Source organism: Herbaspirillum frisingense GSF30 (assembly GCF_000300975.2).
GTDB classification, from domain to species: domain Bacteria; phylum Pseudomonadota; class Gammaproteobacteria; order Burkholderiales; family Burkholderiaceae_D; genus Herbaspirillum; species Herbaspirillum frisingense.
On record NZ_AEEC02000001.1, the window covers coordinates 111,727 to 223,919 of the forward strand.

The following is a 112,193-nucleotide window of genomic DNA, read 5'->3' on the forward strand; positions in this document are numbered from 1 at the left end:
TGACGTTGTTCCACATGGCATTCCAGAAGGCGGCCGACCAGTCGGGGTCGAACAGGATGGTGCGGTAGTTGTCCAGCCCCACGAAGCTGCGCACCCCGGCATCATTGGCGGTATAGAAGCCCAGGCGCAGGGTGTCCAGCAGGGGCAGGGCGCTGAAGAGCGCGTAGATCAGCACGGCCGGCGCGAGCAGCACCGCCAGTTGCCAGGCGCGGATGGTTTTCATGGGTCTCCTGTTCCTGAAGGGGGAGCGCGGACATCTACTCCCGTTCGGACTGAGTAGGCCCGCGAGGGCCGTATCGAAGGCGCGCGGACGGTGCGCCCTTCGACGGGCTCAGATCAGGCTTGGATACGCGGCGTTGCCGCTACTCAGCCCGAACGGGCGGGTACTGCTTACCTCAGTGAAGCAGCCTTACTGCTGCGGCTTGTACCACTTGGCAAAGCCGGCCTGGATCTTGGCGGCCGCATCCTGCGGCGTGAGCTTGCCGTTGAGCACCTGGGCGTTGACGTTCCACATCTCGTTTTCCATGCTCGGTGTGCCACGGTTGAGGATCTGCGAATTGACCCGGATGGTGGAAGCGCAGTTCTTGCGCCAGCCCATCATCTGCTTGGCAATCGGGTCCTTCACCGAGATCAGGTGGTTCGACAGCGAGAAGAAGCCGGTGACCTTGTTGGTATAGAGATCGGCGAATTCCTGCGAACCCAGCCAGGCCAGGAACTTGTAGGCGTCTTCCTTGTTCCTGGACTTCCTGTTGATGCCCATGCCGATGTCGTTGTGGTCGGAGATGTAGCAGGCATCACCGTTCTTGGGCACCGGTGGCGGGAAGGCGGCGAAGTCCATCTTGCCGTTGAAGTAGGCGATATCCCAGGAGCCGGCCGGATACACCGCGCCCTTGCCGAGCGCGAACATGTTCTGGCTGTCGCTGTAGGTCTGGGCCGAGGCGCCCTTGGGCAGGTACTTGCCGAGCCTGGCTTCATACTCCCAGGCGGCCACGAATTGCGGATCGGTGAATTTGGCACGGCCGGCGATGAGCGCCTTGCGACCTTCCTCGCCCTTCCAGTAGTTGGGGCCGATGCCGGTGAACAGCACCTGGTGCGATTCCCACTGTTCGGCCGTGCCCATCACCAGCGGCGCGTACTTGCCGTTGGCCTTGACGGTATCGAGCAGCTTGAAGAACTCGGCCTCGGTCTTGGGCGGTTCCAGGTTCAGTTCCTTGAAGATCTTGGTGTTGTAGAAGAAGCCGTGGATCACCGAGGCCATCGGCATGCAGAAGGTGTCCTTCCCATCATCGGTCTGCCAGGCGGCCTTGGCGGCCGGTGCGAAGTATTCCATGCCGGGTTTGCCGTCCAGCTTTTCCAGGTGGCCCTTGTTGTAGAGCGAGAGCGAGACATCGAAGGGGCGGCAGGCCACCAGGTCACCGGCCGTGCCGCCGGCCAGACGCGCGGCCAGGCTGGAATCGTATTCGGTCGGGGCGGTGGGCGAAAACTTCACGGTGATGCCGGGATTGCTGCGCTGGAAGGCGGGGATCAGTACTTCCTGCCACAGCGGCAGGTCGTCCACGCGCCAGCTTTCGATGGTCAGCGCACCGGCCTGGGTGTGTGCGGCACCGAGGCCGCCGGCCAGGCCCAGGGCGAGGGCGCAGGCGGCCAGCAGTGGACGGCGCGGGATGAGGGAAAAACGACCAGGCTTTTTTTCGGTCTGCATCTTGGGTCTCCTTGGTGTTGTGGGGATCGCCGCACGCCAGCCGCGACGAAACGCCGTGACAGTAGCAGCGCCGATCATGTGATGCCAGCAACGCTGCCAGGACCCTTGGAGTATTTTTAAGTTGTTGATTTAAAAGAATAATTTAAGGATGGTCAGGATTCTTGCCATTACATATCCTTACATGGCCTGCAGCATGTGCAGGCGGTCTGGACGTCGAGGCAAGGGATGGTGATGCGCAGCATTGGCGCTGGCCTGTGGATAAGATAAGCAGAGCAAGGCTTACGTTTCTTAACAAGAGATAAACCGGCTTCATGCTTCGCAAGGCAGGATCGGGTTCCCGCCGGGGCGCATGCAAATTGCGCATTGGCATGCACCCGGCTATAGTCTCTCCCGGTTTGGAGACACGCACCCCATGATAAAAAAGAAACGGCCCGCGAATGCACGCACCGGCCCGGCCACCTGCTGGCCGGCCTTGCTGTGTCTGCTCGCGCTATGGCTGGGCTGGGGGTGGAATGGGGCGCAGGCGCAGTCGCTGCCACTGTCGAGCTCCGGCCCGGCTTCCGGCATATCGCTATCCTCCTCGTCATCCTCATCCTCATCTTCACCGGTCCCGCCGTCCTCCGGCGGCGGCTCCCTGCAGGTGCTGCACTGGTGGACCTCGGCCAGCGAGCGCCAGGCCATCAACGTGGTGGTCAACCAGCTGGCGAAACAGGATATTCAGTGGCGCGACGTCGCCATTCCCGGCGGCGCCGGCATGGGTGCGGCCAAGGTCTTGAAGAGCATGGTGCTGGCCAACCGCGCCCCCGAAGTGACGCAACTCAACGGCGTGGTCTTCGGCGAATGGGCCGACCTGGGGCTGCTGCTGGAGCTGGACAATGTGGCCGTGCAGGGCGCTTGGGAAAAGCAGATGTTCCCTACCGTCTGGTCGCTGCTCAACAACCACGGACACGTGGTGGCGGCGCCGCTGGGCATCCACCGCATCAATTCCTTGTTCTACAACACCGCCATCTTCAAGCGCTACAACCTGAGCCCGCCCAAGACCTGGGACGACTTCGACCAGATCGTCAAGAAGCTGCAGGGCAGCGGCATCGCGCCGCTGGCGCAGAGCGCCGAAGCCTGGCAGCTGGCGACCCTGTTCGAGAACCTGGCGCTGGCCGAGAGCGGCCCGGCCTACTACCGGCGGCTGTTCGTGGAGATGAGCCCGGCGGCCTATCTGGATGCGCGCATGCTGCATATCCTCAAGCGCCTGCGCGGACTGTCGGCGGCGATGGCGCAGCCGGTGCGCGAGCGGCCCTGGACCGAGGTGGCGCGCAGCATGGTCAGCGGCGAGGCGGCCATGCTCATCATGGGTGACTGGGCCAAGGGCGAGCTCAATGCCTGGGGCATGGAAGTGGACCAGCAGTTCGGTTGCGCCCCGGTCCCCGGCACGGGGGATTTCCACCTCTACAGTACTGACACCCTGGCCATGTTCGCCGGCAACTACGCGCACCAGGCCATGCAGGAAACGCTGGCGCGGCTGACCATGTCGCCGGCGGTGCAGTCCGAATACAATAGGATCAAGGGTTCGATCCCCGTACTGCGTGCGGCCGACCCGCACATGGACCGCTGCGCCAGGGATTCCTGGCGCGCCTTCAGCAAAGGCCCGGCCTGGCAGGCGCCCAGCCTGGTCCACCGCATGGCCACCGACGACACCACCAAGGATGCCATCGTGGCCGAGGTGCAGCGCTTCTTCCTGGACCGCAGCATCAGCGAAGAACAGACACAGAAACGACTTGCAGCGATTGCGCGCACCCTGTCGCGCAATCGCAATGATTAGGCTCATCGCATCCACGGATGTGAAATGAGTTCCAGGAAACACGGAGATGGAGCAGCAACATGACGCGCAAGATATTGATCGTCGACGATGACCAGAAGACCCGCACGCTCTTGAAGGCCTATCTGGAAAAGAACCAGTACGAGGTCCGCCTGGCCCATGACGGCGCGGCCTTCATGACCGAATTCCAGCGCTTTGCCGACGAGCTCTCGCTGGTGATCCTGGATGTGATGCTGCCCGACACCGACGGCTTCGCCCTGTGCAAGGCGGTGCGTCGCAAGTCCAATGTGCCGGTCATCATGCTCACCGCCAGTTCGGACGAGACCGACCGTGTGGTCGGGCTGGAACTGGGCGCCGACGACTACATCGCCAAGCCCTACAGCCCACGGGAGCTGCTGGCACGGATCAAGGCCATCCACCGCCGCATCGGCATCGACAGCAGTGCCGCACCGCGCTACTACCGCTTCTCGGGCTTCACGCTCGACACGGTGGAGCGCACCCTCACCGACAGTGCCGGTGCCATCGTGGCTCTGACCGGCATGGACTACCAGTTGCTGAAGTATTTCGTCGAACATCCCGGTGACGTGCTGGACCGCAACGTGCTGTGCGAAGAAACGCGCGGACGCGATGCCGGCCCGCTGGACCGCTCGCTGGACGTGCAGATCAGCAAGCTGCGCCTGCGCCTGAACGATGGTGGCCGCCAGCCGCACCTGATCAAGACCGTGCGCGGTGCCGGCTATGTCTTCTCGGCCGACGTCAGTGCCGCAGCCGCCTGAGAGCGCGGCGCCGGAGACGGCGCTGACGCCTCCGGATGCAGCAGAGGAGACCCGCTCACCCAGCCTGCGCGGTCGCCTGGCCGCGCTGCTGGACTGGATGCTGCCGGATTCCCTGCTGGGCCGGCTGTCGGTGGTGATGATCTTCGGCGTGCTGGTCACGCAGGTGGCCGGCGGCCTGATCTGGGACATCCAGCTCCGCAGCAAGTCCGAGGCCGAGACCCGCGTGGCCGCGCAGCACCTGGCCCACAGCGCGGCCTCGGCGGTCCGCTACTTCATGACCCTGCCGCCCAACTATCGTCCGCTGATGATCCAGCAATTGCGCGAGATGGGCGGCACCCGCTTCTTCATCAATGCCAACAGCAGCGCGGTGCCGGTCAAGTCCATCGGCGAGAGCCGCCTGGCGAACCTGGCCATCGAGGTGACCGCGCAGACCCTGCGCGAAGACCTGCCTTTCCTGCCCGAAGCGCGGCTGGCCTTTGCCTGGCCGGACGGCCTGCCGGTGGCCAGCGATGGCCTCACCGTCAACGACCTGCCCGACAACTGGGTGCAGCACATCCTGCTGACCAAGCCCAACTCGGCGCCGGTGCTGGTGATCCAGATGCAGGTGGAAAGCGGGCGCTGGATCTACCTGGCCGCGCTGATGCCCAACCCCTATTTCCTCGACAGCGACAATCCGCTCTGGCTGGACCGGCTGGTGCTGCAAGGCCTGTCGCTGGCGGCGATCCTGCTGCTGACCATCCTGGTGGTGCGCTGGACCACGCGCCCGCTGGCGGCGCTGGCCGACGCCGCCGAAGCCTTCGGCAAGGGCGAGACCGTGCCCAGCCTGCCCGGCACCGGCAGCCGCGAATACGTCAAGACCGCGCGCGCCTTCTCCGGCATGCGCGAACGTATCAAGCGCTATCTCGAAGATCGCGAACGCCTGTTCGTCTCCATCTCGCATGACCTGCGCACCCCTATCACGCGACTGAAACTGCGCACCGAGCTCATGGATGACGACGCCATGCGCACCGATTTCCATGATGACCTCGACGAGCTGGACATGATGGTCAAGGGCGCCCTGCAATCGGTGAAGGACAGCGACATCCACGAGAACCGCACCGAGGTCCGCCTCGATGCGCTGGTGCTGCGCATGATCCGCGACGCCCGGCTGGCCGGCCACGAGATCGCCTTCACACCCTCCGGCATCAATGTCATGGCCAAGCCGCTGGCCTTGAAGCGCGCCATCGGCAACCTGTTCGACAATGCCCTGTACTACGGCCAGAAGGTCGAGATCAGCATTCGTCCCTCGGTCGGTGCCGACGGCGACCTGGTCGAGATCGAGATCCGCGACCACGGCCCCGGCGTGCCGGAAGACGCCATGCGCACCCTGTTCCAGCCCTATGTGCGACTGGAGCATGGGCGTGCCCAGAACAGCGGTGGCATGGGGCTGGGCCTGGGCATCTCGCGCAACATCGTGCAGGCCCATGGTGGTGAACTGCTGCTGCGCAACCATCCGGAAGGCGGCCTTGCCGCCACCATCATCCTGCCGGCCCGCTGATCGGTCGGCGCGAAGGCGGGAACGGGCCGGTAGATTGATCAGTCAGATAGATCAATCGCATCGAAATATTGCATTTAATGAATAAGCGACGGAAGCGTAGACTTCTGCGCACCACCACTCAGGAAGTGGTCAGCCCCTCAATCCCTACAGTGGAACTTCCCCAAGGAGACTCATGAGCTATATCGCCGAACCCTCCCGCTACGATGGCCGCATGCCCTATCGCCGCACCGGCCGCAGCGGCCTGCTGCTGCCCGCCGTGTCGCTGGGCCTGTGGCAGAACTTCGGTGGCGTCGACAACTTCGAGACCGGCCGCGCCGTATTGCGTCGCGCCTTCGACCGTGGCGTCACCCACTTCGACCTGGCCAACAACTACGGCCCGCCGGCCGGTTCCGCCGAAGAGAACTTCGGCCGCTACATGGCCAAGGATTTCGCCCCCTATCGCGACGAACTGGTCATCTCCAGCAAGGCCGGCTGGCAGATGTGGCCCGGCCCGTATGGTGGCCCCAGCGGTGCGCGCAAGCACTTGATCGCCAGTTGCGAACAGAGCCTCAAGCGCATGGGCCTGGATTACGTGGACATCTTCTATTCGCACCGGGTCGATGCCGACACCCCGCTGGAAGAGACCATGGGCGCGCTGGCCCACCTGCATCGCCAGGGCAAGGCGCTGTATGTGGGCATTTCGTCCTATTCACCCGAACTGACCCGCAAGGCCGCCGCCATCCTCAAGAGCGAGGGGGTGCCGCTGCTGATCCACCAGCCCAACTATTCCATGCTCAACCGCAGTATCGAACCGGGGCTGTTGCCGGCGCTGGAAGAGCTGGGCGTGGGCTGCATCGGCTTCTCGCCGCTGGCACAGGGCCTGTTGACCTCCAAGTACCTCAATGGCGTGCCCGAAGGCGCGCGTGTCACGCGTGCGCCGTCACTGCCGCAGCGCATGCTGTCGGAAGACAACCTGGCGCGCATCCGTGCCTTGAACGAGATCGCCAGCCAGCGCGGCCAGACCCTGGCGCAGATGGCGATCGCCTGGGTATTGCGCGATGCGCGCGTCACCTCGGCACTGATCGGTGCGCGCACCGTGGAGCAGCTGGATGATTCGCTGGATGCCGTGAAGAAGCTGGATTTCAGCGCCGATGAACTGGCCCGCATCGACAGTCATGCCACCGATGGCGATGTCGATCTGTGGAAGGTGTCGTCGTCCATTACCTGAGCCCGGCCTGCAAGGGTGTGATCCAGGAAGCCTGTGCCGTCATCGCGGCACGGGCTTTTTTCATGAGCGCTCGCCGGGCTCGGCGTCTTCTGTGCGTTCCGGGCGCGACCACATCCAGGCCGCGCCCAGGGCCATGCCCAGCGTGGCCAGCACGATCACCCAGTGGCGCTTGACGGTAAAGAGCATGATGACCAGGCACAGGCTCATCATCAGCGAGGCGCTGATCTTGGCGCGCCGCGCCACCACGCGGCCATGGCGCCAGTTGTGGATCATCGGGCCGAACAGGCGGTGCTGTTCCAGCCAGCGCTGCAGCCGCGGCGAACCACGGCCGGCGGCCCAGGCCGAGAGCAGCACGAACTCGGTGGTGGGGATGCCGGGGATGAAGAGGGCGATGATGCCGATGCCCAGGCTGGCATAGGCCAGCAGCAGCCATAGCCAGCGCGTGCGCGGTGGCGCCAGCGAGCTGGCGTTGGGGGAGCGTTCTTCAGGAGCGGCGTCCTGCCGCGGATCCGGAGCCGGATGGTCCACGTTGCCTCAATCCACCGCGAAATGGCGCCTGAGCAGCACGCCGAAACGTTCGAAGGCCGCCGTCGCGCCGGCCACCACGGCGTCCTGCTCGGCCGTTGTCAGCTCGCTGGCATCGAGAAAGCCAACGAAGCGACGCCAGGCCAGCGCCCGGCCTTCCGGATAGGCCGCCAGGTGGCGTGCGCCGAAGTGTTCGGACAGGCCCAGCTTGTCCTGGACCTCCTTCAACAGGAAGGCCGCGCCCAGGGTCGATCCTTCCGACACGTAGAGCCAGCCCCAGGCTTGCGGCATCCGTACCGAGGCGGTGGCGATGGTCACCTCACCCGGAGCTGCCTGCAGGTCGGCCAGATCGGCCAGTGCCGCCGCTTCTCGACCACGTACCTGCAGATCGGGCAGGGCGGCCTGCAGTCCGGGGTCATCGAAGAGATGTTCGACGTCGCGCTGGAAATGATATTGCGCCGCCACAAAGCGGCTGTAGTGCAGGCGATCGGAAAAAGGCTGCGCCCTTTCCATGAGCGCGTGCATCTGCTGGTGCAGATCGGCGGTCTCGGACTTCAGGCGCACCGACAGTGGTGCGGGGTGGGGAGTGACTGGATTCATCGATGGTCAGGACTGGTCAGGCGCGGCACAGGGAGGAGTGGCTGGCGGACCCGGCCTGCAGGACGGAGAAGGCTGACGGCAACGCGCATTCTAACCCAAAGCGCCAGCGCGGCTGCGGGGCGACGGCCGGGGCGGGCGAGCAACGCTCAAGTAACGCGGGAAACTGCCGTTGACAAGCAACGCGCCGCAATTTATACCGATTGCATCGCACATGACCGGTCTCCGCTCTCGCCAATGGCGGCCGATCGATTGTCCTCAGGTAACAGATTGCCCGCGACCGAGCCGGTTGCTCGAAGGCGACACCCACAGGACCGCGACTGCAGACGCGCGCGGGTCCGGACTGGCAGCATGGTCCGGGCTTCTCTTGCATCTCTTTAATGCGACGAATGGGGGTCGACCAATGAAATTCAAGGATATCAAGATCAGCGTGCGCCTGGCCGCATGCTTTGCCATATTGATCGGCGTCATGTGCCTGATCACCGGCGTGGGCATGCAAAGCCTCAACAGCATCAGCAAGGCCTCCCGGATGGTGGTGGAGGACCGCTATGTGAAGATTTCGCTGGTGATGGAAATCCGCGAGAACGTCAACTCGGCTGCCCGCAACCTGCGTAATGCCTTGCTGGCGCGCAATCCCGAGGAAGCCACCCGCTACCTCGATCGCGGTGCGGCCAACTCCGCCAAGACCACCCAGGCGCTGGCCGATGTCGACAAGATGGTGAACACCGCGCGTGGCAAGGAATTGATGAAATCCATCAATGATGCACGCGCCGCCTACAACACCCCACGCGACAAGCTGCGTGAACTGATCCGCCAGCAGAAGAAGGAGGAGGCCACCGAGGTCCTCTTCACAGAAGTGATACCGGCGCAGGATCGCTACTTCGAGGTGCTCAACGAATTCGCCGTCTTCCAGAAATCCCTGATGGATGAGAGTGTCATCGAGGGGCAGAACACCACCAACTCGGCCATCGCCCTGATGCTGGAACTCTCGGGCGTGGCCATCATCCTGTGCGTGATCGCCGCCTGGCTGGTGACCCGTTCCATCACGCGGCCCCTGAATGAGGCGGTCAACGTCGCCAGCGCCGTGGCCCAGGGCGACCTGACCGTGCAGATTGCCGATACCAGCAAGGATGAAACCGGGATGCTGCTGGCCTCGCTCAAGACCATGAACCAGAACCTGCATCGCATCGTCAGCGAAGTCCGCACTGGCACCGACACCATCAATACCGCTTCTTCCGAGATCGCCACCGGCAACCTGGACCTCTCCTCCCGCACCGAGGAACAGGCTGGTGCGCTGGAAGAGACCGCCTCGGCCATGGAAGAACTGACGTCCACCGTCAAGCAGAACGCCGACAATGCGCGCCAGGCCAACCAGCTGGCCGCGACGGCCTCGGAGGTCGCCGTTCAGGGCGGCAGCGTGGTTGGCCAGGTGGTGCAGACCATGGGCGAGATCAATGACGCGTCCCGCAAGATCGTGGACATCATCAGCGTGATCGACGGCATCGCCTTCCAGACCAATATCCTGGCCTTGAATGCGGCGGTGGAAGCGGCCCGGGCCGGCGAGCAGGGACGCGGCTTTGCGGTGGTGGCCTCCGAAGTGCGTACCCTGGCCCAGCGCAGCGCCTCGGCGGCCAAGGAAATCAAGGCCCTCATCGATGATTCGGTGGCCCGCGTGGACAACGGCAGCCGGTTGGTGGAACAGGCTGGCAGTACCATGAGCGAGGTGGTGGCCAGCGTCAGGCGGGTGACCGATGTGGTGGCCGAGATTTCGGCGGCCAGCCATGAGCAGAGCGATGGTATCGAACAGATCAATCAGGCCATCGTGCAGATGGATGAAGTGACCCAGCAGAACGCCGCGCTGGTAGAGCAGGCCGCCGCCGCCGCACAATCGCTGCAGGAGCAGTCGGTCCGCCTGAGCGAAACGGTGGGTGTCTTCAAGCTCAGCAGCAACGATGCCCCGCGCGCGCAAGCCGCACGCAAGCCGCTTGCGCCGCGGCCTGCGACGACCGCCCGCCCGGCGGCCAAAACAGGGCAGGCAGCAGCACCGGCTGCGACATCGCCCGCCGCGGCAACTGCGGCAACTGCGACACCTCCTGCCTTGCCGGCGGCCAGCACCAAGGCCAGCAACAAGGCCAGTGCCAAGGCCGGCAGCAAGGCCGTGACTGCCGACGACGGGGATTGGGAACAGTTCTGAGAGGTATCGCTATGCCAACGGCTCCTGCGCCTGTGCGGCCAGGAGCCACGGCTCAGGTCCGCAACTCCACCACGCCCGGAAACGCGATCCGTACCACCAGCCCGTTGCCCCGCAACGGAGTCGCCAGTGTGACGCTGGCGCGGTGCATGGCCGCAATCTCGCGCACGATGGACAGCCCCAGGCCGGTACCGCCGGGATTGACGTGCTGGGTCGCGCCGGCACGGTAGAAGGGTTCGAACACGCGCTCACGCTCGGCCTCGGCAATGCCGGGGCCGTCGTCTTCCACTTCCAGCAGCGCACCGGTGGGCTGCCCCGCTGCACTGGCGGCACGCACGCGCAGGATGACGTGACCGCCTGGCGGGGTGTAGCGGATCGCATTGTCCAGCAGGTTCACCATCAATTCATGCAACAGCAGGGCATTGGCCTGGATGCCGATGTCGCCCTCTTCCTCGAAGGCCAGGGCGATGTCACGCAGCACCGCCTGCTGCGACAGTTCCAGCGCCACCTGGCGGGCCGCATCGGTGAGCGAGACGCGCATGGTGCCGCCTTCGGCCGCGCCGTGTTCGGCACGCGCCAGCGTCAGCAGGCGATTGGCCAGGTGCACGGCCGAGTCGGTGGTGCGCGCCATGCCCTCGACCAGATCGCGCAGTTCGCCGGCATCGAGGCGCTCACGACGTAGTTCGCGCAGGGTCAATTCGGATTGCGTCTTCAAGACCGTCAAGGGCGTGCGCAACTGGTGCGAGGCATCGGCGATGAAGCGCCGTTGTGCGCTGATGAGCGCCTGCAGCCGGCCCATGTAGCCATTCATGGCCTGTACCAGCGGACGCATTTCCTTGTGCACCAGCGCCGGATCGAAGCCGGACAGGTCGGTTGGCGCGCGCGACTCCACCTCCCCCTTCAACTGCATCACCGGCCGTAGCACGAAACGCACCGCGAACCACACCAGCAGCGCGGCCACCGATACCAGCGTGCCTTGCCGCCAGAGCGTGTCGAACAGGATCTTGCGCGTCATGCCGTTGCGTCCCTCCATGGTCTCGCCGACCTGGATCAGGGCGATGCCACGCATGCTGTCGTCATACACCGGCTGCAGCAGGGCGGCGATGCGGATCGGTTGCTCGTGGTAGTCCGCCTGGTAGAAGCGCACCAGGGCCGGATAGACTTCCGAGCGCTTGACATTGGCCGGCACCGGCGGCAGGTCGTCGTAGCCCGACACCAGCTCACCCTTCAAGCCGGTGACCTTGTAGTAGATGCGGCCCAGGTTGTCGGTCTCGAAACTGTCCAGCGCCACATAGGGCACATCGGCCGTGACGTGACCATCGACGATGGATACCCGCTCGGCCAGTGCCCGGGTCGAGGCCAGCAGCGAGCGGTCGTAGGCCAGGTCGGCCACTTCCAGCGCGTTGTAGTAGACCGAGACCGCATCCACCGCCACCAGCAGCGTCAACGGGATCAGCAGCCAGCGCACCAGCTGGCTGCGCAGGTTGCCCAGGCGCCGGATCGCGGTTGCCATCACACTGCCTGCAACAGATAGCCCAGGCCGCGCAGGGTGGTGATGCCGACCTTGCCGGCACCATCGCGTTCGAGCTTCTTGCGCAGGCGGTGGATATAGATCTCGATGGCATCCACGCTGGCATTGTCGTCCAGCGAAAACACCTGCTGGAACAGTTTTTCCTTGGGGACGGTATGCCCATGGCGCACGATCAGCGCTTCCAGCACGGCATGCTCACGGGGCGTGAGCGCCAGCAGTTCGCCGCCATAGGTAAAGGTGCGCGAGACCGTGTCGAAGCTGAGCGCGCCACAGGTGACGGTGACTGCTTCATGGCTCTGCGAGCGGCGCAGCAGGGCCTTCACGCGGGCTTCCAGTTCTTCCAGTTCGAAGGGTTTGGCCAGGTAGTCGTCGGCGCCCATGTTGAGGCCGCTGACGCGGTCAGCCAGGCCGCCGCGTGCGGTCAGGATCAGCACCGGGGTGCGACTGCCACGGGCGCGCATGCGCTTCAGGACTTCCATTCCATCCATGCGCGGCAGGGTCAGGTCCAGGATCACCAGCGCATAGTCCTGCGTCAACAGCAGGCTGTCGGCATCGGCGCCGTTGTGGGCGCATTCCACGGTCAGGTGGGCGTCGCGCATGGCCTTGGCCAGCCAGCGGGAAAGTTCGATATGGTCTTCGACCAGCAGGATGCGCATGATGCTGCCTTTTTATTGATGTAGGTCCGGTGCGGCTTGTCTCCAGCGCGGATGCTAACAGAAGGCCGCCGCCCTTTGAAATGGCCGGCGCAGCAATTGCGGAAAACGCGTAGCCGCCATTGTGGAGAGAAAGCCGCATTGCAAGCTTTACTGAAAGCCGGCTGAAAGGCTTTTCTTGTACGATGCGCCCATATCAAAAAAGATCATGCAGGAGACACATCATGACCGCCCTGTCCGTCGGCCCTGCCGGCACCGCCCGTCCCGTATTGCATCCCCTGTGCCGCTAACGCCATGAAGGCGATCCGCTGGCACCGCTTTGTGACCGCTTGCCTGCTGGCATGCGCGGCGCCGTGCGCCCTGGCGGTGGAATGCATCGTGCCGGCCAAGCCTGGCGGTGGCATGGATGCCTCCTGCAAGCTGTTGCGGCGGGTGATGCAGGAACAGGACGGCCGCGACGCCCAGGGCAACGTGAAGGTCGCCTACCTGCCCGGCGGTATCGGTGCCGTGGCGTGGGGGTCGGTGGTGTCGCACCGTCGCGGTGGTCCGGATTCGCTGGTGGCGTTTTCAGGGGGTTCCCTGCTGGGACTGGCGCAAGGCAAGTACGGTCGCGCCGATGTCGGCGATGTACGCTGGGTGGCCGGGGTCGGGATCGACCACGGCATGATCGCAGTCCGTAGCGATGCGCCCTGGCGCAGCCTGAAGCAGTTGCTGGAGGCCATCCGCAAGGATCCCTCGGCCACCACCATCGGCCTGTCCGGCACGGCCGGCAGCCAGGACTGGCTGAAGGTGGCCATGCTGGTCCAGCGTGCCGGCATGGCACCGCGCCAGTTCCATTTCGTGGCGCTGGAAGGCGGTGGCGACTCGTTCGCGGCCCTGCAGGCCGGCCACGTGCAGGTGATTTCCGGCGATGCCTCGGAGGCCGCCCATTTCATCGCCGAAGGCAAGGTGCGCATCCTGGCGGTACTGTCCGAGCAGCGCCTGCCGGGACCGCTGCAGGAGGTGCCGACCGCACGCGAGCAGGGTTATGACGTGGTGTGGCCCATCATCCGCGGCTTCTACATGAGCCCGTATGCCAGCGAGGACGATTACCAGCGCTGGGTGCGCTATTTCGACAAGGCGATGGCCGATCCTGCATTCGATCGCCAGCGCAGCATCGGCGGCTTGCAGCCCTTTGCCATGACCGGCAAGCCGCTTTCGGATTACATCGCGCAGACCGTGGCGCGATATCGCAAGCTGTCCCAGGAGTTAGGCCTGGTGCGTTGACAGTGCGGGTGGGCAGGCGCCGTCAGGCGCTCTCTGCTGACTTGCCGGCGCGGGCCATTTTCATCATCAAGGAGAATCCATGTTGCACAAACGTCGCCTGAGCATCGCGCTCGGCCTGGCCCTCGCTTTGCCCGTCGCCTTGAGTGGAGTCGCTCATGCCGATACCCCTGCCGGCTATCCGGCCGACTACGCCAAGATCATCGAAGGCGCCAAGAAGGAAGGCAAGGTCGTGATCTACAGCACCACCGATTCCAAGGCCGCCGAATCGCTGATCAAGGATTTCAGTGCGCTCTACCCGGCCGTCAAGGTCGAGTACAACGACATGAATTCCACCGAAGCCTACAACCGCTTCATCTCCGAGGCGGCCGCCGGTGGCGCCACCGCCGACGTGATGTGGTCGTCCTCGATGGACCTGCAGGTCAAGCTGGCCGCCGAAGGCTATGCGCTGCCCTACAAGTCGCCGGAAGCGGCTGCCGTTCCCGCCTGGGCCAACTGGAAGGACACCGCCTACGGCACCACCTTCGAGCCGGCGGCCATTGTCTATAACAAGCGCCTGGTGACCGAAGCCGAAGTGCCGACCACCCATGCCGACTTCACCAAGCTGCTGACCACCAAGCAGGACAAGTTCAAGAACAAGGTCACCACCTATGACATCGAGAAATCCGGTGTCGGCTTCAGCCTGATGACCTACGACCTCAAGCACAATCCGCAGTTCTGGGACTTCGCCCGTGCCATGGGCGGCGTGGCAGCGCGCGTGCAATCCTCCACCGGTACCATGCTGGAGCGCATCTCTTCCGGTGAAAACCTGATCGGCTACAACATCCTCGGTCCCTACGCCCTGGTGCGCGCCAAGAAGGACCCATCCATCGGCGTGGCCTTCACCAAGGACTACAACCTGGTGCTCTCGCGGGTGATCTTCGTCAACAAGGCCGGCAAGAACGTCAATGCCGCCAAGCTGTGGGTGGACTACATCCTCTCCAAGCGCGGCCAGACCATCATCGCCAATGACGCGCAGCTGTTCGCCATCCGTGGCGATGTGACCGGCGCCACCACCTCGGCCGAACTGACCAAGCAACTGGGCGCGGCCCTGAAGCCCATGCCGGTCTCCACCGAACTGCTGGACTACCTGGACCAGAAGAAGCGCCTGGACTTCCTGAAGCAGTGGAAGGAAGCCACCAAGAAGTAAGTCCCTGCCCCGTCCGGTCCGGGGAGGTCCGGGCGGGGTCGTCCAAGCAGCCAGGTTCCATCCGTCTGAATCATTGCTCTCCCGGAGCGCCTCTGTGCGGCTCCGTGGGAGCGGTATTGCCGTCGCTTTGCCAGTTCTGATCCTTTTGTCCCGATTTGCCTATTCATGAGGCGCACCATGCAAACCTCCACAACGCTAGCGCGCAGCGAGCAAGCCCTGCCAGTCCGCCGTTTCCGGCTGAACTGGCCACGCGGCCTGGTCGTGCTGCTGGCAGCCCTGGCCATCTTCGTGCCACTGCTGCTGATCTTCTACCAGAGCTTCCTGTCGGCGCCATTCTTCGCGCCGGTGAAGACCCTGACCTTCGATTCCTACCGCTTCATCTTCGATGATCCGGACTTCCGCCAGGCCTTCATCAATGGCTTCACCCTGGCCGCCGGCCTGACGTTCATCGCCGTGCCGCTGGGCGGCATGCTGGCCTTCCTGATGGTGCGGACCGACCTGCCCGGTCGCAGCCTGATCGCCCCGGCGCTGATGGTGCCGATCTTCGTTTCGCCCATGGTGATCGGCTTCGGCTACGTGGTCTCGATGGGACCGGTGGGTTTCTACACCGTGTGGATGAAAAACCTGCTGTCGGTATTCGGCTTCGAGGGCGACCCCTGGAACATCTATTCCTTCACCAGCATCGTCATCATCGCCGGCCTGACCCACGTACCGCACGTCTACCTGTACGCCTCGTCGGCACTCAAGAGCCTGGGCTCGGACGTGGAAGAGGCCGCCCGCGTGGCCGGCGCCTCGCCGCTGCAGGTGGCCTTGAACGTGTCGCTGCCGATGATCACGCCGGCCCTGGCCTATTCGGGCGTGCTGGTGTTCTTCCTCGGTTTCGAAGTGTTCGGCCTGGTGCTGGTGCTGGGCGATCCGGAAGGTCACCTGGTCCTGCCGACCTATCTCTACAAGCTCACCAACAAGCTGGGGACGCCTTCCTATCACCTGATGGCGGCAGTGGCCGTGTGCCTGGTGGCGGTGACCATGCCGCTGGTGATGATGCAGCGCTGGCTGCTGCGTTCGGCCAACAAGTACGTCGCCATCAAGGGTAAGGGCGCGCGCCAGAAGGCACTGCCGCTGGGCAAGTGGCGCTGGGTGGCGTTCGCGCTGATCGCCGGCTGGCTGCTCTTCACCGTGGTGATCCCGCTGTCGGGTATTGCCCTGCGGACCTTCGTCTCGCACTGGGGTGACGGCGTGAACCTGCTGGAAGTGCTGACCCTGGACAACCTCTTGAACGTCTGGGACCAGCCCTCGCTGGTGCGCGGCATCATCAACACGGTGCTCATCGGTGTCATCGGTGGCGCCCTGGCGGTGGCTTGCTATACCGCCATCGCCCTGGCCATGCACCGCAAGCAGGATGGCATCACCCGCTTCCTCGACTACAGCGTGCTGGTGCCGCGTGCGGTGCCGGGCCTGCTGGCCGGCCTGTCCTTCCTGTGGGTGTTCCTGTTCGTACCGTCGCTGCTGGATTCGGCCCTGAAGGGCATCGACAACCCCATTGCCCTGTGGCTGGTGGACAGCTTCATCCCGGCGCTGCGTGGCCTGCGTTCGACCATCTTCTCGGTCTGGCTGGCGTATTCGGTGGTGTGGATGGCCTACGGCCTGCGCCTGATCAATACCGCCCTCCTGCAGGTCGGGCCGGAACTGGAAGAGGCGGCCCGCGCCGTCGGCGCCTCACGCTCCCGTGTCACGCGTGACGTCACCATCCCGCTGGTGCGCTATGGGCTGATCGGCGCCTGGCTGATGGTGTTCCTGATCTTCGAGCGCGAATACTCGACCGGCGTCTACCTGCTCTCGCCGGGCACCGAGGTGATCGGCTCCATGATCGTCTCCATGTGGGCGGCCGGCGCGGTGGAACTGGTGGCGGCACTGTCCTTCATCAACATCACGCTGGTGGCCGTGGGCCTGGGCATTGCGCTGCGCTTTGGCGTCAAGCTGCACGACTGACTCCGACAACCGAATCCATCCATTGCATGCGTCGGGCGCCTGGCCGCCCGACGCCCCTTAAGCAAGCGTCTCCAAAGGAATCATCATGAGCGAACTTTCCGTCAACGAGCTGCACCTGGACTACGGTAGCGGCGCCCACGCCAACCCCATTCTCAAGGGCGTCTCCATGGAACTGCAGCGCGGTGAAGTGGTGGCCCTGCTGGGCCCCTCCGGCAGCGGCAAGACCACCCTGCTGCGCGCCGTGGCCGGGCTGGAATCGCCCAAGGCCGGCAGCATCGACATCGGCACCCGCCGCGTCTTCGATGGCAGCCGCAACTTCGAGATGCCGGCCGAAGAGCGCAACCTGGGCCTGGTGTTCCAGTCCTATGCGCTGTGGCCGCACAAGACCGTGGCCGACAACGTGGCCTATGGCCTGAAGCTGCGCAAGACGCCCTCATCCGAGATCGCCACCCGCGTCAAGGCGGTGCTCTCGCAGCTGGGCCTGGGACATCTGGGCGAGCGCTATCCGCACCAGCTCTCCGGTGGCCAGCAGCAGCGCGTGGCGATTGCCCGCGCACTGGTCTATAACCCGCAGGTGATCCTGCTGGACGAACCACTCTCCAACCTCGACGCCAAGCTGCGCGAGGAAGCCCGCGCCTTCCTGCGCGAACTGATCGTGCGCCTGGGCCTGTCGGCCCTGATGGTGACCCACGATCAGGGGGAGGCGATGGCGATCTCCGACCGCATCCTGCTGCTCAACAATGGCCGCATCGAACAGCAGGGTACGCCGCAGAGCATGTACCAGACCCCCGATACCCTGTTCACTGCCGAGTTCATGGGCAGCAACAACAAGCTGGCCGCCGAGGTGGTCAGCCGGGATGGCGAGCGTGTGACCCTCAAGCTCGATGGCGGCACCGCCGTCGCGACCCTGCGCGGCCGCAACGATGCCCAGCCGGGCCAGCAGTTGACCGGCATCATCCGCGTCGAACAGGTGCGCGTCTCCGGCGAGCAGACCGGCAATGCCATCCGCCTGCCGCTGTCGACCTGCATGTATCTGGGCGACCGCTGGGAATGCCTGTTCAAGGTCGAAGGCGGCCCGGCCGGCGCGGTCGGCCTGCGTGCCTACGCGCCGCAGCGTCTGGAGCAGGGCGAGTACTGGCTGTCGCTGCCGGAACAGGCGCTGTGGGCGTTCTGACGCGCTGACGTCGCTGCAGCTCGCCCAGGCTATCAACGGTTCATCCCATCGATGAAGCAAGGGAGCGGACGGCTACCCGCCGTTCTTCCCGCTCGTCCGGCCGGCTCGTCGGCGCGGCCGGGCGCAATACCAGAAGACGTCGCACGGCGCGCCCGTGCCGACGCAAACCATCCAAGCTTTCAACCAAGGAGACCTCAGTGCAAAGGAATCACCTCGCCGCCAGCATGCTGGCTGCATTCGCCACCCTCGCCACCATGGCCACGACCGGTGCCCAGGCGCAATCGTCGGTCACCGTCTACGGCCTGATCGATTCGGGCGTGGAATTCGTCAACCACGCCAACGCGGCCGGCAACAACGTCGTGCGCCTGAGCTCGGGCATGATGAACACCTCCCGCATCGGCTTCCGTGGTACGGAAGACCTGGGTGGCGGCCTCAAGGCCGTGTTCCAGCTGGAAAACGGCTTCAAGCTCGACACCGGCAGCTTCGACGGTGACACCAACCAGCTCTTCAACCGCCAGTCCACCGTCGGCCTGGAAGGCGGTTTCGGTCGCGTGGTCATGGGTCGTTCCTTCTCGACCACCTATGACTTCATCCTGCCCTTCGATCCCATGGGCTATTCGGCCAACTATTCGTGGGTGACCTCGGCCGGCGCCACCGGTAGCCGCAAGGACGGCATGCCGACCGGCGTGTCCAACCTGGTCAAGTACCAGGGTGAATTCTCCGGCGTGAAGGTCGGTGCCATGTATGGCTTCGGCGAAGTGGCTGGCGACACCAGCAACGGCGCCAAGTATGGCGTCGGCCTGGGCTGGGGCTCGGGTCCGTTCAGCGTGGCCGCGACCTACGACCGCGTCAACAGCACCACCGCCACCAGCGCCGCCTACGACCGCGCGACCAGCGCCCACCTGGCCGCCGGTTACCAGCTGTCGGATGCGTGGAAGTTCAACCTGGGCTACCGCTACTACAAGAAGAGCCTGGCCACCGGCGCCACCGACCTGCGCAGCGATTTCTTCTGGGGTGGCGTGACCTACAAGTTCACTCCGGCCATGAGCGTGATCGGTGCCATCTACTACCAGAACATCAAGAACGTAGCCAACGATGCCGATCCAATCATGTACTCGTTGCGTCTGAAGTATGCGATGTCCAAGCGCACCGACCTGTACCTGAGCACGGCCTATGCCAAGGCCAAGAACAACCAGCTGGTCGGCCTCTCGCGTGACGAGGCTGGCTTCGCCAACAGCCAGTTCGGCATGGCGCTGGGCATGCAGCACCGCTTCTGATGTATTGAAGCAAGGTCCGGGTGGCAAGGCACCCGGACTGGATAGTCTTGAGTCGTTCATTGCACGGCGCATCCCCGTCATCAGCGGGGTGCGCCGTTTTTTTATTACGGGATAGGGGTATTGCCGGCCTGGAGCTGCAGGCGGCCGAACAGATTTTCGTCGCAGATACCGGGATCGCAAGCGGCCATCGTGGCGGCCAGATGCGCGCCCACCAGGAGGACGAAGGCCGCGCATGTCGTGATCCTGGCCCAGGGAGTACGGACCTGTATATCGGGCTCCTCGGCCATCTGCATCAGCACCAGGGTGGCCGGATATTCCGCGCTCTTGACGCCCAGCAGGCCGGCGATGGTGGCCAGCGCAACCAGCGAAAACAGCGCCGAGAGCGTGTAGAAATGCATTCCCAGCAGCACTGCACCCGGTGCATCCTGACCTGGCAGACCTTCCAGCGCCAGTTGGCGCAGCGCGCTCACACCGGTCAGCAGGGCGCCGATCACCGCCATGCCGTAGTGCGCGCTCTTCACGCCAAAGCGCAGGTTGCGCATGAACCCGATGCCGGTCAGGATGATGCCCGTGCGCTGCAGGAGACAGAGCGGGCAGAGCGGTTCCTGCAGGGCCCACTGGAAGTAGAGCAGCAGGCCCAGGCAGCTGCTGATGGCCAGCAGGCAGACGCAGTTGAGGAAGACCCCGCCCGGCAGGATAGGGTCACGCGGAGTAAAGACGATGGAACGGTCCATGATCGCTATCCATCTCTAAAGTACGAAACCCGGGTTACCTTGTATGTGCTGGCTGAACCACCACAAGCTCACCCCCACGCTTGCCAACCATAGCTTATTGCTTAATGACCTCCACCCCAGTGCGATCACCACGACGGTCAGAAATGCCAGCAGGAAGGGGATGTACAAGAACATGAAAGCGCCTGGAGTTGGTTCGGACTCGTGTCCGATTTATTGTTTTGTATGGTTTGTACGGCATCGTAGCTGAAGGCCCGTAGGAATCTCGCTAAAATTCCTCGAATAAAATCGAGAAATCATTACTTTATTTGAGTTCATTTCACTTCCCATCAGGGCAAGAAGAGGAGATACAGATGCAAGAATCAACATCCGGCGCCGTCCGCGGCAAGCAGGGCGTGCGGCGTGTTGCCGTGGTGGGTACCGGGGTCATCGGCGCCAGCTGGGTGGCCTATTTCCTGGCACAAGGCCTGGACGTCTCGGCGACCGACCCCATGCCTGGCGCCGAAGAGAAGTTGCGCCAGGCCGTTGCGCGCCACTGGCCCAGCCTGGAAGTGCTGGGGCTGGCGCCGGGCGCGTCGCTGGATCGGCTGCGCTTTTCGGCGCAGCTGGAAGAGGCGCTGGCCGATGCCGATTTCGTCCAGGAAAATGGCCCCGAGCGTGAAGACCTCAAGATCGACCTGTTCCGGCGCATGGATGCCGTGCTGCCGGCTGACGTGGTGCTAGCGTCCAGTTCCTCGGGCCTGTTGATGAGCAAGGTGCAGGCCGCCTGCCGCCATCCCGGCCGGGTGGTGCTGGGCCATCCCTTCAACCCGCCCCATCTGATCCCGCTGGTGGAAGTGATCGGCGGTGAACAGAGTTCGCCCGAGGCGGTGCAGGCCGCGCTGGACTTCTACACCGCCATCGGCAAGAAAGCCATCCACGTGCGCAAGGAGGTCAAGGGGCATATCGCCAACCGGCTCCAGGCCGCCTTGTGGCGTGAGGCTTTCCATCTGGTCGAGCAGGGCGTGGCCAGTACCGAGGACATCGACACCGCCATCGCCTACGGCCCCGGCTTGCGCTGGGCCCTGATGGGCCCCTATCTGAACCTGCACATGTCGGGCGGCGAGGGCGGCATCCAGCACATGCTGGACCACCTGGGCCCCCCCATCGAGAGCTGGTGGGCCGACCTCGGAACGCCTGCCATCACCGACGCACTCAAGGCCCGGATCCGTGCCGGCGTGGAAGAGCAGATGGCCGGCAAGACCTCTGCTGCGATCGCCGCCGAGCGCGATCAGTTGCTGGTGCAGCTGCTGGCGGCCAAGGGGCGGGCCAAGGTCATTCCCTGAGAGCCAAGGGCCGCGGAAAGCAGCATGGACGAGTATCGCCAACACCAAACTCCAGAGGTGGCATTGTGCATTTGATATGGCTGGAAGACTTCATCGAGCTGGCACGCACGCGCAGTTTTTCGCGGGCCGCCGAGAATCGCTTCGTTACCCATCCGGCCTTCGGTCGGCGCATCAAGGCGCTGGAGCAGTGGGTCGGCGCGGAGCTGGTGGTGCGCGCGCATCCGGTGTCACTGACCGCCGCGGGCAGGCTGTTCCTGGACGCGGCCACGCATTCGACCGACGTGCTCTACGCTGCCCGGGCCCAGTTGCAGGATGCCTCCAGCCCGGTGGAAAAAACCTTGCGCGTGGCCACCGGGCGCACCCTGGCGCGGACCTTTTTCCCGGACTGGTACGAGAGCATCAATCAGCGCTTCGGGCCGTTTCCAGTGTCGCTCAGTACCGGTGGTGCGCAGGAGGTGATCCTGCGACTGGGCACAGGGGATGCCGATCTGCTGGTGATCTATTCCAGTCCCACCACGCGCCTGCTGATCGACCCGATGCGCTACGAGTCCCTGACGCTGGCGCGTGAGATCCTGCTGCCGGTGGCCGCCGTCGATGCCAAGGGACGGGCGCGCTTCAAGCTGCCCGCTGCCGGTACAGCCGGTGCCGCCGCGCTGGCGTCGATTCCATGGCTGGGCTTCTCGCAGTCGCTGACCTTGCGCGGGGTGCTGGCCAAGCATCTGGCGGGACTGTCGAGAAAGATTGCCTTGCGCATGGTGTATGAAGCCGACTCCTACGAATCCATCCACGAGATGGCGCGTCGCGGTGCAGGCGTCGCCTGGCTGCCCCAGCGGCTGGTGCAGGAAGACCTCAGCGAGCACCGCCTGAAGATCATCGGCGAACCCGAGATGCGCGTGAACTTCGACATTTCGCTCTATCGCATGCGGGGCAACGACAATGCGCTGGTCAATGCCATCTGGGAGGGCGTTTCCGCGGACGCCATCGAGCAGGCCTGATAGGCGCCGGCCCGTCCCAGACCCTTCCTGCCGCAAAAAGCACAGGCTTGTGCCGAAACGGCAATCGCCAGAAAAAGCGGCTCCCTATACTCCCTCGACGTTCTCGGCATGCCTTCCGATGCGTCTGGAAAGTGCGCGCACCTGGTGCGCAACACGCGCTATCTGCGCGCACTTTTCCGGACAGATCAAGCGTGCGAGCCAATTAGAACAGGCGGCGCAGCCAGGATTGCCAACGCAGCAGCGATGCGCCGCCCACAGAGAAGAGGGAGCCATCGCATGTCAGCCGAACTAGAGTCATCCGCCGCAAGTGTCGCCAACGCCAGCAGCGCCACCAGCGCCTCCGCCCATCACGCAGCCCGCCGCAAGAACCCCTGGAAGGAAATCTGTGCCGCCAGTATCGGCAACGCCCTGGAGTTCTACGATCTGCTGATCTACGGCTACTTTGCCGTGGTGATCGGCAAGCTGTTCTTCCCGGCGCAGGACGATACGACCTCCTTGCTTCTCAGTGTGGGTACCTTCGGGATTTCCTTCGTCATCCGTCCGCTCGGTGCCATCGTGCTGGGTTCCTACGCCGACCGTGCCGGTCGCAAGGCCTCACTCACGGCATCGATCCTGATCATGATGGTCGGCACGGCGATGATCGCCTTCGCGCCGACCTATGCACAGATCGGCATCGCTTCTCCGTTGATCATCATCGTCGCGCGCCTGCTGCAGGGTTTCTCCACCGGCGGCGAATTCGGTGCGGCGACGGCCTTCATGGTCGAGCATGCCGACGCCAAACGACGCGGCTTCTTCGCCAGCTGGCAGTTGTCTACGCAAGGCCTGGCCACAGTACTGGCCGCCGGTGTCAGTGCGCTGCTCAGCTATCTGCTCACCGAAACGCAACTCAATGAATGGGGCTGGCGCGTCGCCTTCTGCTTCGGTCTGCTGGTCGGTCCGGTGGGTCTCTATATCCGCAGCCAGATCGATGAAACACCGGAATTCAAGAAGGTCGCGGCAGCAGCGACCCAATCCGAAAAATCACCGCTGGTACTGGTGCTGGCACGTGATCGCGCCAAGCTGCTGCTGGCCATTGGCGTGGTCGCCGGTGCCACTGCGTTCAACTACGTGCACAAGCTCTACATGCCGACCTATGCATTGAAGCAACTGCACATTCCTGCGACCTCCTCCTTCATCGGTGCCCTCATCACCGGACTGGTACTGATGCTGACGGCACCCGTGTTCGGCACGCTGTCGGACCGCTATGGGCGCTTCCGCGTGCTGACCATCGCCATGGCGGCGATCGGGCTGAGTTCCTATCCCCTGTTCATGTTGCTCAACACCTGGCCGACCATTTCCACCCTGATTGCGGTACAGGGCATCGTCGGCGTGTTGATCGCGGCCTGCCTGGGTCCGATCCCGGCCCTGCTGGCGGATATCTTCCCGACCCAGACCCGTGGCACGGGTCTTGCGTTGAGCTACAACTTTTCCGTGACCCTGTTCGGCGGCTTCTCCCCGCTCATCGTGACCTGGATGATCGCGGCCAGCGCCAACAACATGGCACCAAGCTTCTACGTCATGGCGACCGCACTGATCAGCCTGACGGCCGTCATCGTGCTGGGCCGCCGAACGGGACGCGCCCGATAAATCAAGCTGGAGCCTGTTGAATGAAAACCCTGGAACAAGTACGCGCCGCCCTGAAGCAATATCCCGTCGAGGTGGCCTTTCCCGACATCGCCAAGTGGCAGCACGGTAACACCGGCGTCGACTACGTGCACAGCGTCGATAGCGGCGTCGCCGGCCCGCATGTGATGATCCTGGCGCTGATGCATGGCAATGAGGTCAGCGGTGCGATCACCGTCGACCGCTTGCTGCAAGCCGGCCTGAAGCCGGTAAAGGGACGTATCACATTGGGCTTTGCCAACGTCGATGCCTATCGCCGTTTCGACGCCCGCGACCCGGATGCGACGCGCTATGTGGATGAAGACATGAACCGGGTCTGGTCGCCAGCGCGCCTGGACGGCGCCGACGACAGCATGGAGCTGCGTCGTGCACGCCAGCTGCGCCCCGTCATCGACACGGTCGACTACATGCTCGACCTGCATTCCATGCATGAAGAGGCGGTACCGCTGATTGTGAGTGGTCCCCTGGACAAGGGCATCCGCTTCGCCGCGGAGGTCGGAGCGCCGGAACATGTGATCGTTGACGTCGGGCATCCCAATGGTGTGCGCATGCGCGACTACGGCGGCTTCGGCGATCCTGCCAGCGCGAAGAATGCGCTGCTCATCGAGACCGGCCAGCACTTCTCTGCGCGCAGCCGGGATGTGGCGATGGACTCGGCCTGCCGCTTCCTGATCGCGACCGGCGTGATGGAGAAGGCCGCTTTGATGGCCTTCATGTCAGCCGGCGAAACCGTAGCGCAGAGCGTCATCAAGGTGACCGAGCCGGTGGTGGCCACGTCCTACGACCTGGAATTCGCCGAAGACTATCGCGGCATGGAGATCATCCCCCAGGCCGGCACCGTCATTGCCCGCGAAGGTGAGCGGGAATTCGTCACGCCCTATGACAACTGCGTCATCGTCATGCCGTCCCTGCGCCAGCTCGGACCCGGGGTCACCGTGGCGCGGCTGGGGCAGGTGGTCACGAGTTGACCGACATTCCACTTTGCTTGCAATTTGACAATTGCCGTTCGATATTCTTCTCGAACAAGACTGCTCTCGTCCGCTGGCCAGTCCTGTCGACTCCCATCGGGCCCTGGCACCGGGCTGATGTTCCTCTCAGGTCTGCTGCTCATCGCATTCCTGATGACCGTGTTCATCCGCATCAAGGAAAACAAAGGTGTCGTCGCGCCGGACTTGCGTACGGCCGGGCCGAAGTAGGCGCGACGGCGAGACCAGCTCAGAGTCCCAGTTCGGACAGACCGGGATGATCGTCGGGGCGACGTCCGAGCGGCCAGCGGAACAGCCTTTCGCTTTCAGTGATGGGGCGGTCGTTGATGCAGGCGTAACGGTTCTGCATCAGTCCGTCTTCGTTGAATTCCCAGTTCTCGTTGCCGTAGGAGCGGAACCAGTTGCCGGAATCGTCGCGCCATTCATAGGCATAGCGCACGCCGATGCGGTTTCCGTTGAATGCCCACAGTTCCTTGATCAGGCGATATTCCAGCTCCTTGGCCCACTTGCGCTCGAGGAAGGCACGTGCTTCGTCCCGGCCGTTGGCGAACTCGGCACGATTGCGCCAGCGCGTATCCAGGCTGTAGGCAAGAGAGACTTTTGCTGCATCGCGGGTGTTCCACCCATCTTCGGCCAGGCGCACCTTCTGGATGGCGGACTCGTGGGTGAACGGCGGAAGGGGCGGACGAACTTCAGTATTGGATGACATGATATGACCTCAATGGTGACGTGAATGTTTAGGTGAAACGGACCCCGCCTGCTGCTGCAGGGTGGATAAAAGCAGAGCGGCCGCTCTACCAGCGCTATCGGCGGCACCTGTATCGCCAGTGACCATGGCCACTGCAGTTGCGCCGTCGATAAGAATCAGAAAATAGTTCGCGATTTCGTCCGGATTGCTCAAGCCTGACGCATTGGTCAGCTCACGCAGATAGGAGAGCAAGCGTTGCTTGTGCAGCGCCGCTACCGCGCCAATCTCGGGATTGACCCCGCCAAGTTCACCGGCGGCATTGATAAATGCGCAGCCGTGGAAATCCTCGGTTTCAAACCATTGGCGCAGCGCAGGAAAGATCGCCGCAAGTCGCTCAAGCGGAGCACTGGTTTGCGAAGTCGCATCGATAAACCACGCCATCCACCGCTGGTCTCTCGCCAGCAGCGCGGCCGCGACCAAGGCTTCCTTGTTTGAGTAGAGCTGGTAGATACTGCGCCGCGCTACACCGGAGGCCTTCACGATGGCATCCATCCCGGTGGCGTGAATGCCCCCTGAATAGATGAGTTTCTCGGTCGCGGCCAGTAGCCGGGCGGTGAGAGGGGAGTCGTCAGTAGTATCCATGTGAACCAGATGAGAATGATCGTTCTATGCATAGTAGAACGATCATTCTCAGAGGTCAACAACTTTCGTTGCGATGGGGAGAAAGAAACAACGGGCGTTGTGGTTGTTGATCAATTGCGAATGTGCAATGGATCGCTGACTGGGCAGAGGGGAGGAATACCCGGCGCCCGAGAAAAACCGGCAGAAGCTGCCTGAACGCCCGACGCGGAGGTCAATGACGTATATAGGCGTCCAGACCCTTTACCAAGGCGGCAAATGTCACAGCGCAGCGCGGACTTGCTCGCAGGTGCTCATGCATGGCGACCCATGTTTCCATCTTGAGCGAGAATTGCCTGGGCAGCAGACGCACCAGTGCGTCGTCCCGCGCCGCCAGTGCCACCTGGCAGATGCCGATGCCGAAGCCCGCGCGGATGGCGGCCAGTTGTGCGAGGTCGCTATCGGTGCGGAACGCCAGGATGGCACGCGAAAGCCAGGGGAGCTCTTTCAATACCTTGCGCACATAGGCGCTTTCCTGGTCGAAGCCGATGAGCGCATGCTCGGCCAGCGCTTCGAGCGAGCGCGGTGTGCCGTGAGCCGCAAGATAGCGCTGGTGGGCATGTAGACCCAATTCGATGCTGCCCAGCCGCCTGGCGATCAGCGCATCCTGCGACGGCTTGAACATGCGCACGGCGATATCGGCCTCTCGGTTCAGCAGGTCATCGGGCTTGTTTGACATGACCAGTTCGACGCGCAACTCCGGATGCTGACGTCTGAGTTCGGTCAGGATGGGCGGCAGCACTTCCACGCTGATGACTTCGCTGGCGGTCAGCCTGACAGTTCCGCGCACTTCCTTGCCCTGGCTGCTGGCGACCCGGCGCAATGCAGCGGAGGTGGCGGCAATCCCGGCTGCAAAGGGTTTCAGTTCCAGTGCTGCGTCGGTGGGCGAAAAGCCGTCGAAGGAGCGAACGAAGAGTTTCAATCCCAGCGTCGATTCCAGCTGGTCGATATGGCGGCCCACGGTCGGCTGCGTCAGGCCCATCTCGCGTCCGGCCGCTGACAGCGAGCCCGTCTCCAAGACCTTGAGGAAGGTTCGGTACCACTCCCAATTCGGTTCGATGTCAGCCATGGTATTCATTTATGTATAGACGCTAGGCTAATTTATGCAATTTTCACTGATGCGTCAATTTTGCATACTGGAGCTTCTTCCATCACACGCTACCCAAGGAGAACTCCATGTCCAAGATTGCCCTGTTCGGTGCTGCCGGCGCCATCGGTCGCAGCATCGCTGCCGCCATCAGCGCGCAAGGCCAGCATTACCGCGTTGTCGGCCGTAGCGAAGCGAGCCTGCGCAAGACCTTCGGATCAGATCCGCTCGCCGAGATCGTCAGCTGGAACCCCGATTCACCGGCATCGGTGGAATCGGCCGCGCATGGCGTCGATACACTGATCTACCTGGTCGGCGTCAACTACACGCAGTTCGAGCTGCATCCAGAACTGATGCGCAAGACCCTGGCCGGCGCCATCCGCGCCGGTGTCAAGCGCATTCTCCTGATCGGCACGGTGTACCCGTATGGTGTTCCGCAGACCACACCGGTGCGTGAAGACCATCCGCGCCAGCCGCATACCTTCAAGGGCCGCATGCGCAAGGCGCAGGAAGATCTGCTGATGCAGGCGCACACCGAAGGGCGCATCCAGGCGGCGGTACTGCGCCTGCCGGACTTCTACGGTCCTGGCGTCGAAGCCAGCCTGTTGCACGGTGCGATCAAGGCAGCGGCGCAAGGCGGCAGGGCGGACATGATCGGCCCGCTGGATCGGCCGCACGAGTTTGTGTTCGTGCCGGACGTCGGTCCGGTTGTGGCCAGGTTGGTCAACACGCCTGCGGCCTTCGGCAAGATCTGGCACCTGGCGGGTGCGGGCGTGACGACGCAAAAAGCGCTGGTGGCGGAAATGGAGCGCCAGACCGGGCGTAAATTGAAGATCCGGGTGGCGGGCAAGACCCTGCTGCGGTTCATCGGAATGTTCAATCCCTTGATGCGCGAACTGGTGGAGATGCATTATCTGCAGACGCAGCCGGTGATCATGGACGATTCGGCGCTGCAGCAGTTGATCGGGCCGATAGAAAAGACTTCCTATGCGGAGGGTATCCGGCTGGCGCTGAAAGGCTAGCGCCGGTTCACATCCAATCACTCGTCGATTGAATGTAAACAGGCCCTGGATTTCTTGCGGTATCAACGCCGTAGCGCTCGGCGGTCCTACCGCTTCAGGCAGCCATCTGGTACGCCCAGTAGATCCACCGGGAAACGCCCGCGTCGCCGGACCGGGTGTCCACCCTCACTGAAACACGCTCTTCCCCCCACCCTTTGCGCAGCACACTACACACACAGCACTGACCACCAGGCCGACTCCCGGCCGCGTTCCCACCATCCTCTTCCCTCAGGCCAGCCCTTCGCCTTCGCCCATTCATTGTGCGTAGCGCCAAATTTCAGGGATTCGGCTCGCTCCCAAAGATAGCTAATGGTGCATTTAGCGTCTATTGCATCGCATATAGACAGGCACATTTGTTGCTATATCATTTTATGGCACATTAAAACATTAGTTATTACATAGGAATAGTTATGGAAAAATACATCAAGACTTCACGGGACGGCAATGTCGCCATCATCACGCTGAACCGGCCCGAGAAACTCAATGCATGGCACACCGCCATGCGCAACGAGATCATCGCCGCACTTGCTGCTTTCAATACCGATACGGCGATCGGCGCCATCGTCATGACTGGTGCTGGTGACCGGGCCTTCTGCGCGGGCCAGGAGCTGGAAGAAGCCCATGGTTTCGACCAGGCGCGCGCCGATGAATGGATGACCGAGTGGGAAAACTACTACCGCACCATCCGTACCCTGCAAAAGCCATTGATCATCGCGCTCAACGGAACGGCAGCCGGCTCGGCCTTCCAGGTGGCGCTGTTGGCCGATATCCGCGTCGGCCACGCCGGCTCACGGATGGGACAACCAGAGATCAATTCGGGTATCCCCAGCGTCACCGGTCCCTGGATCATGAAACAGATGCTGGGCATTTCCCGCACGATCGAACTGACGCTGACCGGTCGCATGATGGAAGCGGCTGAAGCGCACGCCCTGGGCCTGATTCACCACCTGGTGGAGCCAGCAGAGGTGCTGCCCAAGGCGCTGGAAATTGCACGCGAACTGGCCGCCAAACCGTCGGTGGCAATGCGCCTGAACAAGCAGCGCTTCTGCGAAGTGTCCGAAGAAGGTTTCGTCAAGACCATCGCTGCAGGACGTCGTATCCAGATGGAAGCCTACGCCACTGGAGAGCCGGCACGCATGATGGAGGAGTTCTTCAAGAAGCGGGGCCACAGCATCACGAAGTAAGGCGCGACATCGTCGGTAACAGCAGCAGGGAATGCAGGTTTTGGATCAACTACTCTATTCAGGGAGCATGGTATGAAACAGCCCGTCAACAACAAGCGTCGTGGAGTGCTCAAGGCAGCAGGCGGCACGGCATTGGCAGTCGCAGCACCGATGGTCATCGCACAGAACAAGACACTGGTGGTGTCCGATCCAGGCGGCCCTTACACGACCGCGTATCGCAAGGCGTTCTACGATCCGTTCGAGAAGGAAACCGGTGTCAAGATCGTCAACGTGGCGCGCGAGTCACAACCCGTGGCCCAGTTCACCGCGATGGTGAAGGCCAGGAACTTTGTCTGGGACGTCACAACGCTCACGCTGCAACAAGATATTCCCATCCTTGAAGAAGGTGGACTGCTGGAGCCGCTGGGCCTGGTGCCGACTGACTTCAAGAACATGCTGGCCGGTACTGTCACACCCAATTTCCTGGGGGTGGATGTCTACGCCACCATCCTGGCCTACCGCACCGACAAGTACGCCAACAATGGCCCCAAGACCTGGGCCGATTTCTGGAACGTCGAGAAATTCCCCGGCCGCCGCTCGTTGCGCCGCAATGCCATCGATACCCTGGAACAAGCCCTGATGGCTGACGGCGTCAGCCCCGACAAACTCTATCCGCTGGATCTGGACCGCGCCTTCAAGAGCCTGGACCGTATCAAGAAACACGTCGCGGTATGGTGGACCAGCGGTGCGCAATCGATGCAGCTGATCCAATCCGGCGAGGTCGACATGATCTCGATCTGGAATGCGCGCGCTCAAACCGCCATCGAAGGCGGCGCACCGGTGGCCATCAACTGGAACCAGGGTCTGTATTCGGTGGAAGGCTGGGGGGTGCCGAAGGGTACGCCGAAGGCTGCCATCGCCAGGGACTTCGTCAAGTTCTGTGCCGACGCCAAGCTGCAAAGCGCATTCACCGATACCTTGGCCTATGGTCCGACGGCGCTGGAGGCGTACAAGGACATCCCGCCCAAGCGCGCGGCGATCCTGCCGACCTCACCGGAAAACATCGGTCAGATGCGCCCGCCAAACGGACCCTGGTGGCACAAGAACCGTCTCGCCGTGTCGGATCGTTTCAACGCCTGGCTGCTCAGCTAGGACCGCACTGCCGCACTGACGTAAAGCCGCGCCGCAGCGCCAACGCCAGCACCACATGGCGTCATGCGGCGCAGCCAGACCTGTTCCCCTCGCACCGTCGTCCGCGCGCTTGTCAACTGCGCCGCGCGGGTGCATGAACTGAATGACACATCATGACTGCACGATTGCAAACACTGGGTATCTGCAAACACTACGACAGCGTCACTGCGCTTTCGCCGACCGACCTGACGGTGCAAGATGGCGAGTTCCTCACCTTGCTCGGACCCTCTGGCTCGGGCAAGACCACACTGCTTCAGATCATCGCTGGTCTGGTCGAGCCCAGCGCAGGCCAACTTATCATCAGCGGCAAGGAAGCCACCCACAAGCCGGCCGGTGAACGCGGCATTGGCATGGTGTTTCAGAGTTATGCCCTGTTTCCGCATTTGTCAGTGTGGGAGAACATCGCCTATCCGCTGCGCATGCGCAAGATGGACAAGGCCGCGATCAATGCCGCCGTCCAGGATGCGCTGGACATGGTGCAAATGGGCGCCTGTGTACACCGCCTGCCGCGCGAGCTGTCGGGCGGACAACAACAGCGCATCGCGCTAGCGCGCTGTTTCGTCTACAAACCTTCGGTGATCCTGCTCGACGAGCCGCTGGGTGCGCTGGACAAGAAACTGCGCGAACACATGCAGGCCGAGATCCGCAAGCTGCACAAGGAGCTCGGCGCCACCTTCATCTACGTCACCCACGATCAGGAAGAAGCGCTCAACCTCTCCGACCGTATCTGCCTGATGAACAATTCAAGGATCGAGCAACTGGGTACGCCAGAAGATCTCTACGATCGCCCAGCCACCGCCTTCTCAGCGCAGTTCATCGGTTATTCCAACCTGTTGCGGGGAACGGCACAACGCGGTGCCGGCGGCGTCAGCGTATTGCATCACGGCCGCCACACACTTCCCCTGGACGCGGCGGCCGCGCGCGAAGGCGCGGCGCAAGCATTGGTGGTGCGACCCGAGCAGGCCACGCCGTGCGGTGCGACTGAAGCGCTGCTCAACGGCCAGGTCACCGAAGTGGTGTTTGCCGGATCCGATTACCGCGTGCTGGTCGATGTCGGCGGTGACGAGCCTTTCCTCTTGCGCTGCAGTCGCCGTGATGCGCCAGAGGTCGGCGCCAACATCGGCCTGCGCTGGAACCCGGCCCACGCTGCAGTGGTCAATCTATAAGCGGAGCACATCATGCCTGCCTCATTCATGAAGACCCTGCGCGCACTGCTGCCAGCCGTGCCTTGTCTGTTGTTCCTGGCGATCTTCTTCTGTCTGCCGGTAGTGGAGATCCTGCAAACCAGCGTGCTCGATGCCGATGGCCATTTCACCACCGCGCAATATGTGCGCCTGGGAAGTGACTTCGTATTCTTCAAGGTGCTGTGGACGACCTTCTCCATCTCCGGGATGACCGCGCTGTTCTCCGTCCTGCTTGGTTTTCCGGTGGCCTATTTCCTTAGCCAGCTGGACGATCGGATACGCGAGCGCTGGATCATGTGGATCATGATCCCCTTCTGGACGAGCTATCTGGTCAAGACCTTTGCCTGGATCCTGGTGCTGTCCAAGACCGGCGTACTGTTTTCCCTGGCACACGCGCTGGGCATGGTCGATGACGGGCGCGCCCTGGTGCCGTCCATGTTCGGTGTCATGATCGGCATGGTGCATGCCATGCTGCCATTGGCCGTCATCAACATGTTGCCCATCATGCGCAGCGTCAACATGCAATTGATGCATGCGGCCGAAACGCTGGGGGCCAGCCCGTCGGTATCATTCTTCTCGATCTTCCTCCCCATGGCGGGGCCGGGCGTGGCCGCTGCCGGCTTGCTGGTCTTCATCACCAGCCTCGGCTTCTTCATCCTGCCGGCCTTGCTCGGCGCACCCAGCGAGACCATGGTGGCGCAACTGGTGATCCAGGCCATCAACGAACTGTTCAACCTGCCCTACGCTGCGGCCCTTTCGGCGGTACTGCTGGTGGCGGCCATCCTGATCTTCATGCTCTACGACAAGCTGGTCGGTCTATCGTCGTTAAGTGGCGAAACGCGGACCCGGTCGTCCAGTGGCGGTACCTGGAGCAATACCCTGCTGATTGCCATCGGGCGCCTGTTCAGTGGGCTCCGTCGTGCCACCGATGGGCGTCGTCCGATCATGAAGGTCTATGGCTTCGGCATCGTGGCATTGCTGTCCCTGCCGATCATCGTGGTGCTGCCCATTGCCTTCACCGATTCTCCCTTCCTGAGTTTCCCCCCCAAGGGACTCAGCCTGCGCTGGTTCAACAGTTTCTTGTTCTCGGAAGTCTGGCAGACATCGTTCCTGCGTTCATTTGGCGTCGCCACCGTCACGGCGCTGGCCTCTACTGCATTTGGCATCGGCGCAGCGTTGGCGCTCACCCGCTTGCCTTCGCGCTGGACCAAGCCGTTCTTCGCCTTCTTGCTGGCACCCCTCATCGTGCCACGCATCGTGGTGGCAGTCGGTCTGTTTTATCTCTTCTCCCGGTTGAGCCTGGTCGGCACCGATATCGGCCTGGTCATCGGTCACACCGTGCTGGCCATCCCCTATGTCGTGGTGACCATGGCGGCCGCACTCAAGCGCTTCGACTGGCGCCTGGACGATGCCGCGCGCATCCTCGGCGCGTCGGCCATGACGCGGCTGCGCACCATCCACTTGCCGATCATGATCGGCAGCATCGCAGCGGCGTTACAGATGGCATTCATCATTTCGTTTGACGAACTGACCATCGCCATCTTCGTCAGTGGTGGCCTCAAGAACACGCTGCCCAAGCAGATGTGGGACGACATGATCCTGCAGGTGAACCCGACGCTGGCCGCCGTATCGCTGGTGATGGTGGTGATCATTTCACTGCTGGTGGCTCTCCCGTCGCTGCACAAGAGACTACGCATGGCCCGTAGCTGACTCCATCCCTTTTGAATAAGAATCGACATGCACGTCTATCCACATTACTTTCCCGTTCGCGACACCGCTGACAACCTCGATGTTGTGCCGCTGCTGCAATCCGGCTTTGCCGCCGATGCAGAGCGCGCGCAAGAGACGCTCATCGAGTTCAACGGTGTACCCACCTCCTATGGCGAGATGGCACAGCGTGTCGCACGCATGCGAACCTGGCTGGCGCACCAGGGTATCGGCCACGGCGACCGGGTTGCCCTGATGCTCGAAAATGGCCTCGAACACATGGCGCTGATCTATGCACTGATGCTGAGCGGAGCAGTCTGGGTGCCGGTCAATACGCGCCTCAAGGCGCCCGGTATCGACTATCTGCTCGGCCACTGCAAGCCCGACCTCTTCATTACGCAACCCAGCTTTGCCCAGGCTCTCGCCGGCCTGGAACAGGAACCCAAAAAACTGGTCTGGCTCAATGAGCTGGAACTGCCGGCCGCTGAAGCGCTGCCGCACATACCCATCGCATCGGACGACACGCTCTGCCTGATCTACACCTCCGGCACCACCGGCGCACCCAAGGGCGTCGTATTTACCCATCGGATGATGCGCATCGCCAGCGAGGGCACGGTGTTGGTATCCGGTGTGAAGCCGGGCGACCGCATGTTCGTCTGGGAGCCGTTATGCCACATCGGTGGCGCACAGCTGCTGCTGGTTCCCTTCCTGGCCGATGTCAGCCTTCAGGTGGTCGAACGCTTCTCGGCCAGCCGCTTCTGGCAGCAGGTAGAGCAGGCCCGCTCGACCCACTTGCATTACCTGGGTGGCATTCTCGATATCGTCTGCCAGCTGCCACCCGAATCCCAGCCAGCGCAGCACACGCTGCAGGTCGCCTGGGGCGCCGGCGTATCGATCAAATCGTGGGACAGCATCGTGCAACGCCTGGGGATTGCCTTGCGCGAATGTTATGGCATGACCGAGGTGTCGAGTTTCACCACCGTGAACTACAGCGGAAAACCAGGATCGATCGGCCGCGCCTTGCCCTGGCTGCGTGTCGAGCTGCTCGATGAAAACGACCAACCCGTACCCACCGGCGAGCTCGGCCAGATTGTGGTCTCCACCGATGTCGAGGGATGCTTCCTGCCCACCTATCTGGACAACCCGAAAGCCACCAGCGAAGCCCGCCGCCACGGCAAGCTCTACACCGGCGACATGGCACGCTCGGACGACGAAGGCGATCTGTTCTTCGTCGGCCGCAAGACCGACAGCATGCGGGTACGTGGAGAAAATGTGTCGGCCTGGGAAATCGAACGCATCTTCGTCATGCACCCTGCCATCGCCGCCGTCGCCGCCATCGGCGTGGCCAGCGATGTCGGCGAACAGGAAATCATGCTGTTCGTGCAATTCAAGGAAGGGATGAAGCTCCCATTTGACGAACTGGCTGCCTGGGCCAGCTCGCGCCTGGCGAGTTATCAGCTGCCGCGTTACTACCAGCAGACGCAAGGATTCGAAACCACGCTGTCAGAACGCATCCGCAAGCATTTGCTGAGCCGTGATCTGTCGTTGGCCTGGGATCGTGCCAGTAGTGTGCTGAAGTAACGTGGGAAGCGGCGATAATAGTGTTTTTTGACAGATGCCCCGCCGCAATGCGGGGCCAATGAGCGAACGCATGGCCACAAAAAATGACACCGCCCGCACAGGCAACGAACTGACGGGCGCAGACTCGCCGCTGTACGTGAACTCGGTCGAGAAGGCGATGAAGGTACTGATGGCCTTCGACGGCCAGCAGCGGCAGTTGTCGCTGACGCAGATCGCCGCCCTCACCGGATTCGATCTCAGTACCACGCAGCGTTTCACCTACACGCTGATGACGCTGGGCTACCTGAGCAAGGATGAGGCCGTGCGCAAGTACGAGCTGGCGCCACAGGTACTCAACTTCGCCTACCACTATCTGTCATCGAGCGACCTTGTGCTGCGCGCGACGCCCTACTTGCAGCAACTGAGCCGGGAAACCGAGGAGACCACCAATCTCACCATCCTCGATGGCACCGAGATTGTTTTCGTCCAGCGTATCGTCAGCAGCAACGTGCTCAATCCGACGGTGGTGACCGGCACGCGCTTACCTGCTTTTTGCACCGCCAGCGGTCTTGCCATGATGGCGGCGCTCGATCCCCATGAGGTCGACGACATTCTCGCGCGCAGCGACTTGCGCATGTACACCCCCTACACCGTGGCCGACAAGGCTGCGATCAAGCAGCGGCTGATCCGTTTTCGCGAGCAGGGCTATGCACACAGCCGCGAAGAATATTTCCTGGGCGATATCTCGACGGCGGCGGTGGTGATGGATCACCGTCGCGGCCGCCCGGTCGGGGCGGTCAACCTGGCCATTGTCACAGCCCGTTGGGGCGGCGACGCCGACGAGCGCCGGCACGCCGATCTGGTGATGTCTGCGGCACGTGCCATTGCCAATTGATCATCTCATTTCCCTGTTCAGAAACGCCGGCTTCATCCAGCGTGAAGCAGTCGAGTCGCACGCGTTTCCCGGATGAGGTATCGTGCAGCGCTGAGGAGGAACTTGAAAATGGACTTGTTTAACATCCTGGAATACAAGAGTTGGTCGGACCGACGCATTCTTGACGCGGTAGCGCAACTCACCCAAGCGAAACAGAAAAGCGCCCTGGATTTCGCACGGCAACAGCTGAACCACATGGTTCGTGTCGAGGAGTTGTTTCAAGCCAGATTGCGCGGAGTTGAAGACCCCCATGACTCCACCAATACCGAGCATCTGCCGGAATTGGCCGAGCTGGATTCCAGGCTGACGGCGGCAAACCAATGGTCGTTGGCCTACGCCAGGAGCCTGACTTCCAGTAGTTCGAAGGAAAGCATTTCTTTCACGTTTGTCGATGGCAAGCGCGGAAGACTCAGCCGCGAAGAAGCCCTGTTCCACCTCATCAATCATGGAACCTACCACCGAGGGGCGATTGGACACGCTCTTGATCTGGCCGGTGGTCATCGTCCGGCCGATACCTACAACGTATTCATTCATGCTGCCGAGCCGGAGAGAAGGGGCTGATCCCATGCCCCCCATCAGCAGCCCTGCCAGGCCACGGCGCCCATGACGGATAACTACAAATCCAGTTCAATCATCTGGCAAGCCGCTCTGGAACAGCATGGCGTGAATTGGTCATTGCGGCGCTTCTCTTCATCGCTGAGAATGAAATCACGGTGGTCGATGCTGCCGCTCAGCACACGAGTGATGCATGTCCCGCATATTCCTTGCTCGCAGGAAGTAGGAATTTCGATGCCATTTTCTGCCAATACCTGAACGACAGACTTATCTTCAGGGATGTGGAAGACATCGCCGGTGCTTGCAATCCTGACGTCAAAGCTAGCGCCGCTCTTTTCCTCGACCGACGGTGCGGAAAAGTACTCCTTGTGGAGCTGTTCTTTTTTCCAGCCCAGCCGTTCCGATTCGCCCAGGACGAAGTCCATGAAGCCGGTCGGCCCGCACACGTAGAGGTGGTCATCGGGTTGACGAGACCTGGCGATGTCAGCCAGGTCGAGCTTCTGGCCCTCGTTATCGAAGTAGAACCGAACGTCCTTGGCAAAGGAGCGTTCGGCAAGACGCTGGCGAAACGCTGCGCGAGCGGGTGACCGGGCGCTGAAATGAAGTTCGAATGCTTTGGATTGGGCGTGTAACTCCTCTGCCATGGACAAAATGGGTGTGATGCCTACGCCACCGGCCACCAAAATCGACCGACCGGTGGTGGGTACCAGGTTGAAGTTGTTTCGGGGAGCACTGATACGGATCGATTGGCCAACTCCGATCGCATGCATGCCCCTGGAGCCGCCACGGGACGGTTCTGTCAGAAGCACTGCAATTTCGTATTCGCTCTCTTGTCCCGCCACGTTACACAGCGAATATTGGCGGACCAGGTTGGGAGCGACTTCGACATCTATGTGCGCACCGGCGGTGAAGCGGGGCAAGGCCTCACCACTGGCCGCTCTGAACCTGAACGAATAGATTCCATCCGCTTCCAGGACCTTGGCCGATACGGTCATGGTCATCCACAAGTTACTGCCTGCATCGAGCTTCATATTCTCATTCCTGCTGACTTCCGGATTCAGGACTGCTGCATCATCACCACCTGGGGGAAGCCGGCACCGGTCGATGGCGGAGCGTTTTCCTTATCCTTGGCTTCCTGGTCGGCCCGTCCTTTGAGATAACGCCGCATGGCCACGCCGAGCGCATCGCTGGCGATGGAAATCTCGTAGAGGTCGTCCCCCTGTTCTGCGATCACTTCTTCGAGCAAGCTCAGGCCGACCACGTCTTCATCGAATGCCTTGAAGAAATTCGTGGCCATGAATTGCGTCGCTGCCTCGTCGGTCTGGGCAAAGTCACGGCCCAGATAGATGAAGTAGTGGGTGGTGTTGTGCGTGGCAGGTGTGGCCATGTGAGCGACCTTGATGAGGAATTCCGGACGTTCTCCTTCCGCAAGTGCCGAATCGTACAAGCGGGTTGTCACCTCGTAGAGCGCAGGTGTCAGGAATTCATTGCGAACGATGCGCGATGCGGTTGGCACACCGTCCAGTCCAGTCGGCTTTCCCCAGACCGGTGGCAGTTTGGTCGGCGACACCGTGCGTACCAAGGCAAACCTGCCTTCACCCATTTCGGATTTGGTGGGGGCTTTCACATAGTCGGGTGAGCCGATGGTGTTCGCATGCATGTAGCTCAGGTGCGAGGTGTCCAGCAGATTCTCGTGCAAGTAGACGTAACTGGACTTCAGGTCGTAGTAGCCCTTGGCGCCTGCCCATTCACTATCCATCATCCAGGGCAGCGCCGGAACCTTGGACTCATCAGCCAAGGCGGGGTCACCCATCCAGATCCAGATGACCGGGCCACGCTCCGCTAGCGGATAGGTACGTACGCCGATGTTCTTCGGGCATTTTGCAACTGCGGGGGCTTCGATGCAGTCACCGGATGCGTCATAGCGCAGGCCATGGTAGCCGCAGACGACGGTATCACCGTCCAGCTGACCCGCGGACAGAGGATAGGAACGGTGTACGCAACGGTCGTCCATGACGACCGGATTGCCAGCTTCGGTGCGGTACAGGATCACGCGTTTGCCGAGCAGGGTGCGTTTGAGCAGAAAACGACCTACTTCATCGCTGAAGGCTGCGACATACCATTCGTTGAAGATAAACGGCGTATTGCGGTCGGCGAGGCGGCTCATGGCGACTTGTGCGCCGCGGATGATGTCGTGAGATGGCTGTGTCATGCTGGTCTCCACTTTGTTCTAGGTACAAATTCCGATATTAGTCTTCTCGCCTGCAAGATTTTGTCTCTATGCGAAGCAGGACTTGCCCGATCTTGCCGTGCTCAGAAACGCCATGCTGCTCCAAGAGTCGGCGTCAGATCGGCTCTGCCAGGACCTTCAGGGATTGTTCGACAAGCACGGTTTGCTCCGCGATCGGCCGACCGGCCTGTTCGCGTCGCCCAATCTCCAGTGAGTTCTGCACCACCAGCAGGCAGCGCTCATAGCGCCGGGACATGTAGCGCATCAACGCAAGGTCGATATCCTGGCCGTCACCGAATTCTTCCGCCAATACCAGGGCATCTTCCGCCGCCAGACCCGCACCGGACGCCAATTGAGGCGTCGTCGGATGGGCGGCATCGCCGATGAGCAGGACTCGGCCCTTGAACCACGGATCCGGCAGTAGAAAGGCTTCCAGCGGCCGATGGACGATGGTGTTCTCCGCGCTCAGAGATTTGCCGATTTCACGGATGATGCCGCCATAGGAGCGAGTCAGACGTTCCAGTTCTTCAGGAAGGGACTCTTCCGGGAGCCGACGTTTTTCCTTGGCGTTTTCCAGGAGAAACATGTACATCCGCTCCTTGGATACGGGTGTCAAACCGACTTTATACGGGCCGCCCAGGAAGAAATGGCGCCGGTCGATTTCAGGAGGGCGAGGCAGTTGGGCGCGCCAGGCGCTCTGACCGGTGTACTCAGGAGTGGGGGCGTCCGGGAAGAGCAGGCTCCGGATACGTGAGAAAAGTCCATCCGCGCCGATCACCAGGTCATAGCTGGACCGGGTGCCGTCGGTCAGTTCTACGTCGACCTGGTCATGACCTTGCTTGAACTTCTCCACCGAGAGTCCAAGACGCACATTCACGCCAGCAGCCAGGACTCTGGCCGACAGAATCTTGTGCAGTACCGGCCGCATGATGCCGCCGCAGCCGGGAATGCCATCCTCTGGTCGTACGGGGGTGGGCAATACTGCCAGACGCGCACCGTCGGTAGAGCACACCTGAATGCCGGCGCCGGTATAGGCCTGCGCTTCAATGTCCGGTAGCACGCCCAGCGCCTTGAACGCCCGCAGTGTGGGGCCGGTAATCGTGATGCCCGCGCCGTAGACACGCCATTCCGGGTCAAGGTCAATGAGCTCCACATGGTGACCGAACCTGGCCAGCGATATGGCGGCAGACATCCCGCCAACCCCACCGCCCACGATAAGAATCTTCTTCTGTTGCATCTACACAAGTCTCCAGTTACCGGACCCAGCACGACCGCAGTCGATACGAAAGGCCAGGATGTTGTTCACACTCGCAGCGTAGCGGTATGCATGGATGAAATTTGCCTGAACTGGCCGTGCAATTTGTCTCGGAGCGAAGGAGGCAGACAGCGATGCTGCGCTGAGGGTCAAAAGGCGCAGCACAGGGGGCAAAGTAGCTGGCCTTCGCGCGCCTACGATATCAGTCCCGGGCCCACATCGATAAGGGCTTGCAACTGACAGAGGTGACGAATTGAGCGAGAACGTAGAGAATGCCGGCGCCGTGCAGGGCCGCCCCAAGACCCTGGCCGAAGCCAAGCAATGGATGCTGGGCAAGCTGGCAGCCAAGGTGCACCCGATGAATCTGGTGTCGAAGGAAGACGGTGAGCGTCTCATTGACTCCCTTCAGGGTCTGGATGGCGCATCGTGGGCGGCCGTCTGGGGCAAGGCCGGTGACGAAACACGTGCGCTGGCAGACCGCGCCCGTGAAAGCGCCAACGACGCAGAAGCCGCCGCGCTCTACATGAAGGCAAGCGGCTTCTATTTCATGGGTCGATTCCCTTGCCCGAATCATCCTGACAAGGAGCGTTGTGCACGCGCAGAGCGCGAGACCTATGTCCTCGCAGGTTCGTATTGGGATAATCCGGTGCAGCGCGTCACCATTCCCTTCGAAGGCCGCAGCGGTGAAGGCAAGGAAATCGTGTTCCTGATCCGTCGTCCCCAGGGTGTGGAGCGCCCGCCTGTCGTTGTCATGTGGGGCGGGGTGGATGCATGGAAAGAACAGATGACCGCCGCATGCAATGCCTTCCTGGCGGCCGGCGTGGCGACCATCGCCATGGACAATGCAGGCACCGGCGAGTCACCGGTGAAGGGTGTTCAGGATGCAGAGCGCCAGTTCCTGCCCGTCTTCGAGTGGGCCAGTCGTCAGAGCGACCTGGACGGTGCAAAGGTCGGCATCCTGGGGCGCTCGTTCGGTGGCTACTGGGCGACCAAACTGGCGCACTTGCAGCCGGAACGCATTGCGGCCGCTGTGAACTGGGGCGGTGGCGCCCACTATATGTTCCAGCCAGAGTGGGTCGAATCCTCCCGTTACCCCGACAGCTACCTGATGGAGCTTGTCGAAACGCGTCAGCGCATGCTGGGCGTGAGTACCGACCAGGAATACATTGACGGCTTCAAGCGCCTTTCTCTGGTGGACCAGGGGTTGCTCGACCAACCCAGCGCGCCGATGCTGCTGGTGAACGGCAAAGAAGACAAGCAGTGTCCCATCGCTGACCTGCATCTCCTGATCGAGCGTGGCACTCCCAAGGCCGTTCGCCTGTTCCCGGGCGGACACATGGGAAATACGCCGCAGACGCTGCCAACGATCGTCCAGTGGCTATCCACCCACGTCAAAAACCAGGTGGGGGCCGCATGAGTGGAAACTGGGTCCAGCAGATTCCATCGCAATCTGCCTACTGGTTGAACAAGGTGCTGTTCGAAGTCCATCACAACGATGGGCAGCTCAAGCGCTATCTGGCATCTCCAGGCGAGTATCTGTCGACCGTACCGATGCCGGAAAACCTCCGGGAAGCGGTTCGTACCAATGATATTGGCGCCATGTATCTGGCGGGTGCCAATCCCTATCTGTTAAGGGCGCACTGCCTGGGATTGCGCATTTCGGAACAGGAATTCCTTGCATCACTGAAGGCCGTCGCTGGAGGACAAAAGAATGGCTGAACTCGTAGGAATCTATGCGGCGAGCCACACGCCCGTCATGCTGAATTTTCCGGATGCCATCCCCGGTGAAGACCGGGACGCGATTTTCGCGGCGTTCAAGGAGATGGGGCGGCGCATCGCCGAGTCGCGGCCCGATACCGTCATCGTCATTTCCGACGACCATGTCCACAACTTCTTTTTCAACAATTTCCCTGCATTCTGCATCGGTGCCGCCGAGAGCTACCAGACGCCTGTGGAACACTGGCTGAAGGCTGAGAAGCAAGTCTTGCCGGGGAATGCGGCATTGGGGGCGCACCTCCTGGGTGAAGCGCTGCAAAACGGGTTTGACCCGTCCTTCTCGATCGAGCTGGTGCTTGACCACGGCTCGCTGACCCCATTGTTGCTGGCCGGTCTGGTACCTCACGTACAAATCGTTCCATTGCTGGTGAACTGTGTCCAGCCACCCTTGCCCACGATGCGCCGATGCGTCGACTGGGGCAAGTTCCTTCGCAAGGCGATCGCCAGCTTTGACGCCAGCAAGCGCATCGCGATTCTTGCCACCGGTGGCATCAGCCACGATATCGCCACGCCGCGAATGGGCATGGTCAACGAGGAATTTGACCGCCAGTTCCTGGCCAACCTGGGCAGCGGCCATACGGATACGATTGTTGAGCACGCGACAAACCATGTCGCTGCTGCCGGAAATGGTGCGGAAGAAATCCGCAACTGGTTGATTGGCCATGGTGCAGCAGACGGTGCCCAGTTCGAGTCGCTCTACTACAAGGCAGTCTCCAAATGGTACACAGGGATTGGTCTGGCCCAGTGGAAAGTGAAGGGCTGAGATGAACGCTGAAATTGTTCCACTTGCAGCCGAGTCACTCGGCAAGGATGACAGTCACGCGGTTGTCTTGCTGCATCCCATTTGTGCGAATCGCGATATCTGGCGCCTGCAACTGCCCGTCTGGTCAAAGTCGTTCCGGCTGGTGCTGGTTGATCTGCCTGGACATGGCTTCAGCAAGCCGCTCGGGGGGACGCCAACACTCACGGACTTCGCCCGGCAACTGGCTGTGACTCTGACGAGGGCGGGGGTTGACCAGGCATCACTGGTCGGCGTGTCGCTTGGCGCAATGCTTGCACAGGCCTTTGCACTGGAATTCCCGGAGCGAATCCGAAAGCTCGTCCTTGCCAACGCGGGAGCGGTCACTCCTGAACCCGTGGTGGCGCTCTGGAATGAGCGTCAGAGGAGTTACCGCGAGTTCGGCGCCGAGCAGCATGTACGTTCGACGATAGAACGCTGGTTCGATGATGACTATCGCGCCCGTGCGCCGCTGACCGTGAAATGGATTGAATCCCTTGTACGAGGTACGACCCAGGCGGGGTATTTTGAGGCAGTCGATGCCATCAAGGGAATGAACCACGTAGCGCGGCTGCAGGAGATATCAGTACCCACGCTGGTCGTTGCCGGTGAGAAGGATGCCGCCGTGAAGCCGGAGATTTGTGCAAAGGTCGCCGAGGCCATTACGGGCGCCAGATCTGTGGTGCTGCCGTCGGGTCATATCAGCAATGTTGAAGCCGCTGCCGAATTCACGGAAGTTGTCGGGCAATTCCTGCTGAGCTGAATCAGGAGTCAGGAGTCAGGCAGCTCCTGACGGCCGAGGCCCCAATCCGCTGGCTGCGGATTGGGGCCTCGCCACATGGCGCCGACATGTCCATGCAGGCTTAGCCGTGCACCTTCCTGTACTCCCGAGGGGTCATGTCGAACTTCTCCTTGAAGGCACGACTGAAGTGGGCAACATCGCTGAAGCCCCACCCATAAGCCACCTCCCCGATGGGCCGGTTCGATAGTTGACGCGATACCAGGTCTTCACGGCATCGTTCGAGACGCTCGGACCACACCCACTTCATCAGCGACGTCTGTTCCGCGGTAAAGAGCTGATAGATGTGCCGCGTCGACAGGTTGACCGCCTGCGAAATCATCTCCGCATCCAGCGACGAATCGTGCAGGTTGTCACGAACAAACGCACGGATGCGCTCAAGGTGAAAAACATGCAGCTTGGAGGGCAGGGCCGTCATTTCCTTGTCGCAGAGGGACAGCGCAACCGCAAGCGTGTAGGGAAGGGCTTGCGCAATACGCGCGGCCGTATTTTCATCGAGATCCGATGCCATGCCGAACATCTCGTCATTCATTGCCCGGAAGATTGCCCCCGGGCCACCGGCTGTCTCGATTCGCCTGGCCGTGCGCAGATGCGCATCGGGAACCACCCTGCGCAACAGCTCCGAATCGACGTAGGTCGAGTGCGTCACCATATGCCCGGTTTCGATGTGGAAGGGGGATGCCAGGTCGATAAGCACCATGTCTCCAGGTCGTACACGGGCGCTGCGCCCTCCTTGGGAAACATGCGCCTCACCTTCCTTCTGGACAGTCACCAGCCACCGGCGGGTGTCTTTATGTGTCGCCGGTGCGGACGTCTCATGGGGAGAAAAGCGGATGGATGCAAATTGCAGGCTTCTGCCGCAATAGGCTTGCATCTGGGTGCTCAAGGGCTCGTCTTTTCCGGAGTCCAGTGACAGGCCGATCGAAAAAAGGCTGGCCATCTGCCTTTCGAACAATCGCGCGCCCTCACGGGACGGACTCTCGGCGGTAGAGAAGGTGCGGATAAAAATGGCTGTCTCCTTGGTCGTTGCGGCGCTCTTTTTGTTTTCATCTGGTGGGCGAAATGCGTTCGCCATTGATGTCGCCTTATTAGTCAAATTCTAGCGCGGACTGAAGCAAGATGGGGAATCGTAAAGGAATAGATTAACGCTACTCCCACCGGGAAATGGGAGACGGAAATAGTTTGCTCGCATCAACACAAAAAGCTGCTCATAAATGTGGCTCATTAATGCAGCTCCATAAACGCAGCTCATCGGAGACCTTTACCCACTTCACCACGCGGCGCTCAGCGCCAGATGCATCGCCGTTTCTGACGACGAGCTACAACCATAACAACGAAACCGAATGTCGCACTTGGCCGATAGGGCGTCGTGCGTCCTTCTGAAAGAGGAAAGAGAGACATGCAAAAAATCAAATGGAAATTCGGCGCAATTGCTGCCCTTGCTACGCTGCCCGTCGCCTCCTGGGCTCAAAGCAGCGTCACCATCTCGGGCATCATGGATGCCGGGGTTTCATACGTCAGCAATCAATCCGGAAAAAGCAATCTGCGGGCCGATAACGGCATCGGTGTCCCGAACATCCTGTTCATCAAGGGACAAGAAGACCTGGGTGGAGGCACTGCGGCCATCTTCCAGCTTGAGAGCCAGTTCAATCTCAGCACCGGCGCATCCTTGCCCGGAAACAATCTCATCTTCGGCCGCCAATCGCTGGTGGGTCTGAGGGATAACAAATGGGGCACACTCACCGCCGGCAACCAGTACGAATTCATGCACGACTCGCTGTTATTCGGCGGGTTTGATTCCGCGCTGACCTATGGCGGGTACTACACATTCCGTCAGGGACCGTTCAATGCCCTGGCGGTGCCGAACAACCCAACCGGCGCCTCGGACTTCGACCGCCTGGCCGGCCTGGCTCGCGTCGCCAATTCCGTCAAGTATCTGAGTCCGGATTTCAATGGCGTGACGTTCGGTGGGATGTACGGCCTCGGCGAGGTAGCGGGAGACACCTCTGCATCGCGCACCATCAGCCTCGGCACCAACTATGCCAGCGGTGCATTCGGCCTGGCAGCCGCATATACCGATGCGCGCTACTCCACTATGAGCAACGGTCACGACGGTATCCGCAACTGGGGTTTGGGCGCGCGATACCGGATCGGCGACTACAAGCTCAATCTGCTCTACACCAACACCCGCAATACCCTGACCAAGGGCGAGGTGAACGTCTATCAAGCTGGCGTCAACTGGCAGATGGATGTCGCCTGGAACCTGGGCGTCTCCTATGAGTACATGAAGGGGAACGCGCAATTGGCGCACAATTACGCCCATCAGGGAAATGCGACGCTGCAGTATTGGCTCTCGAAGCGGACCGATATCTACCTGCAGACCGTGTACCAGAAGGCAGGCGGCGACAACGCCACTACCCAGGCCTGGATCAACGGCCTGTACGGCCCGGGGTCTGCTTCCAGCACAGGTAGCCAAGCCATCTTCCGGATCGGCATGGCAACCCGCTTCTGAGCAGCCTGAGCCCTGAATTAAAAGAACAGAACGGAGATAGTATGAATATGTTGTCCAGTGGGACTGCCGCCGCGACGGTCGGAGAAGAGTCCTGGCGGTATCGCGGGTGGGTGGTGGTCCTTGCGTCGATGATTGCCTTGATGTTCGGGCCCAGTACCGTGGCGGTGCTCAGTCTGGGGCTTTTCATCAAGCCCCTGGAAGCCGATTTTGGCTGGAGTCGCACCCAGATCGCGCTCGCCAGCTCTATCGTGTCTTACACGGTGATGTTCATTTCCCCGATTCAGGGCTACCTGACGGACCGCTTCGGCGCGCGGGCCATCATCATTCCGTGCATCCCCTTGTTCTGCGTCGCCATAGGTCTGATGTACTTCATGCCGCCGGTGCCGTGGATCTACTACGCCGCATGGGTTGCTCTGCCGGCTATCGGTATTGGTATCTTCCCACTCTCGTATCTGCGTGTCGTCAGTTCCTGGTTCGACAAACGCCTGGGCCTGGCGATCGGCATCGCCAACGCGGGTATTGGCATCGGTGGCGCAGTGATTCCGCTCGTGATCGGAACGGTGATCGTTCAACAAGGCTGGCGTGCCGGATTCGTGGGCCTGGCCGTGCTGGTCGCACTGACGCTACCCATCGCGTTCTTCTTCATCCGGGAAAAACCTGGTACTGAGCCCAGAAAGGGGAAAGCGCAGAGCGTTCCCGGTGTTGATTTCAAGGAGGCCGCGCGTAGCAGGCAGTTCAAACTGCTGGTCGGCATCTTCATGCTGCTGGGTATCATCAATACCGCATTGATTGTTCACCAGATCCCGATGTTGATTGATGCAGGCGTGACCCCACAGCGCGCTGCGGTGGTACAGGCGACCTTCGGTATCTTCGTCATCGTGGGCCGCCTGCTCACCGGCCTGCTTATCGACTACATCTCTGCGGCTTTGGTCATGTGTGTCCTCGCATTGGGAGGCACGATTGCCTGTGTGCTCTACGCGTACGGCGTCACCGGCGACGTGGTGTTCCTGTGTGCCGCATTGCTGGGAATGGTGCTGGGGGCAGAGTTCGACGTGCTCAGCTACCTTTTGAAGCGCTATTTCGGTATGCGCTCATTCGGCAAACTGTATGGCGTGATTTTCGCTGTATTCCAGTTCGGTGCTGGTGCCGGCGCCGCATTTCTTCCCATCATGCGCCAAGCCTCAGGAAGTTATCGCACCGGTCTGTTAAGCTTTTCAGCCGCCACCCTGGTTTGCGCATTGCTGCTCGTCATGCTCCACCTTTGTGGTCGTATCGGGCAACCTCAAGCACACCCCCATCATTCGAGTATCTGACAAGGAAGTCTATGGAACAAAAAGCAGGCGAACCTCGGCTGCCAGTCGTCGATGTTGCAACAGCCTCGCCAGAACAGAAGCGCGTTCTGGATGACATCTTGAACGGGCCGCGCGGTAACCTGGCCGGTCCCTTCCTCTCGTGGATTCACAGCCCTGAGCTGGCACAGCCTGCACAGAAGCTTGGCGCATTCTGCCGCTATCACACGAAGTTGTCGTTACGGCTCTCTGAGCTGGCGATCCTTTGTACGGCTTCGAAGTGGCGAGCCCAGGCAGAGTGGCAGATTCACTATCCTATTGGCATCGATGCCGGACTGGATGAACGGAATATCGAACTGGTGCGCCTGGGCAAGGAGCCGAAATTCGCGCTTCGTGAAGAACAGTTGATTTGGGAGTTGGTGGAGGAACTCTATGAAACCAAGCGAGTTTCAGAGCCGCTCTACAAAGAGGCAGAGCAGTACTTTGGTGTCGAGGTATTGGTGAATCTTGTAGGGCTGCTGGGTTACTACGCGTTGGTTGCCATGACGTTGAATGTTTTCCAGGTGCGTCATGGAGATGGACAGCTTCCGTTTGAAGGGTAGTCGTCTCTGATACTGATTCTGGCTTGGCCATACGGGGGCAGGCAATGGTGGCGGTAGTCGCCAACTAAGAGGAATCGGACCCACTGGACCAGAGGCCCCGTTATTCGGGGCTTCTGCTTTTGGTTATGCCACCACTACTTCAGGCAGAGAAGCTCAGTGCTTCTTACCTTTCTATTCGTAGGAAAGGTATGCCCTGATTCAGGTGGCCGGCATTGCTTCCAGAGCTTTCGCGGCGGCGAGAAGCCCGCCGAGAACCTTATCGGCGACCCTTTCAGAGAAGCCTTCAGGTAGGTCGTTGCGCACCTTTTCTACAATTTCTGGTGTGCGGGCGATGAAGTCGGTCAGCAGCGGCTCTGCATCCGCGCCGAAGCCGACGGCCTTGGCGGTGCTGTTAAAGTGTCGACGCAGGATAGTGTGCGCGAGATAGTGCTTATTGGCGCCTTGTAGGGCCATCGCCATCTTTAGCCTGCGCTCATCCCATTGGTTCGGACCTGGGCCGATGACGGGGTAGGCGGACATCACGTCATAAATAGGGGTTATCGGGCAGCAACCCTTCGAAGTAATTCGTGACATTGGGCCCCTTAATCGGCTCGTTATGCATATTGAACGGCAACGAGAGCGAAATTGGGCGTCCGGCCGCTGAGCTCTGCCAGTCGGCGTCGTAAGCCAGTTCGGAGACCCCGTGACTGTTGAGCGTCCAGCGTCCAACATAGGCCCCATTGGCCCAGAGATGGAGTGTTTGGCTATGTGAGCGACGTCCCATAGTTACCACTCCAGGGTGGTGTTGAGCGGTGCCGGCGCTCTATCCCCAAGCCTCAGGTCCAGCTCAAGCGCTGCGCACCAAGTGAATAACTGCTTGGCACTGATTTCGTCTGGGTTGTGTTCCAGATGAGAGATACGATTTTGGCTTAGGCCGAGACGGGTCGCTACCTCCGCTTGCGTGAGCTTCTTCCTCTTGCGTGTCGACACGAGCAGTTGGCCGAGCTGTGATGTGGTGAGGAGGGGATGGGAGATATTGATAGCCATGGTAAGAATATCCGATATCAAGATAAATCTATTTTATCTGAATTACAGATAAAGTAAATATATCTGAATAGCAGATAATATTAAAATATCTGAATATCGGATATTCTTAAAGTATCTGCATATCAGATAAAACGAATGCGGCCTAGCTAGGGGGTAGTAGAAGCGTCAATGAGTCGAGGATGTATTCGCGGCTCCGAAGGGGATTTGTCTGTTGATCTGCTCGCAGAATTGACCCTCTCCAGTTGACTCACTTTCCACTGCCGTCCAAAGGCGGCCACACGGTCGTACGACCCTACGCCTTGTTTGCGCATTTGCTAGACAACGACGTCCATGCTTACTACCTCGCGAGCGGGAGCTCGTTCCAATTAGTGGTGTACCGCTGGGAGACCATGTCGAATCGTGCAGTCCAGCGATGTTGTCCGAGACCAGATGCCAGCCTCTGGGTGTCCTTGCCAAAGCGCTGATTGATGGCGTCGAGGGCCTGCATCAGTGGTTCGGACGACATCTCCGATAAGCTTGCACGTGATGCCGATGTTTCACACAGCTGGTTTCCTGGGACGCATCACGAGTCTCGTCGTTGATACCGGCTGCCGTGGCCAGGGTATCGGGACGGCCTTGATGGGATCGGCGAATGAATGGTTTATGGCCAACGGCTGCGTGAAGGTCGAGGTGACTAGCGGTGACCAGCGCGAGTCAGCGCACCAGTTCTACGAATCACTTGGATTTTCGGGAGATGGGCAGCGCTTCTCCAAGAGGATGCCTCTAGCGTAAGTCATCGCACTTTAGTCTGATTATTGAGCCTTTGAGCCAGGAGGAATAGTTCTGCCTGATAAAGAGCATCTTTTAACGCATTGTGGTTCCCCTTGTGCACGGGGCGCAGGTGGCTTGCCATTGCACTAGAGCGAGTGTCTTTCCAAGACACCCCAGCTACTCCCATGTAGTAAGCTTTTATGTCTAAAGCTGTAAAGCCAAAGGGATTATTCCCGCGAAAACGATGGAAGTAGTAGTTTATGAAAGACCAGTCGAATGGAGCGTTTAAGGCGACGAATACGGGTACCCCTTCCATCCCGCACGCCACTTTGATCCAGTTATCGAATTGATCCATTGCTTGAAGGGGCTCTGTGCCGCGTTGTTCAAGCTCTTCGAGTGAAAACCCGGTCACTGCCAATGCTTCTGGGTCCGCGTTCCGATTTAGCGGTTTCAACGTGCATTCAAAAGTTGTCTCTGGAGCGTCGACTAGGCAAGCGCCAATAGACAGCATGCTGTACTCACCTGGTATTGGACCGGACGTCTCGATATCAACAGATATGAAAATCTCCTTACGAGCTTCCATTTGAGTCTCCCATTATCTCTGCGTACATAATGCTGTTCACGAAAGGTGAGTGTGCAATTCAACGGTTTGCCCGTCGAATTCCGCCCAACGCTGCCATTCTCCAGATTTCTCCATTGACCAGACAGTCATCTCGGGTACTTCCCCACGGTTTCCTATGATGATGCTTAGGTACCTATCTCGATCATCTCCGAAAGATTTTAGATATTCCTCTGTTGTCCTTCTATCCTGACCAGATGGAGAGGGGATGGGCTCTGGGTGCGTATGCCACAAACCTACAGCATGCCGGCCACGTGCAAATTCGTTGTGACGTGCTTTGGTTGTCGCTTCTACATCTGGATTGCAAGAGTGTCGAGTGCGACGGTCCTTTCGATGTGGGCCCGCGACGCCGTCGATCACGAGGCTCGGGGAGTAGGGGGTCGTCGAATAGATTTCCCCGCCCGCTTCGGTTTGATTCCATTTGCGCTGAGCGAACGCATACATGTATTTCAGCGTGCTCTCGGTAAGCAGAATGTATGTCGACATGTCAGGGGAAAAGAATGTTCGGCATTTCATATGAATGCTCGCTCCAGCATAATCCCTGGGTGTTGCTCAGCGCCTTTGGCCCAGTCGCGATATGTCAGATTTTTCCATTGTTTATCTAGAAATTCTCGGCCACGAATCCAACTGACAGCCTTCGAGCTTTTCATTTCTTCATCGATCAACAGAAGAGCATTCTCTGTAACCATGGCAACGGCATATGCTGCATTTGCAGATGTGTATGCTTGGAATCGGCTACTACAGCCCGGAACTTGTCGGATAACACCATCAGGCCAATCAATCGCTTCAAGCGAGTTAAACCTGTCTTCAGTGCTGGTCTCATCAGGGAACCAGAGTGTTTCTGACGTAAGAGCGCAAACATGAGCAGCTGCGACGAATGGCTCCATCCATCCCACAAGCATTTTGCATGGGTGCTTTCGCCTCGCTTCATTCAGCTGCCATCGCACACTGGGCTCGCCAGTCAAGTCCAATACAGCGTCGACACCTTTTAGTTCAACTGTCGAAAGCCAAGCTTCAGCCTTGTCATTGATTGCTTTGATAGTGCAAGAGGGGTGGTTTCGGCTTACCTCGTTTGCCACCGAATCGGCTTTCGAATACTCAAGAAACGGCACCCCCAGAAGATGGCGCCCCAAATTCGCCGTCTCCATGACGTCTGAGTCAACAATTGTAATTTTTCCGATACCAGCCTTGGCGATTTGTTCGATGACGGGGCTCCCAAGAGCGCCAGCGCCAAGCACTACCACGTGTTTCTGTTGGCGATCTGAGACCTGAGAAATCTGGTCTCGGCCGACGGTCCACATAGGGTCAATGCGGTCTACCGAGATTGGTTGAATACGCGTAGGAGGCCGTCGGGCACGTTGGCGATTTCCTTCTTGAAGAATAACCGGCGGCCCGCCTGGCAGCACAAAGCCAAATCCTCCTTCGTGATTTCTAAACAAAGCTATGCGGTGCTCACGTGAACGCCGTCTACGAAGAGTCTTTTCGATAAAGCGCTGGAAGTCGGGCGGCTTCAGCCGTGCTTGGAGAAGTCGAAGTAACTCGTCTGTATTCCTCGGCCAAGTGCTAGGCACGAAAGAGCGAGAGATTGGGATATCCGCGATGATTACGCGTACACGTTGCTTTGCGCGAAAACCAAGCGAAGCAATCAAGCGCTGTACGAACTGGTTATCTCCATCACTGGCGATGACTAGTCGTGCAGGATGCAGCAACAGTCCTTCTCGAATTTGAGCCTTTCGAGGAATCTCATCTACGGTCCAAATTCCACGCGCAGTGTCGTCATTCGATTTGAGCCGAGCAACATGGACGTCCCAGTAATTTTGGGGTTCCTTAGAGAAATCGGCATCAAGGTCACCGTTACACCAGGGGGCAAGAAACTTCCTGAAAAAGTTTGCGACCAGACTTACAACACGTTCTTCCCCGTCTAGACCACGTCCCGGTCCCGGGTCCCCATCGATACACAAGAATCCATCGCGCTCGACGTGAGGTACGCGGAGTTCGGATTCGGGTGAAAGCCGAATTCGTGCAATACCAGTCTCGGGAAAGCCCTTCGGCAATATGAGTTCTGCGAACGAAATAGCGCGGCCGGCGGGAAGCTCCCCAAGATTGAGTCGATACACGGTACCACCGTTATTCCCGCTGGTAGCTGGTTCGACCAGGACATCCGCGAGCTTATCGGTGAGAGACGCCAGTTCAAAGCTCATGCGACGTGTATCAGGCTAGGCCAGATGTACGAGGCGCAGGGGCCGGCGCGGACGGAACAACACGTGGTCCAGGGTCGTTTCCACCGCCGGTACCGTTAGGGCCCGTGCTTGCGTTAGTACACCCGAAAACCTCCAAAGTTTTTTGCATGATTTTTTTAGGATCAGTCAATGCTGCGATTGCCGCGAGGTCTGCTTGCAAGAGGCCGCACCATATCTGAAACGCCTCTGCTCTTTCACCGTCGTCCGTATTCCACCGTTCCGCGAAGTTCTCATCAACCACCGTAGGGTTCGGAAGGTAGTATCCCCAATCTGGATTCTGGGGAATCATTTCCGGCAAGAGGTCTGCTATCGCGATCAAAGCATCGACGACGTGGACGAAGGGAGGGCGTACGCCCTCTTGGATTAATTCCGCGAGTCCCTCGTAACATAGGGTTAGAAGCGTTACTAAAATAATTGAGATTGGCTGTGTTTCAAATTCGAGGTGGCCACGAGAGACACACATATCGCGATGTCGTTTGAAAAGTCGGATTGCTACTCGAAGGGTTTCCTCGATTTCTACGCTTTGCTTTTCAATCGGATCAATGCTTGCGCGGACACTGTTGTAGGCTTCAACTACAGGAGACAACACAATGGACTTGTACGCAGCACGGTTAACCCAATCTCGAATTCCAGCAGGATTTGAGGTTTTCCAATTTTCCGAAGGCCTATCGACCACAGCTAAAGCTGTAGACACGAATTCTTGTTCAGATTGCTTTAGCCCTCGGTGCTGACGTTCGGTGAGTGGAACTGTAGTCAAAGGAACAGAAGGGGTAAATTCAAGATAAAAGCGTTGGTCAATCATCTTGACCGTCCAACACCGTCTCCTCGGTTCAATATCCAGCCCGTCCAAGGCCATGCCAATTTCGTCGAAGAATGCCATTGGATCGCGAGCTTCAACCTTCGATATATCAACCTCACATACAGCATCAATGTCAAACTTTTGATTTCCAAGCGTTCGAATCAATGTTTTGGTACTCGCTGACCCCTGAGGGAAAATTCGAATGGCCTCTGGCGGCCAGCCAAGCTTCGACGTCAGAAGTTGAGCGATTTCTTCATATGCAGCAGATGCATCATCAATCAGTTCCTGCTTCACGGTGATGTGATCGTTGACCACGCTCAATGAGTGCGCGTATGGCTCTCTCTTTTGCTTGAGATTTCTATACGTTGTTGGTTCCGTCGCGCTATCAAAGACAACACTGAATCCCTCAGTTGACGGAGTCAATGACTTCGCCATTACGGCGATTCCACCCCGGCGCTTAATTGCAGCTTCGACGAACATAGCGTTTTTGGTCAATCCCATGAGACGGTTCCTTTAACGAATTGAGATGGGTGGATGTTGTGAGTTCGCGGGAGGGACGACACTGTAGCCATTGATAGAGAAAGCTTCTCTGAATGGATGTTCGCCGTTTGGCCTGTCGTATAGATTGAAAACAGCGTGATGTCCTGGCTGCATGAGTTGACCAAGGCTGAAACCTGCGCTCACGGGACAGACCGCAATGAGATGAACAGTCTTGGCATGCATCTTGTCCTGGATGGCATTAATGGTTGTCCGAGCGACGTCGACAAATTGTGCGAGGTCTTCTTTTCGTTGGATGCACTCACCGTTCGGAGCATCGATTGTCAATCGGACCCAAGGCATATTCCCTTCTTCTACAGCTTTCGCAAGGGTGTTCGGAAGAGAGCTGCTGTCAATGTTTGCCGTCAGTTCAACCGTTAGCAGAACTTCATCAGCCTGATTGGCAGTTAAGCCAGAAACCTTGAAGGCGCCGGGAGGAAGTGCCGTAGAGGTTGAGTTCCAATGCCAGGTTTTTCGTTGCCGTGAGCGCTGGAACACTTGAACTTTTCTTGCCTCGCCAATAATTCTTCCAGCAAGCACTAAGGTCGGAGTGTGATGGAGCGGGAACACTGCGAGAACGTCTGAAGACGGCACTTGGCCGAGGGCTTGAACCATAGTCCGGATAGGCAGCTCCATCTGACGGAGATAGTTTCCCCAGAAGTCTGGTGGGGTTCTGTCGTCGCGGCCCTCAAAAGTAAGATGCCGTTTCACTTCGGCATTCATGGAGAATCCTTCCGCGAGAAGTGCTTCTAAGAAGTCACTGTCGGGGAAATGTGTTGGAACGTTCCCAAGGTCTGCAAAAAGAGTTATCGCCTGCGCCTCAGGAAATTGCATGGCATTGCGATACATACGAATTTTCGCCGCATGTTCGCGTCGCATCTCCTGAAGTCGAGGCGCTTGATAGCTGTCTGGCTCGAAGGAATCAATCAGTCGATGATGTGCATCGCACATCAACATGATGTTCTCAGGTTGATTTGATAGGAGGTGCGATTGATCTGGAGTTCCGCGCGGTCCCTCTGGATCAGAAGCAATGATGTGGGCCAGGTAAGCGATGCGTTTCCCCTTGTTATACAAGGGGACGTTGCTTAGATCACTTCCACACCCTTTGAACATGCAACATCCACCGGCATCAGCCCAGACTTTATTCGCGGTATCTTGGCTGATAGGTTCACCTCGGCCATCAACGCGTCCAAGGTGAATTTTGCGCTGCTCAAGGAAGCTATCGATATCGGGTACGGAGGTACCTTGAGGCGCCCATGAATTATCAGCCCGTGCGGCGTCAGCAATTTCAGGAGGCGGGACCTCGACCATAAAAAGTAGTTTTTGTCTGGCCAGCGCTCTCAGAGCGATTTTTGATTTCCCCTCCGGGTCTACTGGGAATAGGACTCCTCGAGAGTCGGCCTTTTCATACGCCTTGCAGGTGGTTCCGGCATGCACTAATACGACTTCCTTCTTACCGGCCTTTTGTCTATTTAGCCATTCTGCAAAATTTTCATCGTCGAGGCCGGCAAGAGAAACAGCGCTCTTGTTGAGGGCAGGTAAACCCGAAGGTGTGCAAGTGGCGGCTGTCATAGACTTTAGAGTTGATGTTGTTGTCGCGGGAAACTATATATGATTGTGTAAAAAAATATCAAGAGTTACGTTCGATACTTAAGTGTATTAACAAGGATTTGGAGCGGTTTCGACGTACCTCAAGCTGCGTTTTATTTCCAATGGTCATTATTTCCAATTGGAAATCCAAACGTGAGGACAAAAAAATGGCGCCGTATTTGGCGCCATTTTTGTGACCGAAGTCTGGAGGGTTAAGAAGTGGGAATTGTGGTCCGTTTTTTAGTACGTTGATACAGACTTTATATGCGCTGCCAACAAGTAGTCAGAACCCCCATCCCCCTCACTCCACCGTCACCGACTTCGCCAAATTCCGCGGCTTGTCCACATCCGTCCCCCGCGCCAGTGCCGTGTGATACGACAGCAACTGCAACGGCACCACATGCAGGATAGGCGAGAGCACGCCGTAATGTTCCGGCATGCGGATCACGTGCACGCCTTCGGCCGAGGTGATGCGTGAGTCGCCGTCGGCGAAAACATATAACTGTCCGCCGCGTGCGCGCACTTCCTGCATGTTCGATTTGAGCTTTTCCACCAGTGCGTCGTTGGGTGCGATCGTCACCACCGGCATCTGGTCGGTGACCAGGGCCAGCGGGCCGTGCTTGAGTTCGCCAGCGGCGTAGGCTTCGGCGTGGATATAGGTGATTTCCTTGAGCTTGAGTGCGCCTTCCAGTGCGATCGGGTAGTGCAGGCCGCGACCCAGGAAGAGGGCGTTTTCGCGTCGCGCGAAGGCCTCGGACCAGGCCACGATGCTGGGCTCCAGTGCCAGCACGCTTTGCAAGGCCGCGGGCAGGTGGCGCATGGCCTTGAGGTGGGCTTCTTCTTCCTCGTCAGTCAGCAGGCCACGGGTTTGTGCCAGCGCCAGTGTGAGCAGGAACAATGCCGCCAGCTGCGTGGTGAAGGCCTTGGTCGAGGCGACGCCCACCTCGACGCCTGCGCGGGTGATGTAGGCCAGTTCGCATTCGCGCACCATGGCGCTGGTGGCCACATTGCAGATGGTCAGCGTATGCGGCATGCCGAGGCTGCGGGCATGCTTCAGTGCGGCCAGGGTGTCGGCGGTCTCGCCGCTTTGCGAGATGGTGACCACCAGTGACTTCGGATTGGGGACGCTGTCGCGGTAGCGGTATTCACTGGCGATTTCCACATTGACGGGAATACGGGCTATCGATTCCAGCCAGTATTTGGCGGTCAGGCCGGCGTAGTAGCTGGTGCCGCATGCCAGGATCAGGATCGAGTCGACCTCCTTGAAGACCTTGTAGGCCTTGTCGCCGAAGAGTTCCGGCATGATGCGCACCACGCCTTCCAGGGTGTCGGCGATGGCACGCGGTTGCTCGAAGATTTCCTTCTGCATGTAGTGCTGGTAAGGGCCCAGTTCCACCGCGCTGGTGTAGGCCTGCACCGTGCGTACTTCTCGCTCGGCTGGTCGGCCGTTGCTGTCGACGATCCAGACCTTTTGCAGTTGCAGGTCGACGACGTCGCCTTCTTCCAGGTAGATGATCTGGTCGGTGGTGCCGGCCAGGGCCATGGCGTCGGAGGCGACGAAGTTCTGCCCCTCGCCCACGCCCACGATCAGGGGCGATCCCTGGCGTGCGGCAACCACGCGGTGCGGTTCGTCGGCGCAGAAGACGGCGATGGCATAGGCGCCGGTCAGGCGGTGCACGGCTTGCTGTACGGTGTGGAAGAGGTCGCCGTCATACATGTGGTCGACCAGGTGGGCGATCACTTCGGTGTCGGTCTGGCTCTCGAAGGTATAGCCGGCCGCCTGCAGTTCGGCACGCAGTTCGTCGTGGTTCTCGATGATGCCGTTGTGGACCAGTGCGATGCGGTCGCGCGAGAAGTGCGGGTGGGCATTGTGCGTGGCAGGGGCGCCGTGGGTGGCCCAGCGAGTGTGGGCGATGCCGGTGAAGCCGGCCAGGCCGGTCTGGGCAATCTGCTGCTGCAGGTCGGCCACGCGCGAGGTGCTGCGCGAACGTTGCAGCTTGCCATCCACATGCAGCGCCACCCCGCAGGAGTCGTAGCCGCGATATTCGAGGCGCTTCAGGCCTTCGAGCAGGATGGGAGTGACGTTTTGTTGCGCTACTGCGCCGACGATGCCGCACATGGAATGCCTCTTGGGAAAAGATGTGCATGCATGGTAGGGCAGGCAATTTGAAATATGATTTCTAAAATTGGCATTAAATGAATTAATATTGCCTGATCACTGTATGTGGAAATATTTGGAAAGAAAATTCAAACTAATGAATTTATATTTCAATATGCGCTGTTCCAATCTTTTCCGATCCATGACTGGCCCCTGATTCAACGCTGATGAAACTCGACCTGGACGACCTTGACCGCCGGATTCTGCAGGTTTTGCAGACCGATGCCAGCCAGACCAACCAGGAACTGGCTGCCCGGGTGCATGCCTCTCCGCCCACCTGTCTGCGGCGGGTCAAGCGGCTGGTCGAGGCTGGCGTGATTGCGCGTCAGGTGGCCTTGCTGGACCCGGTGCGCCTGTCGTCGACGCTGACTGCGGTGGTCGAGATCACGCTTGACCGGCAGGGCGAGGAAGAGCAGCAGGCCTTCGAGGCGCTGGTGGCCACCGAGCCGGCGGTGCAGCAGTGCTATCGCGTCTCGCCAGGGCCGGATTTCGTGCTGGTGGTGCTGGTGCGGGACATGCCGGCCTATCACGCGCTGGCGCATCGCCTGTTCGCTTCGCAGCGTAACGTGCGCAATGTGCGCAGCTATTTCTCCATCCATCGCAGCAAGTTCGAAACGGCAGTGCCCATCGAGACCTGATGCCGTGTGAGCGGCGCTGAAAAGCAATCGGCCGGCGCACAATGTGGCCGGCCGATTTTTTTTGCTGTGGATAAGTCAGATTCGGGCCTTGGCGCTCACTTCTTTATCTTTACCGGGCGCTGCCATCCCGCCAGCGACAGCTGCTTGGCGCGCGAGAGGGTCAGTTGTCCGGCCGGTGCGTCCTTGGTCAGCGTGGTGCCGGCACCGATGGTGGCACCCTTGCCTACGCGCACCGGTGCGACCAGCTGGCTGTCGCTGCCGATGAAGGCATCGTCCTCGATGACGGTGCGGAATTTGTTGGCACCGTCGTAATTGCAGGTGATGACACCGGCGCCGACGTTGACTCCGCTGCCGATGTCGGCGTCACCCACGTAGGCCAGGTGATTGGCCTTGCTGCCAAGGCCGACGATGCTGTTCTTGACCTCGACGAAGTTGCCGATATGTACGTCGGCCGCCAGTTCGGTACCGGGGCGCAGGCGGGCATAGGGGCCGATCTGGGCCTTGGCGCCGACCACCGCGTCTTCGATGTGGGTGAAGGGCTTGATGTTCGCACCGGCAGCGATACGGGCATTGCGGATGACGCAGTGGGCGCCGATGGTGGCGCCTTCGCCGATGCTGACCTCGCCTTCGAAGACGCAGTTGACGTCGATGCTGACGTCGCGCGCGCAGTTGAGCACACCGCGTACGTCGATGCGTGCCGGGTCGGCCAGTGTCACGCCGGACTCCAGCAGGGCACGGGCGATGCGCAGTTGGTGTACCCGTTCCAGTTCAGCCAGTTGCACCTTGCTGTTCACTCCCAGGGTTTCGGCCACATCGTCGGGCTGGGCCGAGACTACCTCGACGCCATCGGCTACGGCTGCGGCGATCACGTCGGTGAGGTAGTACTCGCCCTGTGCGTTCTTGTTGGACAGCCTGGACAGCCAGTCACGCAGACGCGCGGTGGGCGCGACGATGATGCCGGTATTGACTTCCTTGATGGCGAGTTCTGCCGCGCTGGCATCCTTCTGTTCGACGATGCGGGTGATCTTGCCGCCTTCGCGCACGATGCGCCCGTAACCCGTGGGGTTGTCCAGCTCGACGGTCAGCACCCCCAGCTTGTCCTGGCCGGCGGCTTGCAACAGGCGCTGCAGCGTCGCGGTGCTGGTCAGGGGGACGTCGCCGTACAGCACCAGGGTGGGGGCGTTGTCGTCCAGATGGGGCAAGGCCTGCATGACGGCGTGGCCGGTGCCGAGCTGGGGTTCCTGCAGGGCGAACGACAGGCCCTGGTCGGCAAATGCCTTGGGTACGGCGTCGCCGCCGTGGCCGTAGATGACGCACAGTTGTGAGGGGGCCAGCGAGCGGCCGAGGTCGACCACATGGCCCAGCAGGGGCTTGCCGGCCAGGGGATGCAAGACCTTGGGCAGGGCGGATTGCATGCGTTTGCCCATGCCGGCGGCGAGGATGACGATGTTCATTCGATATTCTTGTAGGTGAAATACTAGGCAAAGCAGGACGCGGGATTACAGCTTGTCCATTTCATTGAGGAGGTCGTTGACGATGAATTGCGCGCTGCCCTCGGGGCGCGGCAACAGGCGCTTGATGATTTCCTCGCGCTTCTCCTTGAGCGGGTCCTGTTTTTCCACGCAGAGTTGCTCCAGATAACCCACGACAGCCTCGAAATCGCCGGCCCGATACATGCCTTCCTGCAACATCTCGCCGATCGGGTTGAAGGGGAAGTGCCCCGGGTTCTCGGTCCAGATGATGGGCTTGCCGGTGACCATGTATTCCCCGAAGAAGCCAATGCCATCGGTGATGAGGATGTCCGAACCCCAGAACAGCGGCGCGTAGTCACCGTTGGTGACCATGGCGGTGTTGGGCAGGGCGAGAAACTCTTCGAGATAGCTGCGCAGATCCGGTTGCGTCATGAAGCCATAGGCGACGACCTTTTCCAGCAGGGCCGGGTGGGGCTTGAAGACGATGTCCAGGTGCGGACATTCGCGCGCCAGTTGCAGGAAATGCTTGTAGTTGCTCCGGAAGGTGGAGAAATTGAGCCAGTCCGCGGTCATGCTGTGGTGCGGTGCCCAGATGATGCGGATCTTGTCGGGGCCGATCGGCAGTGGCCAGGCAGCCTCGCTCTTGGCACGGATGATCTGGTCGAATTTGGGCGTTCCAGCCACCACCATGTTGGAATCGAAGATGAAGTCCCGCGCACGATCCAGCGCCAGCGGCGACTCGGCATAGATGCGCCAGCAGTTGCGCATGAAGTGGTGGTTGTAGTGTTCATCCTGCATGGCAACCGAACCGAAACCATAGGGCACCATGCAGACCTTGGCGAAGTTGATTTCGTTGTAGCGGAATTCAGGCTGGATGCTGATATCCCAGGGCGCTTGCCGGAAGATAATGTCCGGGTTCATCAGCTTGAGCAGTTCCAGTTCTTCCACCGGATCGTTGCTGTTGAAGCGGATCGGCTTGATGCCCAGCTGCATCAGGCCGTTGTAGTTGATCTCTTCCTGTCCAAAGCGTTGTGCGTTGAGAAAATCCCGCTTCAGGGTCACGACCACCGGCTCGAAACGCTCGTGTTCCAGCATGAGGCGGTAGATTTCATCCAGGGCGTTCCAGGTTTCCACATTGTGAACAAGGAAGATCACGCGGATCACCTCGCGCGGGCCGCGATAGACGTTGCGCGACACCAGTTGCGTGGTCGATTTCAATTTTGACAAGGAAATATGCAGCGGGATCAGCAATTGCTGCATCGACCGTTCGATCTGGGCGATCCCCTTTGCCTGGGTCTCGGCCATGACGCGGGTGGTCGTCATCAACTGCCTCAAACTGTGTTCCAGCCCGTCAAGGCGGCCGTCGATCTGCGCCAGTTTTTCTTCCAGTGCCTTGGAGGACGGGGCGTTGTCGTTTGCATTCTGGCTCATTGCGATTCCGGAGTGAGAGGATTAAACAGAGACCTGTTCGGGAAAATACAGGATTTTTAAGGAAGAAGTCTGGAATTGAAGCATGTTGGATCAGATTGGCCCGTTCTTGGTACGGTTCGACGGGCGTCCGCCGCAGCTGATCCGTATTCATCCAACGCGGCGGTGGCGGGTCGCCGGATGAGCTACGAAGGCGCGGGTGAGGCTGAAAAAAACCTTTCTAATCGCCAAATAGGCCGTTTTTCAAGTGTGATTTAATGGGCCGAATTATTGGAATTATCGCATCAAAGTTCAATAAAGGCGCTTATGAAGGTTGTCATCCTGGCCGGCGGACTGGGTACTCGACTCAGCGAAGAAACGGCTCTCAGACCCAAACCGATGGTGGAAGTCGGCGGCAATCCCATTCTCTGGCACATCATGAAGATCTATGCCAGCCATGGCCTGACCGACTTCGTGGTGTGCTGCGGGTACCGGGGCTATGTGATCAAGGAATACTTTGCCAACTATTTCCTGCACACCTCCGATGTCACGTTCGATCTGGCCAAGAACTCGGTGGAAGTGCATCACAAGCATGCCGAGCCATGGAAGGTGACCCTCATCGATACCGGCGCCGACACCCAGACTGGTGGGCGTCTCAAGCGCGTGGGCCAGTATATCGGTGACGACGACTTCTGTTTCACCTATGGCGACGGCGTGGGCGACATCGACATCACCGCCTCGATTGCCTATCACCGCCAGCATGGCCGCATGGCGACCGTGACCGGGGCGCGCCCGCTGGGGCGTTTCGGCACGCTCAGCGTGGACGGCGACCGGGTCATGAGCTTCAAGGAAAAGCCGCCCGAGGAGGGCGGCTGGATCAATGCCGGCTTCTTCGTCCTCTCGCCGCGCGTGCTGGACTACATCGAGCAGGATGCCACCGTCTGGGAAGGCGCGCCCATCGAGCGCCTGGCCAAGGAAGACCAGCTCAGGGTGCATTATCACAACGGTTTCTGGCAGCCCATGGACACCCTGCGCGACAAGAACTATCTCGAAGACCTGTGGTGGTCCGGACGCGCTCCGTGGAAGCGCTGGACGTAAGCAGGGTAACCAGGTCGCAAGACAGCAAAACAGAACATCATGGATAAAGATCAGTTGAGAAAGCAGATCGCCGCACTGGTGAAACAGTATGGCGAACTGGCGCACCAGCCGGTGGCATTCGTCCCCGGCGTGACTACCGTGGCCCCGGCAGGCAAGGTGATCGGCAGCAGGGAACTGGAACTGATGACCGAATCGGTGCTGGATGGCTGGCTCACCACCGGTCGCTTCAACGATGCCTTCGAGGCCAAGCTGGCCCGGTATCTGGGGGTGCAGCACCTGATCACGGTCAATTCGGGGTCATCGGCCAATCTCATCGCCTTTTCGACACTGACCTCGCCCAGCCTGGGCGCGCGCGCCATCCGTCCGGGTGACGAGGTGATCGGCGTGGCGGCAGGCTTCCCGACCACCGTCAACCCCATCCTGCAATTTGGGGCCGTGCCGGTGTTCGTGGACGTGGATATCCCGACCTACAACATCGACCCCGCCAGGATCGAGGCCGCCATTTCGGACAAGACCAAGGCCATCATGCTGGCCCACACGCTGGGCAATCCCTACAACCTGGATGTGGTGGTCGGCCTGTGCAAGAAGTACGGGCTGTGGCTCATCGAGGATTGCTGCGATGCCCTGGGTTCGACCTATCGTGGCCAGTTGGTGGGGACCTTCGGTGACATCGGTACCCTGAGCTTCTATCCGGCTCACCACATCACCATGGGTGAGGGCGGCGCGGTGTTCACCAACAACCCTGAACTCAAGCGTATTGCCGAGTCCTTCCGCGACTGGGGGCGCGACTGCTATTGCCCTCCGGGCAAGGACAATACCTGCCAGAAACGCTTCTGCTGGAAACTGGGCAACCTGCCCGAAGGCTACGACCACAAGTACACCTATTCGCATCTGGGCTACAACCTCAAGATCACCGACATGCAGGCCGCCTGCGGTCTGGCCCAGATGGAGCGGGTGGATGACTTCGTGGCTGCCCGCAAGCGCAATTTCGCCTATCTCAAGCAACGCCTGAAGAGCTGTGAGGAGTTCCTGATCCTGCCGGAGGCCACTCCGGAATCCGATCCGTCCTGGTTTGGTTTCCCGATCACCTTGCGCCCCAACGCGCCGGTGTCACGGGTAGACCTGCTGACCTACCTCGACCAGCAGCGCATCGGCACCCGTCTGTTGTTCGCCGGCAACCTGACCCGCCAGCCCTACATGATCGGGCGCAACTATCGCGTCAGCGGTGAGCTGGGCAATAGCGATGTCATCATGAACGATACCTTCTGGGTCGGTGTCTTCCCTGGGCTGACCGAAAGTCATCTGGATCACGTGGTTGATCATCTTGAACGCTTCCTGGGGGTCGCATTTTGAACCAGCTTCTGGAAAAAATGATCGTCTACGACGACGAGGATTTGCTGTCTGCCATCGACAAGATTGAAGCGAGCCGTTTCCAGACCGTCTTCGTAACCGATCGTGAGCTCCAGTTGAAGGGCCTGATCACCAATGGTGACGTGCGGCGCTTCCTGCTCAACGGTGGCCAGACCGATGAAACCGTCACTGCCTGCATGAACAAGAGTTTCCGCAGCGTCGGGATGAATGCCAGTCGCGAGGAAATGCTGAAATTGCTGGACCTGGGATTCACTGTCATTCCCAAGGTCGCCCCGGACGGTCGCTTGATGGACCTGATCACCCCGGAGTACGAGCTGGCTTCGCCCGAGGCTCCGGTCCTCACGCGCGCCCGCGCCCCGGTGCGGATCAGCTTCGGCGGCGGTGGATCGGACCTGACCTATTACTTCGTGGATCATCCCGGTGCGGTCCTGAGCACCACCGTGGCGCTGTATGCCCACGCCACCCTGATCCCGCGCGCCGACCGCAATATCCACATCTATTCCGAAGACCTCGATACCCATACCCACTACCCCTCGCTGCTGGACCTGCTGGCTTCGCCCCGCCAGGACCTGCTGTCGGCGGTGGTGTCGGTGATCAAGCCGATCTATGGGTTTGACCTGTATGTGCGCTCCGACTTCCCGGTGGGCTCCGGACTGGGCGGGTCGTCCGCGGTCGCAACCGCCGTGGTTGCGGCCTTCAATGAAATGCGGCTGGACCGCTGGACCACTTATGAAGTGGCTGAACTGGCCTTCCAGGCCGAGCGTGTCTGCTTCGGTGTGGCAGGTGGCTGGCAGGACCAGTATGCGTCAGCCTTCGGCGGTTTCAACCTGATCGAACTGGGTGACAAGAAGAACCTGGTCCATGCGATCCGCCTGGAAGCCGCGACCGTCAACGAACTGGAAGAATGTCTGATCCTCTGCGATTCGCGCATCAAGCATGATTCCGGCACGCTGCACAAGAAGCAGCGCGAGACCTACTCCAACGAGAACAAGGCCGAGCAGCTGACCGAGATGGTGGCCTTGTGCCGGGAGATGCATCGCCATCTCCTCCGCGGCGAACTGATGGACTTCGGTCGTTGCCTGGACAAGGCCTGGCAGCTCAAGCGCGGTCTTTCCGCCGACATCAGCAATCCCGAACTGGCCCATATCTACGAATCGGCGATGCAGGCCGGCGCGCTGGGTGGCAAACTGCTGGGTGCCGGCGCGGGTGGGTTCTTCCTGTTTTTCGTGCAGCCGCAGTATCGCCAGCAACTGGCCAAGCGCCTCAAGGACCTGAACTGCAAGCTGTCGATCTTCAAATTTGAAAATGAGGGTGTCGTTTCCTGGCGCACCAAAATCCTATGAGCAATACCGTTTTTTCCATCGATGGACATGAAATCGGCGGGGCACGTGTCTTCGTCATCGCCGAAATCGGCAATAACCACAACGGTTCGCTGGAACTGGCCAAGCAGTTGGTGGACGCGGCCATCGAGGCCGGTGCCGACTGCGCCAAATTCCAGCTGCGCGATCGTAGCGCGCTGTATCGCACCAAGGCCGACGGCTCGGTGGCGGAAGACCTCGGTGTCGAATACATCCAGGACCTGCTCAACAAGGTCGAACTGAGTATCGAAGATCATCGCGCCGTGCGCGACTATTGCGCCCAGCGCGGCATCACCTACATGTGCACGCCCTGGGATGAGCCCAGCGTCGACGTGCTGGCAGGCTTCGATGTCCCGGCCCTGAAGATCGCCTCGGCCGACCTGTGCAATCCCTACCTGATTCGCAAGGCGGCCAGCCTGGGCAAGCCACTGGTGCTGTCCACCGGCATGTCCTTCGAGCATGAAATCGTGCGCGCCATCGATCAGCTCAAGAGCTTGCAGGTGCCGTTCGCGCTCCTGCATTGCAACAGCACCTATCCGGCGCCGGAGTCCGATATCCAGCTGGGCTATATCGCCCGCCTGAAGCAATTGCATGGCGTCATCGGCTATTCGGGCCATGAGCGTGGCACCGCCGTGACCCTGGCCGCGGTGGCGCTGGGTGCGTCGCTGGTGGAGCGCCACATCACCCTGGACCGCAACATGGAAGGGCCGGACCACCTGGCCAGCCTGGAGCCGGCCGAGTTCCGGCAGCTGGTGGACGGTATCCGCCAGATCGAGAAGGCGCTGCCATGGAGCGGCCCCGGCCGTCATGCCAGCCAGGGTGAATTGCTCAACCGTGAAAACCTGGCCAAGAGCGTGATTGCCGCGCGCGACATCGCCGAAGGCGAGGTATTCAGCGAAAGTGCCTTGCGCGTGGCCAGTCCGGGCCAGGGCCTGGCGCCCTACAAGCTGGTCGAATTGCTGGGCAAGCCCGCCAATCGCGCCATTGCCCAGGGTGAATTCCTGTTCGAAAGCGATCTGCGCGAAAAACTCAGCATCGACCGCCGCTACCACTTCCCCGTGAAATGGGGCGTGCCGGTGCGTTATCACGATTTCCGTCAGTACGAGACCTGGGTCAAGCCGGACCTGTTCGAGTTCCACCTGTCGTATCGCGACCTTGGGGTCGATCCTGCTCCCTATCTGACGCAGGTCGCCTGCACCCGATTGGTGGTGCATGCGCCGGAACTGTTCGAGAACAGCGAACTGCTGGACCTGGCTGCGGACGACGAAGCCTATCGCCAGCGTTCCATCGACAACCTGCAGCGCGTGGTCGATGCCACGCATCGCATCGCCGAGTTCTTCCCCCAGGCTGATTCCTTGCTGATCGTGGCCAATGTCGGCGGCTTCTCCGCCGATGCACCGTTCCCGCTGGCGCATCGCAAGGTCTTGTATGAGCGTTTCCTGGCATCGTGCGCACAAATCGATTTCGGCCGCACCGAACTGATCCCGCAGAACATGGCGCCTTTCCCCTGGCACTTCGGTGGGCAGCGTCATCAGAACATCTTCATGATGCCCGATGAGCTGGCAGCCCAGGCGCGCGCCATGAACATGCGGCTGTGCCTGGACCTGTCGCACCTGCAGATGACCTGCAACCACTTCGGCCTGGACTTCCAGCAATCCCTGGCCCTGCTGTTGCCCTATTCGGCGCATCTGCACGTCGCCGACGCCAAGGGGACCAACGGCGAAGGCGTGGTGATGGGCACCGGCGACGTCGACTGGCCTGCCAGCTGGAAGAAGATCGCTGCCTGCCCGGGTATGGGATTCATCCCCGAGGTATGGCAAGGGCACAAGGACCACGGCGCCGGATTCTGGTCGGCGCTTGAATATCTGGCCTCGCTGAACTAAACAAAATGGACTTCGTGCCGTTAAAAGACGCTGAAGTCAACTCTTGAACCGGTGGTAAGGATGAGCCTGCCAACGGCTCCCAGCCATTGAAGGAATTGAAATGCGCGTCGCCGATTACATCATGTCCCGCCTGGCCGAACTGGGCATCCGCCAGGTGTTCTTCCTGCCGGGTGGCGGGGCCATGCACCTCAACGACGCCCTGGGCCTTCACCCGCAGCTGGAACCGGTGCTCTGCCTGCACGAGCAGGCTGCCGGCATCGCTGCAGAAGCCGCCGGCAAGTTGCTGGCCGGCCCCAGTGCCTGCCTGGTGACCAGCGGCCCGGGCGCGACCAACGTCATTACCGCCACCCTCGGCGCCTGGCTGGATTCGACACCGGTATTCTTCGTTTCCGGTCAGGTCAAGACCGCCGACCTCAAGGCCGGTACCGAACTGCGCATGCTGGGCGTGCAGGAAGCCGATATCGTCACCATGGTGTCTTCCATCACCAAGAAGGCCGTGACCCTGTTGCGCCCGGAAGACGTGGGCGTGGTCTTCGATGAACTGGTACAGGCCGCCATGAGTGGCCGTCGTGGCCCGGTCTGGCTGGATGTGCCGCTGGACGTGCAGGCCATGGAAGTCGATCCGGCCACCCTGCGTCGGGCGCCGGCAGCGGTGCAAGCCCCACGCGCAGACCTGCGCAGCGAGGCCGAGGCAACCCTCGCATTGTTGCGCAAGGCACAACGTCCGGTGGTCATCTCCGGTAGCGGCGTGCGCATTGCAGGCGCCGTACCGGAACTACGCGATTTCCTCGACCGCGCCGGCGTGCCGGTGCTGACCACCTGGCTGGGCATGGACATCATCGAGGAAGACCATCCCCTGTACGCCGGTCGTCCTGGTTCGATCGCACCGCGCTGGGCCAACTTCGCGTTGCAGAACGCCGACCTGATCCTGGTGGTGGGCGCCCGTCTGGACATGGCGATGACGGCCTACGCGCATGACCGCTTTGCCCGCGGTGCCGTGAAGATCATGGTCGATATCGACGTCGCCGAGATTCGCAAGATGAAGATGGAAATCGCCCTGCCTGTGGTGGCCGATGCCAAGGATTATCTGGTGGCCTTGCACGCGGCGCTCGATCGCCAGCCGACCCTGCCGTCCTACGCAGCATGGCTGGAGCGCATTGCCGGCTGGAAGCAGAAGTATCCCCTGCTGCAGCCCGAGCAGATCACCACCGAAGGACCGCTCAGCCTGTATCACTTCACCGATGCACTCTCCTCCGAGATGGCCGAGGGCGACGTCATCGCCACCGGCAGTGCCGGCTTCTCGGTGGAACTGTTCCTGTTGGCATTGCGCCTGAAACCAGGCCAGCGCTGCTTCCACAACCGTGGCACCGGCGCCATGGGCTTCGGCGTGCCGGCGGCCGTCGGCGCCTGCCTGGCGGCGGATCGCCAGCGCACCATCTGCGTGGAGGGTGACGGCGGTCTGCAACTGAACGTGCAGGAACTGGCAACCATGGCCAGCCTGCAATTGCCGGTGAAATGCTTCGTCATCAACAACGCCGGTTACGCTTCGATCCGCACCTCGCAGACCAACTATTTCAAGCGCCTGGTCGGAGCCGATGCCAGCAGCGGAATGGCGCTGCCCGACCTGGAAACCCTGGCCCGCGCCTATGGCGTGCCGTTCATCCGCATCGAGTCGGGCGCGCGCTTGTCCGAGCAGCTCAAGCAGGCATTGGCCGGCGACGGTCCGCTGCTGTGCGAGGTCATGGTGCTGCCGGAAGAGCCGCGTATCCCGCGTATTGCCACCCGCCAGGGCGCCAACGGCAAGATGGAATCGTCGCCGCTGGAAGACCTGTTCCCCTTCCTCGACCGCGAAGAGCTGCGCAGCAACATGCTCATCCCGCTGATCGGTGAATGAGTTCGCAATGAGCGACATCCTTTCTCTCTTTTCCCTGCAGGGCAAGGTCGCCGTGGTGGCCGGTGCCTCGCGCGGTATCGGTCATGCAATCGCCAATGGCCTGGTCGATGCCGGCGCCAGGGTGGTGGGCTTCGGGCGTTCGGATGCCGCCGCCGATGCGCGCTTCGACTACCGTCGCTGCGACGTATGCGCTCCGGCCGCCGTGGCTGGGCTGTTCGATGATGTCGAGGCCGAGTTTGGCGCCATCGACGTCTACCTGCACGTGGCCGGGATTACCCTGCCTTCCCAGGGCGGCATGCAATCGAGCGAGACCTTCAACGCCACCCTTGCCAGCAACCTCAGCAGCGCCTATGACTGCTGCGCCAACGCCGGACGCCGCATGGCCGCACGCGGGCAGGGTTCGATCATCACGGTCACCAGCATCGGCTCGCTCATGGCCTTTCCCAATAATCCCGCCTACGTCGCCGCCAAGGGTGGTCTGCGCATGATGAGCAAGGCGCTGGCGCTGGATCTGGGACCGAGCCAGGTGCGCGTCAACTGCCTGGTGCCAGGCTATGTCCAGACCGCCATGACCGCCGCCAGCCATGCCGACCCGGTGCTGCATGAACAGCGCGCCGGCCATACCATGCTGGGACGGTGGGGACAGCCCGAGGACCTGGTGGGCGCCGCCATCTTCCTGGCTTCGCCAGCCAGCAAATATGTCACCGGCACCGACCTCATCGTCGATGGCGGATGGACTGCAAAAGGATTGTGATGAACAACATAGGATTCATGCAGGGACGTCTGGTCGATCGTATCGACGGCAAGATCCAGGCCTTTCCCTGGGATACCTGGCAACTCGAGTTTCCGCGTGCCCAGGCGCTGGGCCTGACGGCAATGGAATGGACCCTGGACGACGAGCGTCTGGAGCAGAACCCCTTCATCACTGAACAAGGTCAGGCCGAAATACGGGCATTGATGGCACGCCATGGCGTGGCCGTCCACTCGTTGACAGGCGACTGTTTCATGCAGATGCCGTTCTGGAAATACGAGGGCCAGCAACGCAGCGAACTGCTGCGCAAGTTTGATCTGGTGCTGGCCGCGGCTGCGCGCCTGGAGGTGCGCTTCGTCGTGGTGCCGCTGGTGGACAACGGCCGCCTGGAGACATCGGAACAACGCGATGTGCTGGTACGCCATCTGCTGGAACGGGCAGAGGTGCTGCGTGCCACCGGGGTGCAGGTGATCTTCGAGACTGACTATGGTCCGGATGACTATCGGGCCTTCATGGCCCTGTTGCCGGCTGACGTCTTCAACGTCAACTACGATATCGGCAACAGCGCCAGCCTGGGCTTCGATCCCGATGAAGAATTTGCCGCCTATGGCGAGCGCATCGTCAATGTCCACGTCAAGGATCGCAAGCTGGGCGGTACCACCGTCCCCTTGGGGACCGGCGACGCCGACTTCGAGAAGGTGATGGCCGGCCTGGCGCGCCGACACTACGCCGGAAGCTTCATCCTGCAGACCGCCCGCGCCGACGACGGCGACCATGCCGGTGCGCTGGCGCGGTATGTGCAGATGGTGACCGGGCTGTTGAGCCGCCACTATGGAACTTGATCTGCGCGGCAAGGTGGCCCTGGTCACCGGCTCTTCGCAGGGCATAGGCCGGCAGATCGCCGCCGCCCTGGCAGGTGAAGCTTGCCAGGTGCTGCTCAACGGCCGCGACCGGTCCAGGCTTGAGGCCGCCGCGCATGCGATCGGTGGCATCGGCGTGGCCGGTGACGTCACCACTGCGGCCGGCGCCGCCTCGGTGGTGGAGCGCGCCTTTGCCGTTCATGGTCAGCTGGATCTGCTGGTGTGCAACGTCGGCAGCGGCACCTCGGTGCCACCCGGTACCGAATCGGAAGAAGAGTGGTTGCGGGTCTTGCAGCTCAATCTGCTGGCCACGACCAACACGGTCCACGCCGCGCGTCGCTTCCTGAAGAAAGGTGCGGCCATCGTGTGCGTCTCGTCCATCTGCGGCAGTGCCGAGCTGGGTGCGCCGACGGCCTATTCGGCTTCCAAGGCTGCGGTCGACAGTTTCGTGCGGAGCGCGGCGCGTTACCTGGCCAAGGAGGGCGTGCGCATCAATGCAGTGGCACCGGGTAATATCCTTTTCGAGGGCGGCAGTTGGGAACGCAAGGTCAAGGCCGCGCCCGAGAAGGTGACCGAGATGCTGGAGCGCGATGTCGCACTGGCCCGTTTCGGTACCCCCGAGGAAGTGGCCGACATGGTGCTCTTCCTGTGCTCGGCGCGCACCAGCTTCGCGACCGGTGCCGTGTTCGTCCTCGATGGAGGGCAGCTGCGCAGTTGAGCAGCCGTCCCGGCGCCGGCCAGCAGGCATGCCTGATGGCGAGCGTCCTTTCATTTTCTCTGTGGCAAAGATCAAGGCTATGTCCAATTCCGTTTCCAGCAAAGACCTGTTCGACCTGCAAGGCAAAGTCGCTGTCATCACCGGTGGCGGTGGCATGCTGGGTTACCAGCACGCAGCGACTATTGCCAGCCTGGGAGGGCAGCCGGTATTGCTCGATATCGACCCCGCCGGCCTGGAAAGAAACGCCCGCGCGCTGCGCGACGAGTTCGCCATCGATGTGCTGGTCCTGCAGACCGACATCACCCGGCTGGACCAGGTACAGGCCGCGCGTGAGGCCATCCTCCAGCAGCACGGCGCAATCGCTATCCTGATCAACAACGCCGCCCGCAATCCCAAGGTGGAAGATGCGGACGGGATGAATTTCTCGCGTCTGGAAAATTTCCCTTCCGATCAATGGCAGCTCGATATCGATGTCGGTCTGGGCGGCGCTTTCAACTGTTCCAAGGTATTCGGTGCGCACATGGCGCAGGCCGGTGGCGGGGTGATCGTCAATATCGCCTCCGACCTCGGGGTCATCGCGCCGGATCAGCGGCTGTACCAGGTCGAGGGCCGCGCGCCGCATCTGCAGCCGGTCAAGCCGGTGACCTACTCGGTGGTCAAGCACGGCCTGATCGGGTTGACCAAGTACCTGGCCACCTATTGGTGCGAGCAGGGCGTGCGCTGCAATTCGCTTTCACCGGGCGGTGTGTACGCCGGGCAGAACGATGTGTTCGTCAGCAAGCTGGTCAAGCTCATTCCCATGGGGCGCATGGCCCGGCCTGACGAATATCGTGGCGCGATTGCCTTCCTCTGCTCGGATGCATCAAGCTATCTGAATGGAACCAACCTGGTCGTCGATGGAGGCAGAAGTGTCTGGTAACTCATCCAATGGACTGTCCCTGCACATGCAGGAATCGCTGCAGGTCTTCCAGGCCTTCCTGGGGGATGCCGCCCTCAATGCCGAGTTGCAGGCCATCGGCGAGCTGTGCGTGCAGACCTATCAACGCGGCAACAAGATACTGATCGCCGGCAATGGCGGCAGTGCCGCCGATGCCCAGCATTTTGCCGGCGAACTTGTCAGCCGATTCTATTTCGACCGGCCGCCTCTATCGGCCATCGCGCTGACCACCGATTCCTCCATCCTCACGGCCATCGGCAATGACTATGGCTACAAGGAAGTGTTCGCCCGCCAGGTGCTGGCCAATGGGTGTGCAGGCGACCTGTTCATCGCCATTTCCACCAGTGGCAATTCGGAAAACATCCTGCACGCCATCGAGGCCTGCCGCCAGAAGGACATCAAGGTCGTCGGCCTCACCGGACAATCGGGTGGCAAGCTCAAGGCCCTGTCCGATCATTGCCTGTGCGTGCCGTCGGCTTCCACACCGCGCATTCAGGAATGTCACCTGGTCATCGAACATGCCCTGTGTGCGCACATCGAACAACGGATATTCCGGCCGGAGCCGGTATGAAGGCCATCGTCCTGTGCGGTGGACTGGGAACCCGCCTGGGCGAGCTGACCCGGGAGACGCCCAAGCCCTTGATTCCGGTGGCCGGCCGTCCCTTCCTGTCCTACGTGCTGGACCGGCTGGTGGAGGGTGGTGCCAGTGAACTGGTGCTGGCCGTCAGCTTCCAGTGGGAAAAGATCAGGGCGCTCTATGGCAGCCAGTGGCGTGGTGTCCCCGTGGCCTATTCGGTAGAGCCGCAGCCGTTGGGAACCGGCGGCGCGATCCGTCATGCCATGCGCTCGCACGAGATTGAAGAAGCCATCGTCGTCAACGGCGACACCCTGCTCGACCTGGATGCCGGTGCATTGGCTGCTTTCGCCCGTGACAAGGCGGCCGATGTTGCCATGGCGCTCAAATACATGGCCGATACCTCTCGCTTCGGGCGCGTCGAGATTGACCAGGCTGCACGCGTGCTGGGTTTTCGGGAAAAGGGTGTGGGTCAGGCGGGTCTGATCAACTCCGGCGTCTATCACGTCCATGCCCGCGCGTTCGCTGACAGCACCGATGCCGCTTTCAGCTTCGAGCTCGATGTGCTGGCCGGCAAGCTCGATACGGCAGCCATCTACGGCATGCAGACTGACGCCTATTTCATCGACATGGGAGTGCCGGAAGATCTCGCGCGCGCCCAATACGAACTGCCACTGCCACGGCCGGACGTTGCCGGGGAGGGCTCTGCGCGATGATGGATCTGTCCATGCCGGTAGAGGAGTTCAAGGCCTACATGGGCCAGCAGCTCGACCGTTTTTTTCCTGACCGTTACGCGTTTGCCGGCGCGGATGTCGATGCCGCCTTCGATGAGGCCTTGCAGCGGCTGGAGTATTGCCTGAAGTTCGTCTCGATCCGCGGCTTCGTGGTCGATGGCAAGGTGCAGTTGTCGCACCTGCATTCGGGCCAGTACTGCCATTTGCTGTATTTCATGGGCAACAGCCTCTGGAAGCGGTCGCAGAATCAAGCCTTGTGCGACAAGCTGATGCTGCTGAACCAGGCGCTCAACGGCGTGTTCTGCTCCTACAAGCTGGCGCTGCCGGAGATCTTCTTCCTCAACCATCCGGTGGGTAGCGTGCTCGGCCATGCGCAGTATTCCAATTTCCTGGTGATACTGCAGAACGTGACCGTCAATACCGATCCGGAGTTGAAGATCGGTGAATGTGTGGCATTGACCGCTGGCGCGCAGATCATCGGTAACAAGCCCATCGGTGCGCGCTCTTCCATCGGTGCCAATACACTGGTGTTCGATCGTGAGATTCCGGCGGACAGCGTGGTCTACAACGGGCCGACGGGACTCGTCATCCGTCCACGGGGACGCGAGAGCCTGGCCGAGCGCTATTTCAACGTACCGTCGGCCTAGGCATCAGGCATTGCGGCGTCGTCACCCGGCGCCCTCCATTTCATCGCGAGGAAAGAATGTTCAAGGGAATTGACGCAGCCGGCATGAACGCCACCGATCTGCAGGCCGACACGGATTACTTCCTGAGCATCGCCCGGCCCGATGGCGGCGCGGTCGTGCTGCCGTTCCGCCTTGGCGACCAGCGCCTCTCGGAGTGCGGCGAGCATGTGGTGCTGGCAGCGCGGGAGAAGTTCGAGCTGCTCAGACAGTTGCATCGCTATCCCGAGATCCTGGCCCTGGCCGATGCCAACCGCCCGGCTGCCAGCGCCACGCTGGAGGCGGCGCTGGCAGGGGCATTCAGTGTGGACCGTGGTTTGTACATCTTCGGTGCCCACAAGCTGGGGGCGAAGGTTGCGCGTTTCTGCGTGGAACGCGGGATCGAGGTGAAGGGCTTCATCGATAACAGTAGCGATAAGCATGGCAAGCGCATCGATGGCATCCTCATCGGTGGTCCCGGGCAGATCGATGGCGAGAACGAGTCCGTGGTCGTGGCCAGCGGTCGCTACAGCAACGTCATCATGGCGCAGTTGCAGGGGCTGGGCTGGAAGCATGTGAAGAACATGCACGAACTGATGTTCGCACTGCGTACCTCGCATAATGCGGAGAGCGATTTCCGCTCCTTCGTCGACGTACTCGACACCGACGCCATGCGTTTCATCTCGGCCTTCCTGGCACTGGACGACGAGCGTTCGCGCCAGGTCTTCGACGGTCTGATCCGGATGCGCCGTACGTTGGCCACCCAGGTGGCTGATGCCATCAAGTCGCCTTTCGCCGATGAATACCTCGATGCGGATTTTGTCCAGCCAGCCGACATGGCCTACTACGTCGATGCCGGCGCCTTCAACGGCGACAGCCTGGAGCGCATGGAACAGCGCCTGGGCAAAGTGACCCATGCCTACCTGTTCGAACCGGAGTTGCCGGCGTATTACGATGGCCTGAAACGACATGCCGACCGGCCCGAGGTATTTTTCTACAATCTCGGCCTGTCGTCGTCGTACCAGAAATTCACCTATCGTCCCGCGATGTCGTTCGACCTGCTGCAGGAGATCGACAGTCCCATCCCCAATGACATCGTCTCCTACATCCAGACCATACGCCTGGACGACATCATCACCGGCCCGGTGACGCTGTTCAAGCTTGATATCGAAGGTGCCGAGGAAGAAGCGCTCAAGGGCGCGGCCGGCACCATCCGGGCGCAGCGGCCCAAGCTATGCGTGTGTGCCTATCACCGGGCGTCCGACCTCTGGAAACTGCTTGACGAGGTCAAGCGGATTCGTCCGGACTACAAGGTGGGACTGCGTCACTACTCCGATCTGATGGACGACTCGTCGTTCTATTTCTATTGATGATGCGCAGCGCGGTGCCGGGCATTGCGCTCCCGCCTTGTTTTCCGACCTGGACTTGACGCCTCATGGACCATCCCGATTCCGATACCCGCCATTGGACACGCCCCCCCCTGTGTGCCTGTCCCCTTTGCGGCACCCTGCCCGAGCAACCCTTGCTGTCGCTCTCATTGTCGCAGCGTGCAGGGCTGCCCTCCGACATTACGGTATCCGTCTGTGCAGCCTGCGATTTCGCCTACGTGGCACCGGTCGATGCGCAAGCCTATGACCGCTATTACGCCGCCAATACCAATGACCAGATGTCGGTCCACGCGGAGATTTCCGAGCTGGACGCCAGGCGCTATGTCACGCAGGCCGATACCCTGGCCGCCATCCTCGGCGGTCCGGAGGCGCTGGATGTCCTCGACGTGGGATGTGGCGAGGCGGGCCTGTTGCGCACCCTGGTGGCGCGTTTTCCGCAGCATCGCTATGCCGGCAGCGATCCCAACGTCAAGGAGGATGCGCCGGGTGGGCGTGGCGCGCATCCGCGCATCCGCTTCAATCGTTCGTGGCAGGAAATCGATCAACAGTTTGACGTGATCATCCTGTCGCACGTGCTGGAACACATCGTCGATCTCAAGGATTTTTCCGCCATCGTCGGCAAGCTCGCGCCGGGCGGCAAGATCTACATCGAGGTACCGGATGCGGCGCATTACGCGTCCGCGCCGCGCCGGGAGTTCTGCTATTACTTCGATCGCCTGCACGTGAACCATTTCTCCCTCGCATCCTTGTCGGATGTAGTACGAAGCTGGGGTCTGGGAATCCGCCAGGCTGGTCGCCAGGATTTCACCTACAAGGATGGCAATCCCTTCCCCGCCTGCTATGTCATCGGCGCAGCAGGGGGCGACAGCGCGGCTGGTCTGGAGGCGCCGCATGGCCTGCCGCAGGCGCTGGCCTCCTATCTTGCGCAAGAGCGCGACCGCGCAGGCAGGATGGCGGCGCAGTTTGTCCCCGGGCAGGAGATCGTGGTCTATGGTTTTGGCGATAATTTCTTCCGCTCGCGCGCGGCCGGCGGGCCGCTGTCTGCCTGCCGGGTGCGTGCCGTGATCGATGCGCGTTGGGAAGCGCTGTCGCAATCGGCCTATGCCGGGCAATACCGTTTCATGGACCGTGATGCCGCGCTGCGCGAGCATGCCGGACTGCCCATTGTGGTGACCGTATCGTGGGGAGGCGAGACGATAGGACGAATGCTGGCCGAAGCAGGGGCGCAGAAGGTGCTGGTGTTCTGATATCCGCGATGATCATGCGGGCGGGCGCAACATGAAAGGAGAAGCAATGAAATTGCTGATATCTGGCGGGACGGGTTTTTTCGGCAAGGCACTGCTGCGCCATTTTCTTGGCAGGGCACTGGAGAGCGGCATGCCGGACTTCGCCCAGATCGTCGTGCTCAGTCGCGCGCCGCGGCGCTTTCTCGACCAGCATCCGGAATTCGATGGCTTGCCCTGGCTGCGCTTTCACGAGGGCGACATTCTGTCGCCGCAGACCTTGCCGCACACCGACCGTTTTAGTCACATCCTGCATGCTGCGGCTGATTCCACCGATGCAGCGAGGCTGACGCCGCTGGAACGGTACGACCAGATCGCAGCGGGCACGCGCCACATGCTGGAGCTGGCGGCAACCACCGGCGCCTCGCGCTTCCTGCTGACCAGTTCAGGTGGTGCCTATGGGCCGCAGCCTGCCGACATGGTGGCGATGCCGGAACATCTGCACAGCATGCCCGACCCGCTCAATCCCGGTAATGTCTATAGCCTCGCCAAGCGCCAGGCGGAGCACCTGTGCGCGCTGTATGCGGCGCAATACGGGTTCGAGGCGGTAGTGGCACGCTGCTTCGCCTTTGTCGGCGAGGACCTGCCGTTGAACGCGCATTTCGCCATCGGCAACTTCATCCGAGATGCCTTGTACGGGCAGGAAATTGTGGTCGGTGGGGATGGCAGCCCGGTGCGTTCCTACATGCACCAGGCCGACCTTGCGCAGTGGCTGACGTTCTTGCTGCGCGATGGCAAGGCCGGCGAGGCCTACAACGTGGGTTCGTCCGAGGCGGTGACGGTGGCCGAGTTGGCCGGATTGGTGCGAGAGCTGGTTGCACCGGACAAGCCGGTACGCATCATGGCCAAGGCCGTTGCTGACAATCCGGGCCGCAACCGCTACATTCCCGATATCTCCAAGGCCCAGGCACTGGGCGCGCCGCCAGTGCGCGGCTTGCGCCAGGCCATCGCGGACACGGTCCAGTCCCTGCGGCAACGCAGCTGAATCGCCTTTGACCGGAGTCAGGTGGCGCTGTCCTTGAAGCCGTTGGGATTCTTCTGCTGCCAGCGCCACGAATCCGCGCACATGGCGTCAAGTCCGAGGCGGGCCTCCCAGCCGAGCTTTTCCCTGGCCTGGGCCGGATCGGCGTAGCAGGAGGCGATGTCGCCAGGACGGCGATCGGCGATGGTATAGGGCAAGGTCTTGCCGCAGGCTTTTTCGTAGGCCTTGACCACGTCCAGCACGCTGTAGCCGATGCCGGTGCCGAGGTTGACCGAGAAGCATTGCGGCGTGGTCAGTGCCTGCAGGGCAGCGACGTGGCCATGGGCCAGGTCCACGACGTGGATGAAGTCGCGCACGCCCGTGCCATCGGGTGTGGCATAGTCGCCACCCCAGATATTGAGTTTTTCGCGGCGGCCGATGGCGACCTGCGCCACGAAGGGCATCAGGTTGTTGGGAATGCCGTTGGGGTCTTCACCGATCAGGCCACTCTCGTGTGCGCCAACCGGATTGAAATAGCGCAGCAGCGCGATCTTCCAGTCGGGATGGGCGCGGTAATAGTCACGCAGCATATCCTCGATGACGATCTTGCTGCGGCCGTAGGGGTTGCTGGCCGACAGCGGATGGGCTTCATCCAGCGGCAGGTATTGCGGATCACCGTAGACCGTGGCCGAGGAGGAGAACACGATGGTCTTCACGCCGGTCGCTTCCATCGCTTCCAGCAGGCGCACTGTGCCGACCACGTTGTTGTCGTAGTACATCAGCGGCTTTTCCACCGATTCGCCCACGGCCTTCAGGCCAGCGAAGTGGATGACCGCATCGCACTTGAATTCGCGCAGCACGCTCTCGAGCTGGTCGCGATTGCGGATGTCGCCCTTGACCAGGGAGACCTGCCTGCCGCTGATCTGCTGTACCCGCTTGACCGATTCCGGGCTGCTGTTGCAGAAGTTGTCGAAGACGATGACTTCGTGGCCTGCATTGAGCAGTTCCACGCAGGTGTGCGAGCCGATATAACCGGCGCCGCCGGTGACGAGGATGTTCATGAGCTGACAGTTCTCCGGGTGCGTAACCCGGAGATTATGTCAGACTCTGGTAGAAGGCGATCTGATTCTCGCTCAGGCTGCGCAGATCCTCGTTGTTGAGGTAGCCGGCATACCATTGCGCAGTCAGCTCCAGCGCGGTGTAGAGCTCCATCTTGGGAATCCAGTCCAGGCGCTGCCGGGCCTTGGAAATGTCCAGCCGCAGCGTGCCGGCCTCATGCGGGCCCTGCGGTTGCGGCTCCAGTCGTACCTCCACCGGCATCACGTCGTTCTTCTGCAAGGAATGATTGAAGGTGGCGCAGAGCTGGCTGACGGTCTGCATATCGGTGTCGGCCGGGCCGAAGTTCCAGGCCTCGCCATACTTGCCGCCGTGCTCATAGAGCAACTGGGCAATCTGCAGATAGCCCGACAGTGGCTCCAGCACGAACTGCCAGGGGCGTACCGCATGCGGGTTGCGGATGCTCACGGCCTCGTTTCTTTCCAATGCACGGACGAAATCGGGCACCAGCCGGTCGGCTGCGAAGTCGCCGCCGCCGATGACATTGCCGGCGCGCACGCTGGCGATGCCGACCGGGTTCTCCGGGTCCTTGGCGAAGAAGGAACGGCGATAGGCCGAGGTCACCAGTTCGGCCGCGCCCTTGCTGCTGCTGTAGGGATCGTGGCCACCCATCGGGTCGTCCTCGCGATAGCCCCACAGCCATTCACGGTTTTCATAGCATTTGTCGCTGGTGACCACCACCACCGAGCGCACGCACGGAGTGTGGCGCACTGCTTCCAGCAGGTGTGCGGTCCCCATCACGTTGGTGGCGTAGGTATCGAGGGGCGTGCTGTAGGAGTCGCGTACCAGCGGCTGGGCAGCCAGGTGGAAGACGATGTCCGGCTGCACCGTCGCCAGCGTTTCGGCCAGGTGCTTGGGATCGCGCACGTCACCGGTGGTGGTCTGCACGCAATTGTGCAGCCGCGCCAGGTGGAACAGGCTGGGATTGGTCGGTGCCGGCAGCGAATAGCCGCTGACCTTGGCGCCCATCAGGTGCAGCCAAAGAGTCAGCCAGCTTCCCTTGAAGCCGGTGTGACCGGTGATTAAAACGCGCTTGTCGCGCCAAAAATGAGCCATCAGGCAGCCTCTTACACGTAGGGCGGAGAGTCGTTCGGGTGCAGAGGCGTGGGTGCGATGTTTCACGCGGCGGCCGGCACGTCGGTGGCGGCTCGGCCTCCCGGTATTTTCCGTGTCGGGATCACGTTTTCCCTGCGAAACCACGACTGCATGGTTGTCTTTATTCTGACCTGGCAGCGAGCCCTCGCGGCAGCTCACTACGATGGGTCAGATTAGAACATGCGGTTTTTCGCCTTCAAGCGTGGAAGAGGAGGGTATTTGTCGTCCAATCCCCGACTATAGCCGGATGACAACAAAAATTTACTTTTTTGGGTTTGGCTGGCGCCCGCGCTGGCCGCAGAAGCCGCTTTGCAGGCGGGCTTCCGGGTAATGAGGTGATACGCGGTGTCTCGTCATCCTAAGTCTTGCAGCGGGTGTGGCAAGCGTGAGAACGACGCCAGTCGGGCCGGGAATCAGAGCAGGCTGACCACCGATTGCCCCTGGTCGAGCTGGTCGTCGCGATCGAACAGGGTGTCGCCTGTGGCCTGCTTGCCTGCAACCGGCTGGAAGCTGCCGAAGTCGAACAGGCTACGGTCCAGCATATGCGATGGCGTGATGTTGGCCATGGCCGTGAACATGCTCTTGATCCACAAGGGATTGGTCTTTTCCCACTCATTGAGCATCTCGCGCATGGCCTGGCGCTGCAGGTTGGGCTGCGATCCGCACAGGTTGCAGGGGATGATGGGGAATTCCATGGCGGCCGCGTACTTCTTGATATCCGGCTCGCGCACATAGGCCAGCGGACGGATCACCACGTTCTCGCCATCGTCGGCGATCAGCTTGGGCGGCATGGTCTTGATCTTGCCACCGTAGAACATGTTGAGCATGAAGGTATGCAGGATATCGTCGCGGTGATGGCCCAGGGCGATCTTGGTGGCGCCCAGTTCCTTGGCCACGCGGTACAGGATGCCACGGCGCAGGCGCGAGCACAGGGAACAGGTGGTCTTGCCGGGGGCGATCTTGTCCTTGACGATGCTGTAGGTGTCTTCCTCGACAATGCGGTAGCGCACGCCGATGCGCTCGAAATACGCGGGCAGGATGTGCTCGGGGAAACCCGGCTGCTTCTGGTCCAGGTTCACGGCGATGATCTCGAACTTCACCGGTGCCACCGTCTGCAGGTAACGCAAGGTCTCCAGCATGGTGTAGCTGTCGGCGCCACCGGACATGCAGGCCATGATGACGTCGCCGTCGCGGATCATGTCGAAGTCGGCGATGGCACGGCCGGTCATGCGGCGGATGCCCTTTTCCAGGATCTCGAAGCGGCGCGAACCGCGTGCCGTCACTTCCGCATGCGCGCCGGCAGCCGGCGTGGACGGCTCATCCAGCCCGGGCAGCTGGGTCAGGTCGGACAGTTGCACTGCGGCCGCAATGTCGTTCATGGGGGAATTCCTTCAATCGGTAGGCTGTTGCTGCCGCGCCAACGCAAAGTCTGCCGGTTGACAAACAGGCAAGATGGCTGGGCACGGGCGGAGGACCGGCATTTTCTCATGCAGCGCCGGTTCGTGCCATGGGCGGGGCGCGTTCGTGCAGTGCGCCTTGCGCAAAACGTGGCATTCAGGCCGCATCTTCTGCTACCCGTGCCTGAAGAAAGTCCTGTGAACCGGCGATCACGCCAACGCAAAGCGGGAAATTTTCCCCGCGCCGCGCTACCATGGCGGTTTTGCCGGTAAAGCTCGGCTGCACCGGCATCGGCGTTTCTCAATCTGACGAGGTCCTCATGTTTTCGCATCTCCCGCCGTATGCCGGCGATCCCATCCTGAGCCTGATGGAACAGTTCCAGCGCGACGAGCGCAGCAACAAGGTCAACCTTTCCATCGGCATCTATACCGATGGCCGTGGCGTGGTGCCGGTGCTGCCCTCGGTGCGCACCGCTGCCGCGGCAGTGGCCGAAGCCGGCGCGCCCTACGTCTATCTGCCCATGGAAGGCCATGCCGCCTATCGCCAGGCGGTGGCCAAGCTGCTCTTCGGTGCGGATCTGCCCTCGGCGGAACATCTGGCCATCGTGCAGACCCTGGGCGGCTCGGGTGCACTCAAGGTGGGTGCCGACCTGATCGCGCGCTTCTTCCCGCAGCCCACCATCTGGCTGCCGGACCCGACCTGGGACAACCACGTCGGCATCTTCGAAGGCGCCGGCTTCAAGACCGAGCGTTACCCCTACTACGATGCGCAGACCAAGGGCCTGAACTTCGAGGGCATGCTGGCCAAGCTGGATTCCCTGCCCAAGGGCGCGGTGGTGCTGCTGCACCCCTGCTGTCACAATCCGACCGGCGTCGATCCGACCCGCGCGCAGTGGGAACAGATCGTCGATGTGCTCGAAAAGCGCGGTCTGCTGCCCTTCTTCGACCTGGCCTACCAAGGCTTCGCCGAGAGCCTGGACGAAGACATCTGGCCGGTGCGCGAGGCGGTGCGTCGGCAGATTCCGTTCTTCCTCTCCAATTCCTTCTCCAAAATCTTCTCGCTCTACAGCGAGCGCATCGGTGCGTTGTCGGTGTTCTGCCCGCAGGCAGGCCAGGCGGCCAATGTGCTGGGCCAACTGAAACTGACCGTGCGTCGCAACTATTCCAGCCCGGCGCGCAATGGTGCGCTGCTGGTGGCGCATGTGCTGGGCGACGACAAGCTGGCCACGCAATGGCGTGCCGAAGTCGAGGAGATGCGGGTACGGGTGCGCGACATGCGCGTCAAGCTGGCCTCGCAACTCAAGAGCGCGGTCCCGGACCAGGACTTTTCCTTCCTGCTGCGCCAGAACGGCATGTTCGGTTACACCGGCCTGACGTCCGCCCAGGTGGACCGTCTGCGCGAAGAGTTCGGTGTCTACGCTGTCGGCACGGGCCGCATCTGCGTGGCCGGCCTCAACGACAGCAACGTTGCACGCGTGGCCGAGACCATGGCCGAGGTGCTGCGTGGCTGAAGTGGCAGGCAAGGCCGCATTGGTTGCGGCCGACATCCGCCACAAGAGCTATGAAGACGTGCTGGCGCTGGTGGCCGGCACGCTCTTTGTCTCGCTGGCGGTAAACATGTACAGCCAGGTGGGCCTGTTGACCGGCAGCACCGCCGGCCTGGCCTTCCTGACGCATTACCTGACGGGCCTGCCGTTTGGCGTGGTGTTCTTCACCATCAACATCCCGTTCTACTACTTCGCGTTTCGTCGCATGGGCCTGCGCTTCACCGGCAAGACCTTCTGCGCGGTGGCGCTGGTCTCCGGCTTTTCGTTGATGCATCCGCACTTCATCAGTTACGGCAAGCTGGACCTGTTCTACAGCGCGGTGCTGGGTGGCCTGTTGATGGGGGTGGGATTCGTGATGCTGTTCCGCCATGGCGCCAGCCTTGGCGGGATCAACGTGGTCACGCTGTTCCTGCAGGACCGTTACGGCCTGCGTGCCGGCAAGCTGCAGATGGGCGTGGACGTGGTGATCGTGCTGTGTTCGCTGTTCGTGGTGACGCCCCGGGTCTTGCTGGCATCCATCCTGGGTGCGGTCACTGCCAATCTGGTGATTGCCTTGAACCACCGGGCGGGCAGGTATATGGGGATGTAGTTGAGCGTATTCCTGCCAAGCCTGTCGCTCAGGATCAATGCCGTCCAACGCAAGCTGGACGGCATTTTTCCTGGTGGGATCAGGCGCTGACCGGTTCACCGGTCGCCGACCTGACGGGATAGGGCTGGATCAGCAGATCGGCCGGGAGGTTCAAGCCGGCGCTGAGCTTGCGGATCATGTCCAGGGTCATCGGACGCACCCGGTTGAGGATGTCGGAGACGCGACCACGTGGTCCCAGGTAGGGCTCCAGATCCTTACGCGTCAGGCCACGCGCCTCCATGACATGCAGCAGGAAGTCGATGGGGTCCGGATCACCAATGGCAAAGTGCGAGCGCTCGTAATGGGCGATCAGCAGGGTAAGTACATCCAGTTGATCGGCTTGCTGCGAACGTGCCGGAGCATCCCACAGACGCTCCGCTTCGGCCAGTGCAGCGCGGTAGTCCTTGCGGGTACGTATCAGTTTGAGTTGCATGTGGCATTCCTTCAAATCGTTTCCACATCAATGGCGTCATACTGGCGATGCGTGCCGACGAAGCGGATGTAGATCAATTCCTTGTCGTAGCGTACAGCGACCACCAACCGGTAGTCGTTGCCCTTGATATTGAACACCACACGGTTGTTTCTGGTGAAACTGGCATTGCGATAGGCTGCCTTGATGTCGGCCGGGGTCTTCCAGTTCACCCGGCTGGCCAAGGCGTGCCATGCTCGCAGCGAAGTCTCCGCGGCAGGGTGTGCGGTCCAGAAAGTCCGTAAGGTGGAGAGGGCAATGATGCGCATCGACACACCGTAACATGCTACCACCTTGGTAGCGGGACGGAAGTGTAAAACCGTATGTAATTCTCGAAAAACACGGAACCCCGCATCAGGCGGGGTTCTGGTCGTGCTGCCAGCGGAGGAAGGCTGGAATGCGGCGGATCGGATCAGCCCGCGGTCTTGATGCGGAATGTCTCCACGCCCACCGAATCGCAATCCGGATAGACGTCAGGCTTTTCGGTGGAGACACGGACCGCCCGCACCTTGGGGTGGGCCAGCATGGCCGTCATCACGTCGTCGCACAGGGTTTCCTGCAGGTGGATGTGGCCGCGTGCCATGCGCTGGGCGATGGTGGAGCGGATGAAGTCATAGTCGACCACTTCGTCGAGATGGTCGGCGGTGGGCGTGGTATCGGCCAGCGGGACGTAGAGATCGACGTTGATCAGGATGCGCTGCTCACCCTTCTTTTCGAACTCGTGCACGCCGATGTTGATGAACACCTCGTAGTTGCGCAGGAACACGCGGCGGCAGTCTTGCAGGGAAGGATGGGACAGGAAGAGCATGATCAGAAATGTAAAGGTTATTTCGCCACGAACATGACGTCGCGCGAAAGGGGAAGCAAATGCTGGCCGCCATCGACCAGCAGGGTGGTACCCGTCACGGCCCGCGCCGAGGCCACGTAGCAGACGGCAGCGGCGATGTCCTCGGGGGTGCTGCCACGGCCCAGGGGCGTGACGGTGTGCGCCCGGTCGAACTGCTGCTCGGTCTGGTCGCCCGAGACCATGGTCAGGCCGGGTGCCACGCCCACCACCCGGACCTTGGGCGCCAGTGCCTGCGCCAGCAGGGTGGTGGCGCTGTGCAGGGCAGCCTTGGACAGGGTGTAGGACAGGAAGTCGGGATTGGGATTGTACAGTTTCTGATCCAGCAGGTTGACCACGACGGCTTGTTCGCCCTCCGCCGTGGCCTCGTACAAGGCCTGCGCCAGCAACACCGGGGCGCCGACATTGGCACTCATGTGGCGCAGCAGGCGTTCGTTGCCGAAGCTGGCGGCGTCATCGAAATCGAACAGCGAGGCGTTGTTGACCACACAACGGATGCGTCCCAGCGGTGCAGCCTGGGCCAGCAGGCTGCTCACCTGGGCCTGGTCGCCCAGCTCGGCATGCACGGCCAGTGACCGGCGCCCCAGGGCTTCGATCTCGCGCACCAGGGTATCGGCCTCTTCGCGCGAACGGTTGTAGTGGACGGCCACGTCCCAGCCGGCCCGCGCCAGTGCCAGGGCGATATGCCTGCCGATGCGCCGCGCCGCGCCAGTGACCAGCGCGACGCCGGCTGAAGTGGATGAGCTCATGCTCCAGGTCTCCAATAGTCCGATACTCCAATACAATACGGCCCATGCAACTGCAACTACCCGAACCAGGCGCCGACGCACAGTCGGCCTCGCACACCCTCCAGCAACTGATCGCCGGCGAGATCGCCGCCGCCGGTGGCTGGATTTCCTTCGAACGTTACATGGATCTGGCCCTGTATGCGCCCCAGGTGGGCTATTACAGCGGTGGTTCGGCCAAGCTGGGCAAAGAGGGGGATTTTACAACCGCGCCGGAAATCTCGCCCCTGTATGGCGCCACGCTGGCCCACCTGGCCGCCGAGGTGGTCGCCGCCAGTCCCGAGGTGGACAACGCGCTGCTGGAATTCGGCGCCGGTACCGGCAAGCTGGCGCGGGACATCCTCAGCGAATTGCAGTTGCGGGAGGCCTTGCCGCGAAAATATTTCATCGTGGAAATCTCGGCGCAGTTGCGCGCACAGCAACAGGCAACGCTGGCCGCTTTCGCGCCGGTGGTGGAGTGGCTCGATGCCTTGCCGGAAAGCTTTTCCGGTGTGGTGGTGGGCAATGAGGTGCTGGACGCCATGCCGGTGCGGCTGGCCGTGAGGGCGGCCGAGGGCTGGCAGGAGCGCGGAGTGGCATGTGATGCCCAGGGCCGCCTGCATTTCGCAGACCGTACAGTGGCCGACCTGCCGGTGGCCCAGATTCCCGACGCGGATGAACTGCCGCAGGGTTATCTCACCGAACTGGCGCCAGTGGCCATCGGTTTCATGCATACGCTGGGTCGCATGCTGGCCCGGGGCGCAGGTGGCCTGGCGATCCTGCCGGATTACGGATTCCCGGCTGCGGAATACTATCTGCAGGATCGTGACCAGGGGACGCTGATGTGCCACTACCGCCATCATGCCCACCCTGATCCGTTCTACTGGCCAGGCCTCCAGGACATCACGGCCCACGTCGATTTCACCGCGATGGCGGTGGCCGCGGTGGAAGAGGGGGCCGAAGTGCTGGCCTATACCAGCCAGGGCGCATTCCTGCTCAATGCCGGCATCGGCGAGCTGCTGCTGCGCACTTCGCCCGAGGACAGCCTGCTTTATCTGCCGCTGGCCAATGGCATGCAGAAACTGATTTCCCCGGCCGAGATGGGCGAGCTGTTCAAGGTACTGGCCATCGGCAAGAATGTCGAATGGCCGGCCCGCATGCTGCGTCACGACCGCACCCACCGACTCTGAGGAGAAGCGCTTGATACGCTGGATCGTCGTCATCTTTCTCTCGGTCATCGTGTTTTCGACCTTGCTTCCCTGGCTGGAGAAGCTGGGCATCGGCCGCTTGCCGGGGGACTTGCGCTTCCGTCTGTTCGGCCGCATCTTTTCGCTGCCCTTTGCCTCGACCATCCTGATCTCGGTGGTGGTGTTCCTGCTGGCGAAGCTACTCTGAATCCGACAAGGAGCCTGCGACATGCGCGTATTGCTGGTGGAAGACGATCCCATGGTGGGCGAAGCCGTGCGCAAGGGTTTGCGCCAGGACGGTTTTGCCATCGACTGGGTGCAGGACGGCAAGTCGGCCGACGTTGCCCTGCGGACCGAGGATTACGCCATGTTGCTGCTGGACCTGGGCCTGCCGCAAAAGGATGGCCTGGCGGTGTTGCGCACGCTGCGCGAGCGCGGCAACGGCATCCCGGTGCTCATCACCACGGCGCGTGACGCGGTGGCCGACCGCGTGGCCGGGCTTGATGCCGGGGCCGACGATTACCTGATCAAGCCGTTCGACCTGGAAGAACTGTCGGCCCGTATGCGCGCCCTTTCGCGTCGCCAGGCGGGGCGGGCAGAGAGTCTGGTGCAGGTGCGCGAGGTGGTGTTGAATCCAGCCACCCACGAGGTCACCGTGGGCGGCAAGCCGGTCAACCTGTCGGCGCGTGAATTCACGCTGCTGCAGGCCTTCATGGATCGTCCCGGCGTGGTGCTGTCGCGGGCGCAGCTGGAAGAGAAACTCTACGGCTGGGACGACAGCATCGAGAGCAACGCCGTCGAAGTGCATATCCACGCGCTGCGCAAGAAGGTCGGCAGCGACTTCATCAAGAACGTGCGCGGCGTGGGTTACCTGGTGCCGGCATGAAATCGATCCGCAACAAGCTGTTGCTGTGGCTGGGACTGGGCCTGTTCTCCATCATCGTGCTGGCCGGGGTGGCGCTGTACTTCCAGGCGCGTGGCGAGGCCAACCAGATCTTTGATTACCAGATGCGCCAGATCGCGGCCTCGCTGCCGCGCCAGGCCTTCTCGCCGATCTCGCCGGGGCAGCAGTTCCCCGAGCTGGAGGACGAGATCATGATGCAGATCTGGGACAGTCGTGGCTCCGTCATCTACCACTCGCATGCCCGTGGCGCCATGCCGCGCCAGGCCGAACTGGGCTTTGCCAATGTGCGCGGGCCCAATGGCATGTGGCGCGTCTACAGCGCGCAGATCGGCAGTACCGTGGTGCAGGTGGCGCAGCCGCAGAGCGCACGCGACGAGATCGCCGCGCAGATGGCGGTCAAGACGGTGGTGCCCTTGCTGTTGCTGTTCCCCCTCATCGGGGTGTTGTCGTGGGTGGCAGTCAGTCGTGGTTTGGCGCCGGTGCGCAAGGCCGCCGCCGAAGTGGCCGCGCGCGACATGAATTCGCTGCAGCCCTTGTCGGACGTGGGCATGCCGCAGGAAATCCAGCCGCTCACGCATGCCTTGAATGACTTGCTGGCGCGCCTGAAGCATTCCACCGAAACCCAGCGCGCCTTCGTCGCCGACGCCGCCCATGAATTGCGCACGCCGCTGACCGCCCTGCGGCTGCAGGCGCAACTGGCCGAGCGTGCCAGCGATGAAGAGGAGCGCCGGACTGCTTTTGCGGACCTCAAGAGCGGCCTGGAGCGGACCTCCCACCTGCTGCACCAGTTGCTTACCCTGGCGCGCCAGGAACCCGATGCCATGGGCTTTGCGATGGTCGATCTGCGCGCGCTGCTGGCCACCGTGGTAGGTGACCTGTCGTCGGTGGCCGAGCATGGCGGCATCGATCTGGGGCTATCGGATACAGGTGATGATGGCCGGCCGCTGCAGGTGCAAGGCAATGCCGATGCCCTGCGCATTCTCTTCAACAATCTGGTGGACAACGCCTTGCGCTACACGCCCGCGGGCGGTGTGGTCGATGTCGGCGTCGATCTGTCCGTTGCCGGTCGTTGCACGGTCGTCATCCAGGACAGCGGACCGGGTATCGCCGAGAGCGAATTGCCGCGTGTCTTCGATCGGTTCTATCGCGCCCAGCGGCCACACGGTGCGCAGGAAGCCAGCAGCAATCGTGCCGCCTTCGGTAGCGGCCTGGGACTGGCCATCGTGCGCCAGATCGCCGACCTGCACCGCGTACCGGTGACCCTGGTCAATACCGGCAAGGGCTTGCAGGCCAGGGTCGACTTCGTCCTGCTGCCTGCCTAGGCGACGCCAGGCAGGCCACCTGCGAGGCAGGATGCTTCTTTTTTCTGCCTTAAGTCTGCCTTAATTTTCACTGCTTAATCTTCACTCCAACGGTTGAGGCAAGTGGGTCCCACAAGTGTGGTGAACCGGCCCGACCAACGATATCGCGTTCGATCAAGGAGAAGAAGATGAGCCGTCGCATTGTTTTTGTTCGTAACACTTTGGCCGTCATGATTGCCGCAGTGGTCGGCGGCAGCTATGTCTATTTTCGTGGCGCCGACCTGCCATCGGCGCAGGCGGCCGCGGTCAGTGCCCCGCTGGTGGCGGCCAGCCCCGCGTCCGCTGCCCCGGCCGGACCGGTGGTCGCGGCGGCCACCGATTTCTCGGGCATCGTGCAGCGCTACGGCCCGGCCGTGGTCAACATCAGCGTGACCGGCAAGGCACGCAAGGTGTCCGACGATGACGACAACGGTGTGGACCCCAATGACCCATTCTCCGAATTCTTCAAGCGTTTCGGGCCGCAGCTGCAGATGCCGCAGCAACCGCGAGTGATGCATGGTCTTGGTTCGGGTTTCATCATTTCGCCTGATGGTCTGATCCTGACTAATGCCCACGTGGTCGATGGTGCCCAGGAGGTGGTGGTCAAGCTGACCGACCGCCGCGAGTTCAAGGCCAAGGTGCTGGGCATCGACAAGCAGAGCGATATCGCCGTCATCCGCATCGATGCGAAGAACCTGCCGACGGTGCAGATCGGCGACCCGTCGCGGGTCAAGGTTGGACAACCGGTGCTGGCCATCGGCTCGCCCTACGGCTTCGACAATACCGCCACCGCCGGCATCATCAGCGCCAAGTCGCGCAGCCTGCCGGACGACAATTATGTTCCCTTCATCCAGACCGACGTCGCGGTCAACCCGGGTAACTCGGGTGGCCCGCTGTTCGATCTGAATGGCCAGGTGATCGGCATCAATTCGCAGATCTACAGCCAGACCGGTGGCTTCCAGGGCCTGTCGTTCTCGATCCCGATCGATGTGGCGATGAAGGTGGAGCAGCAGCTGGTCACGCATGGCAAGGTGACACGCGGCCGCCTCGGGGTGTCCGTGCAGGACCTGAACCAGGCGCTGTCGGATTCCTTCGGTCTGAAGAAGTCCGAGGGTGCCCTGATCAGCTCGGTGGAGAAGGGTAGCCCGGCCGACAAGGCGGGTCTGCAACCGGGCGACGTGATCCTGAGTTTCGATGGTCATGCCATTGATCACTCGGTGGATCTGCCCACGCTGGTGGCCGACGCCGCCCCGGGCAGCAGCAAGCCGATGGAAGTGATGCGGGCCGGCAAGGTGCGCACCCTCAATGTGACGGTGGGCGAGATGAAGCAGGCCAAGAACGATGCCAAGCCGGGCAAGAGCGATGACCAGGGACGCCTGGGGCTGGCGGTGCGTCCGCTGGACAAGGATGAGCAAGCTCAGCTCGGCGGTCAGAAGGGCTTGCTGGTAGAAGACGCCAGTGGACCTGCGGCGGTGGCCGGCATCCAGAGCGGAGACGTGATCCTGGCGCTCAATGGCACCCCGGTCACGAGCGTGCCCCAGTTGCGCAAGCTGGCTACCGAAGCCGGCAAGAATGTGGCGCTGCTGGTGGAGCGCGGCGACGAGAAGATCTTCGTGCCGCTGGCGCTGAATTGATATAAATGATTTGACGTTTTTGCAGTGGGTAGTACCGGTGAGCAGTCAGTAGTACGCAGTGAGTAGTTGTGAGTAGTGAGCAGTAGGTAGTCTTGTAGTAAGTGGTAAGCAGTAAGCAGTGAGGGATTTGGCCGGATGTGCGCAAGCGTGTCCGGCCCTTTTTTTATGGCGTGGGCGGTGCGGGGGGCTCCTGGCGCCACTGGTCGTGCGAGTGATCGCGCTCAAGCGCCTCGCGGTCGCCAGCGAACATGGCCTCCAGTTCCTCACGAGCCTGCACGGCCATCGATACCATCTGTGCCTGGTTCTTGTAGTGTGGGTAGAGCGCGTCCAGGGTCTTGAGATTATGGGCGCGGAATTTCATGGCGGCCTCGCGGGCGCGATAGGCGCCGAAGTCCAGCTGCTGCAGCACCTGCCGGCCCATGTGCAGGGCGCTCTCGAAGGTTTCGCGCTCCAGGACGGTCACGCCGCGATCCATCAGGTCGTAGAGATGGGTGACGTTGCGGGCACGGGCCGCGATCTGCAGGTGCGGGAATTCTTCGCGGACCTTGTCCACCATTTCCAGTGCGGCTTGCGCATCGTCGATGGCGATCACCAGTACCCGCGCCTTGTCGGCACCGGCGGTACGCAGCAGGTCGATGCGGGTGGCATCGCCGTAGAACACCTTGAAGCCGAACTTGCGCAGGAAATCGATCTGGTCCGGGTCATGGTCCAGCACGGTGGCGCCGATGCCATTGGCGGCCAGCAGGCGGCCGACGATCTGGCCGAAGCGACCGAAGCCGGCGATGATGACCTGATGGTCCTGCGGATCGATCTTGTCTTCCGGACGGCGCTTGCCGCCTTCCAGCCAGCGTACCAGCAGGCGGTCGTGCACCAGGAGCATGAGCGGCGTGATCAGCATCGACAAGGCCACTACCACCACCAGCATGGAAGAGATCTCGGGCGTGAGCACCTTGGCGGTGACCGCCGCGCCGAAGACGATGAAGGCGAATTCCCCACCCTGGGACAGCAGGAAGGCGAAGAACAATTGCTGTCCGCGTGGAATGCCGAAGCAGCGGCCGAGGACCCACATCACACTGGTCTTGATGGCCAGAAAGCCGAGCACCATGCCGATGATGCGCCAGGGCTGCGCGAGGAACACGCCGAAGTCCACCGACATGCCCACGGCGATGAAGAACAGGCCCAGCAGCAGGCCCTTGAAGGGTTCCAGGTCGCTTTCGAGCGCGTGACGGTATTCGGAATCGGCCAGCAGCACGCCGGCCAGGAAGGTCCCCAGTGCCATCGACATGCCTACCGACTGCATCAGCAGGCAGGTGGCGATCACCAGCAGCAGGGCGAAGGCGGTGAAGATTTCGCGCATGTCGGTCTTGGCGATGATGCGCAGGATGGGGCGGATCAGCACGCGCCCACCGAAGATCAGCAGGGCGATCACCAGGGCCACCTGGCCAGCATGCAACCAGCCCTGGCCGCTGCCCTGGCTGGCCGCCACGCCCAGGAGGGGAACGGCGGCCATCATCGGGATGGCGGCGATGTCCTGGAACAGCAGGATGGAAAAGCCGGCGGCGCCGGCCGGGGTGGCGGTGAGCTTGCGTTCGCCCAGCGTGGCCAGTGCGATGGCGGTGGAAGAGAGCGACATCCCCAGCGCGGCGATCAGGCCGATGCGCCAGGGTACGCCGGCTGCCAGGGCCGCCGCGAAGAGGGCCAGCGAGACACTGGCGACCTGCACGCTGCCCCAGCCGAAGATGGAGCGGCGCAAGGCCCACAGGCGCTTGGGATCGAGTTCCAGGCCGATCAGGAACAGCAGCAGCACCACGCCGAACTCGGAAAATTCGAGGATGTGCTTGACCTCGGTGATCAGCCCCAGTCCCCAGGGGCCGATGACGATGCCGGCCAGCAGGTAGCCCAGCACGGCGCCCAGACCCAGGCGCTTGGCGATGGGTACGGCGGCCACCGCGGCGAGCAGATAAACCAGGGCGATGAGCAGTTGTTCATCCATGGGAGCGTCCAGTTTTCAGAAAGGGGGTCGGGTGCGGAGGGCGGGTGCGGCGCATCATGCCTGCAAGCCCTCCAGATAGCGTTCTACGTGGTGCTGGAATTGCACCGGTGGGATATGGTGGGCGCTGTGCAGGATCAGCGGTTCCACCCATTGCATGCCGCACAGGCGGGCGGTCTGCTGGTAAGGCGGGAGGAAGTCCTCGAAGCGGTGGCCGTGGCGGCCGTCACTGCTGTAGGAGGCGGTCTCGCCGCCGGTGGAGGCCACCAGCCAGAATCGCTTGCCCTGCAGCGCGTGACCATCGTGGCCGAAGGCCCAGCCACGTGCGAGCACGCGGTCCAGCCATTCCTTCTGCAGCGCCGGCATGCTGTACCAGTGGATGGGATGCTGCATCACGATCAGTTCGGCCTCGCTCAACAGTTGCTGTTCGTGCGCGATGTCGATGTGGAAGTCGGGGTAATGCTCATAGAGATCGTGGACCCGTACCTCGGGTAACCGGGCAGCGGCTTCCAGCATGAGGCGGTTGGTGCGCGAAAGCTCGGCAGCGGGATGGGCGTAGAGGATCAGGACCTTGGACATGGTGGCGGAGCTGGACGGTTGATCTGGCCGGGCCTGGCAGATCCGGTGAAATTGGCCGGAACATGCATGGCCTTTGTGTTGTCTGCCAGTACGAGGGAAAGGAGTGTGCCATGAAAGCGGGAGCGGCGGCTTGTATGAAACTGCTTGCCAGCACCCGCTGCTGCAGGCACAGCCGCCTTGCCGGGCGACAGGTGTCCAAAGCCGGGCAATGCGCTTATACTCAGCCACTCCCCGGGTCCTCTGTCGTAGATTGTCGCCATGCGCGTGGCCCATGAAGCGCGCGGCAGTTCATCCATCCAGATCACTTATTGCAGCCATGTCCGACATCCAAGATTCCGAAGCCAACCTGCCGCCCGACCGCACCCCGGGTACGGCCGCGGCCAAGCCTGTCTCCGCCGACGCCTCCGGGGCGCCGGCCGCCTCCCAGAATCCTGCCGGGACGCCGCCGGTAGCGGGCCCCACCGTGAGCGTTGCCGCCAGCCCCGTGGTCCAGCCCGTAGTGCCTACGCCGGTCGATCCTGCTGCTGCCGCCGCCGCTTCCGTGCAGCCTGGACCTGGTGCCCAGCCTGCAGCGGAAGCGACCCAGGCACAGGCGCAGCAAACTCCGCAGCAAAGTCCCTATTCCTCCTTGCCCCCGCCGCCCCATCATGCCGGCGACGCGCCTTGGGCGCAGACCTGGCGTTTCCTCACGGCGCGCCTGCGCCAGCTGTCAGACAAGGCCGGTCGCCGGGTCATGCAGAGGACGTTGAAGATCGGCGTGTCAGCCCGTATCTTCCATCCGGAAAGCGGTGCCAAGGGCCTGCGCAGCAAGACCCTGCAATATCTGGAGGAATCGATCGCGCAGTGGGTCATGTCGCGCGATGTGCTGGTCTTCATGATCCCGACCGTCAATACCAATGGCCTGGTCCACCCCAGCAATATCCGCCTGCGGGACTATGCCAAGCACCTCGATGGGCTGGTCTTGCAGGGTGGCGCCGACGTCTCGCCGCAGAGCTATGCCCAGGCTGCCACGCGCCCGGAGTGGAGCGGTGACCGGGTGCGCGACATGTACGAACTGGAGCTGCTGCACGAGTTCATCGAGGCGGGCAAGCCGGTGCTGGGGATCTGCCGCGGCTGCCAGCTGATCAACGTGGCCTTTGGCGGCACGCTGTATCAGGACATCGCTACCGATGTGCCGACCGCCATCCTGCACGTCAATGACCAGTACGACAGCAATTATCACGCGCTGCATTTCCCCCAGGGCTCGTCGTTGGCAGGGATGGTCAAGACCGAGAATGCCATCGTCAACTCGATTCACCACCAGGCGGTACGTGACCTCGGGCGCGACCTGTCGGTGGAAGCGGTATCGGGCCCGGACCAGATCGTGGAGGCTATCCGCTATCGCAAGGCGCCGTTCGTGATGGGCCTGCAGTGGCACCCGGAATTCCACCGCGCCGGTGGAGCCGAGCTGCTGGATTGCACCCCCATCCTTGACAGTTTCCTGCGTGCCGCGCGGGAAACCCGCTTCTGATGGTCGGCCGGTTCTGGTTCTGATGGCCTCTCGACACGCCCTGTGGCGGGAGAAACCGCCGGAACCTAACGTCCACCGCATCATCGAACCAGTTTGCGCTGGCGCAAGCCTGCTCCAATGCATGTGCAGCAGGCTGGCAAGGCGCTATCCGCCAGGGAGCGGACTCTGTAGAATCAAAAGCTCGTCGCAACGCAGCAAACCTGCTCGCCTCAGCCTGGACATGGGGCGAGTGGCGAAAGGGATGCGACGACTTGCTAGTCTTTTCCATAACCGGCAAAAAAGGAGAATTTAAATGCCTCAATCCCCCGCACTGAAGACCGTCCGCAACGACATGAAGACCCTGGTCAAGGACGCCCAGGCATTGTTCGCCGAGGCCGCTGCTGCCACCGGTGAAAAGGCAGACGAATTGCGCGCCAAGGGCCTGACCCTGCTGGAAGCTGCTGCCGAAGCGGCCCAGGGCGCACAGGCTGCCGCCATCGAGAAGGGCAAGGAAGTGGTTGCCAAGACCGACGACTATGTCCACGAAAATCCGTGGCGCGCCGTGGCCATTTCGGCCGGGCTGGGCCTGCTGGTGGGCCTGGTCATCGGTCGTAGCAAGTAAGCGCCGCGCCGATGGCGACGCCCCACAAGGAAAGTCCGGCGGCTTCCACCGCCCAGGCCGCCCACCCCGGATTGACGGCGGGGCTCCTGGGCCTGGCCAAGAACCTGCTCGGCCTGATCATCAGCCGTATCGAGCTGGCATCGCTGGAGATGTCCGAAATCGGTGCCAACCTGCTGCGCTTTGCTGTCATCTTCGTGCTGGCGGCGGTGGGCTTGTGGTTTGCCATCGCCTTCTGGTCGGTGCTGATCGTGATGCTGGCCTGGGACGCCTGGGGCTGGAAGATCCTGGCCCTGCTGGGCGCCTTTTTCACTGCGGCGACGGTCGGGCTGGTGTGGTACGCCCGCTCGGTGCTGCAGCAGGGCAAGCTTTCGCTGCCGCAGACCATGACCGAGCTGCGCAAGGATCGTGATGCACTGTTGTAGGTGCAACTTTTCCATCAGAACGAGGACAGCATGACAGACCTGGATCACGGCATGACCCATGAGGAGCGCAAGCGCAAGGTACTGGCGCAGGGTGCGCTGTATCGGCTGGGTGTGATGGAGTCGCGTGAGGTGGTGCGCGAAAATCTCAGCGCCGAGTCGCTGGCCAAGGGGGCCTTGAGCCGCGTTGGCCATTTTGCCGCTTCGCTGTTTGGCGGCGGCAAGACGGTGCAGTCGATCAAGTCGATCAGCAGCGGCGGGCTGGGCAGCCTGAATCTGCAGACGGTGACGCCATTGCTGATGACAGGTGCTTCGCTGCTGTCGCGTCGCTGGCTGCGCAAGCCGCTGATGATGGGAGGCGTCATCGCCGCCGTGGGTGGGCTGGCCTATTATTTCAGCCAGCGCGGCGGGTCGGGCGGCAACGGGACGGTGGAACTGGAAGGACCGTCCCAGCCTGACTAGTTCTGCTTGGTTCTGTTTGCACCGGCCGTTTCACCCAAAGGCATCCGTTCATCCGGATGCCTTTGTAATTTGGCGGGTGCATCTCCCGAGCAGGAACATATCGGGCCGGCGAATGCTCTGAGGAAGACCGGCCGATGGCCCGGACAACAAGACTAGGGCCTGTTCACATTTAATCTGCGAGATGCGTTGGCGCCAGAAGGCGTGGTGGCAAGGCGCGCGTCAGGGCTGGTGGTGGTGCCACCAGTCCTGACGTGCAACGCCGCCAGCGCGCCTTCTGGCGCCAACCCTCCGGGAGAGGCCGCCAAGCGTCGCCTGCCGTTGTTGCAGCTCCTTGCCGTAGGACCACTACGGCGCGTCGCTGCGCCTAGGCAGTCAACGCTTGGCGACCTCTCGCACTCGTAGATTAAATGTGAACAGGCCCTAAAAGACAAGAAAGGACATGACATGAAGAAACTCTCCATTGCGGCGATCGCCGGTGTGCTGGCGCTCTCCGGCTGCGCCGACATGAGCCCGACGCAACGTGGCACGGCTACCGGTGCAGGTATCGGCGCCGGCCTGGGTGGCATCATCGGCGCAGCCACCGGTGGTGGTGGCGGCGGACGCGCCCTGGGTGGTGCGGCCATTGGTGGCGCCATCGGCGCGGTAGCGGGCAACATCTGGTCCAACCGTATGGAAAACCAGAAGCGCGCCATGGAACAGGCAACCCAGGGCACTGGCGTGCAGGTCACCCAGACTGCGGACAACCGCCTGAAGCTGGAAATCCCGAGTGACATCTCCTTTGATACGGGTCGTGCCGACATCAAGCCCGAGATGCGTCCGGTGCTGGATCGCTTCGCCGCCACGCTGGTGGAAAATCCGGCGACCACGGTCACCATCGTTGGCCACACCGACAACACCGGCAGTGATGCCATCAACGACCCGCTGTCGCAACAGCGTGCAGCCCGTACCCGCGACTACCTGAGCTCGCGCGGCGTAGCGGCCAATCGTTTCGTGATCATGGGTCGTGGTTCACATGAGCCGCTGGTGCCCAACAATTCGGATGCCAACCGCGCCAAGAACCGCCGCGTGGAAATCTTCGTGGCCGAGCAACAGGCTGCAGCACCCGCCCAGCAAGCTCCGGCAGGCTATGCGCCGGGTGGCTATCCCCCGCCGCCTCCGCCGCGTTATTGAGCTTGAGATGACCAGCCGGAAGGTGCCATGCGCACCACCGGCAACTGGCGCCTTGGCAGCATGACAGGGCGGCCGCAAATGAAAAATCCCCGAATTCGATTCGGGGATTTTTTTTGCGGACGCATGATTTCCGGCGGGATGCAGGTCTTACTTGGCAGGTGCGTCTGCAGCGGGTGCGGCACCTTCAGCGGCGGCGGGCGCCTTTGCTTCCGGTTCCTTGAACTTGCCACCGGACTGGTTGGCCATGTAGGCCACGGTACGCTGGATTTCCACATCGTCCAGGTCCGGATTGCCACCCTTGGCGGGCATGGCGCGCAGACCGTTGATGGCGTGCGTGACCAGGGTGTCATAGCCTTGTGCGATCCGGGCTTGCCAGGAAGCGGCATCGCCCACCTTGGGGGCACCTGCCACGCCGGCGCCATGGCAGGCGGCACAGGTGGTCTTGTAGACTTCTTCGCCCGAAAGCAGTTGCTTGGGGCCGTTGGCATCGCGGAAAGTGAAGCCGTCATCGGAGACGGGCTTGATGCGCGCCGCGATCATCTCGGGCGTCTGACTGTCGGAGCCGGCACCGGTCTTCTGGCCGTTGGTCACGTACTGCACCAGTAGCACGATGCACACGATGGGGACCATAAAACCCGCGACTACCGCTGCGATCAATTGCTTGGGAGTCTTGATTGCCGACTCGTGTTCATGCTGAGCTGAGCTCATTGGCGTCCCTCCGTAATGTTTCCTCGAAATTGGGGCGGAAAACGTCGGTTCCCTTTGTATCGCCTGGCATTGCGTGGAACTAGGATCAGGCAGGGCTTTCATTGCGCTCTCTCGCCGAACTCTTGATTATAGTCACAATGCTTTCCGTTTGACACGGAAAAACCGCCAGTGCCATGGACGTCCAGAGGGAAAGGGGGTATCCTTCAGGCCTTTCCGGGGTTCGCCCCGTCAGCGCGGCTGTAGCTCAGTGGATAGAGTATTGGCCTCCGAAGCCAAGGGTCGTGGGTTCGATCCCCGCCAGCCGCGCCACTTTCCCCCCCTTCGCCGTCACCTGCCCGCCGCCCTGTGCCCTGCAATGTAGGGCCGTCCTGTCCGGAAGCGCCTTCAGCCAGTCTGGAAAAGGATTGGTCATTCCGGCAAAGCAGACACCCACGCGATACAAAATTATCAAAACTGCAACGTATTCTGCTGGGAAATATTATCCTTTGCTTATACGGCAAATACTTTGCGCGATATCAATGTCCAGCCGGCGCAGGTCGACATTGTGAGATGTTTGATATGTCTCTCAGCCTGCAGGCTGCGGATGCGCCGCACGGCATTGACGCTTAGTCTTGTCCCATTTCTTGTTTCATTTCGCGCAGACACTCATCCAGCGCCTGGTCCCAGTCGGGAAGGGTGATGCCGAAAACGCGCGTGAGCTTGTCCGTGCACAAGCGAGAATTGCTCGGACGTTGCGCCGGCGTCGGATACGCCGCACTGGAAATGGGTGCCACCTCGGCGGGCGATAGCTGTGCTTGCAGGCCCATGGCAGGCATGGCTTCCACAATGCGGCAGGCGTACTGCTGCCAGTTGGTGGCGCCGCGCGAGCTGAGGTGATACACGCCGCGGGTGTGTTGCATGCGAGCGTGCAGCGCCATCCTGCCGTCGTCCCCCAGCATGCGCGCTACGACGTCCGCTATTGTGCGAGCCCAGGTCGGCGCTCCCCACTGGTCGGCAACGATGTTCAACTGCCTGCGCTGCTGCGCAAGTTGCAGGATGGTGTTCAGGAAATTGCGGCCGTGGGCAGAATAGACCCAGCTCGTTCGCAGTATCCAGGCGGCATCGCACTCTTCCAGTACGGCGATCTCACCATCCCGCTTGCTGCGACCGTAGATGTTCAGTGGTGCCGTCAGGTCATCTTCCCGGTAGGGTTCAGACTGCATGCCATCAAACACATAATCGGTCGAGAAGTGAATCAGCCCTATACCGTGGTGCCGGGCCGCGCGCGCCAGTACCCGGGGGGCGACGGCGTTGATGGCAATGGCCACCGCAGGTTCGCTTTCGGCCTTGTCGACAGCAGTGTAGGCCGCCGGATTGATGATCAGGTCGGGCCGGGTCCGGTCCACGTAGCGGAGGACGGCCGCACTGTCTTCAAGATTCAGCTCAGAGCGTGTGGGAGTGAATAATTCTTCGCCATGCAGTCGTTGCGCCAACGCTTGGCCCACCTGCCCCGATGCGCCAGTGAGCAGGATGCGCAAGCGCTTCATTCGAACACCGCGGCCTGCGCCAGCGGAATCCCGTTTCTATCCTTGTCGGACAGGATGGGTTCCCCTTGCAGTTGCCAATCGATAGCCAACGCCGGGTCATTCCAGAGAATGGTGTGTTCCTGTTCCGGCACCCAGTAATCGGTGGTCTTGTAAAGGCATTCGGTCTCATCTTCCAGGACCGAGAATCCATGCGCGAATCCCGCCGGCAGCCAGAGTTGCAGCTTGTTGCTTGCGCTCAGCACCTGGCTGAACCACTGACCGAAAGTAGGCGAACTGCGACGGATATCAAGCACTACATCCAGCACTGCACCCCGGGTGACCCGCACCAGCTTGCCCTGTGCCTGCGGGAGCTGGTAGTGCAGACCGCGCACGACGCCGCGCGCGGAGAGGGAGTGGTTATCCTGTACGAAACGGACATCGGCCCCGGTCCGTGCGCGGAAGTCGTGCTCGTTGAAGCTTTCGTAGAAGAAGCCGCGACTGTCGCTGAAGACCTGGGGTCGGATCAGCATCAGGCCCGCTAGGGGAGTGGGGGTGACCAGCATGGAATGGTAGCCGCGATGGCAGTTAATAACTCATTTCGGTCAGCAGCTGAAGCAGATACTTGCCATAGGCATTGTTCTTCAACGGCTCGGCAAGCCTCTCCAGCTGGAGGGCATCGATATAGCCTCGACGATAGGCGATCTCTTCCGGGCAGGCGACTTTCAGGCCCTGACGCTTCTCGATGGTGGCGATGAACTGGCCTGCATCCAGCAGCGATTCATGGGTGCCGGTATCGAGCCAGGCGATGCCGCGTCCCATCAGTTCCACATGCAATTGCCCACTTGCCAGGTAGCTGCGGTTGATATCGGTGATTTCCAGCTCCCCACGTGCCGAGGGGCGGATGGTGCGGGCAATGTCGACCACCTGGTTGTCGTAGAAGTAGAGGCCGGTCACTGCGAAATTGGATTTCGGCTGCGCCGGTTTTTCTTCGATGCCGATTACCCGGCGTGACGGGTCGAATTCGACCACACCGTAGCGTTCCGGATCCTGTACATGGTAGGCAAAGATGGTCGCGCCATCGGTGCGGGCATTGGCCTGGCGCATCGGCGGTTCCAGGTCGCGTCCGTAGAATATGTTGTCTCCCAGAATGAGCGCACAAGGATCATTGCCGATGAAATCCTGGCCGATCAGGAAAGCCTGCGCCAGTCCGTCGGGCGAGGCCTGTACCGCATAGCGGATCTGCAGGCCCCATTGCTGGCCGTCTCCCAGCAGTTCGGCAAAGCGCGGCGTATCGCGCGGAGTGGAAATGAGCAGGATATCTCGGATGCCGGCCAGCATCAGGCTCGATAGCGGGTAGTACACCATCGGCTTGTCGTAGATCGGCATGAGCTGTTTGGAGGCAACCTGGGTGGCCGGGTAAAGCCGCGTGCCAGAGCCTCCGGCGAGGATGATGCCCTTGCGGCGCACCGGCGGGGTCGTATCGCTCATATCAGTGCTCCCGGTGGATGATCGCCGTATTGCTGCCGCAGCCAGTTCAGGTAATCGCCCGAGCGCACCTGGCGTACCCATTCACCATGCGCCAGATACCACTGCACCGTTTTGCGGATGCCGGTCTCGAAGGATTCCGCAGGTTGCCAGCCCAGTTCGCATTTGATCTTTCCGGCGTCGATGGCATAGCGACGATCATGTCCGGGCCGGTCCTTGACGAAGGTGATCAGGTCGCGATAGCTGCCCTGCGGTCGCGCCGCCAGTTCATCCAGGATATCGCAGAGGGTGTGCACCACGTGCAGATTGGTATGTTCGTTGCCCCCACCGATGTTGTAAGTCCCGCCTACCGTACCGTTGGCCAGAACTGTTCGCAATGCGGCACAGTGATCGGTCACGAACAGCCAGTCCCGGATCTGCATGCCGTCGCCGTAGACAGGAAGGGGATTTCCCGCGAGAGCGTTGGAAATGACCAGCGGGATCAGCTTTTCCGGGAAGTGAAAGGGACCGTAGTTGTTGGAGCAGTTGGTGGTCAGTGTCGGCAAGCCATAGGTTTGATGATAGGCCCGCACCAGATGGTCGGATGCCGCCTTGGAAGCCGAGTAGAGACTATTGGGCGCATACGGTGAAGCTTCCGTAAATGGCGCATCTTCCGGCGCCAGGCTGCCATAGACTTCATCGGTGGAGATGTGCAGGAAGCGGAAGTCCGTTTTTTCCGGACCCGGCAGCGTCAGCCAATACTGCAACGCCCTGTTGAGCAGATTGAAGGTGCCATTGACGTTGGTACGGATGAACTCGTCGGGACTGCGGATGGAACGATCGACGTGGCTTTCGGCGGCGAAGTGAATGATCGCGCGTGGGCGGTAACGCGAGAGCAAGGTAGCTATCGCTGTCTCATCGCAGATGTCGGCTTGCACGAAGGCATAGCGCGTATCTTTCTCGACCGCATCCAGGTTATAGGGATTGCCGGCGTAGGTCAGCTTGTCGATGTTGAGCACGGGTTCGGCCGTGCTCTGCGTCAACCAGTCGAGGATGAAGTTGCTGCCGATGAAGCCGGCACCGCCAGTGATGAAAATCATGGGGCGGCCCGGTTCAGCAGGGTTGACGGCGGCAGACCACCTGCAGGTTGACGAGGGTAATCATGCTGGTCCTGTTGATTGGTGCGGGATAGCGCGATTATGTCAGAGTCGCAGGCCGGTTCGCAGCATTTGGACGCAATCGCCCGCCGGCTCGGTCTGCATGCGCTGAAATCCGGCAAGGCAGCCGGTGTGCCCCTGCCCCGGCCGAAGCAGCCGGGGCAGCCTGCTTACTTGGTGGCCGCCACGGCATCCAGGATCACCTTGGCCACGTCGGCCGGACGCGATTGCTGCGGCACATGGCTGGTCGGCAGTTCGGTGGTCTTGGCGTTGATCTGCTTGGCGAAGGCGCGTTCCAGGTCGGGCTGGATCATGCGGTCGTTCTTGCTGACGATGTACCAGCTGGGACGGGTCTTCCAGGCGGCGGTCTCGACCTTGTCGCCGAAGGCTTTCAGGGTGATCGGACCTTGGGTCGCGGCCATCACGGCAGCCTGCTTGGCCGGCACATCCTGGGCAAAGTCAGCGGCCAGAGCGGCCGGCGGCAAGCTGGCGAAGCCGGCCTTGTCCACGGACAGCTTGGCAATGCCCGGGGGAACCGGCAGGTCCTTGCCCAGATCGCCCGTGGCCTGGCCGGCGTCCGGTGCGAAGGCGGCCACATACACCAGGCTGGCGACCTTGTCATTGTTGCCGGCCTCGGTGATTACGGTGCCGCCCCAGGAGTGGCCGACCAGCACCACCTTGCCCGGTTGGTTGTCGATGGCGCGCTTGGCTGCAGCCACGTCGTCGGCCAGCGAGGTCAGCGGATTCTGCACGGCAGTGACCTTGATACCCTTGGCTTGCAGCAGCGGGATCACCTTGGCCCAGTCGGAGCCGTCGGCGAAGGCGCCGTGGACGATCACCACCGATGGCTTTTCGGCAGGTTCGGCAGCCATGGCGCTGCTGCCGGTGAAGGCGGCGGCGACGGCGAGCATGCCGAGGCCGGTCTTGAGGCTGAAGAGGCGGGAAGTTGCTTTCATGGTGTTCTCCTTGGGAAGGTGGTTGGGGTGTTCGTTTAGTGAGGCCAGTATAGGAATGCGCTCCGGCCACCGGTATCGGTCAATTGACCGACCCGGGGTGGCAGCGGGTGTGCGCGGCGATAGTGGCCCCTCATGCCGGCCCTGCCCATTAACCGAAGAGTTGATTGCCTCACGCTCGGAGTTGCCGCTACAGTGTCGGGATGCTTCCCGACGTCATTTCATCCGGCAGTGCCGCGCCTGCCCCAGCCAGCGATCTGGCTGCCTCCGATCCGCTTGCCTGCGGTGTTCCGATGATTTCCGCCGAGGTGGCAGTGCATGTCCTGGCGCTGGTGGGTGATCTCAGCATGGGGCAGCCCCCCGCCCAGTCGCAGCGGGCCGCACGGTTGGCGGCCCAGGTGGCACAGCTGGACGGCGCCGGTGCGCAAGACATCCTGCATGCGCGCCTGGTGGCCTTGCTGCGCTGGTCGGGCTGCACCGCCAATGCCGCAGGTTTCGCCAACCTGCTGGGCGACGACGTTGGTGGTCGGGAGGCCATGCTGCGTCATGGCTTGCCGCCAGACCATCCGCTGACCTTTTCCAATATCGAACCGCTGGCGCGCATCCATTGCGAGGTCGCCGGCGATGTGGCCGGCATGCTGGGCCTGCCGCCCGCGGTGGAGGCCGGACTGCGCCATGTCTGGGAGCACTTCGACGGCAGCGGGGCGCCACAACAACTGAGCGGCGACCAGGTGCCGGCGCTGGTGTATTACACCAGCCTGGCGGGCGACCTCGACATCCTGGGCCGCACGCACGGTACCGACAGTGCCATCCGCATGGTGCTTGCCTCCGGCGGCATCAAATACCCGGCACCGTTGGCAGAACGCGTGGCAGCGCAGGCCGGCGCATGGCTGGCTGCTCTGGACGGGCAGGACACGCTGGCATCCTCTGGTGAGCTGCCCGCCCATGAGGTGCCGCTGAGCATCGTGGCGGACTTGATCGAACTGAAGCTGCCCTGGTTGACAGGTTATTCGCGTCGCGTCAGCGAACTGGCGGCGCGGGCTGCCGCGCTGGCGGGTCTGCCACCCTTGCAACAGCGAGGGCTGGTGCGTGCCGCCTTGCTCCACGGCATCGGTCGGGTTTCCGTTTCCAACACCATCTGGGAGCGCGCGGGGCGTCCTGGCGTGGACGACTGGGAGCGCATCCGCCTGGCACCCTACTGGACGGCGCGCGCCGGCGCATTGATTCCGGCCCTGCGCGAGCACACGGCCCTGGCCTCCCAACTCTATGAGCGCCTGGATGGCACGGGCTATTTCCGCGGGTTGGACCGCGATACCCTCGGCCAACCCGCGCGCCTGCTGGCGGTGGCTGCCGCCCACGCCGCGCTCTGCGCCCGCCGCCCATGGCGGGCCGCGTTGACCATGGGCGAGGCTGCCGACCTGCTCACTCAGCAGGCGGCGGACGGCCTGTTCGACGCCGATGCCGTGCGCTGGGTACTCGCTGCCGCCGCCGGCAATTCCTTGCCTGCGCCAGTCCGCAAAGGGTTGCTGTCGGAACGCGAGGTCGAGGTGTTGCGGCGCATCAGCCTTGGTGAAAGCAACAAGGAAGCCGCCCGGGTGATGCAGATCAGCCCGTCCACGGTGCGTACCCACGTGGAGAGCATTTTCCGCAAGCTGCATTGTTCTACGCGGGCTGCAGCCACACTCAAGGGCCTGAACCTGGGCCTGATCTGAAGACCGTATTTCTACTGCATGCCAGGCGGGCCGATCCTGCCCGTCGCGGTCCGGGCTCACGTTTCTTGAGTTGCTTCGCTGTGCTGCAACATATGACCTCGAACGCGAGCTTGGTCGTCTGACAACTTCCAACTTCCTGACAAAATGTCAGTACAATCGCCGCTCGATTGCGAGCGCCCGGCTAATTTCCGTAAATCATTGAATTTGCGGGATATTTTTCTGGCCCTGCAGGACATTTTTGATTAAATTGGGCGCTGTTCGCAAAACCGGCGCCGTTTTTGGCCTTTTGTGCATTCTTGCCAGCAATTTCAGTGCAGCTTGTGCAAACCTGAACAAACAGTCAGCAGGGGAGAACCCGCTCCGCGCGAAAAGAGGATGGCTGCCATGCATGGATCAGCAATCGTTCTTGTTGCAGTGCAAAAAATCGAAGTGGCTGCCTTTTTGCCACAACTCGCCGCGAAGTGCCCCAGATAAGGCCCCGATCTGGCCGCAAAAGGTTTGACTTACCGGAAAACGAACCTTTATAATCGCCGGGCTTTTAGGCTGCCGTCTGCCCTTAAGGGGTGCGGCGCATGCACGATATTGGATAGATATGCTGCGCATCATTCTCTTGCAGCTCGTAACCACGGTCGTCGCTGCTTTGGTCGCAGGTATGTTGGGTGGACTTTCGGCGCTTTGGTCTGCTCTGCTGGGCGGGATTTGCTGTGTCGTCCCCAACGCCCTGTTTGCCCTGCGACTCCATGTCAGTGCACAGAAACCCGGTGGTACCAACCCGATGGCCTTTTTCTTCGGGGAATTTATCAAGATTGCTACGACGTTTGCGCTCATGGGCGCGACCGTTTGGTTGTACCACGGTGTCAATTGGCTCGCATTTCTGCTGAGCTTCATCGTGGTGCTTAAGAGTTATTTCATTTTACTGTTTAGACACCGACCATGACCGTAGAAGCCGCTGAGCACGCGCCGACAGCCTCTGAATATATTGTCCACCACCTCGGACACCTTTCCACCCATCACCAGACCAAGATCGTCGATTTCTCGATCCTGAACGTGGACACCATTTTCTGGTCCGTGTTCTGCGGCGTGATTGCCTGCTTCTTCATGTTCCTGGCCGCCCGCAAGGCGACCTCGGGCGTGCCGGGCCGCTTCCAGGCCTTCGTCGAGATGGTCGTGGAAATGGTCGAAGACCAGTCCAAGGCCATCGTGCATGGCGACCGCACCTTCATCGCTCCGGTGGCACTGACCGTGTTCGTCTGGGTTGCCCTGATGAACTCGCTGGACTTCCTGCCGGTGGACCTGGCCTCCGGCATCCTGGGCCTGTTCGGCCTGGGTGAAATGCACCACCGCATCGTTCCGACCGCCGACCTCAACGGCACCCTGGGCATCGCCCTGGGCGTGCTGGCCCTGATGCTGTATTACAGCGTCAAGATCAAGGGTGCCGGTGGCTTCATCCACGAACTGTTCGCAGCACCGTTCGGCATCTACCTGGCGCCGTTCAACCTGCTGCTGAACATCATCGAATTCGCCGCCAAGACCGTGTCCCTGGGCATGCGACTGTTCGGCAACATGTATGCAGGCGAACTGTTGTTCCTGCTGATCGCATTGCTGGGATCGACCGCGACCGCATTCGGCTTCATCGGCCATGTGATCGCCGGTTCTATCTGGGCAATTTTCCACATCCTGATCGTGTTGCTCCAAGCATTCATCTTCATGATGTTGACACTGGTTTACCTGGGCCAGGCGCACGAAGCGCACTAACACAAGGCTTGCAGTACCTGTTTTTCAGTTTGTTTTTTTGGTTTTGTATTTAATTAACTTTTCTTAAGGAATTGTCATGACTGATGTCTCTTTCGTTGCTCTGGCTTGCGGTTTGATCATTGGCCTGGGTGCTATCGGCGCTTGTATCGGTATCGCGATCATGGGCGGTAAGTACCTCGAAGCATCCGCACGTCAGCCTGAACTGATGAACACCCTGCAAACCAAGATGTTCCTGCTGGCCGGCCTGATCGACGCCGCCTTCCTGATCGGCGTTGGTATCGCCATGCTGTTCGCATTCGCAAATCCGTTCATCGCCAAGTAATTCGCGCTTCATAGCCGATTCTCATCTGCCGGACGATTGGTTCCGGCACTCGTTATTCTGAGAAGGAAATTACCGTGAACTTAAATGCAACATTGATTGCGCAGTTCGTGGTCTTCTTCATCCTCGCCGGCTTCACGATGAAATTCGTGTGGCCGCCGTTGATCAAGGCGCTCGACGAACGCGCCAAGAAGATTGCGGACGGGCTGGCAGCCGCTGACCGCGGTAAGGCCGATCTGGCCGCCGCCGAAAAGCGCATCCAGGGCGAACTGGCATCGGCACGTGATGAAGGCCAGAAGCGTATCGGCGAAGCCGAAAAGCGCGCTCAGCTGATCATCGAAGAAGCGAAGAAGACGGCCGCTGAAGAAGCAGCCCGCATCGTCGCCGCTGCGCGTGCCGACGCCCAACAGCAAGTGAACCAGGCGCGTGAAGAACTGCGCGGCCAGGTCGCAACGCTCGCCGTCAAGGGCGCGGAACACATCCTCAAGCGCGAAGTGAATGCTGCGGCCCACGCCGACTTGCTGAATCAACTGAAGACAGAGCTGTAATATGGCCGAACTCGCAACGATCGCTCGTCCTTACGCTGAAGCCTTGTTCCGTGTGGCCAAGGCAGGCAGCCTGGCGGCCTGGTCCGATCTCGTCGACGAGATGGCCCAGGTGGCAGCGCATCCTGAGGTGCAGGCCCTGGCGCAGAACCCTTCCGTATCCCATGACAAGCTGGCTGACGTCTTTGCTGCCGCCTTGAAGACCCCGCTGTCCATCGAGGCGCAGAACTTCGTCAAGACGCTGGCTGACAATGGTCGTCTGGTGCTGCTGCCGGAAATCGCCCAACAATTCCATGCGCTCAAGAACGCATCGGAAGGTTCGGCCGATGCCAACATCGTCAGCGCCTTCGAGCTCAGCGATGCCCAGGTCAAGGATGTGGTCTCGGCACTGGAGAAGAAGTTCGGCCGCAAGCTGAACCCTTCGGTGACGGTGGACAGCAGCCTGATCGGTGGTGTGCGCGTTGTGGTCGGCGATGAAGTGTTCGATACCTCCGTGCGCGCGAAGCTGCAGCAGCTGCAAGCTGCTCTGGCCGCGTAAGTGCCTCTGGCTGGCTAAGCGAAAGAACAATTTTTAGGAGTTAGTATGCAACTCAACGCATCTGAAATCAGCGAGCTGATCAAGAGCCGGATCCAAGGCCTTGGCGATACCGCTGAGATTCGCAATCAGGGCACGGTCATTTCCGTGTCCGACGGTATCTGCCGTATCCATGGTCTGTCCGACGTGATGCAAGGTGAGATGCTGGAATTCCCGGGCAACACCTTCGGCCTGGCGCTGAACCTGGAGCGTGACTCGGTGGGCGCCGTTATCCTGGGCGAATACGAACACATTTCCGAAGGCGACGTTGTCAAGTGCACCGGCCGCATCCTGGAAGTGCCCATCGGTCCTGAACTGAAGGGCCGCGTGGTCAACGCACTGGGCCAGCCGATCGACGGCAAGGGTCCGATCAACGCCAAGCTGACCGCCCCGATCGAAAAGATCGCTCCGGGCGTGATCGCGCGTCAGTCCGTGTCGCAACCGATGCAGACCGGCCTGAAGTCGATCGACTCCATGGTGCCCGTCGGCCGTGGCCAGCGCGAGCTGATCATCGGTGACCGCCAGACCGGCAAGACCGCTGTCGCGATCGACGCCATCATCAATCAAAAGGGTCAGAACATGACCTGCATCTACGTCGCGATCGGCCAGAAGGCTTCGTCGGTCAAGAACGTGGTGCGCGCACTGGAAGCGCACGGCGCGATGGAATACACCATCGTCGTGGCCGCTACCGCCTCCGAATCGGCTGCGATGCAATACGTGTCGGCCTACTCGGGTTGCGCCATGGGCGAATACTTCCGCGACCGCGGTCAAGATGCCCTGATCGTCTATGACGACCTGTCCAAGCAAGCCGTGGCCTACCGTCAGGTGTCGCTGCTGCTGCGCCGTCCGCCGGGCCGTGAAGCCTATCCTGGCGACGTGTTCTACCTGCACAGCCGCCTGCTGGAACGTGCTGCCCGCGTGAACGCCGACTACGTCGAGAAGTTCACCAACGGTGAAGTCAAGGGCCAGACCGGTTCCCTGACCGCACTGCCGATCATCGAAACCCAGGCGGGTGACGTGTCGGCCTTCGTTCCGACCAACGTGATCTCGATCACCGACGGCCAGATCTTCCTGGAAACCTCGCTGTTCAACGCCGGTATCCGTCCTGCGATCAACGCCGGTATCTCGGTGTCGCGCGTCGGTGGTGCTGCCCAGACCAAGGTCATCAAGAATCTGTCCGGCGGTATCCGTACCGACCTGGCACAGTACCGTGAACTGGCTGCCTTCGCGCAGTTCGCTTCTGACCTGGACGAAGCCACCCGCAAGCAGCTGGACCGCGGTGCACGTGTGACCGAACTGCTGAAGCAGGCTCAGTACACCCCGCAATCGATCTCGATCATGGCCGTGACCCTGTTCGCCGTCAACAAGGGCTACATGGACGACGTCGAAGTGAAGAAGATACTGGCCTTCGAAGCCGGTCTGCACAACTTCATGAAGACCAGCCACGCTGACCTGTTGAAGAAGATCGAAGACACCAAGCAACTGGATAAGGATGCTGAAGCAGCCCTGGCGGCCGCCATCGCTGACTTCAAGAAATCCGGCGCGTACTAATTTTTACTGAAGCTATAAGGAGTCTTACTCATGGCTACAGGTAAAGAGATACGTGGCAAGATCAAGAGCGTAGAAAATACGAAGAAGATCACCAAGGCGATGGAAATGGTCGCTGCATCCAAAATGCGCAAGGCGCAGGACCGGATGCACGCAGCCCGCCCGTACAGCGACAAGATCCGCAACATTGCGGCCAACCTGTCGCAGGCCAATCCGGAGTACGTGCACCCGTTCATGGTCCAGCAGGAGTCGGCCAAGCGCGTTGGTTTCATCGTCGTCACGACCGACAAGGGTCTGTGCGGCGGCATGAACACCAACTCGCTGCGTCTGTTGACCACCAAGTTCCGTGAACTGGAAGGCCAAGGCAAGTCCATCGAGACCGTCGCCATCGGCAACAAGGGTCTGGGTTTTCTGAATCGTATCGGCGCCCGCGTGGCCGCCAACGTGACGCAACTGGGCGATACGCCTCACCTGGAAAAGCTGATCGGCCCCGTCAAGGTGCTGCTCGACGCTTACCAGGAAGGCAAGCTGGACGCGGTGTACCTGGTGTACACCAAGTTCATCAACACGATGAAGCAGGAAGCCACCCTGCAGCAGCTGCTGCCGCTGACCAGCGACAAGCTCAAGGCTGACGAGGGTGCGCACTCCTGGGACTACATCTATGAGCCCGATGTGCAATCCGTGGTGGACGAGCTGCTGGTGCGTTACGTCGAAGCACTGATCTATCAGGCCGTCGCCGAGAACATGGCGTCCGAGCAATCGGCGCGCATGGTGGCGATGAAGGCAGCGAGCGACAACGCCGGTAGCGTGATCGGCGAGTTGAAGTTGGTCTACAACAAGACTCGTCAGGCCGCGATTACCAAGGAACTGTCGGAAATCGTCGCCGGTGCGGCCGCAGTTGGCTGATCAGCTAACGTAGCGCAGCGAAACAGAATTTAAATTTTATCTATTGAAGGAACGAAAATGGCTGATGGCAAAATCGTTCAGTGTATCGGCGCTGTGGTGGACGTGGAGTTTCCCCGCGATGCGATGCCCAAGGTTTACGATGCCTTGAAATTGGAAGGTTCGGATCTGACCCTGGAAGTCCAGCAGCAGCTGGGTGACGGCGTGGTTCGTACCATTGCGCTCGGTTCGTCGGACGGTCTGCGCCGCGGCCTGACCATCTCGAACACCGGCAAGGCAATCACGGTGCCGGTCGGCACTGCGACCCTGGGTCGCATCATGGACGTGCTGGGCAACCCGATCGATGAATGCGGTCCTGTCTCGCACGAGCAAACCGCTTCGATCCACCGCAAGGCACCTGCATACGACGAACTGTCGCCGTCGCAAGAGCTGCTGGAAACCGGCATCAAGGTGATTGACCTGGTCTGCCCGTTCGCCAAGGGTGGTAAGGTCGGTCTGTTCGGTGGCGCCGGTGTCGGCAAGACCGTGAACATGATGGAACTGATCAACAACATCGCCAAGGCGCACAGCGGTCTGTCCGTGTTCGCCGGTGTTGGTGAGCGTACCCGTGAAGGTAACGACTTCTATCACGAGATGGCAGAAGCCAAGGTGGTGGACCTGGAAAACCCGGCCAACTCCAAGGTGGCCATGGTCTACGGTCAGATGAACGAACCGCCGGGCAACCGTCTGCGCGTGGCGCTGACCGGCCTGACCATCGCCGAAGGCTTCCGTGATGAAGGCAAGGACGTTCTGTTCTTCGTCGACAACATCTACCGTTACACCCTGGCCGGTACCGAAGTGTCCGCGCTGCTGGGTCGTATGCCGTCCGCCGTGGGCTACCAGCCGACGCTGGCCGAAGAAATGGGCCGTCTGCAAGAGCGCATCACCTCGACCAAGACCGGCTCGATCACCTCGATCCAGGCCGTCTACGTCCCTGCGGATGACTTGACCGACCCGTCGCCGGCAACCACCTTCGCCCACTTGGACTCGACCGTCGTTCTGTCCCGTGACATCGCCTCGCTGGGTATCTACCCCGCCGTCGATCCGCTGGACTCGACCTCGCGCCAGCTGGACCCGCAAGTGGTCGGCCAGGAACACTACGAGACCGCCCGCGCGGTCCAGGGTACCCTGCAGCGCTACAAGGAACTGCGTGACATCATCGCGATTCTGGGCATGGACGAACTGGCTCCGGAAGACAAGCTGCTGGTGGCACGTGCACGTAAGATGCAACGTTTCCTGTCGCAGCCCTTCCACGTCGCCGAAGTGTTCACCGGGTCCCCGGGCAAGTACGTTTCGCTGAAGGACACGATCAAGGGCTTCAAGATGATCGCCAGCGGCGAACTGGACCACCTGCCGGAACAAGCGTTCTACATGGTCGGTACCATCGAAGAAGCAATCGAAAAAGCCAAGAAGATCAACTAAGACTGACCGGCTCCGGCCGGTTCCGCTGTTTGGCGGGGCAGGCAGGGCAGGGA

General features: G+C 61.3%; 108 protein-coding genes and 1 tRNA gene (1 of these 109 running past the window's edge). 68 read left to right on the forward strand and 41 right to left on the reverse strand.

What is annotated here, in order from left to right; all coding sequences use genetic code 11:
• Positions 1 to 223, reverse strand: the 5' portion of a protein-coding gene (locus tag HFRIS_RS00510) for a carbohydrate ABC transporter permease (RefSeq protein WP_006461227.1). Its footprint begins 692 nt before the window's first position; the window shows 223 of its 915 coding nt (coding positions 1-223); it begins with the start codon at positions 221 to 223; the stop codon falls past the left edge of the window.
• Between the two features lie 186 nt (positions 224 to 409).
• Positions 410 to 1,702 carry an ABC transporter substrate-binding protein gene (locus tag HFRIS_RS00515; RefSeq protein ID WP_006461228.1) on the reverse strand — a complete coding sequence of 431 codons (1,293 nt, stop codon included), beginning with the start codon at positions 1,700 to 1,702 and terminating at the stop codon, positions 410 to 412.
• Between the two features lie 412 nt (positions 1,703 to 2,114).
• Between HFRIS_RS00515 and HFRIS_RS00520 the strand changes: the two genes are divergently transcribed.
• From HFRIS_RS00520 to mgrA, 4 genes are all read left to right on the forward strand, one after another.
• On the forward strand, positions 2,115 to 3,518 hold the full coding sequence (locus HFRIS_RS00520) for an ABC transporter substrate-binding protein (RefSeq protein ID WP_039873733.1): 1,404 nt from the start codon (positions 2,115 to 2,117) through the stop codon (positions 3,516 to 3,518).
• Positions 3,519 to 3,577: 59 nt separating this feature from the next.
• Entirely contained in the window at positions 3,578 to 4,291 is a 714-nt protein-coding gene (locus HFRIS_RS00525; RefSeq protein ID WP_006461231.1) for a response regulator, read from the forward strand.
• Positions 4,275 to 5,828, forward strand: a complete 1,554-nt coding sequence (locus HFRIS_RS00530) for an ATP-binding protein (protein WP_006461232.1) — start codon at positions 4,275 to 4,277, stop codon at positions 5,826 to 5,828. Before HFRIS_RS00525 ends, HFRIS_RS00530 begins: the two co-directional genes overlap by 17 nt.
• 172 nt (positions 5,829 to 6,000) lie before the next feature.
• Positions 6,001 to 7,035 (forward strand): L-glyceraldehyde 3-phosphate reductase, encoded by a 1,035-nt coding sequence (mgrA, locus tag HFRIS_RS00535; protein ID WP_006461233.1) that lies wholly within the window; start codon positions 6,001 to 6,003, stop codon positions 7,033 to 7,035.
• Positions 7,036 to 7,095: 60 nt separating this feature from the next.
• Here mgrA and HFRIS_RS00540 read toward each other — a convergent pair whose 3' ends face one another.
• Together HFRIS_RS00540 and HFRIS_RS00545 are read right to left on the reverse strand one after the other, a co-directional pair.
• Positions 7,096 to 7,563 (reverse strand): YbaN family protein, encoded by a 468-nt coding sequence (locus HFRIS_RS00540; protein ID WP_006461234.1) that lies wholly within the window; start codon positions 7,561 to 7,563, stop codon positions 7,096 to 7,098.
• Positions 7,564 to 7,569: 6 nt separating this feature from the next.
• On the reverse strand, positions 7,570 to 8,160 hold the full coding sequence (locus HFRIS_RS00545) for a biliverdin-producing heme oxygenase (protein WP_039873740.1): 591 nt from the start codon (positions 8,158 to 8,160) through the stop codon (positions 7,570 to 7,572).
• A gap of 400 nt (positions 8,161 to 8,560) precedes the next feature.
• Here HFRIS_RS00545 and HFRIS_RS00550 point away from each other — a divergent pair, with 400 nt between their 5' ends.
• The gene (locus HFRIS_RS00550) at positions 8,561 to 10,351 is read left to right on the forward strand and encodes a methyl-accepting chemotaxis protein (RefSeq protein ID WP_006461236.1); all 1,791 of its coding nucleotides are present in this window, start codon (positions 8,561 to 8,563) and stop codon (positions 10,349 to 10,351) included.
• A 52-nt stretch (positions 10,352 to 10,403) separates the two neighbouring features.
• On the opposite strand, the gene HFRIS_RS00555 is transcribed toward HFRIS_RS00550, so the two are convergent.
• Positions 10,404 to 11,861, reverse strand: coding sequence for a sensor histidine kinase (locus tag HFRIS_RS00555; RefSeq protein WP_006461237.1), 1,458 nt, complete (start codon positions 11,859 to 11,861; stop codon positions 10,404 to 10,406).
• Positions 11,861 to 12,535, reverse strand: a complete 675-nt coding sequence (locus HFRIS_RS00560; RefSeq protein WP_006461238.1) for a response regulator — start codon at positions 12,533 to 12,535, stop codon at positions 11,861 to 11,863. The genes HFRIS_RS00555 and HFRIS_RS00560 overlap by 1 nt, the downstream gene beginning before the upstream one ends.
• Before the next feature lie 291 nt (positions 12,536 to 12,826).
• Here HFRIS_RS00560 and HFRIS_RS00565 point away from each other — a divergent pair, with 291 nt between their 5' ends.
• The 5 genes from HFRIS_RS00565 (at position 12,827) to HFRIS_RS00585 (ending at position 19,424) form a co-directional block, all read left to right on the forward strand.
• Positions 12,827 to 13,798: a Bug family tripartite tricarboxylate transporter substrate binding protein gene (locus tag HFRIS_RS00565; protein WP_006461239.1), complete on the forward strand. Its 972-nt coding sequence runs from the start codon at positions 12,827 to 12,829 to the stop codon at positions 13,796 to 13,798.
• 79 nt (positions 13,799 to 13,877) lie between these two features.
• On the forward strand, positions 13,878 to 14,984 hold the full coding sequence (locus tag HFRIS_RS00570; protein WP_006461240.1) for an ABC transporter substrate-binding protein: 1,107 nt from the start codon (positions 13,878 to 13,880) through the stop codon (positions 14,982 to 14,984).
• A 177-nt stretch (positions 14,985 to 15,161) separates the two neighbouring features.
• Positions 15,162 to 16,973, forward strand: a complete 1,812-nt coding sequence (locus tag HFRIS_RS00575; protein WP_006461241.1) for an ABC transporter permease — start codon at positions 15,162 to 15,164, stop codon at positions 16,971 to 16,973.
• A gap of 85 nt (positions 16,974 to 17,058) precedes the next feature.
• Entirely contained in the window at positions 17,059 to 18,147 is a 1,089-nt protein-coding gene (locus tag HFRIS_RS00580) for an ABC transporter ATP-binding protein (protein ID WP_006461242.1), read from the forward strand.
• A gap of 197 nt (positions 18,148 to 18,344) precedes the next feature.
• Entirely contained in the window at positions 18,345 to 19,424 is a 1,080-nt protein-coding gene (locus HFRIS_RS00585) for a porin (protein ID WP_077234910.1), read from the forward strand.
• Between the two features lie 104 nt (positions 19,425 to 19,528).
• Here the strand turns inward: HFRIS_RS00585 and HFRIS_RS00590 are convergent, their stop codons facing one another.
• Complete coding sequence (locus HFRIS_RS00590; protein ID WP_006461244.1) at positions 19,529 to 20,158, reverse strand: disulfide bond formation protein B; 630 nt, start codon at positions 20,156 to 20,158, stop codon at positions 19,529 to 19,531.
• 350 nt (positions 20,159 to 20,508) lie between these two features.
• Here HFRIS_RS00590 and HFRIS_RS00595 point away from each other — a divergent pair, with 350 nt between their 5' ends.
• The 4 genes from HFRIS_RS00595 (at position 20,509) to HFRIS_RS00610 (ending at position 25,105) form a co-directional block, all read left to right on the forward strand.
• Positions 20,509 to 21,480, forward strand: coding sequence for a 3-hydroxyacyl-CoA dehydrogenase NAD-binding domain-containing protein (locus tag HFRIS_RS00595; RefSeq protein ID WP_006461245.1), 972 nt, complete (start codon positions 20,509 to 20,511; stop codon positions 21,478 to 21,480).
• 65 nt (positions 21,481 to 21,545) lie between these two features.
• On the forward strand, positions 21,546 to 22,475 hold the full coding sequence (locus HFRIS_RS00600) for a LysR family transcriptional regulator (protein ID WP_039873748.1): 930 nt from the start codon (positions 21,546 to 21,548) through the stop codon (positions 22,473 to 22,475).
• 276 nt (positions 22,476 to 22,751) lie between these two features.
• A complete protein-coding gene (locus tag HFRIS_RS00605) occupies positions 22,752 to 24,101 on the forward strand; it encodes an MFS transporter (RefSeq protein ID WP_006461247.1) in 1,350 nt (449 codons plus the stop codon).
• A gap of 20 nt (positions 24,102 to 24,121) precedes the next feature.
• Positions 24,122 to 25,105, forward strand: a complete 984-nt coding sequence (locus HFRIS_RS00610; protein ID WP_006461248.1) for a M14 family metallopeptidase — start codon at positions 24,122 to 24,124, stop codon at positions 25,103 to 25,105.
• 247 nt (positions 25,106 to 25,352) lie between these two features.
• Here HFRIS_RS00610 and HFRIS_RS00615 read toward each other — a convergent pair whose 3' ends face one another.
• The 3 genes from HFRIS_RS00615 to HFRIS_RS00625 form a co-directional block, all read right to left on the reverse strand.
• On the reverse strand, positions 25,353 to 25,832 hold the full coding sequence (locus HFRIS_RS00615) for a nuclear transport factor 2 family protein (protein ID WP_006461249.1): 480 nt from the start codon (positions 25,830 to 25,832) through the stop codon (positions 25,353 to 25,355).
• Positions 25,833 to 25,841: 9 nt separating this feature from the next.
• Positions 25,842 to 26,453: a TetR/AcrR family transcriptional regulator gene (locus HFRIS_RS00620; protein WP_006461250.1), complete on the reverse strand. Its 612-nt coding sequence runs from the start codon at positions 26,451 to 26,453 to the stop codon at positions 25,842 to 25,844.
• Positions 26,454 to 26,664: 211 nt separating this feature from the next.
• Positions 26,665 to 27,558 (reverse strand): LysR family transcriptional regulator, encoded by an 894-nt coding sequence (locus HFRIS_RS00625; RefSeq protein WP_006461251.1) that lies wholly within the window; start codon positions 27,556 to 27,558, stop codon positions 26,665 to 26,667.
• A 107-nt stretch (positions 27,559 to 27,665) separates the two neighbouring features.
• On the opposite strand from HFRIS_RS00625, the gene HFRIS_RS00630 reads away from it, so the two are divergent.
• The 8 genes from HFRIS_RS00630 (at position 27,666) to HFRIS_RS00665 (ending at position 36,937) form a co-directional block, all read left to right on the forward strand.
• A complete protein-coding gene (locus tag HFRIS_RS00630; RefSeq protein ID WP_006461252.1) occupies positions 27,666 to 28,598 on the forward strand; it encodes an NAD-dependent epimerase/dehydratase family protein in 933 nt (310 codons plus the stop codon).
• A gap of 449 nt (positions 28,599 to 29,047) precedes the next feature.
• Positions 29,048 to 29,821 (forward strand): enoyl-CoA hydratase/isomerase family protein, encoded by a 774-nt coding sequence (locus tag HFRIS_RS00635; protein WP_006461253.1) that lies wholly within the window; start codon positions 29,048 to 29,050, stop codon positions 29,819 to 29,821.
• 72 nt (positions 29,822 to 29,893) lie between these two features.
• Entirely contained in the window at positions 29,894 to 30,952 is a 1,059-nt protein-coding gene (locus HFRIS_RS00640) for an ABC transporter substrate-binding protein (RefSeq protein WP_006461254.1), read from the forward strand.
• 152 nt (positions 30,953 to 31,104) lie between these two features.
• Positions 31,105 to 32,157, forward strand: a complete 1,053-nt coding sequence (locus tag HFRIS_RS00645; RefSeq protein ID WP_039873755.1) for an ABC transporter ATP-binding protein — start codon at positions 31,105 to 31,107, stop codon at positions 32,155 to 32,157.
• A 12-nt stretch (positions 32,158 to 32,169) separates the two neighbouring features.
• Entirely contained in the window at positions 32,170 to 33,885 is a 1,716-nt protein-coding gene (locus tag HFRIS_RS00650; protein WP_006461256.1) for an ABC transporter permease subunit, read from the forward strand.
• 27 nt (positions 33,886 to 33,912) lie between these two features.
• Entirely contained in the window at positions 33,913 to 35,463 is a 1,551-nt protein-coding gene (locus HFRIS_RS00655) for an AMP-binding protein (protein WP_006461257.1), read from the forward strand.
• Between the two features lie 58 nt (positions 35,464 to 35,521).
• A complete protein-coding gene (locus tag HFRIS_RS00660) occupies positions 35,522 to 36,337 on the forward strand; it encodes an IclR family transcriptional regulator (RefSeq protein WP_006461258.1) in 816 nt (271 codons plus the stop codon).
• Between the two features lie 108 nt (positions 36,338 to 36,445).
• Positions 36,446 to 36,937 carry a DinB family protein gene (locus HFRIS_RS00665; protein ID WP_006461259.1) on the forward strand — a complete coding sequence of 164 codons (492 nt, stop codon included), beginning with the start codon at positions 36,446 to 36,448 and terminating at the stop codon, positions 36,935 to 36,937.
• A gap of 53 nt (positions 36,938 to 36,990) precedes the next feature.
• Here the strand turns inward: HFRIS_RS00665 and HFRIS_RS00670 are convergent, their stop codons facing one another.
• From HFRIS_RS00670 to HFRIS_RS00680, 3 genes are all read right to left on the reverse strand, one after another.
• Positions 36,991 to 37,962, reverse strand: a complete 972-nt coding sequence (locus HFRIS_RS00670; RefSeq protein ID WP_006461260.1) for a PDR/VanB family oxidoreductase — start codon at positions 37,960 to 37,962, stop codon at positions 36,991 to 36,993.
• A gap of 26 nt (positions 37,963 to 37,988) precedes the next feature.
• Positions 37,989 to 39,143, reverse strand: coding sequence for an aromatic ring-hydroxylating oxygenase subunit alpha (locus HFRIS_RS00675; RefSeq protein WP_006461261.1), 1,155 nt, complete (start codon positions 39,141 to 39,143; stop codon positions 37,989 to 37,991).
• A gap of 133 nt (positions 39,144 to 39,276) precedes the next feature.
• Positions 39,277 to 40,398, reverse strand: a complete 1,122-nt coding sequence (locus HFRIS_RS00680; protein WP_006461262.1) for an FAD-dependent monooxygenase — start codon at positions 40,396 to 40,398, stop codon at positions 39,277 to 39,279.
• Between the two features lie 271 nt (positions 40,399 to 40,669).
• Here HFRIS_RS00680 and HFRIS_RS00685 point away from each other — a divergent pair, with 271 nt between their 5' ends.
• Genes HFRIS_RS00685 through HFRIS_RS00700 form a run of 4 tightly spaced genes read left to right on the forward strand, consistent with a single transcriptional unit; the run spans position 40,670 to position 43,733 of the window.
• Complete coding sequence (locus tag HFRIS_RS00685) at positions 40,670 to 41,833, forward strand: alpha/beta hydrolase family protein (RefSeq protein WP_006461263.1); 1,164 nt, start codon at positions 40,670 to 40,672, stop codon at positions 41,831 to 41,833.
• On the forward strand, positions 41,830 to 42,135 hold the full coding sequence (locus HFRIS_RS00690) for a subunit of meta cleavage enzyme (protein ID WP_006461264.1): 306 nt from the start codon (positions 41,830 to 41,832) through the stop codon (positions 42,133 to 42,135). Before HFRIS_RS00685 ends, HFRIS_RS00690 begins: the two co-directional genes overlap by 4 nt.
• On the forward strand, positions 42,128 to 42,955 hold the full coding sequence (locus HFRIS_RS00695) for a DODA-type extradiol aromatic ring-opening family dioxygenase (protein WP_006461265.1): 828 nt from the start codon (positions 42,128 to 42,130) through the stop codon (positions 42,953 to 42,955). Before HFRIS_RS00690 ends, HFRIS_RS00695 begins: the two co-directional genes overlap by 8 nt.
• A gap of 1 nt (position 42,956) precedes the next feature.
• A complete protein-coding gene (locus HFRIS_RS00700) occupies positions 42,957 to 43,733 on the forward strand; it encodes an alpha/beta fold hydrolase (protein ID WP_006461266.1) in 777 nt (258 codons plus the stop codon).
• 100 nt (positions 43,734 to 43,833) lie between these two features.
• Here the strand turns inward: HFRIS_RS00700 and HFRIS_RS24460 are convergent, their stop codons facing one another.
• A complete protein-coding gene (locus HFRIS_RS24460) occupies positions 43,834 to 44,844 on the reverse strand; it encodes a helix-turn-helix domain-containing protein (RefSeq protein WP_006461267.1) in 1,011 nt (336 codons plus the stop codon).
• Between the two features lie 324 nt (positions 44,845 to 45,168).
• Here HFRIS_RS24460 and HFRIS_RS00710 point away from each other — a divergent pair, with 324 nt between their 5' ends.
• The 3 genes from HFRIS_RS00710 to HFRIS_RS00720 are packed head-to-tail and all read left to right on the forward strand — an operon-like array spanning position 45,169 to position 48,172.
• A complete protein-coding gene (locus HFRIS_RS00710) occupies positions 45,169 to 46,281 on the forward strand; it encodes a porin (protein WP_006461268.1) in 1,113 nt (370 codons plus the stop codon).
• 41 nt (positions 46,282 to 46,322) lie between these two features.
• Entirely contained in the window at positions 46,323 to 47,594 is a 1,272-nt protein-coding gene (locus HFRIS_RS00715; protein ID WP_006461269.1) for an MFS transporter, read from the forward strand.
• A gap of 11 nt (positions 47,595 to 47,605) precedes the next feature.
• A complete protein-coding gene (locus tag HFRIS_RS00720) occupies positions 47,606 to 48,172 on the forward strand; it encodes a carboxymuconolactone decarboxylase family protein (protein ID WP_006461270.1) in 567 nt (188 codons plus the stop codon).
• A 198-nt stretch (positions 48,173 to 48,370) separates the two neighbouring features.
• Here the strand turns inward: HFRIS_RS00720 and HFRIS_RS26035 are convergent, their stop codons facing one another.
• From HFRIS_RS26035 to HFRIS_RS24625, 4 genes are all read right to left on the reverse strand, one after another.
• Positions 48,371 to 48,691 carry a HipA domain-containing protein gene (locus HFRIS_RS26035; protein ID WP_420865051.1) on the reverse strand — a complete coding sequence of 107 codons (321 nt, stop codon included), beginning with the start codon at positions 48,689 to 48,691 and terminating at the stop codon, positions 48,371 to 48,373.
• Positions 48,692 to 48,695: 4 nt separating this feature from the next.
• Positions 48,696 to 48,935, reverse strand: coding sequence for a HipA N-terminal domain-containing protein (locus HFRIS_RS26040; protein ID WP_420865052.1), 240 nt, complete (start codon positions 48,933 to 48,935; stop codon positions 48,696 to 48,698).
• Between the two features lie 2 nt (positions 48,936 to 48,937).
• Entirely contained in the window at positions 48,938 to 49,198 is a 261-nt protein-coding gene (locus HFRIS_RS00730) for a helix-turn-helix domain-containing protein (protein WP_006461272.1), read from the reverse strand.
• 337 nt (positions 49,199 to 49,535) lie between these two features.
• Positions 49,536 to 49,703, reverse strand: coding sequence for a DUF4113 domain-containing protein (locus HFRIS_RS24625; RefSeq protein ID WP_081626800.1), 168 nt, complete (start codon positions 49,701 to 49,703; stop codon positions 49,536 to 49,538).
• 26 nt (positions 49,704 to 49,729) lie between these two features.
• Here HFRIS_RS24625 and HFRIS_RS00735 point away from each other — a divergent pair, with 26 nt between their 5' ends.
• Complete coding sequence (locus HFRIS_RS00735; RefSeq protein ID WP_244436237.1) at positions 49,730 to 49,969, forward strand: GNAT family N-acetyltransferase; 240 nt, start codon at positions 49,730 to 49,732, stop codon at positions 49,967 to 49,969.
• 1 nt (position 49,970) lies between these two features.
• Here HFRIS_RS00735 and HFRIS_RS00740 read toward each other — a convergent pair whose 3' ends face one another.
• The 6 genes from HFRIS_RS00740 to glmS all read right to left on the reverse strand — a co-directional run bounded on the left by HFRIS_RS00740 (position 49,971) and on the right by glmS (position 57,852).
• Positions 49,971 to 50,531, reverse strand: a complete 561-nt coding sequence (locus HFRIS_RS00740) for a 3'-5' exonuclease (protein ID WP_006461275.1) — start codon at positions 50,529 to 50,531, stop codon at positions 49,971 to 49,973.
• Between the two features lie 36 nt (positions 50,532 to 50,567).
• Positions 50,568 to 51,083: a Mov34/MPN/PAD-1 family protein gene (locus HFRIS_RS24630; RefSeq protein ID WP_152486595.1), complete on the reverse strand. Its 516-nt coding sequence runs from the start codon at positions 51,081 to 51,083 to the stop codon at positions 50,568 to 50,570.
• Positions 51,080 to 52,768, reverse strand: a complete 1,689-nt coding sequence (locus HFRIS_RS25770) for a ThiF family adenylyltransferase (RefSeq protein WP_081626801.1) — start codon at positions 52,766 to 52,768, stop codon at positions 51,080 to 51,082. Before HFRIS_RS25770 ends, HFRIS_RS24630 begins: the two co-directional genes overlap by 4 nt.
• Before the next feature lie 10 nt (positions 52,769 to 52,778).
• Complete coding sequence (locus HFRIS_RS24640; RefSeq protein WP_081626802.1) at positions 52,779 to 54,107, reverse strand: nucleotidyltransferase domain-containing protein; 1,329 nt, start codon at positions 54,105 to 54,107, stop codon at positions 52,779 to 52,781.
• A gap of 12 nt (positions 54,108 to 54,119) precedes the next feature.
• Positions 54,120 to 55,715 (reverse strand): SAVED domain-containing protein, encoded by a 1,596-nt coding sequence (locus tag HFRIS_RS24645; RefSeq protein WP_081626803.1) that lies wholly within the window; start codon positions 55,713 to 55,715, stop codon positions 54,120 to 54,122.
• A 319-nt stretch (positions 55,716 to 56,034) separates the two neighbouring features.
• A complete protein-coding gene (glmS, locus tag HFRIS_RS00755) occupies positions 56,035 to 57,852 on the reverse strand; it encodes a glutamine--fructose-6-phosphate transaminase (isomerizing) (RefSeq protein WP_006461280.1) in 1,818 nt (605 codons plus the stop codon).
• 206 nt (positions 57,853 to 58,058) lie between these two features.
• Here glmS and HFRIS_RS00760 point away from each other — a divergent pair, with 206 nt between their 5' ends.
• Complete coding sequence (locus tag HFRIS_RS00760; RefSeq protein ID WP_006461281.1) at positions 58,059 to 58,529, forward strand: Lrp/AsnC family transcriptional regulator; 471 nt, start codon at positions 58,059 to 58,061, stop codon at positions 58,527 to 58,529.
• A gap of 95 nt (positions 58,530 to 58,624) precedes the next feature.
• Here the strand turns inward: HFRIS_RS00760 and glmU are convergent, their stop codons facing one another.
• On the reverse strand, positions 58,625 to 59,983 hold the full coding sequence (gene glmU, locus HFRIS_RS00765) for a bifunctional UDP-N-acetylglucosamine diphosphorylase/glucosamine-1-phosphate N-acetyltransferase GlmU (protein WP_006461282.1): 1,359 nt from the start codon (positions 59,981 to 59,983) through the stop codon (positions 58,625 to 58,627).
• 45 nt (positions 59,984 to 60,028) lie between these two features.
• Positions 60,029 to 61,432: a CDP-glycerol glycerophosphotransferase family protein gene (locus tag HFRIS_RS00770; RefSeq protein WP_006461283.1), complete on the reverse strand. Its 1,404-nt coding sequence runs from the start codon at positions 61,430 to 61,432 to the stop codon at positions 60,029 to 60,031.
• A gap of 303 nt (positions 61,433 to 61,735) precedes the next feature.
• Here HFRIS_RS00770 and rfbF point away from each other — a divergent pair, with 303 nt between their 5' ends.
• From rfbF to HFRIS_RS00845, 15 genes are all read left to right on the forward strand, one after another.
• Positions 61,736 to 62,506 carry a glucose-1-phosphate cytidylyltransferase gene (gene rfbF, locus HFRIS_RS00775; protein WP_006461284.1) on the forward strand — a complete coding sequence of 257 codons (771 nt, stop codon included), beginning with the start codon at positions 61,736 to 61,738 and terminating at the stop codon, positions 62,504 to 62,506.
• A 39-nt stretch (positions 62,507 to 62,545) separates the two neighbouring features.
• Positions 62,546 to 63,859 (forward strand): lipopolysaccharide biosynthesis protein RfbH, encoded by a 1,314-nt coding sequence (gene rfbH, locus HFRIS_RS00780; protein ID WP_006461286.1) that lies wholly within the window; start codon positions 62,546 to 62,548, stop codon positions 63,857 to 63,859.
• 17 nt (positions 63,860 to 63,876) lie between these two features.
• Positions 63,877 to 65,220 (forward strand): GHMP family kinase ATP-binding protein, encoded by a 1,344-nt coding sequence (locus tag HFRIS_RS00785; RefSeq protein ID WP_006461288.1) that lies wholly within the window; start codon positions 63,877 to 63,879, stop codon positions 65,218 to 65,220.
• Complete coding sequence (locus HFRIS_RS00790; protein ID WP_006461289.1) at positions 65,217 to 67,118, forward strand: N-acetylneuraminate synthase family protein; 1,902 nt, start codon at positions 65,217 to 65,219, stop codon at positions 67,116 to 67,118. Before HFRIS_RS00785 ends, HFRIS_RS00790 begins: the two co-directional genes overlap by 4 nt.
• A 100-nt stretch (positions 67,119 to 67,218) precedes the next feature.
• Complete coding sequence (locus tag HFRIS_RS00795; RefSeq protein ID WP_006461291.1) at positions 67,219 to 69,012, forward strand: thiamine pyrophosphate-binding protein; 1,794 nt, start codon at positions 67,219 to 67,221, stop codon at positions 69,010 to 69,012.
• A gap of 7 nt (positions 69,013 to 69,019) precedes the next feature.
• Positions 69,020 to 69,766, forward strand: a complete 747-nt coding sequence (locus tag HFRIS_RS00800; protein WP_006461292.1) for an SDR family oxidoreductase — start codon at positions 69,020 to 69,022, stop codon at positions 69,764 to 69,766.
• Positions 69,766 to 70,605 (forward strand): sugar phosphate isomerase/epimerase family protein, encoded by an 840-nt coding sequence (locus tag HFRIS_RS00805; protein WP_006461293.1) that lies wholly within the window; start codon positions 69,766 to 69,768, stop codon positions 70,603 to 70,605. Before HFRIS_RS00800 ends, HFRIS_RS00805 begins: the two co-directional genes overlap by 1 nt.
• Positions 70,595 to 71,341, forward strand: a complete 747-nt coding sequence (locus HFRIS_RS00810; RefSeq protein ID WP_006461294.1) for an SDR family NAD(P)-dependent oxidoreductase — start codon at positions 70,595 to 70,597, stop codon at positions 71,339 to 71,341. The genes HFRIS_RS00805 and HFRIS_RS00810 overlap by 11 nt, the downstream gene beginning before the upstream one ends.
• A 79-nt stretch (positions 71,342 to 71,420) precedes the next feature.
• Complete coding sequence (locus HFRIS_RS00815) at positions 71,421 to 72,260, forward strand: SDR family oxidoreductase (RefSeq protein ID WP_006461295.1); 840 nt, start codon at positions 71,421 to 71,423, stop codon at positions 72,258 to 72,260.
• A gap of 25 nt (positions 72,261 to 72,285) precedes the next feature.
• Positions 72,286 to 72,849: a D-sedoheptulose-7-phosphate isomerase gene (locus tag HFRIS_RS00820; RefSeq protein WP_006461296.1), complete on the forward strand. Its 564-nt coding sequence runs from the start codon at positions 72,286 to 72,288 to the stop codon at positions 72,847 to 72,849.
• Positions 72,846 to 73,568, forward strand: a complete 723-nt coding sequence (locus HFRIS_RS00825; RefSeq protein WP_006461297.1) for a nucleotidyltransferase family protein — start codon at positions 72,846 to 72,848, stop codon at positions 73,566 to 73,568. Before HFRIS_RS00820 ends, HFRIS_RS00825 begins: the two co-directional genes overlap by 4 nt.
• Positions 73,565 to 74,233 carry an LbetaH domain-containing protein gene (locus tag HFRIS_RS00830; RefSeq protein ID WP_006461298.1) on the forward strand — a complete coding sequence of 223 codons (669 nt, stop codon included), beginning with the start codon at positions 73,565 to 73,567 and terminating at the stop codon, positions 74,231 to 74,233. The genes HFRIS_RS00825 and HFRIS_RS00830 overlap by 4 nt, the downstream gene beginning before the upstream one ends.
• Positions 74,234 to 74,289: 56 nt before the next feature.
• On the forward strand, positions 74,290 to 75,618 hold the full coding sequence (locus tag HFRIS_RS00835; protein ID WP_006461299.1) for an FkbM family methyltransferase: 1,329 nt from the start codon (positions 74,290 to 74,292) through the stop codon (positions 75,616 to 75,618).
• Between the two features lie 65 nt (positions 75,619 to 75,683).
• Positions 75,684 to 76,883: a class I SAM-dependent methyltransferase gene (locus HFRIS_RS00840; protein WP_081626805.1), complete on the forward strand. Its 1,200-nt coding sequence runs from the start codon at positions 75,684 to 75,686 to the stop codon at positions 76,881 to 76,883.
• A gap of 46 nt (positions 76,884 to 76,929) precedes the next feature.
• Positions 76,930 to 77,904: an NAD-dependent epimerase/dehydratase family protein gene (locus HFRIS_RS00845; protein ID WP_006461301.1), complete on the forward strand. Its 975-nt coding sequence runs from the start codon at positions 76,930 to 76,932 to the stop codon at positions 77,902 to 77,904.
• Between the two features lie 17 nt (positions 77,905 to 77,921).
• Here HFRIS_RS00845 and galE read toward each other — a convergent pair whose 3' ends face one another.
• The 3 genes from galE to ttcA all read right to left on the reverse strand — a co-directional run bounded on the left by galE (position 77,922) and on the right by ttcA (position 81,470).
• On the reverse strand, positions 77,922 to 78,941 hold the full coding sequence (gene galE / locus HFRIS_RS00850) for a UDP-glucose 4-epimerase GalE (RefSeq protein ID WP_006461302.1): 1,020 nt from the start codon (positions 78,939 to 78,941) through the stop codon (positions 77,922 to 77,924).
• Positions 78,942 to 78,975: 34 nt separating this feature from the next.
• Positions 78,976 to 80,052 carry a CDP-glucose 4,6-dehydratase gene (gene rfbG / locus HFRIS_RS00855; RefSeq protein ID WP_006461303.1) on the reverse strand — a complete coding sequence of 359 codons (1,077 nt, stop codon included), beginning with the start codon at positions 80,050 to 80,052 and terminating at the stop codon, positions 78,976 to 78,978.
• 452 nt (positions 80,053 to 80,504) lie between these two features.
• Entirely contained in the window at positions 80,505 to 81,470 is a 966-nt protein-coding gene (ttcA, locus tag HFRIS_RS00860; RefSeq protein WP_006461304.1) for a tRNA 2-thiocytidine(32) synthetase TtcA, read from the reverse strand.
• A 338-nt stretch (positions 81,471 to 81,808) separates the two neighbouring features.
• Between ttcA and HFRIS_RS00865 the strand changes: the two genes are divergently transcribed.
• Positions 81,809 to 82,999: an amino acid aminotransferase gene (locus tag HFRIS_RS00865; RefSeq protein WP_039873775.1), complete on the forward strand. Its 1,191-nt coding sequence runs from the start codon at positions 81,809 to 81,811 to the stop codon at positions 82,997 to 82,999.
• The gene (locus tag HFRIS_RS00870) at positions 82,992 to 83,624 is read left to right on the forward strand and encodes a YitT family protein (protein WP_006461306.1); all 633 of its coding nucleotides are present in this window, start codon (positions 82,992 to 82,994) and stop codon (positions 83,622 to 83,624) included. The genes HFRIS_RS00865 and HFRIS_RS00870 overlap by 8 nt, the downstream gene beginning before the upstream one ends.
• Before the next feature lie 79 nt (positions 83,625 to 83,703).
• On the opposite strand, the gene HFRIS_RS00875 is transcribed toward HFRIS_RS00870, so the two are convergent.
• The 4 genes from HFRIS_RS00875 to HFRIS_RS00890 all read right to left on the reverse strand — a co-directional run bounded on the left by HFRIS_RS00875 (position 83,704) and on the right by HFRIS_RS00890 (position 85,725).
• Complete coding sequence (locus tag HFRIS_RS00875; RefSeq protein ID WP_006461307.1) at positions 83,704 to 84,096, reverse strand: helix-turn-helix domain-containing protein; 393 nt, start codon at positions 84,094 to 84,096, stop codon at positions 83,704 to 83,706.
• 11 nt (positions 84,097 to 84,107) lie between these two features.
• Positions 84,108 to 84,401, reverse strand: a complete 294-nt coding sequence (locus tag HFRIS_RS00880) for a type II toxin-antitoxin system HigB family toxin (protein ID WP_006461308.1) — start codon at positions 84,399 to 84,401, stop codon at positions 84,108 to 84,110.
• Positions 84,402 to 84,544: 143 nt separating this feature from the next.
• Complete coding sequence (locus HFRIS_RS00885) at positions 84,545 to 84,940, reverse strand: dihydroneopterin aldolase (RefSeq protein WP_006461309.1); 396 nt, start codon at positions 84,938 to 84,940, stop codon at positions 84,545 to 84,547.
• Positions 84,941 to 84,957: 17 nt separating this feature from the next.
• Positions 84,958 to 85,725: an SDR family oxidoreductase gene (locus HFRIS_RS00890; protein WP_006461310.1), complete on the reverse strand. Its 768-nt coding sequence runs from the start codon at positions 85,723 to 85,725 to the stop codon at positions 84,958 to 84,960.
• A gap of 44 nt (positions 85,726 to 85,769) precedes the next feature.
• Between HFRIS_RS00890 and HFRIS_RS00895 the strand changes: the two genes are divergently transcribed.
• From HFRIS_RS00895 to HFRIS_RS00915, 5 genes are all read left to right on the forward strand, one after another.
• Entirely contained in the window at positions 85,770 to 86,930 is a 1,161-nt protein-coding gene (locus tag HFRIS_RS00895; RefSeq protein WP_006461311.1) for a class I SAM-dependent methyltransferase, read from the forward strand.
• Between the two features lie 10 nt (positions 86,931 to 86,940).
• Complete coding sequence (locus tag HFRIS_RS00900) at positions 86,941 to 87,135, forward strand: DUF2905 domain-containing protein (RefSeq protein WP_006461312.1); 195 nt, start codon at positions 86,941 to 86,943, stop codon at positions 87,133 to 87,135.
• 21 nt (positions 87,136 to 87,156) lie between these two features.
• Entirely contained in the window at positions 87,157 to 87,813 is a 657-nt protein-coding gene (locus tag HFRIS_RS00905; RefSeq protein ID WP_006461313.1) for a response regulator, read from the forward strand.
• Positions 87,810 to 89,153 carry an ATP-binding protein gene (locus tag HFRIS_RS00910; protein WP_006461314.1) on the forward strand — a complete coding sequence of 448 codons (1,344 nt, stop codon included), beginning with the start codon at positions 87,810 to 87,812 and terminating at the stop codon, positions 89,151 to 89,153. Before HFRIS_RS00905 ends, HFRIS_RS00910 begins: the two co-directional genes overlap by 4 nt.
• A gap of 167 nt (positions 89,154 to 89,320) precedes the next feature.
• Positions 89,321 to 90,805, forward strand: coding sequence for a DegQ family serine endoprotease (locus tag HFRIS_RS00915; protein WP_006461315.1), 1,485 nt, complete (start codon positions 89,321 to 89,323; stop codon positions 90,803 to 90,805).
• A gap of 163 nt (positions 90,806 to 90,968) precedes the next feature.
• Here HFRIS_RS00915 and kefC read toward each other — a convergent pair whose 3' ends face one another.
• Both kefC and kefF read right to left on the reverse strand, forming a co-directional pair.
• Complete coding sequence (gene kefC, locus HFRIS_RS00920; RefSeq protein WP_006461316.1) at positions 90,969 to 92,798, reverse strand: glutathione-regulated potassium-efflux system protein KefC; 1,830 nt, start codon at positions 92,796 to 92,798, stop codon at positions 90,969 to 90,971.
• 54 nt (positions 92,799 to 92,852) lie between these two features.
• Positions 92,853 to 93,374, reverse strand: coding sequence for a glutathione-regulated potassium-efflux system oxidoreductase KefF (gene kefF, locus HFRIS_RS00925; RefSeq protein WP_006461317.1), 522 nt, complete (start codon positions 93,372 to 93,374; stop codon positions 92,853 to 92,855).
• A gap of 316 nt (positions 93,375 to 93,690) precedes the next feature.
• Here kefF and HFRIS_RS00930 point away from each other — a divergent pair, with 316 nt between their 5' ends.
• The 5 genes from HFRIS_RS00930 to HFRIS_RS00950 all read left to right on the forward strand — a co-directional run bounded on the left by HFRIS_RS00930 (position 93,691) and on the right by HFRIS_RS00950 (position 97,536).
• Positions 93,691 to 94,884 (forward strand): gamma-glutamyl-gamma-aminobutyrate hydrolase, encoded by a 1,194-nt coding sequence (locus HFRIS_RS00930; RefSeq protein WP_006461318.1) that lies wholly within the window; start codon positions 93,691 to 93,693, stop codon positions 94,882 to 94,884.
• Positions 94,885 to 95,176: 292 nt separating this feature from the next.
• A complete protein-coding gene (locus tag HFRIS_RS00935; protein ID WP_006461319.1) occupies positions 95,177 to 95,485 on the forward strand; it encodes an ElaB/YgaM/YqjD family protein in 309 nt (102 codons plus the stop codon).
• Between the two features lie 11 nt (positions 95,486 to 95,496).
• On the forward strand, positions 95,497 to 95,907 hold the full coding sequence (locus HFRIS_RS00940; protein WP_006461320.1) for a phage holin family protein: 411 nt from the start codon (positions 95,497 to 95,499) through the stop codon (positions 95,905 to 95,907).
• Positions 95,908 to 95,937: 30 nt separating this feature from the next.
• Complete coding sequence (locus HFRIS_RS00945) at positions 95,938 to 96,366, forward strand: hypothetical protein (RefSeq protein WP_039873896.1); 429 nt, start codon at positions 95,938 to 95,940, stop codon at positions 96,364 to 96,366.
• A 444-nt stretch (positions 96,367 to 96,810) separates the two neighbouring features.
• The gene (locus HFRIS_RS00950) at positions 96,811 to 97,536 is read left to right on the forward strand and encodes a YiaD family glycine zipper/OmpA-like lipoprotein (protein ID WP_006461322.1); all 726 of its coding nucleotides are present in this window, start codon (positions 96,811 to 96,813) and stop codon (positions 97,534 to 97,536) included.
• A 147-nt stretch (positions 97,537 to 97,683) separates the two neighbouring features.
• On the opposite strand, the gene HFRIS_RS00955 is transcribed toward HFRIS_RS00950, so the two are convergent.
• Positions 97,684 to 98,244, reverse strand: coding sequence for a c-type cytochrome (locus HFRIS_RS00955; protein WP_006461323.1), 561 nt, complete (start codon positions 98,242 to 98,244; stop codon positions 97,684 to 97,686).
• Positions 98,245 to 98,477: 233 nt separating this feature from the next.
• Here HFRIS_RS00955 and HFRIS_RS00960 point away from each other — a divergent pair.
• Positions 98,478 to 98,553 (forward strand) — tRNA-Arg (locus HFRIS_RS00960).
• Between the two features lie 296 nt (positions 98,554 to 98,849).
• Here HFRIS_RS00960 and rfbD read toward each other — a convergent pair.
• The 5 genes from rfbD to HFRIS_RS00985 all read right to left on the reverse strand — a co-directional run bounded on the left by rfbD (position 98,850) and on the right by HFRIS_RS00985 (position 103,326).
• Positions 98,850 to 99,770: a dTDP-4-dehydrorhamnose reductase gene (gene rfbD, locus HFRIS_RS00965; protein WP_006461324.1), complete on the reverse strand. Its 921-nt coding sequence runs from the start codon at positions 99,768 to 99,770 to the stop codon at positions 98,850 to 98,852.
• Complete coding sequence (gene rfbC, locus HFRIS_RS00970) at positions 99,767 to 100,312, reverse strand: dTDP-4-dehydrorhamnose 3,5-epimerase (protein WP_039873788.1); 546 nt, start codon at positions 100,310 to 100,312, stop codon at positions 99,767 to 99,769. The genes rfbD and rfbC overlap by 4 nt, the downstream gene beginning before the upstream one ends.
• Before the next feature lie 22 nt (positions 100,313 to 100,334).
• Positions 100,335 to 101,237: a glucose-1-phosphate thymidylyltransferase RfbA gene (gene rfbA / locus HFRIS_RS00975; protein ID WP_039873790.1), complete on the reverse strand. Its 903-nt coding sequence runs from the start codon at positions 101,235 to 101,237 to the stop codon at positions 100,335 to 100,337.
• Complete coding sequence (gene rfbB / locus HFRIS_RS00980) at positions 101,234 to 102,313, reverse strand: dTDP-glucose 4,6-dehydratase (protein ID WP_006461327.1); 1,080 nt, start codon at positions 102,311 to 102,313, stop codon at positions 101,234 to 101,236. The genes rfbA and rfbB overlap by 4 nt, the downstream gene beginning before the upstream one ends.
• A gap of 227 nt (positions 102,314 to 102,540) precedes the next feature.
• Positions 102,541 to 103,326: an alpha/beta fold hydrolase gene (locus tag HFRIS_RS00985; protein WP_006461328.1), complete on the reverse strand. Its 786-nt coding sequence runs from the start codon at positions 103,324 to 103,326 to the stop codon at positions 102,541 to 102,543.
• Positions 103,327 to 103,526: 200 nt separating this feature from the next.
• Between HFRIS_RS00985 and HFRIS_RS00990 the strand changes: the two genes are divergently transcribed.
• From HFRIS_RS00990 to atpD, 9 genes are all read left to right on the forward strand, one after another.
• A complete protein-coding gene (locus HFRIS_RS00990; RefSeq protein WP_006461329.1) occupies positions 103,527 to 105,035 on the forward strand; it encodes an HD domain-containing phosphohydrolase in 1,509 nt (502 codons plus the stop codon).
• 592 nt (positions 105,036 to 105,627) lie between these two features.
• On the forward strand, positions 105,628 to 105,972 hold the full coding sequence (locus tag HFRIS_RS00995) for an ATP synthase subunit I (protein WP_006461330.1): 345 nt from the start codon (positions 105,628 to 105,630) through the stop codon (positions 105,970 to 105,972).
• Positions 105,969 to 106,790, forward strand: a complete 822-nt coding sequence (gene atpB, locus HFRIS_RS01000; protein ID WP_006461331.1) for a F0F1 ATP synthase subunit A — start codon at positions 105,969 to 105,971, stop codon at positions 106,788 to 106,790. The genes HFRIS_RS00995 and atpB overlap by 4 nt, the downstream gene beginning before the upstream one ends.
• Positions 106,791 to 106,866: 76 nt before the next feature.
• Positions 106,867 to 107,112 carry a F0F1 ATP synthase subunit C gene (atpE, locus tag HFRIS_RS01005; RefSeq protein WP_006461334.1) on the forward strand — a complete coding sequence of 82 codons (246 nt, stop codon included), beginning with the start codon at positions 106,867 to 106,869 and terminating at the stop codon, positions 107,110 to 107,112.
• A gap of 74 nt (positions 107,113 to 107,186) precedes the next feature.
• Positions 107,187 to 107,657: a F0F1 ATP synthase subunit B gene (locus tag HFRIS_RS01010; RefSeq protein WP_006461335.1), complete on the forward strand. Its 471-nt coding sequence runs from the start codon at positions 107,187 to 107,189 to the stop codon at positions 107,655 to 107,657.
• Between the two features lies 1 nt (position 107,658).
• Positions 107,659 to 108,192, forward strand: coding sequence for a F0F1 ATP synthase subunit delta (locus HFRIS_RS01015; RefSeq protein ID WP_006461336.1), 534 nt, complete (start codon positions 107,659 to 107,661; stop codon positions 108,190 to 108,192).
• Positions 108,193 to 108,237: 45 nt separating this feature from the next.
• Positions 108,238 to 109,779: a F0F1 ATP synthase subunit alpha gene (atpA, locus tag HFRIS_RS01020; protein WP_006461337.1), complete on the forward strand. Its 1,542-nt coding sequence runs from the start codon at positions 108,238 to 108,240 to the stop codon at positions 109,777 to 109,779.
• A 30-nt stretch (positions 109,780 to 109,809) separates the two neighbouring features.
• Positions 109,810 to 110,682 (forward strand): F0F1 ATP synthase subunit gamma, encoded by an 873-nt coding sequence (gene atpG, locus HFRIS_RS01025; protein ID WP_006461338.1) that lies wholly within the window; start codon positions 109,810 to 109,812, stop codon positions 110,680 to 110,682.
• A 57-nt stretch (positions 110,683 to 110,739) separates the two neighbouring features.
• The gene (gene atpD / locus HFRIS_RS01030; RefSeq protein WP_006461339.1) at positions 110,740 to 112,140 is read left to right on the forward strand and encodes a F0F1 ATP synthase subunit beta; all 1,401 of its coding nucleotides are present in this window, start codon (positions 110,740 to 110,742) and stop codon (positions 112,138 to 112,140) included.
• The last annotated feature ends 53 nt before the right edge of the window (positions 112,141 to 112,193 follow it).

Coding starts and splice junctions, on each gene's coding strand:
- HFRIS_RS00515 (WP_006461228.1), bottom strand. CDS start 1,702: ATGCAGACCGAAAAAAAGCCTGGTCGTTTTTCCCTCATCCCGCGCCGT.
- HFRIS_RS00520 (WP_039873733.1), top strand. CDS start 2,115: ATGATAAAAAAGAAACGGCCCGCGAATGCACGCACCGGCCCGGCCACC.
- HFRIS_RS00525 (WP_006461231.1), top strand. CDS start 3,578: ATGACGCGCAAGATATTGATCGTCGACGATGACCAGAAGACCCGCACG.
- mgrA (WP_006461233.1), top strand. CDS start 6,001: ATGAGCTATATCGCCGAACCCTCCCGCTACGATGGCCGCATGCCCTAT.
- HFRIS_RS00545 (WP_039873740.1), bottom strand. CDS start 8,160: ATGAATCCAGTCACTCCCCACCCCGCACCACTGTCGGTGCGCCTGAAG.
- HFRIS_RS00550 (WP_006461236.1), top strand. CDS start 8,561: ATGAAATTCAAGGATATCAAGATCAGCGTGCGCCTGGCCGCATGCTTT.
- HFRIS_RS00555 (WP_006461237.1), bottom strand. CDS start 11,861: ATGGCAACCGCGATCCGGCGCCTGGGCAACCTGCGCAGCCAGCTGGTG.
- HFRIS_RS00560 (WP_006461238.1), bottom strand. CDS start 12,535: ATGCGCATCCTGCTGGTCGAAGACCATATCGAACTTTCCCGCTGGCTG.
- HFRIS_RS00565 (WP_006461239.1), top strand. CDS start 12,827: ATGAAGGCGATCCGCTGGCACCGCTTTGTGACCGCTTGCCTGCTGGCA.
- HFRIS_RS00570 (WP_006461240.1), top strand. CDS start 13,878: ATGTTGCACAAACGTCGCCTGAGCATCGCGCTCGGCCTGGCCCTCGCT.
- HFRIS_RS00575 (WP_006461241.1), top strand. CDS start 15,162: ATGCAAACCTCCACAACGCTAGCGCGCAGCGAGCAAGCCCTGCCAGTC.
- HFRIS_RS00580 (WP_006461242.1), top strand. CDS start 17,059: ATGAGCGAACTTTCCGTCAACGAGCTGCACCTGGACTACGGTAGCGGC.
- HFRIS_RS00590 (WP_006461244.1), bottom strand. CDS start 20,158: ATGGACCGTTCCATCGTCTTTACTCCGCGTGACCCTATCCTGCCGGGC.
- HFRIS_RS00595 (WP_006461245.1), top strand. CDS start 20,509: ATGCAAGAATCAACATCCGGCGCCGTCCGCGGCAAGCAGGGCGTGCGG.
- HFRIS_RS00605 (WP_006461247.1), top strand. CDS start 22,752: ATGTCAGCCGAACTAGAGTCATCCGCCGCAAGTGTCGCCAACGCCAGC.
- HFRIS_RS00610 (WP_006461248.1), top strand. CDS start 24,122: ATGAAAACCCTGGAACAAGTACGCGCCGCCCTGAAGCAATATCCCGTC.
- HFRIS_RS00615 (WP_006461249.1), bottom strand. CDS start 25,832: ATGTCATCCAATACTGAAGTTCGTCCGCCCCTTCCGCCGTTCACCCAC.
- HFRIS_RS00620 (WP_006461250.1), bottom strand. CDS start 26,453: ATGGATACTACTGACGACTCCCCTCTCACCGCCCGGCTACTGGCCGCG.
- HFRIS_RS00625 (WP_006461251.1), bottom strand. CDS start 27,558: ATGGCTGACATCGAACCGAATTGGGAGTGGTACCGAACCTTCCTCAAG.
- HFRIS_RS00630 (WP_006461252.1), top strand. CDS start 27,666: ATGTCCAAGATTGCCCTGTTCGGTGCTGCCGGCGCCATCGGTCGCAGC.
- HFRIS_RS00635 (WP_006461253.1), top strand. CDS start 29,048: ATGGAAAAATACATCAAGACTTCACGGGACGGCAATGTCGCCATCATC.
- HFRIS_RS00640 (WP_006461254.1), top strand. CDS start 29,894: ATGAAACAGCCCGTCAACAACAAGCGTCGTGGAGTGCTCAAGGCAGCA.
- HFRIS_RS00645 (WP_039873755.1), top strand. CDS start 31,105: ATGACTGCACGATTGCAAACACTGGGTATCTGCAAACACTACGACAGC.
- HFRIS_RS00650 (WP_006461256.1), top strand. CDS start 32,170: ATGCCTGCCTCATTCATGAAGACCCTGCGCGCACTGCTGCCAGCCGTG.
- HFRIS_RS00655 (WP_006461257.1), top strand. CDS start 33,913: ATGCACGTCTATCCACATTACTTTCCCGTTCGCGACACCGCTGACAAC.
- HFRIS_RS00660 (WP_006461258.1), top strand. CDS start 35,522: ATGAGCGAACGCATGGCCACAAAAAATGACACCGCCCGCACAGGCAAC.
- HFRIS_RS00665 (WP_006461259.1), top strand. CDS start 36,446: ATGGACTTGTTTAACATCCTGGAATACAAGAGTTGGTCGGACCGACGC.
- HFRIS_RS00670 (WP_006461260.1), bottom strand. CDS start 37,962: ATGAAGCTCGATGCAGGCAGTAACTTGTGGATGACCATGACCGTATCG.
- HFRIS_RS00675 (WP_006461261.1), bottom strand. CDS start 39,143: ATGACACAGCCATCTCACGACATCATCCGCGGCGCACAAGTCGCCATG.
- HFRIS_RS00680 (WP_006461262.1), bottom strand. CDS start 40,398: ATGCAACAGAAGAAGATTCTTATCGTGGGCGGTGGGGTTGGCGGGATG.
- HFRIS_RS00690 (WP_006461264.1), top strand. CDS start 41,830: ATGAGTGGAAACTGGGTCCAGCAGATTCCATCGCAATCTGCCTACTGG.
- HFRIS_RS00695 (WP_006461265.1), top strand. CDS start 42,128: ATGGCTGAACTCGTAGGAATCTATGCGGCGAGCCACACGCCCGTCATG.
- HFRIS_RS00700 (WP_006461266.1), top strand. CDS start 42,957: ATGAACGCTGAAATTGTTCCACTTGCAGCCGAGTCACTCGGCAAGGAT.
- HFRIS_RS24460 (WP_006461267.1), bottom strand. CDS start 44,844: ATGGCGAACGCATTTCGCCCACCAGATGAAAACAAAAAGAGCGCCGCA.
- HFRIS_RS00710 (WP_006461268.1), top strand. CDS start 45,169: ATGCAAAAAATCAAATGGAAATTCGGCGCAATTGCTGCCCTTGCTACG.
- HFRIS_RS00715 (WP_006461269.1), top strand. CDS start 46,323: ATGAATATGTTGTCCAGTGGGACTGCCGCCGCGACGGTCGGAGAAGAG.
- HFRIS_RS00720 (WP_006461270.1), top strand. CDS start 47,606: ATGGAACAAAAAGCAGGCGAACCTCGGCTGCCAGTCGTCGATGTTGCA.
- HFRIS_RS26035 (WP_420865051.1), bottom strand. CDS start 48,691: ATGTCCGCCTACCCCGTCATCGGCCCAGGTCCGAACCAATGGGATGAG.
- HFRIS_RS26040 (WP_420865052.1), bottom strand. CDS start 48,935: ATGGGACGTCGCTCACATAGCCAAACACTCCATCTCTGGGCCAATGGG.
- HFRIS_RS00730 (WP_006461272.1), bottom strand. CDS start 49,198: ATGGCTATCAATATCTCCCATCCCCTCCTCACCACATCACAGCTCGGC.
- HFRIS_RS24625 (WP_081626800.1), bottom strand. CDS start 49,703: ATGTCGTCCGAACCACTGATGCAGGCCCTCGACGCCATCAATCAGCGC.
- HFRIS_RS00735 (WP_244436237.1), top strand. CDS start 49,730: ATGTTTCACACAGCTGGTTTCCTGGGACGCATCACGAGTCTCGTCGTT.
- HFRIS_RS00740 (WP_006461275.1), bottom strand. CDS start 50,531: ATGGAAGCTCGTAAGGAGATTTTCATATCTGTTGATATCGAGACGTCC.
- HFRIS_RS24630 (WP_152486595.1), bottom strand. CDS start 51,083: ATGAAATGCCGAACATTCTTTTCCCCTGACATGTCGACATACATTCTG.
- HFRIS_RS25770 (WP_081626801.1), bottom strand. CDS start 52,768: ATGAGCTTTGAACTGGCGTCTCTCACCGATAAGCTCGCGGATGTCCTG.
- HFRIS_RS24640 (WP_081626802.1), bottom strand. CDS start 54,107: ATGGGATTGACCAAAAACGCTATGTTCGTCGAAGCTGCAATTAAGCGC.
- HFRIS_RS24645 (WP_081626803.1), bottom strand. CDS start 55,715: ATGACAGCCGCCACTTGCACACCTTCGGGTTTACCTGCCCTCAACAAG.
- glmS (WP_006461280.1), bottom strand. CDS start 57,852: ATGTGCGGCATCGTCGGCGCAGTAGCGCAACAAAACGTCACTCCCATC.
- HFRIS_RS00760 (WP_006461281.1), top strand. CDS start 58,059: ATGAAACTCGACCTGGACGACCTTGACCGCCGGATTCTGCAGGTTTTG.
- glmU (WP_006461282.1), bottom strand. CDS start 59,983: ATGAACATCGTCATCCTCGCCGCCGGCATGGGCAAACGCATGCAATCC.
- HFRIS_RS00770 (WP_006461283.1), bottom strand. CDS start 61,432: ATGAGCCAGAATGCAAACGACAACGCCCCGTCCTCCAAGGCACTGGAA.
- rfbF (WP_006461284.1), top strand. CDS start 61,736: ATGAAGGTTGTCATCCTGGCCGGCGGACTGGGTACTCGACTCAGCGAA.
- rfbH (WP_006461286.1), top strand. CDS start 62,546: ATGGATAAAGATCAGTTGAGAAAGCAGATCGCCGCACTGGTGAAACAG.
- HFRIS_RS00785 (WP_006461288.1), top strand. CDS start 63,877: ATGATCGTCTACGACGACGAGGATTTGCTGTCTGCCATCGACAAGATT.
- HFRIS_RS00790 (WP_006461289.1), top strand. CDS start 65,217: ATGAGCAATACCGTTTTTTCCATCGATGGACATGAAATCGGCGGGGCA.
- HFRIS_RS00795 (WP_006461291.1), top strand. CDS start 67,219: ATGCGCGTCGCCGATTACATCATGTCCCGCCTGGCCGAACTGGGCATC.
- HFRIS_RS00800 (WP_006461292.1), top strand. CDS start 69,020: ATGAGCGACATCCTTTCTCTCTTTTCCCTGCAGGGCAAGGTCGCCGTG.
- HFRIS_RS00805 (WP_006461293.1), top strand. CDS start 69,766: ATGAACAACATAGGATTCATGCAGGGACGTCTGGTCGATCGTATCGAC.
- HFRIS_RS00810 (WP_006461294.1), top strand. CDS start 70,595: ATGGAACTTGATCTGCGCGGCAAGGTGGCCCTGGTCACCGGCTCTTCG.
- HFRIS_RS00815 (WP_006461295.1), top strand. CDS start 71,421: ATGTCCAATTCCGTTTCCAGCAAAGACCTGTTCGACCTGCAAGGCAAA.
- HFRIS_RS00820 (WP_006461296.1), top strand. CDS start 72,286: ATGCAGGAATCGCTGCAGGTCTTCCAGGCCTTCCTGGGGGATGCCGCC.
- HFRIS_RS00825 (WP_006461297.1), top strand. CDS start 72,846: ATGAAGGCCATCGTCCTGTGCGGTGGACTGGGAACCCGCCTGGGCGAG.
- HFRIS_RS00830 (WP_006461298.1), top strand. CDS start 73,565: ATGATGGATCTGTCCATGCCGGTAGAGGAGTTCAAGGCCTACATGGGC.
- HFRIS_RS00835 (WP_006461299.1), top strand. CDS start 74,290: ATGTTCAAGGGAATTGACGCAGCCGGCATGAACGCCACCGATCTGCAG.
- HFRIS_RS00840 (WP_081626805.1), top strand. CDS start 75,684: ATGGACCATCCCGATTCCGATACCCGCCATTGGACACGCCCCCCCCTG.
- HFRIS_RS00845 (WP_006461301.1), top strand. CDS start 76,930: ATGAAATTGCTGATATCTGGCGGGACGGGTTTTTTCGGCAAGGCACTG.
- galE (WP_006461302.1), bottom strand. CDS start 78,941: ATGAACATCCTCGTCACCGGCGGCGCCGGTTATATCGGCTCGCACACC.
- rfbG (WP_006461303.1), bottom strand. CDS start 80,052: ATGGCTCATTTTTGGCGCGACAAGCGCGTTTTAATCACCGGTCACACC.
- ttcA (WP_006461304.1), bottom strand. CDS start 81,470: ATGAACGACATTGCGGCCGCAGTGCAACTGTCCGACCTGACCCAGCTG.
- HFRIS_RS00865 (WP_039873775.1), top strand. CDS start 81,809: ATGTTTTCGCATCTCCCGCCGTATGCCGGCGATCCCATCCTGAGCCTG.
- HFRIS_RS00875 (WP_006461307.1), bottom strand. CDS start 84,096: ATGCAACTCAAACTGATACGTACCCGCAAGGACTACCGCGCTGCACTG.
- HFRIS_RS00880 (WP_006461308.1), bottom strand. CDS start 84,401: ATGCGCATCATTGCCCTCTCCACCTTACGGACTTTCTGGACCGCACAC.
- HFRIS_RS00885 (WP_006461309.1), bottom strand. CDS start 84,940: ATGCTCTTCCTGTCCCATCCTTCCCTGCAAGACTGCCGCCGCGTGTTC.
- HFRIS_RS00890 (WP_006461310.1), bottom strand. CDS start 85,725: ATGAGCTCATCCACTTCAGCCGGCGTCGCGCTGGTCACTGGCGCGGCG.
- HFRIS_RS00895 (WP_006461311.1), top strand. CDS start 85,770: ATGCAACTGCAACTACCCGAACCAGGCGCCGACGCACAGTCGGCCTCG.
- HFRIS_RS00905 (WP_006461313.1), top strand. CDS start 87,157: ATGCGCGTATTGCTGGTGGAAGACGATCCCATGGTGGGCGAAGCCGTG.
- HFRIS_RS00910 (WP_006461314.1), top strand. CDS start 87,810: ATGAAATCGATCCGCAACAAGCTGTTGCTGTGGCTGGGACTGGGCCTG.
- HFRIS_RS00915 (WP_006461315.1), top strand. CDS start 89,321: ATGAGCCGTCGCATTGTTTTTGTTCGTAACACTTTGGCCGTCATGATT.
- kefC (WP_006461316.1), bottom strand. CDS start 92,798: ATGGATGAACAACTGCTCATCGCCCTGGTTTATCTGCTCGCCGCGGTG.
- kefF (WP_006461317.1), bottom strand. CDS start 93,374: ATGTCCAAGGTCCTGATCCTCTACGCCCATCCCGCTGCCGAGCTTTCG.
- HFRIS_RS00930 (WP_006461318.1), top strand. CDS start 93,691: ATGTCCGACATCCAAGATTCCGAAGCCAACCTGCCGCCCGACCGCACC.
- HFRIS_RS00935 (WP_006461319.1), top strand. CDS start 95,177: ATGCCTCAATCCCCCGCACTGAAGACCGTCCGCAACGACATGAAGACC.
- HFRIS_RS00940 (WP_006461320.1), top strand. CDS start 95,497: ATGGCGACGCCCCACAAGGAAAGTCCGGCGGCTTCCACCGCCCAGGCC.
- HFRIS_RS00945 (WP_039873896.1), top strand. CDS start 95,938: ATGACAGACCTGGATCACGGCATGACCCATGAGGAGCGCAAGCGCAAG.
- HFRIS_RS00950 (WP_006461322.1), top strand. CDS start 96,811: ATGAAGAAACTCTCCATTGCGGCGATCGCCGGTGTGCTGGCGCTCTCC.
- HFRIS_RS00955 (WP_006461323.1), bottom strand. CDS start 98,244: ATGAGCTCAGCTCAGCATGAACACGAGTCGGCAATCAAGACTCCCAAG.
- rfbD (WP_006461324.1), bottom strand. CDS start 99,770: ATGAAGCGCTTGCGCATCCTGCTCACTGGCGCATCGGGGCAGGTGGGC.
- rfbC (WP_039873788.1), bottom strand. CDS start 100,312: ATGCTGGTCACCCCCACTCCCCTAGCGGGCCTGATGCTGATCCGACCC.
- rfbA (WP_039873790.1), bottom strand. CDS start 101,237: ATGAGCGATACGACCCCGCCGGTGCGCCGCAAGGGCATCATCCTCGCC.
- rfbB (WP_006461327.1), bottom strand. CDS start 102,313: ATGATTTTCATCACTGGCGGTGCCGGCTTCATCGGCAGCAACTTCATC.
- HFRIS_RS00985 (WP_006461328.1), bottom strand. CDS start 103,326: ATGAAAGCAACTTCCCGCCTCTTCAGCCTCAAGACCGGCCTCGGCATG.
- HFRIS_RS00990 (WP_006461329.1), top strand. CDS start 103,527: ATGCTTCCCGACGTCATTTCATCCGGCAGTGCCGCGCCTGCCCCAGCC.
- HFRIS_RS00995 (WP_006461330.1), top strand. CDS start 105,628: ATGCTGCGCATCATTCTCTTGCAGCTCGTAACCACGGTCGTCGCTGCT.
- atpB (WP_006461331.1), top strand. CDS start 105,969: ATGACCGTAGAAGCCGCTGAGCACGCGCCGACAGCCTCTGAATATATT.
- atpE (WP_006461334.1), top strand. CDS start 106,867: ATGACTGATGTCTCTTTCGTTGCTCTGGCTTGCGGTTTGATCATTGGC.
- HFRIS_RS01015 (WP_006461336.1), top strand. CDS start 107,659: ATGGCCGAACTCGCAACGATCGCTCGTCCTTACGCTGAAGCCTTGTTC.
- atpA (WP_006461337.1), top strand. CDS start 108,238: ATGCAACTCAACGCATCTGAAATCAGCGAGCTGATCAAGAGCCGGATC.
- atpG (WP_006461338.1), top strand. CDS start 109,810: ATGGCTACAGGTAAAGAGATACGTGGCAAGATCAAGAGCGTAGAAAAT.
- atpD (WP_006461339.1), top strand. CDS start 110,740: ATGGCTGATGGCAAAATCGTTCAGTGTATCGGCGCTGTGGTGGACGTG.